The organism is Xanthomonas sp. WHRI 7065 (assembly GCF_040203115.2).
Taxonomy (GTDB): domain Bacteria; phylum Pseudomonadota; class Gammaproteobacteria; order Xanthomonadales; family Xanthomonadaceae; genus Xanthomonas; species Xanthomonas arboricola.
In genome coordinates, this window is sequence record NZ_CP168194.1 from 1993102 (window position 1) to 2108444 (window position 115343).

Here is a 115343-nt window from a genome sequence, read left to right on the forward strand (position 1 = left end):
TACGCGGTGGGCGACGATTGGGAAAGCATCGGCGGCCAGCCGTATCCGCGCTACCACATCCGCTATGCGGAGACCGACGATCTGCGCCATATCCCTGTCGACGATGTGGTGTGCCTGCGTCCGCAGGGCGACGAATACCGCATCGGCCGTCCGCGCGTGTATCGCCTGGGCGATCGCTATCTTATGTATTTCACCCGCGGCGATACGCACGGCGGTTATTTCCCGGGTTTCGCGTCCAGTCGCGACGGCGTGCAGTGGCAGCGCGACGACAGCCAGCTGGGGCTGCAGCTGTCCGAGCAGGGCTGGGATGCGCAGACACTCTGTTACCCGGCCTTGATCCAGCAGCATGATCGGGTGTTGATGTTCTACAACGGCAATGCAATGGGGCAGGCCGGCTTCGGCCTGGCCGATGCCGCGTTGCCGCCGGACCTGCAGGAGCACCATGCTTTCGGTTAGGCCGTATCTGCCCGGCGATGCGCCTGCCTGGGATGCCTTGGTGGCGTCCTCGCGCAATGGCAATGTGTTGCATCGGCGCGGCTACATGGACTATCACGCCGACCGCTTCGTGGACGCATCGTTGCTGATCGAACGCGGTGGCGAGGTGGTGGCGGTGTTGCCGGCGAACGTGGAGGGCGACTGCGTCAGCAGCCACGCCGGCCTGACCTATGCGGGCCTGCTGTCGTCCACGGCCTTGCGCGCGGGTGCGACCTTGCAGGTGTTCGAACAGATCGCCGCGCACTATCGCGCGCGCGGGGTGCGCGAGCTTGTGTACAAGCCGGTGCCGCATATCTTTCACGCATATCCGGCCGAAGAAGACCTGTATGCCCTGCATCGCGTAGGCGCGCAGCTGTACCGGCGCGATCTGTCCTCGGCGATCGCGTTGCGCGAGCCGTTTGCGTTCAGCGCCGAACGTCGACGCTCGCTGGGCAAGGCACGCAAGGCCGGTATGCAGATCCAGGTCGGCACCCGACTCGATGAATTTCATGCCCTGCTGACCGAGGTGTTGCAGCGCCACCACGTGGCGCCGACCCATCGGCTGGACGAGCTGCAATTGCTGCAACTCCGGTTTCCGCAGCAGATCGTGCTGCATGAGGCGCGGGCCGAAGGGGAGCTGTTGGCGGCAGCGCTGGTGCTGGATTTCGGTCGCAGCGTGCACACCCAGTATCTGGCGGTGTCCGCGCGCGGTCGCCAGCTGGATGCACTGAGCCTGCTGCTGGCCGAGCTGATCACCCAGGTGTATGCGCAGCGCCATTACTTCAGCTTCGGTATCTCGACCGAGCAGGCCGGCCAGGTGCTCAACGACGGTCTGGTCGAACAAAAGGAACGTTTCGGCGCACGCGCCGTGGTACAGGATTTTTATCGGTGGATGCTGTAATGGATGTGCCGTTCTTGGATTTGCGCGCGGTCAATGCGCGGTATGCGGAGGAGCTGAAGGTCGCTGCGGCGCGGGTGATCGATGCCGGCTGGTATGTGCTTGGGCAGGAGCTGGCCGCCTTCGAGGAAGAATTCGCGAGCTACTGCGGCGCTGCGCAGGCGGTGGGTGTGGGCAACGGGCTGGATGCGTTGTCGCTGATCCTGCGTGGCTATCGCGAGCTGGGCGTGTTGCGCGAGGGCGACGAAATCATCGTGCCTGCCAATACCTTCATCGCCACCTTTCTTGCGATCAGCCAGAACCACTTGGTGCTGGTGCCGGTGGAGCCGGACCCTGCGACCTTCAACATCGACCCGGCCAGTGTGGAGAAGGCGATCGGCCCACGCACGCGCGCCATCATGGCGGTGCATCTGTACGGGCAGTTGGTGGATGTGGCGGCGCTACAGACGCTGGCGCATCGCTACGGGCTGCTGCTGATCGAAGATGCCGCGCAGGCGCATGGCGCCAGTGCGCACGGGCGACGTGCCGGCGCCTTTGGCGATGCGGCAGCGTTCAGTTTTTTCCCGACCAAGAACCTGGGCGCACTCGGCGACGGCGGCGCAATAGTGACCTCGGATGCGCGCCTGGCCGAGCGCATCCGCGCGCTGCGCAACTACGGTTCGCAGGTGAAGTATCACCACCTCTGCCAGGGTGTGAATTCGCGGCTGGACGAGATGCAGGCGGCGTTCCTGCGGGTCAAGCTGGGCTATCTGGACGATGAGACCGCCCGCCGCCGCGCAGTGGCGCAGCGCTACCTGCACGGCATCGACAACCCCCTGATCACCTTGCCGACGGTGGTGGCCGAAGCGCAGCACGTCTGGCATCTGTTCGTGGTGCGCAGCGCCCAGCGCGATGCCTTGCAGGCGCATCTGCTGCGCTCGGGCATCCATACCCAGATCCATTACCCGGTGCCGCCGCATCGGCAGCCGGCCTACACCACCTTGGGCGATGCCTGCCTGCCGGTGAGCGAGCGGCTGCACCGTGAGGTGCTGAGCCTGCCGATGGGGCCGGCGCTGGACGATGCGTCGGTTGCGCGCGTGATTGCCGCATGCCAGTCGTTTGGCACCCCCCCATGAATGTCGTGCGCAGCAGCGCCTACACCGGCGTTGCGACGCTGGCCAAGCTGCTGGCCGCGCTGGTGGTGGTGAAAGTGGTGGCGGTCTACGCCGGCCCGCAGGGGGTCGGCCGGCTGGGCCAGTTCCTCAATCTGATGTCGGTGCTGGCGGTGCTGGCAGGCGGCGGCATCAGTGCCGGCATCGTCAAGTACGTGGCCGAGTACCGCGACGACGCGGCTGCGCTGGCACGTCTGCTCAGCGCGGCGCTGTGGTACGCGTTCTGCGCGGCCTGCGTGATGGCGGCACTGGCGTTGCTGTTCAGTGGCGCCATCGCCGAGCGCCTGCTCGGCGATGCGGCGTACCGGCCGCTGATCTGCGTGGCGGCGGTGGCGCAGCTGGGCATCGCACTGGTCAACTACATCCTGGCGGTGATCAACGGCTTCATGGACGTGCGCCGCCTGGCATTCGTGCAGGTCAGCGGTGCGGTGCTGAGCACGGCACTGGTGGCATGGCTGTCCAGCCGGGCACAGCTGCAGGGCGCCTTGCTGGCGCTGGTGCTGGGCCAGGTGCTGTGGCTGCTGGCCGGCGTGCCGGCGCTGCGGCGCAGCGGTTATTTTCGGCGCGAGATGTTGCGCATGCGCTTCGATGCGCAGATGACGCGCAGGCTGGCGGCGTTCTCGGTGATGACGCTGACCTCCACGCTGGTGCCGCAGCTGGTGGCCATGCTGGTGCGCGACCATCTGGCGCTGCAGTTCGGCTGGCAGCAGGTGGGGTACTGGCAGGCGGTGAGCCGGGTGTCGGATGCGTATCTGCTGTTCTTCACGACCGCGATCAACGTGTATTACCTGCCCAAGCTGGCATCACTGCAGGAGCGCGCAGCGCTCGGGCGCGAGCTGCGGGCCGCGTATCGCCATGTGCTGCCGGCGGTGATCGTGATGGCGCTGGGCGTCTACTTGTGTCGCGATTGGCTGACCTGGCTGCTGTTCGACGCCCGGTTTGCCCAGGCCACCCCGCTGTATGCCCCCCAGCTGCTGGGCGATGTGATCAAGATCGCCGCCTTCGTGCTGTCGTACGTGATGCTGGCCAAGGCGATGACGCGGCTGTTCGTGATCTCCGAATGCGTGTTTGCCGCCAGCTATCTGGCGCTGGTGTATCTGTTCACCGCGCAATGGGGGCTGATCGGTGCGATGTATGCCTTCGTCGCCAACTACGTGCTGTATCTGCTGTTCAACATCGTGGTGGTGCGGCGCTATCTGGTGCAGCCGGCATGAGCGATTCCACCCAACCCCTCCGGCGCGCACGCTGGCCGCTGGTCTCGGTGCTGATTCCGGCCTTCAACCACGAGCGTTTCGTGCAACGCTGCCTGGACAGCGTGCTGGAGGACCCGTACCCGTGCAAGGAGCTGGTCATCATCGACGATGGCTCCAGCGACGCGACCGGCGAGAAGATTGCGCAGTGGATCGCCAGTCATGGCCACCGGCTGCCGGTGCAGTTCGTGCAGCGCGCCAATCGCGGGGTGGCGGCCACACTCAACGAGCTGGCGCTACGTGCGCGCGGCGAATACCTGCGGCTGGGCGCAAGCGACGACTATCTGCTGGCCGGCGGGCTGGATGCGCAGGTGCGCTACCTGCGTGCGCATCCGCAGAAACTGGCGGTGATCGGCGATGCCTGTGTGGTCGACCAGCATGGGCAGCTGCTGCACGGCAGCGCCATGCGCGACCTGCATCGGGTGGATGTGAACCTGTACCGCTCCGCATCCGGCATCCGCCGCGCGGTGATCCAGCAGTGGGCGGTCGGCGGCGCGGTGGCGCTGCTGCGCCGCAGTGCCTTCGATGCGCGCGCCGGCTGGGACGAGTCGCTACGGATCGAAGACTGGGATTTTTTCCTGCGCCTGGCCGCGCGTGATGCGCTGGGTTTTGTCGACGTGCCGGTGTGCGCGTACCGGTTGCATGGCCACAACCTCAGCAAGACCGTGGACGTGCGCGCGCGCATCGCCAACCTGAGCGAGTCACGTCAGGTGGCACGGCGCTGTGCGGAATTGTTCGATGCGCCCGAGCGCGGCTTGCTGCACGCGCAGTCGCACTACATCGCGGCCAAGGTGGCGTTCCTGCAGCGCCGGCCGCACCGGGTGATTGGGCATCTGCTCGCCTATGCCTGGATGTCGCTGCCAGCCAGGTGGCGGCCCAGGCAGGCGCGCAGCACGGTGAAACCGGCATGAGCACGTTGTTACGCCGGCCGGCGACCTATCTGGCACTGCCGATGCTGCTCAGCTGTGCGCTGACGTTGCTGACCTATGCGCTGCCCGGCGACTATCTTGACGGCATCGCGCTGCTGGCCGCCGCCGCCGCCGCGACCTGCGTGCTGGATGCCGTGCTGCGCGTGCAGTTGCCTGCGGTGGAGCGCTTTCGCGCCTACCGTTACACCGGCACCCGCGATGCGTTCCTGGTGATGACGCTGGCGGCGGTGGTGACGCTGTTCTGCATCGTGGATGTGGCGCTGTTTCCGGTTCCGCTGTTCAGCGATCCGTCCTCGTATGCGACCTTGAGCCCGCTGCGCGCGCATGTGCGGCACATCTCCAACATGTGCTGGATCCTGCCGCCGATCGCGCTGCTGTGCGTGCGCCATCGCGGGCTGCGCGCGGCGATGCTGACACTGGGTTTCGTGTTTCCGATCGTGGTGATCGACCGCAACCGCATCTTTGCCGGGCTGTTTTCGTTCGTGCTGGTGATGCTGTTGCGCCGCGATCCGGCACGTCGCCTGCCGTGGAAGACCATCGGCCTGCTGGTGCTGGCCGGTGGCGGGGTGTTTTCCATCCTCGGCGCACTGCGTTCCGGCTCGCTGGCCACCGTGGCCCTGCCGTTCAGTGCCTTGTATCGCGCCATGCCGCAGGGCGTGCAGTGGTTACTGCTGTATATCAGCGCCGGGCCGTACAACTTCGGCGCGATCCTGGCCAAGGGCTATGTCAACGCCAGCTTCCTGGTCAATCAGCTGGTGCCCTTTAGTGGCTCGATCGCCACTGCCGGCACCAGCATTCCACTGGATGCGCCCAACATCAATGTAGGGACCGAATTCTTTCCGTTCCTGATGGCCTGGGGGGCGCCGGGTGCGTTGCTGGCGCTGCTGGCGTTGTATGCAGGGCTGGTGTGGAGCGTGCGCCTGCTCAACAGCTCGCTGTCGATCTTCCATGTGCTGATCTTCCTGCGCATCGCCTATGCCTGCCTGATGTCGCCGTTCGCGCCGCAGGCCTTCACCTGGACCAATTTCGGCTTCATCGCGCTGTGCTTGGTGTTGCATGCCTGCACGGTGCTGTTGCCTACCCGCAATGCCGTACCCACCGCTGCTGCGTAATGCGCGGCCGCTTCGCTTCACCCTGTTCCAGAGCCGGTGCACCATGACTCAACACGACGATATCTATCTGATCGACCTGTGGCGCATCCTGCGCCGCGAATGGCGCTGGGCGCTGGCCGCACTGCTGGTGGTGCTTGCATTGACCTTGGCCTTTACCCGCCTGGCCAGGCCGCAGTGGGAAGCCACCGCCTGGATCCAGGTCGGCGAGATCGGCCCCACGCCGGCCGGGCGCGACCCCAAGGTCGAACCGTTTCAGCGCGTGATCGACCGCATGAAGACGCGGCTGTTCCAGGATGCGGTGCTGCGCCAGGCCGGCGTGCCGCTGAAAAGCCGCGCTGCGCAGCTGTACCGCGGCAGCCTCAAGCCGGACCCGGACCCGTATGCCAATCTGATCGGGGTGACCATCCGGGCCGAGTCGTCGGCGCAGGCGCGCAAGCTGGCGATGACGACGGTGAGCGCCTTGCAGGGCCTGCACGGCGACACCAACGCAGTGGCGCTCGCACTGGCGCGTACACGCCTGCAAGGCCTCACCGACGATCTGCGCGCAGCAACCCGCAACCGCGATCAGTTGCAGCAACAGGTGCAGGCCGGGCAGGGCGCCGCTGCGGCCACACCGGCCCAGGTTCTGGCGGGCGTGCTGTTGACCGACAGCAACACCACCGTGCGCGCATTGAAGAGCGAACGCGACGATCTGATTGCCCGGCTGACCACGCGCTACACCTATCAGACCTCGCTGGCATGGCCGTTGTACGTGCCCGAGCAACAGGCGTTTCCCAATGCCGTCACCGCCTGGGCCGCCGGCCTGCTCGGCGGGGCGGGGCTGGCGGTGCTGGCGGCGGTGTTGCGCAATGCATGGCGTCGCCGCACGGTGGCCGCCCCGCGCGCCGCCGGCTGATCTGCGCAGCGCCGTGCGGCACGCTGCGCAAGGCTGCCCACGCTGCAACCAAACCGCCGGCGCGAGGCACTCACCGGTCAATCAAGCGATTGCCGCGTTGGCGGTATCGCGTCTGGAGAGTGTCGTGAGAACAGCTGGATCGGTATGGGAGGCTGCGCATGTCGGTGGTCAATGAGCATGCGGCGCGCGGTGGCACGGTGGCGCCGGAGCGCTTGCTGGAAACGCAACGCGCGTTTGACAGCGTTGCGCCCGACTACGACGGCCCACGCGGCAACAACGCGTTGATCCAGCGCATGCGCACCACCTTGTGGGACACGGTCGCGGCCGAGCTGCCGGTGGGCTCGCATCTGGTGGACCTGGGCTGCGGTACCGGCCTGGATGCCGGCGAATTCGCACGTCGCGGTTACCACGTGCTGGCCACCGACTGGTCGCCGGCGATGGTCGAGCGCACCCGCCATCGCGCGGCCACGCAAGGCCTGCAAGAGCGCCTGAGCGCGGCCCATGTCGGCATCCAGCAGCTTGACCAGCTGCAGGGCAGCTTCGACGGCATGTATTCCAACTTCGGCCCGCTCAACTGCGCGCCGGATCTGCCGGCGGTGGCGGCCGAATGCGCGCGTCTGCTGCGCGCCGATGGCTGCCTGGTGTTCTCGGTGATCGGGCGCATCTGCCCCTGGGAAATCGGCCATTACGGCGTGCGCGGGCGGTTCAAACGCGCCGCGGTGCGCGCCGCGCGCGGGGTCACCGCGGTGGGCATGAACGGCCACACCATCTGGACCTGGTACCACCTGCCGCGCGAGTTCTACCGTGCCTTCGCCAAGCACTTCGTCCTGGACCGCTATTGCGCGTTGAGCCTGTTCCTGCCGCCGCCGTACCTGGTGGATTTTTGCGAACGGCATCCGCGCCTGTCCGCGCGCCTGGGGCAGTGCGACGACCGGCTGGGCGGCCTGCCGTTGCTGCGCGACATGGGCGACCACTTCCTGATCGTGATGCGCAAGCGCTGAGTGGAGACGCCGATGTCCATGGCCGATGTCTGTCTGCAGGGCGCGCGCTCGATCACCCTGGCCGGCCCCTCGCGCGCGCCGCTGACCATCCGCGCGGGGCGCTTCGGCGGCACGCTCGGCACGCGCAGCCTGCGCCTGGACCTGCAGGGGCATGTGCTGGCGCCCGGCCTGATCAATGCGCACGATCATCTGCAGGTCAACTGCGTGCCGCCGCTGCCGCAGGGCGCGGCGTTTCCCAACAGCTATGCGTGGATCGAGGCATTCCAGGCGCATTTCCGGCATCCCGAGGTGGCCGCGGCCCTGCGTGTGCCCAAGGCGGTGCGTCTGCGTCACGGTGGATTGAAGAATCTGCTGGCCGGCGTCACCTGCGTGGCGCAGCACGACCCGTGGCATGCCACCCTGGACGAGCCCAGCTTTCCGGTTGGCCTGCTGCGCGAGTTTGGCTGGAGCTATGCGCTGGGATGGACCGGCTATGGCCCACCGGTGCAGGGCAGCTTTGCCGCCACCTCGCCCGAGCATCCCTGGATGATCCACCTGGCCGAAGGCACCGACGCGGTGGCGGCCGCCGAGCTGGAGGAACTGGATCGGCTCGGTTGCCTGGCCTCCAACAGCGTGCTGATCCACGGCGTGGGCATGGGCGAGTGCGACATCGAGCGGGTGATCGCATGCGGCGCGGCGGTGGTGTGGTGCCCGTCGAGCAATCTTGCGCTGCTGGGTCGCACGCTCGACCCCTGGCGCCTGTGCATGGCGGGCCGGCTCGCGTTGGGCAACGATTCGCGCGTCAGCGGTTCGCGCGATCTGCTGGAAGAACTGCGCATTGCCGCCAGCAGCGGCTTGGCTGCGGATCTATTGCTCGGCCTGGTCACCCATCAATCGGCGCGCATCCTGCGCATGGCCACGCGTGGACGCCTGGCGCCGGGGGCGGCGGCCGATCTGGTGATCGTGCGCGACCGCGGTGGCGACCCGGCCGACAGCGTGGTGGGCTGCACACGCAGCGACCTGCGTGCGGTGATACGCGATGGCGTCCCGCGCATCGCCGACCCGGATTTTGCCGACTGGTTCGACGCTGCAGGCGTCCCGACCGTGCCGGTGCTGCTGGATGGCCGGCCCAAGCTGCTCGATGCCACGCTGGCCGATCCGGCGGTGCTGGCACTGGAACCGGGCCTGCAGCGCGTGGCGCAGGCTGTGCACCGGCCCGGTGTGGTCATGGCCGCCAGCGGTGCGCTGTCGTGAGCGCAGTGCCGACGCTGGAGCCGGCAGCGGCGTATGCGCTGTGGGCGCAGGCGTATCCGCCGCATGCGCACAATCCGGTGATGCTGGCCGAGGAGCGCGCCATGCTCGCGCTGATGCCGAGCGTGTTGCAGGGCCAGCACGTGCTGGACGCCGGCTGCGGCAGTGGCCGCTACATGCTGCATGCCTTGCGGCGCGGCGCGCTGCAGGTCACCGGCGTGGATCTGTCGCCGCAGATGCTGCAGCGTGCGCACGCCGAGCTGTCGCAGCACTGGCCAGCGGCGCGTATGCGCCTGCAACAGGGCAGCCTGGAGCAGTTGCCGCTGGACGATGCGGTGGCCGATCTCAGCGTCTGCGGCCTGGTGGTCGGCCATCTGCAGCGGCTATGGCCGGCGCTGGAAGAACTGCATCGGGTCACCCGCGTCGGCGGCATCGTGCTGTGCAGCGATGTGCATCCGATCGGGCATGCGCTGGGCTGGCGGCGCGACTTCAAGGCCGATGGCCGGCAGTACGCGGTGCGGCATACGCAACATCTCTACAGCCATTGGCATGCGGCCTGTGCGGCGCTGGGGATGGAAATCGAAGCAGTGGCCGAGCCGATGCTGGACCCGGCCGACATCGCGCCCGGTGCACGGTTCGATCAGGCCGCGCTGCAGGTGCCGGTCGCGCTGGTATTGCGGCTGCGGCGCATCGCGTGAGCAACGTGGCGGCCATGCTGGCATGTGCCTGCAGCACCTCGGCCGCGGGCAAGCCTTGCCGTTTGCGCGCCGCGCGCTGCGCGGCACGTGGCCCGATCGCGCTTGCAGGCCGTGCAATCCGGGCGCGGTCGCTGTCATGAGCTTGCGGGTGGCGCAACTCAATCTGGTGCCGACGCCGGCCGGCCTGACGGCGGAGCAGGTGTTCGCGCAATGGCCATCGCTGGCCGATATCGCCGAGGCCGTCGCCAGCGCCGGGGTGCGCGTGGCGGTGATCCAGGCCTCTGCACTGAACCTGCGGCTCACCCGCCAGGGCGTGGATTACCGCTTCGTCGAGCTGGGTGCGCGCGGCAGTGCGCAGCGCGCAGCGCTGCTTGCGGCGACGCTGCGCGAGATCGGCGCCGATGTGGTCCATGTCCACGGTCTGGAATTTGCCGGCGATGCACGCCGTCTCGCCCGCCTGCTGCCGCATACGCCGATCCTGCTGCAGGATCACGCCAACCGCCCGCCGCGCTGGTGGGCCCGGAGTGTGTGGCGGCGTCGCTACGCTGCCGCCGCCGGGATCGCGTTCACCTCGCTGGACATGGCGCAGCCGTTCGCACAGGCGCGCCTGTTCAAGGCCAGGACGCAGCTGTTTGCGATTCCCGAATCGAGCAGCCGCTTCTTGCCGGGCGATCGCCTGCAGGCACGCGAGCACACCCGCCTGCAGGGCGACCCCTGCGTGTTGTGGGTCGGGCATCTGAGCGCGGCCAAGGATCCGCTGTGCGTGCTCGATGCCGTCGCCCTGGCCGCGCGCGTGTTGCCGGGCCTGCGGCTGTGGTGCGTGTTCGACCAGGCGCCGTTGCTGGAGCAGGTGCAGCAGCGCCTGCGCGCCGATCCGTCGCTGGCGCGCTGCGTGCAGTTGCTGGGCAAGGTGCCGCATGCGCGCGTGGAAACCCTGCTGCGTGCCTGCGACCTGTTCGTCTCCGCCAGTCATGCAGAGAGCTGCGGTTATGCCGCAGTGGAAGCGTATGCCTGCGGCACCTTGCCGCTCTTGACCGATATCCCGGCCTTTCGTGCGCTCAGCGATGGCGGCGCAGTCGGCGCGTTGTGGCCGGTGGGCGATGCCTCGGCCCTGGCGGAACTGCTGTTGCGGGTCTTTCGGCAACGCCCCGACCGCGCACAGGTGCGCGCGCATTTCGATACACGGCTGTCGTTTGCCGCGGTGGGGCAACGCTGGAAGCATGCGTACACCCGGTTGCTGGCCGCCGCGCCAGGGCGGGCCGCATGAAACTGGCCCTGGTGGTCCCGGGCGGCGTGGACCGCAGCGGCGAGGTCCGCGTGATCCCGGTGTTCCTGACCCTGATCGAATGGCTGGCGCGCCATCACCAGGTGCATGTGTTCGTGCTGCACCAGGAGCCGCTGCCCGGTACCTGGGCATTGCGCGGCGCCACCGTGCACAACATCGGCGCCAGGCGCACCCGCACGCGCGCGATCGCCGCCATCGCCAGCGAACACCGGCGTGCCCCCTTCGATGTGATCCAGGCCATTTTTTCCGGCTACTGCAGCCTGATCGCGGTCGCCGCGGCAAGGCTGTTGCGTCGTCCAAGCGTGGTGCATATCGCCGGTGGCGAACTCGTCGCATTGCATGGCATCGGCTACGGCGGCCGGCAGCGCTGGCGCGGGCGTTTACGCGAAGCGGTGATCCTGCGCCTGGCTGATCGCGTCACCGCGGCCAGTGCGCCCATCCTGGAGTCGCTGACGGCGCTCGGCATCCACGCGCAGCGGGTGCCGCTGGGCGTGGACCTGCGGGCCTGGCCGCCGGCGGCGCCGCGTGCACGCAGCGGCGGCATCGCCCGCTTGCTGCATGTGGCCAGCCTCAATCCGGTCAAGGACCAGACCACCTTGCTGCAGGCAATGGCGGCGCTCAAACGCGCCGGTGTCGCCTTTACCCTGGACATGGTCGGCGTCGATACGCTGGATGGCGCCATGCAGCGCCTGGTGCACCAGCTGGACCTGGGCGGGCAGGTGCGTTTTCTCGGTTTCAAGACCCAGCGCGAGTTGCGCCCGATCATGCAGACGGCCGACCTGCTGGTGCTGTCGTCCTTGCACGAAGCCGGCCCGCTGGTGCTGCTGGAAGCGGCGGTCGCCGGCGTGCCCACCGTCGGTACCGCAGTCGGGCATCTGGTCGAGTGGGCCCCGGTGTGCGCACTCGCGGTACCGCCGGGCGACTGGGCCGGACTGGCAGAAGCCGTCCGCCAGGTCTTGGCCGACGACGAGTTGCGCCTGCGTCTGGCCTGGGCGGCGCAATGCCGTGCGGTGCGCGAGGACGCGGCGTTGACCACGCGGTTGTTCGAGCAGCTGTATCGGCAACTGTGCGAGGCGCGGCCGCTGCGCTGACTGCGCCTATAAGGACGCAGCCTGCAGCGGCCGCCATGCAATACGCGCGGTGCAGCAACGAGGCTGCCAGGCCAAACCTGGTGACATCCTCGCAAGGGCGATCGGCTGAAAAGCGGCAGCCTGCGCACGCCTGCTGCAGTCCTGGAATCACCAACAAGACGTCGCGATCGGCCGATGGATGGATGCGGACGGCGCGCCCGGAATCGGACTGTGCGGCTGATACCTGCCGCCTCCGGGCATCGGCCGCGCCGGTGCGGCAGTGAGCGCAGCAGCGTTGTCAGCCGCGCTCAGACTGGCTGCAGATAGCCGTCCAGCGCTGCACGCACCACATACAGCATGTCGGTGCGCGGCACCGGCCGGGTCAGGCGCGTCATCACCCGGCGCAGCTGGGTCTGCCGCACCCATGGCTGGTCCTGAAGCCACAACTGGGTCTGCAGCATGTCGGCACGTTCCTTGCGGCTCTCGGCCGACGGCACCACCCGGTTGCGCAGGTACTGGCGCGCTTCGCCCAGCGAGCGTGACCATTCGATGCCGGGCAGGGCCGACAACCACAGGTTGGAACACGAGGCGGTGGTCAGGGTCTGGCGGGCCGCACGCATGCGCAGCAGGCGCGGGCAATCGGCCTGCAGCCGCGCCATCACCGCCGGCGGCACCACGCTGCGGTAATAGCGTTGCAACAGCAGCAGCGGCGGCAACGCCCACCACGGTGCCATGGCCGGGTCGTCCCACAACTGTTCCCAGTCGCGCGGGCCCATGCGCGTGGCCAGCAATGCCAGGTCATGCAGATGCATCAGGCGAATGCTGCGCTGGCAGATGCCGCCGGCTGCGTGCAGCAGCAGGTGGCACATCAGCGCGCCGACCGACGGGTAGGGATTCAATCCCGGCTGCGGACGCTCCGGCAGGATGCGCGCGGTGATGTCCACGCTGCTCAGCGGCAGGCGTTCCTGGATGCGGGTATGCAGCTCGAGATTGATCGGCGCATCGCGATGCTCCCCCAGCCCTGCGACCGCCTCGCCCTGCAGCGGCTTGAACACCTGGTGCTTCCATTGTTCGAAGGAGGCCACGTAACCCAGCTCGCACAACAGCGCCGCCGCCGCGGGCGCATCCTCCGGCGCCACCAGCAGATCGATATCGGCCATCGGGCGATCGCCGGGCAGATAGACGCCGAGCCGATGCAAGGCGGTGCCCTTGAGACCGACCAGGGCGATGCCCGCCGCACGCGCTGCCGCGTCGATGCGTGTCAGCAGCAGCGCGATGCGCCGATGGCGGTCTTCGACATGGCGGCGTTGCTCGTGCAGGAACGCGGTCCAGTCGACCTCCTGCCACAGCGAACGGCGTTGCAGCAGCGGCGACACCCCATGCGCGGCCGCCGCGGCCGCGGCCAGCTGCCATTGCAGCCGGTTCCACTGCGGCACCGCCTCGCCGGGCTGCGCCAATTCCCGGGCCAGCCGTTCGGTGGCCGTCTGCAGGCCGTGCTTGATGGTGCGAAGGGAAGGCTGCATGCGGCGGAGATTCCGAGAAAGGCGACGTGAGGTCGGGAAGCGAGGTCGGCGGGTTGTGCGTCAGCCGACCAGCACGCTGGCCAACTGGCGCGGTTGGCGTTCGGCAGCGCCGGCAAGCGGCTCGGTGCGATGTTGCCGTTCGCTGGCGATCAAGGCGGACCAGCGTGCTTCCAGCGTGTCCGAGGCCTGTGCAAACGCATCGGCGCCCAGCGTGGCGCGCGCCTGTTGCAGGTCCACCTGCGTATGCAGCAGATCGCGCACGCTGCGGTAGAACTCCGAGTCGTACGCGCCATGGAACATCATCGCCAGGTCGTCGCTGTCCTGCCAATGGGTCTTGCCGCCCAGCTGGTTTTTCACTTCTTCGTAGAACTTGGTGCCGGGCAGCGGATAGGACACGCTGACGCCGATGATGTCCGGGTTGGCCTGCGTCACCAGTGCGCGCGTGGCCAGGATGTCTTCGAGTTCTTCGCCCAGGTAGCCGAGTTGAATGAAGAAGCCCACGCGGATCCCGTGCGCGCCCAGGCGCCGGCGCGCGGCGATCACCTCGCCAACCTCGGTGCCCTTGGTCATTTTGTCCAGGATGCGCTGGCTGCCGCTTTCGGCACCCAGCCAGGCCTCTGCGCAGCCGGCGCGTGCCAGCGCGGCAGCCATGCGCTCGCTGGCCAGGTCGGCGCGGGTCTGGATGGTGAACGGGATCGCGCCATCGGCGTCGCTCAGGCGCTGCGCAAAGGTTTCCACCCAATCGATGTGGAAGCCGAAGATGTCGTCGGCCATCCAGAGGTGATCGGGCTGGAAGCTGCGCTTGAGATGGATCATTTCGGCAGCCACGTCTTCCGCATCGCGGCGCTTGTAGTGATTGCCCCAGATTGGTTTGGCGCACCAGTTGCAGCGGAACGGACAACCGCGCGATGCGGCCATGTTGAGGCTGAAATAGCCGTGCCGTTGCCGCCAGAACCGCTGATAGCGCGGCATGTCCACCAGGTCCCAGGCCGGCAGGCCGCTCAGGCGCGCGTCCGGCGGTTGCGCGCCACGATGCACGTGTGCTGCAGCAGATGAGCTGACGGCGATACGTGCAACGCCCGCGAGCCAGGCGTCTGTATCGATGATGGGATCTTCTTCGACGCGCGCCACCAGTTCGAGCAGTGGTGCGATGCCTTCGCCGATCAACACAGCGTGCGCGCCGGCAGCCAGAAACACATCCGGGTTGTCGGATGCATCGGAGCCGGCCACCAGCACGCGGCAGCCGGCCGCGCGCGCTTGCCCAATCATCTGGCAGGCCGCCTCGCGCATGCGGCTCAGGCACATCTTGGTAAGGAAGTTGAAGTTGTCTTCGTAGAACACCACCAGATCCGGTTTCGCCTGCTGCAAGGCACCGGTGTAGTCCTGCACGTCGTCGGCCAGCATCGCGTCGAACAGGCTCAGTGCATGGCCACGCTCGCGCAATAACGCGGCAACCTGCAGCGTCGCCAACGGTGGGTACGGTTTGCCGCGCTCCCATTGCTTGGGGTCGTAACGCAGGAAATACGAATGACTGACCTGGATCTTTAGCATCTGCACAAGGCTCTCGTTCTGTCGCCAGGTGCGCGCAGCGGCGGCGTGCGCAGGCACCGGCATTCGGCTCGGCAGTAGGTGCGGATGCAGGTGGCTTTGGTTGCGCCAATCGGCATGCCGTCGTTGGCGTGCATTGGGCACGCGTGCCGATGCGGATGCGGCAACCTTTCTGTTGCCGTTCGGCACATACCGGCTGATCGATGCAATGGATGGAAAGGCATGCCGCAGTCGGCTGCGTTGGCGCAATTGATGCCGGTGGGCGATGACGCAGGCACTGGCGCGCCGGATGCGGCGGCAGTGGCAGCAGATCCGTTCGGCGAACATCGGCCGCGTCGGCAGTGCGTGCGCCGGCAGATCCTCGGCGCACTGTTCCACTTCGAAAGCGACAGCGAGGCGCTGCTGGCATTGGTGGACCTGGCCTACGCCGGCCTGCCTGCGCATCGCCTGCCGGGTGCGCCGGAATTCCATATCACGCTGGATCTGGTGGCGCGTGGTCAGGCGGCTTCGAGCGCACAGCCGCCACCGGTGCGCACCCATGCCAGCGGCGGATTGCTGTGCGGCGTCATGGATGCCTGCAATTACCTGATGTTGTCGGTGCCCGCGCGCCGCGCCATGCTGGTGGTTTCCGACGACATGCTCGCCCACGCCTATCACGTGCGTTATGAGCTGATCGAATTTTCGGTGTTCCTGCTGGCGGCACGCGGCATGGGTCTGGTGCCGTTGCATGGCGCCTGCGTGGGCCGGCAGGGACGCTGTGTGCTGTTGCTCGGCGCCAGTGGCGCCGGCAAATCGACCCTGGCGCTGCACAGCCTGCTGCATGGCCTGGATTTCATCGCCGAAGACGGCGTGTTCGTGGCGCCGGAGAGTCTGCTCACCACCGGCGTTGCCAATTTCCTGCATCTGCGCGCCGACGCGCTGGGCCTGGTCGATGCGGACACCCGCGCGTGGATCAGCGCCTCGCCAACCATCCGCCGCCGCAGCGGTGTGGAAAAGTTCGAGATCGACATCCGCCACGGCCGTGCGCAGCTGGCGCGCGCGCCCTTGCAACTGTGTGCAGTGGTGATGCTGTCGGCAACGCCGGCGAGCGATCCCGCGCAGCCATTGCTGGCAATGCCCGCCGAACGCATCGCCGCTTGCCTCGCAAATGATCAACCGTATGCGGCCGGGCAACCGGGCTGGCAGCGCTTTATCCAACAGGTACAGCGCATCGGCATGTTCACCCTGCGCCGCGGGGCGCACCCGCAGGCCGCGCTGGACGCGCTGCTGCAGGTGTTGCGGTGAGCGCGCCGGCAGCGCGGCAGCGGTGCGTCCCCTGCCGGGCCGACGCCATGCCGTATTCCACAGTGAGCGTCAGGCGTGACTGAGATACGCGCTACTGCAGATCGCAAACCCATGCGTGCGCTGTGGCGCGATTTCGTCGGCACGCTGGTGCCGGCGGATGTCTCGACCATCGCACTCTATGTCGGCTTGTCGCTGCTGGCCGCACTGGCCGGCAGCCTGGTCGCGGTCAGCCTGGTGCCGCTGGTGCAGCCTGGTCATGCCGTCCGCCTGGCCGGCTACGCGCTGGCGTTACCGGCTGGTCTGGCAATGCAGGTGGCGCTGTTTGCCGGTGTCAGCCTGGTGTTTGCCGCACTGCGCTGGCATGGCGCACGGCTGGCCGCACGGCTGACCAGCCGCTACGCGATCGGGTTGCGGCAGCGCGTGCATGCGGCGTTGATCGATGCGCCGCTGCCGGCGCTGTCCGGTGCCAGCTCGGCGGAAATCGCCAATGTGCTGACCTACAACATCGAGATCGCCACCCAGGGCTTCAGTGCCGCCTTGCAGCTGCTGGTGGCCGGCATGACAGCACTGGTGAGCATCTGCATCGCGGTCATGATCGCCCCCGCGTTGCTGATGGCGACGCCGTTGCTGCTGGCACTGGCGTGGCTGGGCTTGCGCATCTCCAGCAGCGGCACCCAGGCGCGCATCAGCCGCGATTACGTGGCCGACATGACGCAGCTGTTCTGGTTGAGCGAAGATTTCCCGCGTCGCCTGCGGCATGTGCGTTCGTTCCAGCGCGAAGCACTGGAAGCCCGTCATTACGAGCGCATTTCCGCTCGGCTGGGGCAGGGCTATGCGCAGCAGCAGGCACTGGTGGCGGGCAGCCGGCTGATGCTCGAGGCCACCGCAGTGGCCGCCATCGCCGGCATCCTGGTGCTGGCCAACCTGTGGCAGGGCGCGGATCGCGCTGCGCTGATCACCGTCAGCCTGCTGCTCGGGCGCCTGCTGCCGTATCTGGTCAGCACTCGCCAGAGCGTTCAGCAACTGCGCTCGGCGTGGCCGGCGTTGCAGCTGTGGCGGCGCTATGTGGCGCTGGGCACGACGCGTCCACCGGCGTCGGCCGCACCGGCACAACCGTTGCCGGCCGCCCTGCATCTCGAACACATCGGCCTGGCACCGCCGTTGCCCAGGCTCGCTCTCGATCCGCTGCTGTTGCTGCCCGGCGAACTGACCTTGGTCGTCGGTCCCTCCGGCATCGGCAAGAGCAGTCTGATGGACGTGCTCTCGGGTCAGACCACGCCTGCGCAGTTCACCGCGCACATGGCCGGGCGCCGGCTGGATTTCGCCGCGTATCGCGCCCTGGTGCGGCATGGCGCCTACCTCGGTCAGGGGGTGCGGCCGTGGCAGCGCACGGTTCGCGCCTGTCTGGACTGGGCATTGCCCGGCACCAGCGATGCACGCATGTGGCAGGTACTGGCCGACGTCGGCCTGGGCGCGCGTCTGCAGCGCGACGGGCAAGGCCTGGACAGCCCGATCAACGGCCCGGATGGGCGCCTGTCCGGTGGCGAAGCGCAGCGCCTGCTGCTGGCGCAGGTGCTGTTGCGCAAGCCGACCCTGGCGGTGCTGGACGAGGCCACCAGCGCACTGGATGCCGAGGCCGAACAGCAGGTGTTGTGCATGCTGCGGCAACGCCTGCCGCAGACCGTGCTGGTGGTGGTCTCGCATCGCACCAGCCTGGCCGCAGTGGCCGATCGCACGGTTACCTTGGGCACCGCAGTTGCCGCGCAGACCGCCGCCCACACCGATGCGGTTGCAAGCTCAGATGCGTGATGCCAGGTGGCGTGGTCGCGTCGGCGCCGCGATCAGCCGGCAATCTCTTCCAGCGCCCGATTGCGCGTGCGCGGGCCCAATAGCGCAATCACGCCGGCCACGATCGACATACTGATCACGATAAAGGCCAGCACGCCATGGCTGCCGACCTGGGCGAGCAGCCAACCGATCAGCACGCTGCTCACCGCCGTGGAAAGACGGCTGAAGGAATAGCAAAAGCCCACCGCCCGCGCGCGCAAGCCGGTGGGGAACAGCTCGGCCTGATAGCCGTGATAGGCAAAGCTCATCCAGGCATTGCAGAACGCAATCATCGCCCCGCACAGCACCATGCCGATCGCCTGATGCTGCAGCGAAAACAGCACACCGAACAGCACCGCGCCCAGGGCCGATGCGGTGATCTGCCATTTGTTCTCCCAGCGCTGCGCAAAGCGCAGCAACAGCAGCGGCGCCAGCGGGTAGGCCAGCGAAATCGCAAAGGAATAGGCCAGGCTCTTGGTCACGCCGGTGCCTTGCGCCGAGATCAATGCCGGCAACCAGTTGCCGAAGCCGAAGAAGCCGATCGCCTGAAAGATATGGAATACCACCAGCATGCCGATGCGCCCGCGATACGGCGCACGCCACAGCGCCGCGGTCTGCATGTCGCCGGCCGGCGAAGGGGCGGTCACCTGGGGTGCGGCCAGGGGCGCACCCAGATCGCGCGCGCAGCGCGCTTCGAGCTGGGTCAAGACCGCATCGGCTTCGGTATGGCGTCCCTGCGCCGCCAGCCAGCGGGCCGATTCCGGCAAACGGCTACGCAGCCACCAGATCGCCAGCGCAAACACCCCGCTCAGCAGCACCACCCAGCGCCAGCCGCTCACCCCCAGCGGTGCATGCGGCACCAGCAGCCAGGCGGTCAGCGCCACCGCAGGCACCGCCAGAAACTGTACGAAGAATGCAAACGCGAATGCGGCACTGCGCATATGCCGCGGCACCAGCTCGGACAGATAGGTGTCGATGGTGACCAGCTCGATGCCCAGGCCGATCCCGACCACCAAGCGCAGCAGGATGACGCCGGTGGCGGTGTGCTGCAGGCCCATCGCCACGGTCGCGGCGGTGTACCAGATCAGGGCAAAGGTGAACACCGGACGGCGCCCGAAGCGGTCGGCGAACGGACTCAGCAGGGCGGCGCCGACGAACAGACCCAGAAACGTCGCCGCCGCGAACGCGGCCTGGTCGGACATGCCGAACGCGCCATCGGCAGCGCTGGCGAAGATGCCGTCGTGGATCAGCCCGGGGCTGATATAGGCGGTCTGGAACAGGTCGTACAACTCGAAAAATCCACCCAGCGCGAGCAGGCCGACCAGCCGCCACAGCGTGGCGCTGGCTGGCAGTCGATCGATCCGCGCGGCGATGTGCAGGGTGGCGGAAGCGGGGTCAAGCGGAGCGTTCGAAGCCATCGTCATGCAGGCGCTGCCAATGCGGTGTCCATCATAGCCAGCAGCCCTGTCACCCGGCGCCCGCGCTTCGCGGTCAGGCAACTGCATTCGCAGGCGATCCGACGAGCGCCAGACACCCACAGCCATCGCGCATGGCCTGATATCCCTCCCTCCGCGGCGAATGCATGGCTTGCGCGCCATTGCCGCGCCTGCGTTGCAGCGCCCGTCCAATGAGGCGCGGCCTGGGCACGGAGCGGGACAGTGGCCAGCTGCAGATCCTCCCGTTGTTTGACCACTGGAATGCTGTAATCCCCCCAGCGCCACCTGGGCAGGTGGCAAAGCCGCCTGGCCAGCCCCATCTCTTGCACATCATTCATTCCCGGAGTCATCCGATGACGCCCATTTCCGTGCTCGACCTGGCGCCGGTCTGCGAAGGCAGCGACACCACCCACGCCTTCGCCAACATGCTCGATCTGGCCCAGCACGCCGAGCGCTGGGGCTACCAGCGTTACTGGCTGGCCGAGCACCACAACATGCCGGGCATCGCCAGCGCCGCCACCGCGGTGCTGATCGGCCATGTCGCCGGTGGCACCAAGACCATCCGCGTCGGCGCCGGCGGCATCATGCTGCCCAACCATGCGCCGCTGCAGGTGGCCGAACAGTTCGGCACGCTGGCCTCGCTGTATCCGCAGCGCATCGACCTGGGCCTGGGCCGCGCGCCCGGCACCGACCAGCCGACCGCGCGCGCCCTGCGCCGCTATTTCGACAGCGCCGACCATTTCCCGCAGGACGTGGCCGAGCTGCTGCGCTACTTCGCGCCGGTGGTGCCGGGGCAACTGGTGCAGGCAGTGCCGGGGGGCGGTCTCGACGTGCCGGTGTGGCTGCTGGGTTCCAGCCTGTTCAGTGCGCGGCTGGCCGCGGCGATGGGCTTGTCGTTCGCGTTCGCCTCGCACTTCGCGCCCGATGCAATGGACGAGGCAGTGGCGATCTACCGCCGCGAGTTCCGTCCGTCCGCGCAGTTGGCCAAGCCGCACGTGATGCTGGCCTTGAATGTGGTGGCTGCGGAAACCGAAGCGCAGGCACGCCGCCTGTTCACCACCCAGCAGCAGAGCTTCGTCAACCTGCGTCGCGGCAAGCCGGGCAAGATTCCCGCGCCGATCGACGATATCGACAGTTTCTGGCAGCCGCACGAGCGTGCCGGCGTGGAGCGTGCGCTGGCGTGCACGGTGCTGGGCGATGCCGAGCAGATCGCCCAGGGCGTGGCCGAGTTCATCGAGCGCCACATGCCGGACGAACTGCTGTTCACCGCCAACATCTACGACCATGCTGCGCGTTTGCGTTCGTTCGAAATCGCCGCCATGGCCTGCCGCGAGCTGGACGTGACTCCTGCGTGATTCACGTCGCTTTGCGCGGCGATCCGCTCAGATGCATGCACCTCCATTGGGAACACCAGCATGCAATTTCAGGAACGCAGCGAGAGCATCAAGCAGTTGGCGGAATTGATCCGCGGCGTGGACATCGCGATGTTCACGACCGTGTCGGCCGACGGCAAGTTGGTGAGCCGGCCGTTGGGAACGCAGGAAGTCGAATTCGATGGCGACCTGTGGTTTGCCACCGCCGCCGACAGCCCCAAGGTGGCCGAAATTGCCGCCGATCCGCGCGTCAACGTGGCCTATGCCTCGGCCTCGAAGAACAGCTACGTATCGGTCGCCGGTACCGCACGCGTAGTCGATGACCGCGCCAAGATCGAGCAGCTGTGGTCGCCGGCGATGAAGGTGTTCTTCCCCGGCGGCAAGGACGACCCGAACCTGCGCCTGATCCATATGCGCGCCGAATCGGCCGAATACTGGGATGGCCCGAGCGGGCTGCTCGGCAAGGCGCTGTATTTCGTGATGACGGCCGTGACCGACGATACCGGCAGCCTGTCGGACAACCGCGTGGTCGATCTGAAGTAACTGCGCTCTAGGTGCGTCGGCCGTCGCGCGCTCAGCGCCAGGCGGCCGGCCACCAACCGCGGATCAGGTCCAGCAACTGGTCCGAGGTGACGCCGAACACCGCCACCGAGATCAGCGCAGCGGCCCAGCCCACCAGCAGCAATGCGCCGTCGCGCTCTAGCAGAGCCAGCGCAAACAGCAGCAGGATCAGCCCGAAGATGTAGTTGGTGAAGGGAATCGGCAGCGTCAACAGGACGCCGACCAGCACCAGCAGCACGCCGGTGAATATCTGCGCCGGCATCCGGTCCAGCATGCCGTGCAGGCGTGGCTTGAGCAGCCGGTCCAGGCGCTGCAGCGTCGGCGCAAGCCGCGCGACGAAACGCTGGCTGGTGCTGCGGCGCGGCCCGCGATTGCCGATGAAACGCGGCACCCATGGCTTGCGCAGGCAGCACATCATCTGCAGCCCGATCAATACCGTCAGCGGGCCACTGATGCCGCCGGCCACGCCGGGAATCGGAATGAACGACGGCAGGATCGCCAGGAACAGGAACACCCCGAACGCGCTCTGCTGCAGATCGGCCAGGATCTCGCGCACCCGCAGCACATGCTCCGGATCGCCCTCGCTGAAGGCCGCCAGCAGGCTGCGGATGCCTTCGTTGCGATAGCGCATCTGCGCACCGTCCGCTCCATCCGAGGGCGGGGCGCCGTTATCCGACGATGTCATCGCTGCCCTCGTCGCTGACGCGGCTCAGCAGCAGCTTGTCCACGCGTGCGCCATCCAGATCGACGATCTCGATGCGCCAGCCGGCCCAATCGAAGAATTCGCCCGCCTGCGGGATGCGCCCGAAGTAGTAGATGCACAGGCCGGCGAGCGTGTGGTAGTCGCCTTCATCAGCTTCCGGCAGTTCGGCGCCCAGCACTTCGCGCAGTTCCTCCACCGGCAGCGAGCCGTCGATCAGCAGCGAGCCGTCGGCGCGGGTCACCACCAGCGCATCCTCGTCGGTGTTTTCCACCGCCTGCAGGCGGCCGACCACCGCGCCCATCAGGTCGCTGATGGTCACCAGCCCGCGGATTTCGCCGTATTCGTCCACCACCAGCGCCATCGACTGCTGCTCTTCGCGGAAGATCTCCAGCAGCTTCATCGCATGCGTGGACTCGGACACGAACAAGGTGTCGCGCAGCGCCTGGAACAGCTGCGCGCCGTGTCCGTCCATGCGCGTGACCAGCGACTTGACCTCCAGCACCCCGGCGATGTCCTGGTCGCTGCCGCGGTAGACCGGGTAACGCGAGAATTCGTGTTCGCGCATCACCAGCAGATTGCGTTCCGGCTCGGCGTTGGCATCCAGCCAGGCGATGCGGTTGCGCGGCGTCATCAGGCTGTCGGCGGTGCGGTCGCCCAGCCGCATCACGCGGTTCATCATGTCGCGCTCGTGTGCATCGATCACGCCGGCCTCGTGGCTTTCGGCCACCAGCATGCGGATCTCCTCTTCGGTCACCGATGCCGATTCGTCCTTGCCCATGCCGAGCATGCGCAGCACCAGCCGGGTCGAGCGCGCCAACACCCACACGCCGGGCGCGGCGATCTTTGCCAGCCACGCCATCGGCACCGCCACCACCCCGGCGATGTCCTCGGAGTTGCGCAGCGCCAGCCGCTTGGGCACCAGCTCGCCGAAGATCAGCGTCAGGAAGGTGATCAGGGCCACCGCCAACGTGCTGCCGATCACCACCGAGTACGGGCGCGGCTTGCCGACCAACTCGAACGAGGCCGACAGCGCCGGGAACAGCCCCTGCAGCCAGCTGCTGATGGCCTCGCCGATCGCCTCGCCACCGAACACGCCGGTCAGGATGCCGATCAGGGTGATGCCGATCTGCACCGTGGACAGGAAGTTTTCCGGGCTTTCGGCCAGCGCCAGGGCGCGGGCGGCGCGCTTGCTGGAGCCGGCCATCTGCTTCAGCCGGCTCTTGCGCGAGGTCATCAGGGACATTTCCGACATCGCGAAGAAGCCGTTCAGCAGGATCAGCGCGATGACGATCAGAAACTCAACCACGGGCGTCTTCCCCGGTCAGTGAAGGGGAGGGCGGGCGAGCACTGGGTTGGCCGGCGCGCACGGGGGCGGGGCGGCAACGGGGGAATATAGGGTCGTCTTCCATAGGGTGCACCCGAGGGCGCGGGAGCATGTTAGCAAACCACAGGGTGGTTCGAGCCGGGAAATGCCGATGTGAAGGCCGCCTGCGCGGCCGAGATACCCAGACAGGTCATGGAACGGTCATAATTCGCGCTTGGCGTCCGTCTCTCCCTCGACGGCAGGAAGTTTTCCACCCATGTTCTCGTTGCAGACCATCTTCGGCTCCGGCAAGCAGTTCTATGCGCTTCTGAACGAAGCGGCGCAGGCCGCCTACGACAGCACCAAGGCCTTGCACGCCATGATGCGCACGTCCGACCGCCAACCCGCGCTGGACGCCTTCAAGCTGGCCCGCCTGCGCGAACGCGCCGCCTCGGACAAGATCGGCCAGGCGCTGGTGGACAGCTTCATGACCCCGATCGAGCGCGAGGACATCGAAGCGCTGGGCTCGGCGCTGTACAAGATTCCCAAGCAGGTCGAGAAGTTCGCCGACCGTTACTCGCTGGCCACCAAGCATCTGGAGCACATCGACTTCGCCCCGCGCGCGGCGATGCTGGAGCAGGCCGCCGCGGTGGTGGTGGAGATGGTGGCCGACCTGCCGCAGATGAACATCGATCGCATGACCGCGCTCAACGACAAGCTGCGCATGCTGGAAAACGAAGCCGACCGGCTGATGCTCGAGCTGTACCGCGACATCTATTCCGGCCGCCTGGACACGCTGCAGATGTTCCTGCTCAAGGAATTCTTCGAGATTCTGGAAAAGGCCATCGACCGTTGCCGCGAGGCAGGGGTGGTGGTGTACCAGATTGTATTGAAGAACAGCTGAGGTCGCCGCGTGCTTACCCTAGTTCTGGTGGTGATCCTGGCGGCGTTGGTGTTCGAGTTCATCAACGGCTTCCACGACACCGCCAACTCCATCGCCACCGTGGTCGCCACCAAGGTGCTGTCGCCAGGCTGGGCGGTGATGCTGGCCGCCGGCATGAACCTGATCGGCGCGCTCACCGGCACCGCAGTGGCGCTGACGATCGCCTCCGGCCTGCTCAACACCGACGTGGTCGAGGTCACCCCGCAGGTGATCCTGTGCGCGCTGCTGGGCGGCATCATCTGGAACCTGATCACCTGGTGGAAGGGCCTGCCGTCGTCGTCCTCGCACGCCCTGATCGGCGGGCTGTGCGGCGCCGGCCTGGCCGCCGCGCACAACAACTGGAACGCCTTGATCTGGTCGGAAAACATCGGCAACTGGGCCAAGAACAAGGGCCTGTTGTGGAAGGTGTTCGTGCCGATGATCACCTCGCCGATCGCCGGCTTCCTGCTCGGCATCGTGGTGATGCTGCTGCTGTGGGCGATCATTGCCGGCATGGCCCGGCTGGGCGGGCCGATCGGGCGGCTGGCGCGTCCGCGCTGGGTCAATGCGTTCTTCGGCAAGGCGCAGATCGCCTCGGCCGCCTACATGGGCTATGCCCACGGGCATAACGACGCGCAGAAGACCATGGGCATCATCGCGATGACCCTGATCGGCGCGCAGTCGGCCGGTGCGCTGGACGATCTGCCGAGCTGGCTGTCGTTCCTGCATCCGGGCACCGGCCTGGCTGCGGGCGCCGGCATTCCGATGTGGATCGTGCTGACCTGTGCGGTGGTGATGGCTGCTGGCACCGCCTCGGGCGGCTGGAAGATCATCAAGACGCTCGGCCACAAGATGGTCAAGCTGCATCCCATCCACGGCTTTGCCGCAGAAACCAGCTCGGCCACCGTGCTGACCGTGGCCGCGCACTTCGGCATGCCGGTGTCGACCACGCACAGCATTTCCACCGCGATCATGGGCGTGGGCTTCGCCAAGAACCCGCGCTCGCTGCGGCTAGGCGTGATCGAGCGCATCGTCTGGGCCTGGATCCTGACCATCCCGGCCGCCGGCGGAGTGGCGTATCTGATCCTGCGCTGCTTCGAATGGTTCGGCTGGACCTGAGCGATGTCGTGCTGTGGTCACCTCGGTGGGCGAGCATGCGCGCCACCCGCGGCGTGCCCTGCAGGCCCCCTGTTCGACCCTGATGTGCCAACGCGTCCTGCCTGAGGAAACGCGCCGATGATGCTTGCGCTGGTGTGCGTGCTGTTCTTGCTGTCCTGGCTGATCGGCCGCCGGCGCTGGCTGCGCACTGCGCGTGCGCTGGCAGCGGCCACATTGACGTTGCTGCTGCTGGTGGGCTGCGGCCCGTTGGCGAGCTGGATGCTGCACGGGCTGCAGCAGACCGGCGTCAACGATTTCAACGACTGGCGCGCGCGCAACATGATCGTGCTGCTGGGCGCGGGCACGGTGCGGCCGGATGGCCCCGACGCCACCGCCGAGGCCAACATGTTCGCCTACGGCCGCATCGTCGAGTCGGCGCGGCTGTACCGGCAGTGCCGTGCGCATGGCGGCGACTGCAAGATCGAGATCAGCGGCGGCGACGCGCGCGGGCTGGGGCTGTCCGAGGCGGTGGTGTATCGAAAGGTGCTGATCGGGCTGGGCATCGCCCAGGCCGATCTGATCATGGAGCCGTCCAGCATGAACACCTGGCAGAACGCGCAGTTCAGCCAGCCCTTGCTGCGCCAGTACCGCCCCGAGCGGGTGGTGCTGGTGTCCTCGGCCACGCATCTGCGGCGTGCCGAGCTGTACTTCCGCCACTTCGGCATCGACGCCACGCCGGTGCGCTCGGACTGGTTGACCGCGTCCTGGGCGTGGTTGCCGCAGAGCTACAACTTCACCGTGGCCGACGTCGCCTTGCACGAGTACCTGGGCATCGCGCGCTATCGGGTTTACGAGTGGCTGGGGTGGAATGTGGAGGCTGTTCGGGCTGGGGCGTTGTGAATGGGGAATCGGGAATGGTGATTCGGGATTCGGGATTCGTAGCAGCTGGTGCGCTGCCTGATATGTGCGGCTGATTTGATTCAGCGGCGCCTGGTTCCCCTTCGGATTGGCGGTGCAATGCGTGTGCGCGGCAGTCGGGAAGGTGATTGCGCTGCCTGGTGGCAGCGCGGCTCGTTGCGCACTTAGCTGCGGCTGGCGTGATGCACCGCCCGCCGCGTGTGCGGCCGGCGATGGTGGTGCTCAGCGGGTTTCGTACATCGTCTTGACGTCGTTGCGGAATGCGGCCTGGCTGTCGGCACGGTTGTAGAACATGTGGCCGCCGGGATATTCGCGTACCTGCACGCGCTTGGGGTCGCTGCCCATCGTCGGCATCTGGTCCACCGTCAGCACCGAGCCCATGAACGGGCAGGAGAGATCGTTCCAGCCATGCGCGATCAACACGCGCAGCTTGGGGTCGATCGCCACCGATTGGCGCAGCTGGGTCACCGCGCCCTTGCGCAGTTCGTCGTTCCAGTCCCACAGCTTATTGACGTCGTAATTGAGCGCCTGATAACGCGCATCGACCTTCCAGCCGACCACGCGGGTGACGAAGTCCACCATCGCGGTGGTGGTCGGGGCGATGATGCTGTCCAGCAGCGGGTCGTTGGCGCGCTGCTCGGGATCGTTGGGGAAGGGGTCGAACGCGGTCACGTTGGCGTCGTAGCGGCTGCCCAGCTCGCCCTTGTCGCGGAACACCTCGCGCAGATACGCCTGGGTTTCCAGGCGTCCGCCGGAGCGACGCACATAGGTCGCGTCCAGCCCGGTCATGCGGGTGACCTGCTGCAGCATCGCCTCGGTCGCCTGCGGGTCGGTGCGGCCTTTCATCAGCGCCACCGCGTAGTCGCCGCGGGTGTAATCGATCACCTGGCGCATCGCCGTGTCGCTGAGCTGGCCCTGGCGTTCCAGGTGCGCGGCGGCGATCGAGGGTAGCGTCATCATCCAGGCCAGCGGCGACACATCGCTGTTGTCGTCCAGGGTGGGATTGAGATACGGCGACACCAGCACCACGCCGTTCATCGCCACGCCCAGCCGGGTCTGCAGGTACTGGGTGATGCGCGGGCCGCGGAAGCCGCCGTAGCTTTCGCCGACCAGGTACTTGCGTGCCTGCAGGCGGCGGTTCTTCAGCAGCCAGTCGTAGACCACACGCGAGAGATATTCCACGTCGGCCTGCGGGTTGTAGAACTGCTTTTTGGCCTCGTCGTCGCCGATCAGGGCGCGGCTGAAGCCGGTGCCGACCGGGTCGATGAACACCAGGTCGGTGAAGTCCAGCCAGGTGCCGGGGTTATCGCGCAGCGCCGCCGGCGCGGAGGCGCTGTCGCCTTCGGCGCCGAAACCCACCACCTTGGGTCCGATCGCGCCCATGTTCAGATACACCGACGACGCACCGGGCCCGCCATTCAGCGCGAAGGTCACCGGGCGGTCCTTGCCATCGACGGTGTAGGCGGTGAACACCACTTCGCCGGTGGTCTTGCCCTGCGCATCGCGCACCGGCAGCGTGCCGACGGTTGCGGTGTAACTCAGCGTGCGCCCGCCCACGCGGGTGCTTTGCCGCACGCTGGCATCGGCCGGCAGTGGCGCGGGCTTGGCGACGGCGGCGTCGGACTTGGTGTCGGTTTTTGCAGCGTTCCTGTCGGGCGCATCGGCCAGCGCGGTTCCGCTGAGCAGGACGCAGGCCAGCAGGCTGGCACGGAGGAAGCAGGGCATGAGCATCGGAAGGTTCGGCAGGGAGCGACGATGCTAGGCCGCCGATGGCGTCGGATGGATGTGCACAAAGGCATGTGTGTCGCGTTGGCCGACGTGGCCCGCCTGGCTTGGAGCAGCATGTGCCGCTGCAGGCAGTTGTCTGAGCCGAAGGGTGGGGATCGGCTTCACCCTCACCCCAACTTCCGCTTCGCACCCCCGGCCCGGGCTGGCAGCGCGGGCGCTCGAAGAGACCTGCACAAGCAGTGCCTTCTCGCCCCGATGGGGGCGAAGCTTTCGCTGCTTGGTGTTTTCAGATTTTCAGCGAATTCAAACCTCCAGCGACGCCAGATCGCCCTTGGTCTCCAGCCACTGCTTGCGATCGCCGGCGCGCTTTTTCGCCAGCAGCATGTCCATCAGCGAGCGGGTCTGTTCGCCATCGTCGATGGTCAGCTGCACCAGGCGACGCGTATCCGGGTGGATGGTCGATTCGCGCAGCTGCTGCGGATTCATCTCGCCCAGGCCCTTGAAGCGGGTGACGCTGACCTGGCCCTTGAGCTTCTCGCGCGCGATCTTGTCCAGCAGCGTGGTCTTTTCCTCCTCGTCCAGCGCGTAGAACACCTGCTTGCCCACATCCACGCGGAACAGCGGCGGCATTGCCACGAACACGTGGCCGGCCGCGACCAGCGCAGGGAAATGCTGCAGGAACAGCGCGGTCAGCAAGGTGGCGATATGCAGGCCGTCGGAGTCCGCATCGGCCAGGATCACCACCTTGCCGTAACGCAGCCCGGTGATGTCGTCCTTGCCCGGGTCGCAGCCGATCGCGATCGCCAGGTTGTGCACTTCCTCGGAGGCCAGCACGCTGCCCGATGCCACTTCCCAGGTGTTGAGGATCTTGCCGCGCAGCGGCAGGATCGCCTGGAAGTCCTTGTCGCGGGCCTGCTTGGCCGAGCCGCCGGCCGAATCGCCCTCGACCAGGAACAGTTCGGTACGCGACAGATCCTGACTGATGCAGTCGGCCAGCTTGCCGGGCAGGGCCGGACCCTGGGTGACCTTCTTGCGGACAATCTGCTTTTCGGTCTTCAGGCGCGCACTGGCGCGGTCGATGGCGATCTGCGCGATCTTCTCGCCGATCTCCACGTTCTGATTCAGATACAGGCTGAAGGCATCGTGCGCGGCGCCTTCGATGAAGCCGGCGGCCTGGCGCGAGGACAGGCGTTCCTTGGTCTGGCCGGAGAACTGCGGGTCGGTCATCTTCAGGCTGAGCACGAAGGTGACCCGGTCCCACACGTCTTCCGGTGCCAGCTTGACCCCACGCGGCAGCAGGTTGCGGAAGTCGCAGAACTCGCGCAGCGCATCGGTCAGGCCCGAGCGCAGGCCGTTGACGTGGGTGCCGTGCTGCGCGGTCGGGATCAGGTTGACGTAGCTTTCCTGCACCAGTTCGCCTTCCGGCACCCAGGCCGCAGCCCAGTCGACGATCTCGGTGTCCTTCTTCAAGCTGCCCACGAACAGGTCGGCCGGCAGCATCTCGTGCTCGGCCATCTCGCCCTTGAGGTAGTCGCGCAGGCCGTTCTCAAAGTACCAGCTGTCCTGCTCGCCGGTGGCCTCGTCGTGGAGCTTCACGGTCAGGCCCGGGCACAGCACGGCCTTGGCGCGTAGCAGATGGCGCAGCGCACGCACGTTGAACTTGGGCGTGTCGAAATACTTCGGGTCGGCCCAGAATCGCAGCCGCGTACCGGTGTTCTTCTTGCCAACGGTGCCGACCACTTCCAGCTTGGAGGCGGCGTGGCCGTCGCGGAACTCCATGCGGTGCTCGCTGCCTTCGCGTTTGATGAACAGCTCGACCTTGGTCGACAGCGCATTGACCACGCTCACGCCCACGCCGTGCAGGCCGCCGGAGAAGGTGTAGTTGCGGTTGCTGAACTTGCCGCCGGCATGCAGCCGGGTCAGGATCAGCTCGACACCGGGAATCTTTTCTTCCGGGTGCATGTCCACCGGCATGCCGCGGCCGTCGTCGGACACCTCGCAGCTGCCGTCCTTGTACAGGGTGACTTCGACCTGCCTGGCGTGACCGGCCAGCGCCTCGTCGACCGAGTTGTCGATCACTTCCTGCGCCAGATGGTTCGGGCGCGCAGTGTCGGTATACATGCCAGGGCGGCGTTTGACCGGGTCCAGGCCCGACAGCACTTCAATATCGGCGGCGTTATAACGGGTGTTCATGCATCTCGTTGGCACGTGAAACGACGCGCAAGTGTGGGGGTTGGGCCGATTTTTTGCACGCGACAGGCGTTCAGTGCAGGGCGGGGTGCGGCTGGATACCCTGGCGTTGGATTCGGAACCAAACGTCCCCACCTGAGGATGTCACCGAACCCGGAGGACACCATGAAGTTCAAGCACATCCTGATGCTCACCCTCGGTGCTGCCGCAGTGGCCGCGCTTCCTGCCATGGCCCAGGCCGCTCCCCAGCAGACCGGGCAGGGTGCCGGCGCCAGCGCGCAGAAGGCCGACGACGCCAAGGCCAAGACCGAAGCCGAGCGCAAGGCCGAGCGCCGCGCCGCCGCCGCGGCACACAAGCCCAAGGCCGACGCCGCCACGCGCGAGGAAGAGGAAGAAGAAAAGCCGGCGCGCTGATTCCATCGCGCGACGGCACAACGCCACACGGACGCCCCGGCCTTGGTCGGGGCGTCTGCATTTGCGCGCCAGGCGCAGCGCGTTTTTCGCCGCTGTGACGACATGATCGTCACGCAACCCTTGGGCATTCGCCCGTCACCCGCTAAACTATGGCTTTCCGGGAGGCTTCAAGCCCCATGACCCCCCTGATTTTTGTTACCGGCGGCGTAGTGTCCTCGCTAGGCAAGGGCATTGCCGCCGCTTCGCTTGCCTCCATTCTGGAAGCGCGTGGCCTGAAGGTCACGATGATGAAGCTGGACCCGTACATCAATGTGGACCCGGGCACGATGAGCCCGTTCCAGCATGGCGAGGTCTACGTCACCGACGACGGCGCCGAGACCGACCTGGATCTGGGTCACTACGAGCGCTACGTGCGCACGCGGCTGTCGCGCAAGAACTCGGTCACCACCGGCCGGATCTACGAGAACGTGATCCGCAAGGAGCGTCGCGGCGATTACCTGGGCGCCACCGTGCAGGTGATCCCGCACATCACCGACGAGATCCGCCGTTGCATCGACGAGGCCACCGCCGGGTTCGACGTGGCGCTGATCGAGATCGGCGGCACCGTTGGCGACATCGAGTCGCTGCCGTTCCTGGAAGCGATCCGCCAGGTGCGCACCGAGCGTGGCGCCGAAAAGGCCATGTTCATGCATCTCACCCTGGTGCCGTACATCGCCGCCGCCGGTGAGTTGAAGACCAAGCCGACCCAGCATTCGGTCAAGGAGCTGCGCTCGATCGGCATCCAGCCGGACGTGCTGCTGTGCCGTTCCGAGCAGGCGGTGCCGGATTCGGAGCGCCGCAAGATCGCACTGTTCACCAACGTCTCCGAGCGCGCGGTGATCAGCTGCCCCGATATCGACGTGTTGTACGGCATGCCGCTGGAGCTGCGTCGCCAGGGCCTGGACGAACTGGTCATCGATCAGTTCAAGCTGCGCGACAAGGTGGCTGCGCCCGACCTGTCCGAATGGGCTGCGGTGGTGGATGCGGTCAAGCACCCGCTGGACGAGGTCACCATTGCGGTGGTCGGCAAGTACGTCGATCACCAGGACGCCTACAAGTCGGTGGCCGAAGCGCTGCGTCACGGCGGTCTGCGCCAGCGCACCAAGGTCAACCTGAAGTGGCTGGAAGCGCAGGATCTGGAGGGCAGCGACATGGCTGCGCTGCAGGATATCGACGGCATCCTGGTGCCGGGCGGCTTCGGCGACCGTGGTTTCGAAGGCAAAGTGCTCACCTCCAAGTATGCGCGCGAGCACAAGGTGCCGTACTTCGGCATCTGCTACGGCATGCAGGCGGCGGTGGTGGACTATGCCCGCCACGTGGCCGATCTGGATGCAGCCAACAGCACCGAGAACGATCGCCAGTCGCCACACCCGGTGATCGGCCTGATCACCGAATGGCGCACCGCCACCGGCGAAGTCGAAAAGCGCGACGAGAAGTCCGACCTGGGCGGCACCATGCGGCTGGGTCTGCAGGAGCAGCGGCTCAAGCCGGGCACGCTGGCGCGCGAGGTGTACGGTAAGGACGTGGTCGCCGAGCGTCATCGCCACCGCTACGAGTTCAACAACCGCTACCGCACCCAGCTGGAAGACGCCGGCCTGGTGATCTCCGGCAAGTCGATGGACGACACGCTGGTAGAGATGGTGGAGCTGCCGCGCGATGCGCACCCGTGGTTCCTGGCCTGCCAGGCGCATCCGGAATTCCTGTCCACCCCGCGCGACGGGCATCCGCTGTTCATCGGCTTCGTGCGCGCTGCGCGCGAGAAGAAGGCGGGCGGAAAACTGCTGAAGGAAGCGCGTGCCTGATCCACTCCTTCTCCCGTCGGGAGAAGCTGGCGCGCAGCGCCGGATGAGGGGCGTCGCAACGCACCGGAAGATGGCCGCCATGACGAACGCGTCGCCACGCGTCAGCCGGGGCAAACCATCGCACTTCAGCAGCGCTTCGCAACCGTACCTGCACACCAACCCCTCTCCCGACGGGAGAGGGGCTTTAATCAATAGGTGACCTGATGAAACTGTGTGACTTTGACGTTGGCCTGGATCAGCCGTTGTTCCTGATCGCCGGCCCCTGCGTGATCGAGTCGATGCAGCTGCAGCTCGACGTGGCCGGCAAGCTGAAGGAGATCACCGGCAAGCTGGGGATCAACTTCATCTTCAAGTCGAGCTTCGACAAGGCCAACCGCACCTCCGGCACCAGCTTTCGCGGCCCTGGCCTGGAAGAGGGCCTGAAGGTGCTGGCTGCGGTGAAGCAGCAGATCGGCGTGCCGGTGCTGACCGACGTGCACGAATACACCCCGATGAACGAGGTCGCTGCCGTCGTCGACGTGCTGCAGACCCCGGCCTTCCTGGTGCGCCAGACCGATTTCATCAAGAACGTCTGCGCCGCCGGCAAGCCGGTCAACATCAAGAAGGGCCAGTTCCTGGCGCCGTGGGACATGAAGCCGGTGGTCGACAAGGCCAAGTCGACCGGCAACGAGCAGATCATGGTCTGCGAGCGTGGCGCCTCGTTCGGCTACAACAATCTGGTCAGCGACATGCGCTCGCTGAGCGTGATGCGCGACACCGGCTGCCCGGTGGTGTTCGATGCCACCCATTCGGTGCAGTTGCCGGGCGGGCAGGGCAGCAGTTCCGGCGGCCAGCGCGAGTTCGTGCCGGTGCTGGCGCGCGCGGCGGTGGCGGCGGGCATTTCCGGCCTGTTTGCCGAAACCCATCCGGACCCGTCCAAAGCCTTGTCGGACGGCCCCAACGCCTGGCCGCTGGACCGCATGGAAGAGCTGCTCGAGACCCTGATGGAGCTGGATGCCGTCACCAAGAAGCACGGGTTCGCGCGCTTCGCATGAGTTCCGATCCCTGGGCGCTGGCCGCGTCGCAGCGCCAGCGTCGGCAGTGGCGCCACTGGCCCTGGGGCTGGATCGCGCTGGTCGCATCGATCGCCGCGTGGGCGTGTATGGCCGCAATGGTGTTTCTGGTCGCTGCCAGCATCGGCATGCCGGGTGACGGCGACCATGCCATGCAGGCCACGCGGGTGCCAATGCTGGTCACGCTGCTGCTGGCCGCAGTAGCGATCACAAGTTGCCTGATCGCCGGCCCGCTGGCGTTGCGGCTGGCTCGCCAATCCGGCGCAGCGATCTTTGCGTTGGTGTTGCTGTCGGTCTTGCTGCTGATGTCTGGTTTACCGCTGCTGGGCTTGATGGCCTAGCGGCATGCTTGCCGGCCTGTTGCGTGCGGCAGCTTCACGCGATTTGGCAATGTGCCGGTGTGCGGCGATAATCCCGCAGCTTGTTTCCGGTGTACTTCCCCCTTACTGGTAACCGATCGACCTATGACCACTATCGCCAAGATCCTCGCCCGCGAAATCCTCGACTCCCGCGGCAATCCCACGCTGGAGGCCGAAGTCACGCTGGACGACGGCTCGTTCGGCCGCGCTGCCGTGCCCTCGGGCGCCTCGACCGGCACCAAGGAAGCGGTGGAACTGCGCGATGGCGACAAGACCCGCTACCTGGGCAAGGGCGTGCTGCATGCGGTGCAGAACGTCAACGGCACCATCGCCGAGACGCTCAAGGGCTTCGACGCGGCCGACCAGCAGGGTCTGGACCGCCGCCTGATCGACCTGGACGGCACCGAGAACAAGGGCCGCCTGGGCGCGAACGCGTTGCTGGGTGTGTCGCTGGCCGCCGCGCATGCCGTGGCCGCCTCGCGCAAGCAGCCGCTGTGGCAGTACCTGTCCACCATCACTGAGTCCGACGTGGCACTGCCGGTGCCGATGATGAACATCATCAACGGCGGCGCGCATGCCGACAACAACGTCGACTTCCAGGAGTTCATGGTGCTGCCGGTCGGCTGCAGCTCGTTCTCCGAAGCGCTGCGTGCCGGCACCGAAATCTTCCACGCGCTCAAGTCGGTGCTCAAGGGCCACGGCCTGAGCACGGCAGTGGGCGACGAAGGCGGCTTTGCGCCGGACTTCCGCAGCAATGTCGAAGCGCTGGACACCATCCTCGAGGCGATCGGCAAGGCCGGCTACACCGCGGGCGAAGACGTGCTGCTGGGCCTGGACGTGGCTTCCAGCGAGTTCTACGACAACGGCAAGTACAACCTGGTTGGCGAGAACAAGCGCCTGACCAGCGAGCAGTTCGTCGACTTCCTGGCCGACTGGGTCGCGCAGTACCCGATCATCAGCATCGAAGACGGCCTGGCCGAGGACGACTGGGCCGGCTGGAAGCTGCTCACCGACCGCGTCGGCAAGAAGGTGCAGCTGGTGGGCGACGATCTGTTCGTCACCAACCCGAAGATCTTCAAGCAGGGCATCGACTCGGGCACCGCCAACGCGATCCTGATCAAGGTCAATCAGATCGGTACGCTGACCGAGACGCTGGAAGCCATTGCGATGGCGCATGCGGCCAATTACGCCTCGATCGTCTCGCACCGCTCGGGCGAAACCGAAGACACCACCATCGCCGACATCGCCGTGGCCACCACCGCCACGCAGATCAAGACCGGCTCGCTGTGCCGCAGCGACCGCGTCGCCAAGTACAACCAGTTGCTGCGCATCGAGCAGGCGCTGGGCTCCGGCGCGCGTTACGCCGGCCGCGACGCGTTCGTTTCGCTCAAGCGCTAAGCCGTGCGCAACTGGCGCTGGCTACTGCTGGTGCTGGCGGTGCTGCTGGCTTGGCTGCAGTACCGCTTCTGGTTCGGGCCTGGGAATTCCGGCGAAGTGATGATGCTGGAAGCCCAGGTCGCGCATCAGACACAGGACAACGAAGGTCTGCGCCAACGCAACCAGGCGTTGGCAGCAGAGGTGAAGGATTTGAAGGACGGCGAGGCGGCAATCGAGGAACGCGCGCGCAGCGAGCTGGGCATGATCAAACCGGGCGAGACGTTCTATCGCGTGGTCGAGGATGCACCGCCGCTGCCGCCCGCAGTGGCCGCGCCGTCCGCTGCGCCCGTCGAGCCTGACGCTCCGGCGGAACAACCATGACCGGTTCGATCTGGGCGATCGTGCCGGCCGCCGGGCGCGGCACGCGCTTTGGTGGGCAGACCCCCAAACAATATCTGTCCGCTGCCGGGCAACCGCTGATGGCCTACACGTTGGCGGCGCTTGCTGCGCATCCGGTGGTAGCCGGCATTGTGGTGGCCATCGCGCCCGACGATGCGGATTGGCCAGGCTGGAGCTCGGTGCAGGACAAGCCGGTGCTGACCTGTGTCGGCGGCGGGACACGTGCGGCATCGGTGCTGGCCGGATTGCTGGCCCTGCCGGAGAGCGTGCGGGCCGACGACTTTGTGCTGGTGCACGATGCCGCGCGGCCCAATCTCGCCTTGGCCGATCTGGAGCGTCTGCTGGAAATCGGCCGCGGCGATCCGGTCGGCGCGATCCTGGCTGCGCCGGTGCGCGACACGCTCAAGCGTGCCGGCGACGATGGCGGCATCGATGCCACCGAGCCACGCGAGCGGCTGTGGCGTGCGCTGACCCCGCAGCTGTTCCGTCGCCATCAACTGATCCGCGGCCTCACCGAGGCGTCGGCGGCCGGGGTGGACGTGACCGACGAGGCGATGGCGATGGAGCGGCTGGGATTGCGCCCGTTGCTGGTGGAAGGTGCCGAAGACAACTTCAAGGTGACCACGCCAACGGATCTGGCGCGCTTCGAGTTCGAACTGGCGCGCCGAGGTGTTGCAGTGGATGCCCAGTCGCCTGCAACCGACCCGCGCGCCGGGGCGGTCGTTGGCCACGCCGATGCGCTGTCCGCTGGTGCCCACCACGACGCCGACGCTCCCTAATCACCACGGATTACCATGTCTTTCAATTTTCGAATCGGTCAGGGCTACGACGTGCACGCGTTCGGTGCGGGCGACCACGTGATGCTGGGCGGCGTGCGCGTCGCGCACAGCCACGGCGTGCTCGCGCACAGCGATGGCGACGTGGTGTTGCATGCGCTATGCGATGCGATGCTGGGCGCGCTGGCGCTGGGCGATATCGGTCAGCACTTCCCGCCGTCCGACGCGCGCTGGAAGGACGCCGACAGCGCGCAGTTCCTGCAGCATTGCGATCACTTGCTGCGCGAGCGTGGCTGGCGGGTCGGCAATGCCGATGTCACCGTGATCTGCGAGCGTCCCAAGATCGGCCCGCATGCGCTGGCGATGCGCGAGCGTATTGCCGGCCTGCTGGCGATCGAACTCGATGCAGTCAGCGTCAAGGCCACCACCAGCGAAAAACTGGGCTTCACCGGCCGCAGCGAGGGCATCGCCGCCCAAGCTGCGGTGTTGCTCGGCAAGATCGCCGGCTGACCGCGACTGACAAACGCCTGCGCGCACCGTCGGTGGCATGGACGGTGCCGGGCATGGCGATCATCCCGCATACGCTGCAGTGCTGAGCCTGCCGTCCACGCATCCGGCCACTGCCGGCCAGCTGTTCCAGCCGCTCCAGATCGCGGTTACCTGCGCCGGGCTCGTCTTGGCGTCGCACCGCGACATCACCGCGCCGAGGCATTCGGCACATAGCGCACGACCTGTCGGCGCGAAGGTAAATCACAGCATGAGCGACACCTCTGTTCTGCCGCGCGCGCATGGCGCTGCGGTCCTCGGCGCGGCAATGCGCAGCACGCCCGAAGATTTTCAGGTCGATGAGCTGCCTGCCTTCGAGCCAACCGGCGAGGGCGAGCACCTGTTGCTCACCATCCGCAAGCGTGGGCAGAACACCGCCTATATCGCAAAGAAACTCGCGCAGTGGGCCGGAATCGCCGAGATGGGCGTCAGCTACGCCGGGCTGAAGGACCGCCATGCGGTGACCACGCAGCGCTTCAGCGTGCATCTGCCCAAGCGCATCGCGCCGGAGCTCGCCGCGCTTGACGACGATGAGATGCAGGTCATCGCCAGCACCTGGCACAACCGCAAGTTGCAACGCGGCGCACTGCTGGGCAATCGTTTCGTGTTGACATTGCGCCAGGTGCAGGGCGAGCACGCGGCGATCGAACAGCGCCTGCAGGCGATCGCCGCGCGTGGTATCCCGAACTGGTTTGGCGAACAGCGTTTCGGCCGCGATGGCGGCAATGTGGCCTCCGCACTGGCGATGTTCGGTTATGTATCCAATGCCGACGGCACCTTGTCAGCGGCGCCGGCATCCCGGCGGCGGCTGCGCAACGATCAACGCTCGATGCTGCTGTCGGCGGCGCGCTCGGCGTTGTTCAATCGGGTGCTCACCGCACGCGTGGAGCAGGGCAACTGGGACACCGCGCTGGATGGCGAGGCGTGGATGCTGGATGGCTCGCGCAGCGTGTTCGGCCCCGAGCCGTTCACCGATGTACTGGCAGAGCGCCTGGCGCGCTTCGATATCCATCCCAGCGGGCCGTTGTGGGGCGCCGGCGAGCTGCGTTCGACCGGGCAGGCCGCGGCGGTGGAGCAGGGCGCGTTGTCCGATCCGCAATCGGAGGTGCTGCGGCAAGGCCTGGAGGCCGCGGGCTTGAAGCAGGAGCGCCGCGCACTGCGCTTGCGTCCGCAACAGCTGGAGTATCGCTGGCTGGATGCGGACAGCCTGCAGATCGCATTCGCGCTGCCGCCGGGCTGCTACGCCACCGCGGTGCTGTGGGAACTCGGCGAGGTCAGCGACGTCGGCCGTCTCAACGCCGGCCTGCGTTCCGACGCCTAGGCCTGCTCGGTTGTCGTTGGCCGCCCGGCATGGCGCCAACGACAACCCGGCGTGCCGACCCACACACGTAGGACCGGCCGCAGCCAATCATCTGGCAAAACGCATCACTCCCGTAGGAGCGGCCCCGGCCGCGACAGGCCTGCCCATTAACGCGTCCTTTGCGCAAGCGCGTGCCTGCACCAGCGACCCGTCGCCCAGTCGGCGCTAACGCCGTGCCAGCAACACCAGCAGCGCTCCGGTGCCACCTTGCGTGGCCGGCGCGGAATGAAATGCCAGCACATCGTTGCGCTGACGCAGCAGGCGATCCATCAGGTTTTTCAACACTGGCGCGCCATTGTCCGACTGCAGCCCCTTGCCGTGGATGATGCGCACGCAGCCATGCTCGTGCGCATGCGCTTCCAGCAGGAACTGCCGCAGCAGGGATTCGGCCTGCGCGGCGGTAGCGCCATGCAGGTCCAGTTCGTCCTGGATCGAGAACTGACCGCGCTTGAGCCGCTGAAACAATCGGGTGGGAAGATTCTCGCGCCGGTAGCTGGCGGTATCGCCGGCTTCCAGCGGCGCACTGTCGCGCAGCAGACGCGCGAATTCGGTGTGCGCTTCCGCATCGTCGCGCTCGGCCATGCGTGCGCGCGGCTTGGGGCGCGGCTTGGCATTGGCCGGTGGGGCGACTTCACGAATCGGCTTGACCGCGCCGATCGCTGCGCGGAACAGCGCGCCGTCGTCTTCGTCTTCAGGATGCGACATGCTCACAGCCTAACCTGCCCAACCCCAGGTGCAAGCGAAGATCAAGCGCGAAGGGCGCGGACGCATCCGGTATCATGACCCGGTTTTCCGAGGAGTCCCATGCGCGTACTGGTTAGCAACGACGACGGTGTCGACGCCCCCGGCATCCAGATTTTGGCCGAGGCGCTGCGCCATGCCGGTCATGAAGTGATGGTGGTCGCGCCCGACCGCGACCGCTCCGGCGCCAGCAATTCGCTGACGCTGGATGTGCCGATCCGCACCCGCCGCATCGACGCGCAGACCTGCGCGGTTGCCGGCACGCCGACCGACTGCGTGCATCTGGCGCTGACCGGCATGCTCGATTACGACCCGGACATCGTGGTCTCCGGCATCAACAACTCGGCCAATCTCGGCGACGACGTGATCTATTCGGGCACCGTGTCCGCCGCGATGGAAGGCCGTTTCCTCGGCCTGCCGGCGGTGGCGGTCTCGCTGGTGACGCACAATCACGAAGCGCATCACTACGAAACCGCCGCGCGCGCCGCGGTGGAGATCGTGGCACGGCTGAAGTCCGATCCGTTGCCTGCCGATACCATCCTCAACGTCAACGTGCCGGACCTGGCCTGGTCGGAGGTGCTCGGTTTTGAGGTCACCCGGCTGGGCAATCGCCACCGGTCCGAGCCCTGCGTGCCGCAGCGCGACCCGCGCGGCCGCACCGTGTACTGGATCGGCCCGGCCGGGCCGGAGCAGGACGCCGGCGCCGGCACCGACTTCCATGCCGTGCGCACCGGGCATATCTCGATCACCCCGATCCATGTCGACCTGACCCGCTATCAGGCGCTGGAGACGGTGGCCGGCTGGGTGGGCGGCCTGACCGCCGCGCTGGATACGCCGGCATGACGCCGAGGCTGCGGCTGCAACCGGAATCGGTCGGGATCGGCATGACCTCGCAACGCGTGCGCGACCGGCTGGTCGAGCGCCTGCGCGAGGCCGGCATCCAGGACGAGGCCACACTCAACGCGGTGCGCACCGTGCCGCGCCATCTGTTCATCGACGAAGCGCTGGCCTCGCGTGCCTACGAAGACACCGCCTTGCCGATCGGCCACGGCCAGACCATCTCGCAGCCCTGGGTGGTCGCGCGCATGACCGAGGCGGTGCTGCAGGTCGGCCCGACCAGGGTGCTCGAAGTGGGCACCGGCTCCGGCTACCAGGGCGCGATCCTCGCCGCGCTGGGGCTGGAGGTGTACACGGTCGAGCGCATCGGCGACCTGCTGCGGCAGGCGCGCAAGCGCTTCCGCCATCTGGGCATGAACGTGCGCAGCAAGCACGACGACGGCCGCATCGGCTGGCCCGAACATGGCCCCTACGATGCCATCGTGGTCACCGCCGCCGCCCCGGCCCTGGTCGATGCGCTGGTCGATCAGCTGGCGGTCGGCGGGCGACTGGTCGCGCCGGTCGGTGGCGCCTCGTCGCAGTCACTGGTGCAACTCACGCGCGCTGCCGACGGCGCGATCGAGCAGCAGGTTCTGGCGCCGGTCACGTTCGTCCCGCTGTTGTCGGGCATGCTGGATTGAATCCATGAGAGTTTCTCGATGAAGATCTTCGGGCCGTTGTACGACGTGGCCATTCGTTGGTCGCGCAATCGCCGCGCTCCGGCGCTGCTGACCGGCCTCAGTTTCGTGGAGGGTTTTATCTTCCCGGTGCCGCCGGAGGTGATGCTGGCACCGATGTCGCTGGCCGAACCCAAGCGCGCCCTGTGGTTCGCCACCTTGAGCCTGATCGGTTCGGTCTGCGGTGCGCTGGTCGGTTACCTGCTGGGCCATTTCGCCTTCGCCGCATTGCAGCCGCTGATCGAATGGCTGGGCTGGAGCGCCAAGATCCAGGCGCAGATCGAGACGTTGCGCACGCTGGTCGCCGATTCGCCGTGGAAGGCCTTCTGGGCGCTGGTGCTGGTGGGCTTCACCCCGATCCCGTTGAAGATCTTTACCTGGGCCTCGGGCGTGGTCGGCGTGCCGATCCTGCCCTTCATTGCCAGCATGCTGGTGGGGCGCGGCAAACGCGTGTACCTGGTGGCCGGCGCGATCCGGCTGGGTGGGGCGCGTGCCGAGGCCGCGTTGCATCGCTGGATCGAGCCGCTGGGCTGGGTGGCCATGGCCGTCCTGGCGGTGGGAGCAGGCTGGCTGGTGTGGAAGACAACCAACGGATGAGCAAGTTGCAGATGAATTCGGTACGTAAGACAGCAGTCCTGCTCGCAGTCGCCGTCGGGCTGGGCGCCTGCAGCAGCGCCACGGTGGTGCGTTCGCCCGGAGCCGGCGGTGGTTCGGCGTCCGCGCGTCCGTCCGCGGCGCCGCGTCCGTCGGTGCCGCGCCCGGGTGCGACCGTCACCGTGCAGCGCGGCGACACGCTGTACGCCATCTCGCGCCGCACCAACATCACCGCGCCGGATCTGGCGGCCTGGAATGGCCTGTCCTCACCCAACACCATCTATCCCGGCCAGACCCTCAAGCTCTATCCGCCCGGAGCCAGCAGGCCGGGCGGCAGCGCCTCCAGCGCAGGCACGGTGGTTCCGCCGCGCCCGAGTGCCCCGATCGCAGCACCGGTCAGCAGCGGATTTCCGTGGCGCTGGCCGGCCGACGGCGTGGTGGTCGGCACCTTCGTCAGCGGCGAGACCACCAAGCAGGGCGTGGATATCGCCGGTGCCAGCGGGCAGGCGGTGCGTGCCGCGGCCGACGGTGTGGTGGTGTACTCCGGCGCCGGCCTGGTCGGCTACGGCGAGCTGATCATCATCAAGCACAACGACCAGTGGCTGTCCGCCTACGGACACAACCGCAAGCGCCTGCTCAACGAAGGTCAGAGCGTCAAGGCCGGCCAGCAGATCGCCGAGATGGGCCGTAGCGGCGCCGCCCGCGACATGCTGCACTTCGAGATCCGCTACAACGGCAAGCCGGTGGATCCGTTGCTGTACTTGCCTAGGAAGTGATTCGGGATTTGGGATTCGCAACGGCAACGGCGCTGGGCTGATGGTGCCGCGTGGAAGACGCGTTCTAGCGGCCTGAAGATTGCTTGGGGTGTCGCTCCTGCTGTTGGCATGAGAGCGACATCTGCTCCAGCCTCCAGTTGCAAATCCCCAATCCCGACTTCCTAATCCCGGCCTTCCAGAATCATCGCCAATGCCACCCGGCGGCCTTCGCTGGCCAGCACGTTGTAGGTGCGTGCCGCGGCCGCATTGGTCATCGCTTCCAGGCCGATGCCGCGGGTCAGGCAGGCTGCCAGCACGTCCGTCTTCGGGAACTGCTGCCGCTCGCCGGTGCCGAGCAGGATCACTGCCGGGGCGAGCGCCAGCACCGCATCCATATGTGCGACCTGGAGCTGTTCCAGGCCGGGGACCGGCCAGCCTTCCACCAGCTCGTCCGGCATCAGGATGAAACTGCGCTGCAGAATCTGGTCGTTCACCTTGGCGTGGCGGCCATCGGCCGCGCGCAGCGCATAGGTGTAATCGGGGTGTTCCTGGCTTAGAGGCATGTCAAACTCGTCGGGTCAGCCGCGCGGCAGCACGATCTGACGCTTTTCCTTGCTGGGGCGGTACAGGATGGCGACATGGCCGATCCGCTGCACCAGCGCGCTGCCGGTCTTCTCGGTCAGTTCGGCGATCATGGCGTCACGGGCCTCGCGATCCTCCGATGTCACCTTCACCTTGATCAGTTCGTGGCGCTCGAGCACTTCCTCGAGTTCGGCCAGAAATGCCGGCGTGACCCCTTTGCCGCCGGTTTGCAGCAGTGCCTTGAGATCGTGGGCCTGGCCGCGCAGGAAACGGTTCTGGGCGGAGGTGAGAACAATGGACATGCAGGATCAAAGGGAAGCAAAGGGTGTTCAGGGTATCATGGCGACCCGTTCAGACCCCTTTGCCGATGCCTTCCCGTAGTAAAAGCAGCCAGCGCTGGCTCAAGGAACACTTCGCCGATCCGTTCGTCAAGAAGGCGCAGGCCGAAGGTATGCGCTCGCGCGCGGCCTACAAGCTGGAAGAACTGCTCCAGCGCGACCGCCTGCTCAAGCCGGGCATGGTGGTGGTCGACCTGGGCGCGGCGCCAGGCGGCTGGTCGCAGCAGGTGCGCAAGTCCATGGGAGACAGTGGCCGGGTGGTGGCGCTGGATATCCTGGAGATGCCGCCGCTGGCCGGCGTGGAGTTCCTTCACGGCGACTTCAGGGAGCAAACCGTCCTATCGGAATTCGAGGCGATGCTGGGCGATGTGCCGGTGGACCTTGTGCTGTCCGATATGGCCCCCAATAAGAGTGGCATGGATGCGGTCGACCAACCGCGGATGATGCACCTGGCAGAACTGGCGATGGAATTTGCCGACACCCACCTCAAACCGGGCGGGGCGTTCCTGATCAAGCTGTTCCAGGGTGTCGGGTCCGACGACTACATTCGTGAGCTTCGCCGCCGCTATGACAAGGTGACGATTCGCAAGCCGGCGGCCTCGCGCAAGCGCTCCCCGGAAGTTTATGCGCTCGGTCAGGGCAAGCGTGCCCAGATCAAGTAAGCTGCCAATGACCACCGTGTTTCAAGAATTGAAGAGTAGAGGGCACCGGAGCCAATGAGGATGAACGACTTGACCAAGAATCTGCTGCTGTGGGTGGTCGTCGCGGTTGTGCTGATGGTCGTCTTCCAGAGCTTCTCGCCGCGGATGGCGGGCGGTGTCGGCCCCGACTCGATCACCTACACCCAGTTCCTGAAGGAAGTGGACTCAGGCCGCGTGAAATCGGTGGACTACACCGACGAAACCAACCTGGCGGTCAATGCGATCCGCTTCAAGCGTACCGACGGCAGCGAAGCCACCGTTTACGGTCCGCGCGACGACAAGCTGGTCGACGTGCTGTATAGCAAGAACATCGAAATGACACGCCAGAAGCCCTCCACCGGGCCTGGTTTCTGGTCGTTGGTGCTCAATTTCCTGCCGGTCATCCTGATCATCGGCTTCTGGCTGTTCATCATGCGCCAGATGCAGGGCGGTGGCGGCGGTGCCAAGGGGGCGATGAGCTTCGGCAAGTCGCGCGCCAAGCTGCAGGGCGAGGACCAGGTCAAGATCACCTTTGCCGACGTTGCCGGCTGCGACGAGGCCAAGGAAGAAGTCGGCGAGCTGGTCGATTTCCTGCGCGACCCGACCAAGTTCACCAAGCTGGGCGGCAAGATTCCGCGCGGCGTGCTGATGGTGGGCCCTCCGGGTACCGGCAAGACGCTGCTCGCCAAGGCGATCGCCGGCGAAGCCAAGGTGCCGTTCTTCAGCATTTCCGGCTCGGACTTCGTGGAAATGTTCGTCGGCGTGGGTGCCAGCCGCGTGCGCGACATGTTCGAGCAGGCCAAGAAGCATGCGCCGTGCATCATCTTCATCGACGAAATTGATGCGGTGGGCCGTCATCGCGGCGCCGGTCTCGGCGGCGGGCATGACGAGCGCGAGCAGACCCTGAACCAGTTGCTGGTCGAGATGGACGGTTTCGAAGGCGGCGAAGGCGTGATCGTGATCGCGGCGACCAACCGTCCCGACGTGCTGGATCCTGCGCTGCTGCGTCCGGGCCGTTTCGACCGCCAGGTCGTGGTCGGCCTGCCGGACGTCAAGGGCCGCGAGCAGATCCTGCGTGTGCACATGCGCAAGCTGCCGCTGGCCGACGACGTGGTGCCGATGGTCATCGCACGCGGTACGCCGGGCTTCTCCGGTGCCGATCTGGCCAACCTGTGTAACGAGGCGGCGTTGTTTGCCGCGCGTGGCAGCGAGAAGGAAGTCCGCATGGACCACTTCGACCGTGCGCGCGACAAGATCCTGATGGGTGCCGAGCGTCGCTCGATGGCCATGAGCGAGGACGAGAAGACGCTCACGGCCTATCACGAGGCAGGTCACGCCATCGTCGGTCGTCTGGTGCCCGAGCATGACCCGGTCTACAAGGTCACGATCATTCCGCGTGGTCGCGCTCTCGGCGTGACGATGTATCTGCCGGAAGGCGACCGTTACTCGATGAACCGCGTGGCGATCGAGTCGCAGCTGTGCTCGCTGTACGGTGGCCGCGTTGCCGAAGAGCTGATCTTCGGCGGCGACAAGGTCACCACCGGTGCGTCCAATGACATCGAGCGTGCGACCAAGATGGCGCGCAACATGGTCACCAAGTGGGGCCTGTCCGACGAGCTCGGCCCGGTGGCCTACGGCGAGGAGGAAGACGAGGTGTTTCTGGGGCGTTCGGTCACCCAGCACAAGAACGTCTCCGACGAGACCGCGCGCATGATCGACGAAGTGGTGCGCTCGATCCTGGACAAGGCCTACAGCAAGACCAAGGCGATCCTCACCGAGAACCTGGATAAGCTGCATGCGATGTCGCAGCTGCTGCTGCAGTACGAGACCATCGACGTGCCGCAGATCGACGCCATCATGGAAGGCCGCGAGCCGCCGCCGCCGGCAGGCTGGGGCAAGTCCGACAAGGACGGTGGCAACAACAACGACAAGGGTAGCCCGCGTCCGTTGCCGCCGATTGCCGGGCCGGCCGAGCAGCTGTAACCCAACGCATCGGTCAGCTGCAGCAGCATTCATCAAGGCCGGGAAGCGATTCCCGGCCTTGATGCGTTATAGCGCCGCATCACCATAGCGCCGCATCACCCGATCAGCGCTTGCCGCAATCATCCAAGGAGACACCATCGATGTTTGACACTGCCCTCAAGCTGGATTGCGCCGGTCGCGAGCTGCGACTGGATGCACCGCAGGTGATGGGGATCGTCAATGTCACGCCGGATTCGTTTTCCGACGGCGGCCAGCACGCCAGCTGCGAGGCCGCCATCGCGCATGGCCTGGGTCTGGTCGAGCAGGGCGCTGCGGTGCTGGATATCGGTGGCGAATCCACCCGTCCCGGTGCCACGCCGGTATCGCTGGAGGAGGAGCTGCAGCGCGTGATCCCGGTGATCCAGGCATTGGCGCAGCAGACCACTGTGCCGATCAGTGTGGATACCTACAAGCCGGAGGTGATGCGCGCGGCGGTCGCAGCCGGCGCCGGCATGATCAACGACGTGCATGCGCTGCGCTCGCCGGGCGCGCTGGATGCAGCAGCCGAATTGCGGGTGCCGGTGGTGTTGATGCATGCACGCAGCGCGCCGCATGCGATGCAGGACGCGCCGCACTATGACGACGTGGTGGCCGAGGTGCATCGCTTCCTGGCCGAGCGCATCTTCGCGGCCGAAATGGCCGGGATCGACAAGCGCCGCTTGATCCTCGACCCGGGGTTCGGCTTCGACAAGACCACCACGCACAATCTGACCGTGCTGGCGCAGTTGCAGCGCCTGCAGGAGTTTGGCCTGCCGGTGCTGGCGGGGCTGTCGCGCAAGCGCAGCATCGGCGAGTTGACCGGGCACCAGCTCGCCGCAGAGCGCGTATACGGCTCGGTCGCCGCGCATCTGATCGCCGCCCAACACGGCGCGATGTTGCTGCGCGTGCATGATGTGGCCGCCACCGTGGATGCCCTGAAGGTGTGGAGCGCGATGACGGCGATTCCGCTGCCGCGCGTGAGCGCGCCTGCGGCACCGAGCATTCGCTGGCCGGACGAGGACTGATGCCGGCCGACCGCCGCCCGCTGGCGATTGCGCTGATGGGGCCGACCGCCAGCGGCAAGACCGCGCTGGCACTGGACGCCGCGCAGCGCTGGAACGGCGAGATCGTCAGTGTCGATTCGGCGCTGGTGTATCGCGGCCTGGACATCGGCGCGGCCAAGCCGGATGCGGCGATGCGCGCGGCGGTGCCGCATCACCTGATCGATCTGCGCGAGCCCTGGCAGATCTATTCGGCGGCGGAATTCGCCAGCGATGCGCGGCAGGCGATCGCGCAGATCGTGGCGCGCGGCAAGCTGCCGATTCTGGCCGGCGGCACCGGGCTGTACTTTCGCGCCTTGCTGGAAGGGCTGTCGCAGTTGCCCGAGGCCGACCCGGCGGTGCGCGCGGCGATCGCAGCCGAAGCCGGCGAACTTGGCTGGGCCCGGATGCACGCACAACTGGCGGACGTCGACCCTGTTGCGGCGGCGCGCATCCATACCACCGATCCGCAGCGGATCCAGCGCGCCCTGGAGGTCTACCGCATCAGCAGCAGGCCGATCAGCTACTGGCAGGCGCTACCGCCGGGCCCGCGCTTGCCGGTGCGGGTGCTGAAGGTGGTGCTGGCGCCGCGCGAGCGCGCAGTGCTGCATGCACGTATCGAACAGCGCCTGGACACGATGCTGGCGCAGGATTTCCTGGCCGAGGTGGAACGTCTGCGGGCACTGCCGCAACTGCGTGCGGTCGCCGCGCCGCTGGATCTGCCCGCGGTGCGCGCGGTGGGGTACCGCCAGGCCTGGGAGTACCTGGATGGGGCCGGTCGCCTGGCCGACTTCCGTGACAAGGCGGTGCAGGCCACCCGTCAACTGGCCAAGCGGCAACTCACCTGGCTGCGTGGCGAGCTCGACGCGCGCTGGTTCGACCCGGAGCATGACCGCCATAGACTGGAGAGCGCACTTGTCGGCTTCCTCGGTCAACGTCCCGCTGTGCGGCAGGCTTCAGGCGTGTAACATCCCGTTTCCGGGGCCGGCTGGGGATGGCAGGTGTCGACCGGGACTATAAGAACAATAATGAAGAGGAGTTTTCGATGGCTAAGGGGCAATCTTTACAGGATCCATTCCTCAACGCGCTGCGGCGCGAGCGGGTGCCGGTCTCTGTGTATCTGGTCAACGGCATCAAGCTGCAGGGCACGATCGAATCGTTCGACCAGTTCGTGGTCCTGCTGCGCAATACCGTGAGTCAGATGGTCTACAAGCACGCCATCTCCACGGTCGTGCCGGCGCGCAATGTGCGCGTGGGACCAGGTGGTGGGTATGTGCAATCCAATGAAGGCAACCAGGCGGAAGATGACGACGTCGAGCAGTAATGGAGTAGTGCGTGTTTGATCGCTCACGCAAGGGTGAACACGCGTTGTTGATTCAGACCCACTCCGGTGGGCCTGCCGAAGAGGATGTGCTGGAGGAGTTCGCCGACCTTGCCAAGTCGGCGGGCGCCACGGTGGCGGCCACGCTCACCGCGCGCATCGACAAACCGAACCCGTCGACCTTGATCGGCAGCGGCAAGCTGGAAGAGATCAAGGCCGCCGCCGAGGCCACCGGCGCGGATCTGGTGTTGGTCAACCACACCTTGTCACCCGGCCAGGAGCGCAATCTGGAGCGCTATCTGGAGCGGCGCGTGATCGATCGCACTGGCTTGATCCTGGATATCTTCGCGCAGCGGGCACGCAGCCACGAGGGCAAGTTGCAGGTGGAGCTGGCGCAGCTGCGGCATATGGCCACCCGGCTGGTCCGCGGTTGGACCCATCTGGAGCGTCAGCGCGGTGGTTCGATCGGCCTGCGCGGCCCTGGCGAAACCCAGCTGGAAACCGACCGTCGCCTGTTGCAGAAGCGGGTGGAACAGTTGCAGCAGCGGCTGGAAAAGGTCGAGGTGCAGCGCACCCAGATGCGGCGTGCGCGCATGCGCAGCGAACTGCCGCGGATTGCATTGGTCGGTTACACCAATGCCGGCAAATCCACGCTGTTCAACGCCTTGACCGGTGCGGAGGCCTACGTGGCCGATCAGTTGTTCGCCACGCTCGATCCCACCGTGCGCCGTATCGCGCTGCCCGGTGGCAGTGCGATCCTAGCCGACACGGTCGGCTTCGTGCGCGACCTGCCGCACCAACTGGTCGCCGCATTCCGTTCGACCTTGTCCGAGGCGCGCGACGCCGATCTGCTGTTGCATATCGTCGATGCGGCCGACCCGCTGCGCGAGGAACGCATCCAGCAGGTCGATGAGGTGTTGCATGCGGTGGGTGCGGGCGATCTGCCGCAGCTGCTGGTGTTCAACAAGATCGACAAGATCGAAGGCGCGCAGGTGCGTCACGATGCGCAGGACGGCATTCCCGACCAGGCGCGTCGCGAACGCGTGTGGGTCTCCGCGCGCGACGGACGTGGGCTGCAGGAACTGCAGCATGCGCTCGGGCAGCGACTGGACCTGCGCCATGTGACCGGGCAACTGCGGTTGCCGCCATCGGCCGGCCGTCTGCGCTCGAAGTTGCACCAACTGGAAGTGGTGCGCGGCGAGCAGTCCGACGAGGACGGCTGGTTGCTGGACGTCGACCTGCCGATGGTCGAGGCCGAGCGCCTGGCTGCCGGCGACGACGGTGCGCCACTGCGCGCGATGCTGCCCGATCGTCGCGAAGACTGGGAGTCGTGATCGGCGCTGCACGGTCGGCTTGTGCCGGCCGTGCGGATCGCCGTTGTCGGGGCTGGCTGATGGGTGCCAGCGCTGCGGCGATCGCGCCGCTTCGGCCGTGGCGTTCTGTTTGCTGGCGACCGAACGCGTGTCTGCAGCAGTGGTGCAGGCGTGAGAACGTCCGCCGGCCGCCGATATCCTTGCGATTCTGCTGCCAGCACAGCCGATGGCTGCTGCCATCGGCTGCACACCGCCACTGAACCTCGGCCACGTCGTCGCTGGCGCGGATTGGGCGCCAGCGCAGACAGACGCGGCAAATTCGGCTAAAACGTCGGTTGCTCCTTCACTCGCCGTGCCCATGTCCATGTCCGCCGATTCCGAACTGCAGCAGCTGGCCGAACGCCTCGGTCAACAGCTGCTTGCCGCGCGCGAGCGCCTGGTCACTGCCGAGAGCTGTACCGGTGGCTGGATCGCCAAGGCGGTCACCGATGTGGCGGGATCCTCGCACTGGTTCGATTGCGGCATGGCCGCTTACAGCTACGAGGCCAAGCAGGCCTTGCTGGGGGTGCGGCCGCAGACGCTGGAAGTGCATGGTGCGGTCAGCCGCGAAACGGTGATCGAAATGGTGTCGGGCGCACTGGTCAATTCCGGTGCGAGCATCGCTGTGGCGGTGACCGGCATCGCCGGCCCGGGTGGCGGCAGTGAGGACAAGCCGGTCGGCACGGTATGGATCGGCTGGAAGCGGCGCGGCGGCTATGCCACTGCGCAGTTGTTCCAGTTCGCTGGCAATCGCGATGCAGTGCGGCGTCAGACCGTGGTTGCCGCGCTGCAGGGCTTGAGCGCACTGCTCTAGTCTCCGTCCGGAAGAAAGCCGCACGCGCACCTATGCTGCGCGCAGTGCGACGCTGGCCGCGGCGATTGTCTTCGACATCCAGCGATTGTGCAGTTCCTGCATGGCTGCAATGCAGCTTTCACCGCAGTGCGTTCGCTGCGCGCTGCGCAGCTTCTGCCAGCGGTGTTGTCCAACCCCGTTCACTCGCTAAGGTGTGGTTTCACGCGACCTGCGGCGCTCGCCGCAGTGCATTGCGGGCTCTTTGTCGGGGGACAGGCATGCGCATGCAACAGCAACGCAGCACCGGGCTTGCGCTGGCGCTTTTCGCGGCCGCACAGGCATCGCCGCTGCATGCGCAAACGGCCACGCAGCAACAGCGCAACGAGCCGGCAACGCTGGCGGCGCTGAAGGTGACTGCGCAAAAGCGCGAGGAATCGCTGCAGAACGTGCCGGTGGTGGTCTCGGTATTGCCCGAACAACTGCTGCAGGACAGCGGTGTGCATGACATCAAGGAACTGCAGGTGCTGGTGCCCGGTTTGATCGTGACCAGCAGTCAGAGCGCTGCGCAGACCACCGCGCGCATCCGCGGCATTGGCACCGTGGGCGACAACGCCGGGCTCGAATCCTCGGTCGGTGTGGTCATCGATGGGGTGGCGCGCGCACGCAACGGCGTGGGCTTTGCCGACCTCGGCGAGCTTGAGCGCATCGAGGTGTTGAAGGGGCCGCAAGGCACCGTGTTCGGCAAGAACACCTCGGCCGGCGTCATCAACGTGGTGACGCGTCGGCCCAGTTTTACCCGCAGTGCCGATGCCGAGATCACCGTGGGCAACTATGGTGCGCTCGGGATTGCCGGCGCCTTCAACGATGCGCTGGGCGACACCAGTGCCTTGCGCGTCTATGCGGCCAGGCGGCGTCGCGACGGCTTCGAACAGGTGGTCACCGGGGCCGGCCCACGCACCGCCAGCGACGATGGCGACCAGAACCTGCGCACTGCGCGCGTGCAATGGTTATGGGAACCCGGCGCCGACCTGGACATCAATCTGGCTGCCGACTACACCCGCCGCCAAGAAAACTGCTGCGTCACCGTCACCACCGAACGTGGGCCGACCGCAGCACTGATCGATGCGCTGGCACCAGGCGGGCAGGGCACCACTGCGCGTGCAGACCCGCAAGGCAGGCGTGCCTACAGCAATCGCAGCACCGCGCAGGATATCCAGGACAAGGGCGTGTCGGCGCAGCTGGATTGGGCCACTCCGTGGCTGGGCAAGGCGGTGCTGACCTCGATCACCGCATTGCGCGACTGGACATCCATCAACGGCCTGGACTTCGACTACAGTGCGGCCGACATCCTCTACCGCGCGCCGCGCGAGGACGAGATGCTGACCCGGTTCAAGACCTTCAGCCAGGAACTGCGCCTGGCCGGATCTGGCGAGCGTCTGGACTGGATGGTCGGTGCGTTCTACGCCGACGAAACCCTGCATCGCAACGAGTCGTATCGCTTCGGCAGTGCCTATGAGCCGTATCTGTCCAGCGTGTTGCTTGCACGGGTCAATCCGGCGCTGGCCACCCGTGCGGATGCAACGCGCTTTCTCGCGGATGCCACCGGCTTGCCGGCCCGCACGCTGTTTCGCGGCCAGGGTAGCCAGGATCGCTTTCGGCAGGATGGCACCAGTGCCGCGCTGTTCACCAACAACACCTGGCATGCCACCGATACATTGGATGTGGTGGTTGGGCTGCGCTACACCTACGAGCACAAGGCATTGCAGTCGAGCTTCGAAAATCCCGATGGAAGCCCGGCGTGCGCCAGTTACTTCGCGGCCAACGGTCAGCTCGATCCGGCCGCATTGCGGCGTATCGGGGCCGCGCTGGTCGCGCGCGGCGTGCCTGCGTCGGCGGTGCCGACAAGCGCACCACAAGTGGTCGGTTTCACCTGTCTGCCCTGGGCCAACGTCGCCCATGCCGGCCGTCGCACCGAGCAACGCCGCACCGAGCGAGAATGGTCGGGCACGGCGAAGCTGGCGTACCGCTGGAGCGATGCGGTGATGACCTATGTGTCCGCCGCACGCGGCTACAAGGCCGGCGGTTTCAACCTGGATCGCGTGCAGTCCTCCGATGGTTTGTCCAGCGGCGTGCAAGGGATCCTGGCGGTGGACGACACCGCGTTTCCCGGCGAATTCGTCGACAGTTACGAGCTCGGCGCCAAGACCAGCTGGCTCGGTGGCAACCTGCTGCTCAATGCCGCGCTGTTCTATCAGGACTTCAGCGACTTTCAGCTCAACAATTTCCTCGGGACCAGCTTCGTGGTGCGCGCCATTCCCAGCGTGGTGTCGCGCGGCATCGATACCGACCTGCTGTGGCAGGGCGCCACGCCCGGCCTGATGGTGCAGGGCGGGCTCAGCTACACGGATACCGCGTATGGCGACGATCCGCTGCCGGACGCCGATCTGGCACTGCTGCCGGGCAGTCGTCTGAGCTTTGCGCCACGCTGGTCGGCCAATCTTTCGGTCAGTTACGAGCACGCGCTCGGCAATCGCATGACCGGCCGGTTCAATGTCGGCGCGAAGTATGTTTCCGAGTACAACGCCGGCTCCGATCTGGATCCGCAGAAGGCGCAACCGGGCTATACGGTGCTCAATGCACGGGTGGGCATCGGCGCCGACGACAAGCGCTGGATGCTGGAAGCGTGGGCAGAAAATCTCGGCAACGAAACCTATCGCCAGATCGTCATCGATGCGCCGCTACAGGCGGGTTCGTGGAATGCATTTCTGAGTGCGCCGCGCACGTATGGGCTCACCTTGCGGTTGCGGTATTAGGTTTCGAAGGCCCAAGCACCGCATTGCCAAGGCAGCAAGATGCATGCGCAAGCGCAACCTCGGTTAAGCCCGCAGGTATTCATGACGCGACAGGCACGTGCAGATCGGCTACAAACAAGGTCCCGTTTCCAACCTGCGTGCCGATGCTTCCGCTTTTTGCTCATGCGTTGTCGTTGTCCTTGCTGCGCCGATCTGCTGGCGCTGTCCGGGCGTTGCTGGATGATCGGCGCGCAGCCGCGCGGCAGCCGATGCCTGCGGCGACCGGCCACCGCGCCGTCCTGCGCGCGAGCGATCATGTAGCCACAGGCGTTGCGCGTGGTCGTGCATGGTCAACAGGCGTTTGCAAGGAGCGCACACAAGCAGTGATGCACGTTAACGCCATGCGGCCCGTTGCCGCAGCGCAATCGCAGGCGGTGTGCTGATGTGGGAAGCGCTCGGCACCGTTCGGGATCTTGGGCGGCTGCAGGAAATCGCCGCGGTGCTGATTCGTTACGGATTCGGCGATGTGGTGCGGCGCATCGGGCTTGCCGACGTGCTCGAACGTGCCGGCAAGCTGCTGCACTGGCATAACGCCGAGGGCCGCCTGCGCATGTCCGCCGCGACGCGGGTGCGGCGCGCGCTCGAGGAACTTGGGCCGACCTTCGTCAAGCTGGGGCAGTTGCTGGCCACGCGCGTGGACCTGCTGCCGCCGGAGTGGATCGAAGAGCTGAGCGAGCTGCAGAACGCGGTGCCTGCACTGCCGTTCGAACAGATCCGCCCGCAACTGGTCGCAGCCCTGGGCGCGGAGCCGGAAAGCGTGTTCGCACGCCTGGACGAACAGCCTCTGGCTGCGGCATCGCTGGCGCAGACGCATCGCGCCTGGCTGGCCGATGGCACACCAGTAGTGCTGAAGATCCGCCGCCCCGGCATTGGCGATGTCATCGATGCGGATCTGCGTCTGTTGGCGCGCCTGGCGGAAATCGTGGAAACGCGTGCGCCCGATCTCAAGCGTTATCGCCCCGCCGAAGTGGTGCAGCAATTCACCGTCTCCTTGCGGCGCGAACTCGATTTCGCCGCCGAGTGCCGCAATGCCGAGCGCATCGCAGCCAATTTCGTCAACGACCCTCAGGTGGTGGTGCCGTCCGTCTATTGGCAGTGGACCTGCGAATCGCTCAATGTGCAGGAATTCATCGACGGCATCCCGGGGCGGGACCTGGTCGCCGTGGATGCGGCTGGCCTGGACCGCAAGGCGCTCGCACGCACCGGTGCCGGGATCGTGCTGAAGATGGTGCTGCAGGATGGCTGTTTCCACGCCGACCCGCATCCGGGCAACATTTTTTATCTGCGCGACGGGCGCATCGCCGTCATCGATTTCGGCATGGTCGGGCGCGTTTCCGAGCAGCGCCGCTTCCAGGTCGCGCAACTGCTGCATGGCATGGTCAGCTACGACGCCGAAGCGGTCATCGACGTACTGCTGGAATGGGCCGGTACCAGCCTGGAGATCGATGAGTCGCGGCTGCAGCAGGATATCGGTGCCTTCGTCGACGAGTACCGCGGGGTGCCGCTGAAGGAGCTGCGCATCGGCGCGATGCTGGGCGATGTGACCTCGATCCTGCGCGATCACGGGCTGACCCTGCCGTCGGATCTGGCGCTGATGATCAAGGCGTTTCTGACGCTCGAAGGCATGGGGCGCCAGCTCGATCCGGATTTCGATATGGCCACCGAGGCGCGTCCATATCTCGAACGCGTGGTGCTGCAGCGTTATGCACCCAGCGCAATGCTGCGGCGCAGCCGTCGCACCGTGACCGGCGCGATCGACCTGATCGGCGATCTGCCACGCGACCTCAAACGGCTGCTGCAGGCCGCACGGCGCGGCAAGCTGCAACTGCAGATCGAAACGCGTGCATTGCGCGAGTTCGGCGAGCAGGTCGATCGCGCGGCCAACCGGCTCACCATGGGGATCGTGACTGCCGCGCTGGTGATCGGCTCGTCGATCGTCATGAACAGTGTTGGTGGCAGTGCCAGCCGCTGGCTGCTCGCGTTGGGCGTCGGCGGTTTCATCGGCGCAGCCATCTGCGGCGTCTGGATCCTGTTCTCCATCTGGCGCAGCCGCCGCTAGACGCGGCACATGCTGACCCCCGATTGCCGGACTGTGCATGGCGCACGGCGCGGCTATTGCGCAGGCGTCAGTTAGTAGTAATACTACTAACCATGGACCTGACCGATACCCAGCAAGCAATCCTGGCCTTGATCGCCGAGCGCATCGATGCCGACGGCGTACCGCCCTCGCAGACCGAGATCGCCCGCGCCTTCGGCTTCAAGGGTGTGCGCGGCGCGCAATACCATCTGGAGGCATTGGAACTGGCCGGTGCGATCCGTCGCGTCCCCGGCCAGGCCCGCGGCATCCGTCTGGCCGGGCAGGGCGCCCAGCCGCGCACCCCGCCTGCCGCTGCAAACGAGCCGGTACGCGACGATGTGCTGCGCCTGCCGGTGCTGGGACGCGTGGCGGCAGGCCTGCCGATCGGCGCGGATATCGGCTCGGACGACTTCGTGGTGCTGGACCGGGTGTTCTTTTCGCCGTCGCCGGACTATCTGCTCAAAGTGCAGGGCGACTCGATGCGCGATGAAGGCATCTTCAACGGCGACCTGATCGGGGTGCACCGCACCCGCGACGCGCGTTCGGGGCAGATCGTGGTGGCGCGCATCGATGAGGAGATCACGGTCAAGCTGTTGAAGATCGGCAAGGACCGCATCCGCCTGCTGCCGCGCAACCCGGACTACGCGCCGATCGAAGTGTTGCCGGATCAGGATTTCGCGATCGAGGGCCTGTACTGCGGGCTGTTGAGGCCGAATCGTTGAGTACTGCGCCGATGGCCTCACTGGCGTTATCCCGAGCCGGTGCCGCAGGATTTCCCGCTGCCATCGCCATGGCCGCCTCCCTAATCTGAGTGTGTCGCAGCCAGTCTCAGCCTGTGCGATACACCGCCGCTACATTAGCCCTACACCGAAATCACTGACAAGGATCACCCAGATGGATGAGAACAAGAAGCGCGCCCTTTCCGCCGCACTGAGCCAGATCGAGAAGCAATTCGGCAAGGGCTCGGTGATGCGCATGGGCGACCGTGTGATCGAGGCCGTCGAAGTGATTCCGACCGGCTCGCTGATGTTGGACATCGCACTGGGGATCGGCGGCCTGCCCAAGGGCCGCGTGGTGGAGATCTACGGTCCGGAATCGTCGGGCAAGACCACCCTGACCCTGCAGGCGATTGCCGAGTGCCAGAAGAAGGGTGGCACCGCTGCCTTCATCGACGCCGAGCATGCGCTGGACCCGATCTACGCCGCCAAGCTGGGCGTCAATGTCGACGACCTGCTGCTGTCGCAGCCGGATACCGGCGAACAGGCGCTGGAAATCGCCGACATGCTGGTGCGTTCCGGTTCGGTGGACATCGTGGTGGTCGACTCGGTCGCCGCGCTGACCCCGAAGGCGGAAATCGAAGGTGAAATGGGTGACCAGCTGCCGGGTCTGCAGGCTCGCCTGATGAGCCAGGCGCTGCGCAAGCTGACCGGCAACATCAAGCGCTCCAACACGCTGGTGGTCTTCATCAACCAGTTGCGCCACAAGATCGGCGTGATGATGCCGGGCCAGAGCCCGGAAGTGACCACTGGCGGCAACGCGCTGAAGTTCTACGCATCGGTCCGTCTGGATATCCGTCGTATCGGCGCGATCAAGAAGGGCGACGAAATCATCGGCAACCAGACCAAGATCAAGGTGGTCAAGAACAAGCTGGCGCCTCCGTTCAAGCAGGTCGTGACCGAAATCCTCTACGGCGAAGGCATCAGCCGCGAGGGTGAGCTGATCGACATGGGCGTGGAAGCCAAGCTGGTCGAGAAGGCCGGCGCCTGGTACAGCTACGGCGAAGAACGCATCGGGCAGGGCAAGGACAACGCGCGTGGCTATCTGCGCGACAACCCGCAGGTTGCGGTGCGGCTGGAAGCCGAGCTGCGCGAGAAGTTCCAGCCGGCCGAAGCGCCGCGCGAAGCCGGCGACGATGTCGAGAAGGAATAACAGCAGCCAGGCAGTGCGAGCCCAGCCGTCATCAGGCCGGTGTCTCGGCGGCAGCGCGAACCGGGACGTCCGCGTGGGCCATCCCCGGTTCCCCCTGCCGGCCGCGTCCGCCTGATGGCAGAACGGCAGCACTGACGGCTGTGGCAGGTTTTCTATCGCGGGGACGGCGGAGTCAGTGCCGTCGCTTCCCGCGGTAGATCTATTGAAGGCCAGGAGGGCAGGCGCCATGGACGGCGCATTGATGCTGTGTGGTTTTGGTACTCGGGACACCCACGATGGACGAGCAACAGCCCGCGCCAAAGCGGGGACGCCGGTTCAAGGAACAGACGCCGGTCCAACGCGCACTGGGATTGCTGGTGCGGCGCGAGCATTCGCGCAAGGAATTGAACCGCAAGCTGCTGGCACGCGGTATCGAGCCGGACGCTGCACAAGCGGCCGTGGAGCGCCTGGCTGACGAGGGGTGGCAGGACGACACCCGTTTTGCGGCCTCGGTCGTGCGCAATCGTGCAGGCTCGGGCTACGGCCCACTGCATATCCGCGCAGAGCTGGGAACCCATGGTCTGGACAGCGATGCCATCAGCGCCGCAATGGCGACATTTGAGGGCGACTGGACCGAAAATGCGCGCGATCTGATCCGCCGTCGCTTTGGCGACCAGGGCCCCACCGATCTGCCGCAACGGCGCAAGGCCGCCGATCTGCTGGCCCGGCGTGGTTTCGATGGCAACAGCATTCGTAGCGCCACGCGCTTCGACCTTGAGGACTGAGGGCGTCAGGCCTGCTACCCTTCGTGGTTTCAGGTTGTTCCGCTCATCTGCGCCCACATCTCATTGGGTGACCGGGACTGCCGCCCGCCCAATGCCAGCACATGAACGCACCTGCCAAATTCAGCACTTCCCAGATCCGTAGTGACTTCCTCGCGTTCTTCGAGGGGAAGGGCCACACCATCGTGCCATCCGCGCCGCTGGTGCCGGGCAACGACCCGACCTTGCTGTTCACCAACTCCGGCATGGTCCAGTTCAAGGATGTCTTCCTCGGCGCGGAGAAGCGCAGCTACGTGCGCGCGGCCGACGTGCAGCGCTGCCTGCGTGCCGGCGGCAAGCACAACGATCTGGATTCGGTGGGCTACACCGCGCGTCATCACACTTTTTTCGAGATGCTGGGCAACTGGTCGTTCGGCGACTACTTCAAGAAGGACGCTATCAGCTGGGCCTGGGAGCTGCTGACCCAGGTCTGGAAGCTGCCGGCCGAGCGGCTGCTGGTCACCGTCTACCACACCGACGAAGAAGCTTTCGCGCTGTGGCGCGACATGATCGGCATTCCGGAAAGCCGCATCGTGCGCATCGGCGACAACAAGGGTGCGCCGTACGCGTCGGACAACTTCTGGCAGATGGCCGATACCGGCCCGTGCGGCCCGTGCACCGAGATCTTCTTCGACCACGGCGACCACATCGCTGGTGGCCCCCCGGGCTCCCCGGATGAAGATGGCGATCGCTTCATCGAGATCTGGAACCTGGTGTTCATGCAGTTCGACCGCCAGCCTGACGGCACCCTGGTGCCGCTGCCGGCGCCGTGCGTGGACACCGGCATGGGCCTGGAGCGCCTGGCTGCGATCCTGCAGCACGTGCATACCAACTACGAGATCGATCTGTTCCAGGCCTTGATCGGCAAGGCCAGCGCGCTGACCGGCGTCACCGATCTGGAGAACAAGTCGCTGCGGGTGATCGCCGATCACATCCGCGCCTGTTCGTTCCTGATCGTCGACGGTGTGCTGCCGTCCAATGAAGGCCGCGGTTATGTACTGCGCCGGATCATCCGGCGTGCGCTGCGCCACGGCTGGATGCTGGGGGTACGCCAGCCGTTCTTCAGCAAGATGGTGCCGACCCTGGTCGAGCTGATGGGCGAGGCCTATCCCGAACTGGTGGTCGCGCGGGAGACCGTCGCGCGCGCACTGCTGGCCGAGGAAGAGCGTTTTGCCGAGACGCTGGACGCCGGCATGAAGATCTTCGACGACGTCGCCGCGCGCGCGCAGGAAGTGATTCCCGGCGCCGATGCGTTCCGCCTTTTCGATACCTACGGGTTCCCGGTCGATCTGACCTCCGACATCGCACGCGAGCGTGGCTTGCGCGTGGACATGGAGGGCTTCGAGTTCGCCATGGAGCGTCAGCGCGAGACCGCGCGTGCTGCCGGCAAGTTCGGTGGCGGCGTCGCATTGCCAGCCGATCTGGTCGCCACCATGTCGCCGACGGTATTTCTGGGCTACGAGGCCTATGACGCCGATGCGCTCAAGGTCGTGGCGTTGCTCAAGCAGGGCCGCCCGGTCGAACGCGCGGAAGCCGGCGACGAGGTCATCGTGTTCACCGACCGTACGCCGTTCTATGCCGAGTCCGGTGGCCAGGTCGGCGATAGCGGCCAGCTGAGCGGTAGCGATGTCTCCATCGAGATCACCGACACCCAGAAGTTTGCCGGCCAATTCCATGGCCATGTCGGGCGCATCACCGAAGGTGCGCTGGCATTGGGCGATGTGCTGGCAGGCGGCATCGACGTGCAGCGTCGCGGCAAGACCATCCTCAACCACTCGGCCACGCATCTGCTGCATGCGGCCCTGCGCGAGGTGCTGGGCACGCATGTGCAGCAGAAGGGCTCGCTGGTTGCACCGGACCGCTTGCGGTTCGACTTTTCGCACTTCCAGCCGATCACGCCCGAAGAGCTCGCCGTGATCGAACGCAAGGTCAACGCCGAAGTGCGCACCAACCACAGCGTGGAAGTGCACAACATGACCATGCAGGAGGCACTGGATTTCGGCGCGATGGCCCTGTTCGGCGAAAAGTACGGCGAGAACGTGCGCGTGCTGAAGATGGGCGGCTATTCCACCGAGCTCTGCGGTGGCACCCATGTCACCCGTACCGGCGACATCGGCTTGTTCAAGATCACCTCCGAAGGCGGTGTGTCCTCGGGCGTGCGTCGTATCGAGGCGGTGACCGGGCAGGGCGCGCTGGATCATGTCGTCGATGAAGAGCGACGTCTGCTCGAGGCAGCCAGCCTGCTCGGCGGCAATGCCACCGAGGTGGTCGACAAGGTTCGCGCGCTCACCGAACGTCAGAAGCGGCTCGAGCGTGAGCTGGAGTCGCTCAAGGCCAAGCTGGCCTCCGGCGCAACTGCAGACCTGGGTTCCAGCGCGGTCGATGTGGCAGGCGTCAAGGTGGTCGCCGTGCGTCTGGAAGGCTTCGATGCCAAGGCGTTGCGTGATGCGATGGATCGCCTCAAGCAGCAGTTGGGCGATTCGGTCATCGTGTTGGCAGGCGCTGCTGGCGGCAAGGTTGCGCTTGTGGCCGGCGTGAACGGCAGCCCAACTGGCAAGGTGAAGGCGGGGGAACTCCTCGGCCATATCGCCAGTCAGATCGGAGGCAAGGGCGGCGGTCGTCCGGATCTCGCCCAGGGTGGTGGCGAGGATGGTCCCGCCCTTGCGACCGCGCTGGAAGGCGTGCCCTCCTGGGTCAAGCAACACTTGGGCTGAACACTTGTCCTGGTATGCCTTGCTGGTTGGCAGGGTGTCCCGCTACCATTTCCGGTCTATTCCCTTTACCTAGGGCGCGCCTCGTCAGTCGGCCGCCGATGCTGGTGGGAAACCCACCGGTTCCAGGAGATTTGCAAAATGTTGATCCTCACTCGCCGGGTAGGCGAAACCTTGATGATCGGCGACTCGGTCACTGTGACCGTACTCGGCGTCAAGGGTAATCAGGTGCGTATCGGCATCACCGCACCGAAAGATGTTGCTGTACACCGCGAAGAAATCTATCAGCGGATCCAGCGTGGGGATGAGCCGGTCGCTTCCGGTGCGCATCAGGGCGACGATTCTTCGAATTGATCGTCATAAAGGGTTTACGTTAGCCCCTCTTACCCGGTATTCTTCGCGGCCTGCAACGGACACCGCGGCAGGACGTAAAAACTGGAGCGATGCCCGAGCGGCTGAAGGGGCTCCCCTGCTAAGGGAGTATAGGGTCAAAAACTCTATCGAGGGTTCGAATCCCTCTCGCTCCGCCAGTGTTCTAGACGCCCGCAAATCCCTGATTTGCGGGCGTTTTCATTTGTGCCGGCAGGTCAGTGACGGTCTGCATTGGCATTGCTGGCGCAACGCCGGCGGCTGTGCCGGCCGCAGCATCTGAACTGCCACGAACGCGCCGCGGGCAGCGATTCAAGTAAGCCGGGCACGGGTCGCTAAGGCTGTGACACCTCTCTCGGATCTCACCCCGATGCGCCTGCCGCCGCTGCTTGGACGCCTGTTTTCTTCACTGAGCCGTAGGCTGCAGCACAAGGCCGATGCGGTGGACCGGGTGATGGCGGTGATCGAGTTCGATCTGGATGGCCGCATCCTGCACGCGAACCAGAACTTCCTGTCGCTGATGGGCTACCGGATGGACGAAGTCGTCGGTCAGCATCACCACATGTTCGTGACCCCCAGCGACCGCGACAGCGAAAGCTATCGACAGTTCTGGCAGGCGCTGCGTCGCGGCGACTTCAATGCCGGGCGGTTCTGCCGGTTGGACAAGAACGGGCGCGAAGTGTGGATCAACGCTTCCTACAACCCGTTGCTGGATCGCGCGGGCAAGGCCTACCGGGTGATCAAGTACGCCACCGACATCACCGCGCAGGTGCGCCAGACCGCCGACTTCGAAGGCCGCATCGATGCGATCGACAAGGTCATGGCGGTCATCGAGTTTTCGCTGGATGGCACGGTGCTCGATGCCAACGAGAATTTCCTTGCGGTGATGGGCTACCGGCTCGATGAGATCCGCGGCAAGCACCATGGCATGTTCGTGGACGCGCAAACGCGTCAGTCCGCGGCCTATCGCGCGTTCTGGGACAAGCTCGGGCGCGGCGCGTTCGACGCGGGGCGCTACAAGCGCCTCAACAAGGACGGCAGCGAAGTGTGGATCCAGGCGTCCTACAACCCGGTGCTCGACGAGCACGGGCGGCCGTACAAGGTGGTCAAGTACGCCACCGACGTGACCCGCCAGGTGATCGATTCGGCCGACGCCGATGGACGCATCCAGGCCATCGACAAGGTGATGGGCGTGATCGAATTCGATCTGCAAGGGCGCGTGCTGAGTGCCAACGACAACTTCCTGGCCATTTTGGGGTACTCCGCCGAGGAGGCGATCGGCCAGCATCACCGTATCTTCGTGGACGCAAGCTACGGCGCCTCCGAGGACTATCGGCATTTCTGGGCGAAGCTGGCGCGTGGGCAGTTCGATGCGGGCCGCTACCGTCGCCTGCGCAAGGACGGCAGTCCGGTGTGGATCCAGGCGTCCTATAACCCGATCCTGGATGTGTCCGGGCGCCCGTACAAGGTGGTCAAGTACGCCACCGATGTCACCGATCAGGTGCGCTCGGCCGAGCGCATGCATCAATTGATGCAGCAGACCATGAGCATTGCGCAGAACGTGCAGCGCGAGGCGCATCATATTTCGGTCAGCAACCAGGAACTGGTGAGCCGCTCGTCCACGCAGTCGGCGGCCGTGGCGCAGACCTCGACCACCATCGATCAGCTGGCAGAAACCGTGCGCAGCAATTCCGACAGCGCCGGTTCGGCGCAGCGCATGGCCGAGGCATCGGCCGATGTGGCGCGGCGCGGCGCCACCGTCATCGCCGACATGGTCAAGACCACGGCGGGCATTCGCGCGGCCACCGACCGTATCGGCCAGATCATCGAGGTGATCGACGGCATCGCGTTCCAGACCAATATCCTGGCCTTGAATGCAGCCGTGGAAGCGGCACGCGCTGGCGAGCAGGGGCGTGGATTTGCCGTGGTGGCGACCGAGGTGCGTAGCCTGGCGCAGCGCTGCAGTGTCTCGGCAAAGGAAATTCGTGGCTTGATCGACAATGCGACCGACCAGGTGGGCGACGGTTCGCGCCTGGCCGAGCAGGCCGGGGCGGTGATGCAGGACATGGTCGGTTCGGTGTTGCGGGTTACCGCCACCGTGGAGCAGATTGCCGCTGCCAGTCAGGAGCAGGCGCGGGATATTTCCACCGCCAACACCGCGCTGCAATCGATCGGGGTGCAGGCGCGTGACCAGGCGCAGATGGTCGACGATCTGGCGCGCTCTGCACGTGTGCTGGAAGCCGATGCCGACGCGCTGTTTGCTCTGGTCAATGGCGATGGTGATGGTGATAGCGATGGCGCCGCAGCGGCGGCTGTCGTGCGCAGCGAGACCCCGAGCAAGTCGCTTGCCAGGCCTGCCAGGCCGCAGGCCGCGTGATCTCGCGCAGTGATGCAGTGCTGCGCGGCGTTGGCGATGCGTCGCGTCAAGCGTGGCCGCGTCATCGCAGGTGTCCTGCAATCAGCGTTGCTTGAGCACAAAAAAGCCCGCCGGAAGCGGGCTTTTTGATGTCTGCAAATCTCCAGTGCGCAGCGTGCCGGCTTGTCGGCGGCACGCTGCGCGCTGCGCTGGTGCCGCTTACTTCGGCAGGTCGAACACCAGCACTTCCGCATCGCGTGCATCGGCCAGCACGATTTCCGGCTCGTCGGTGATCTGCAGCGCATCACCGGCCGACAGCGCCTGGCCATTGACGCTCAGGCTGCCGCGCGCCACCTGCACGTAGCCGATGCGGCCGTCGGCCAGCGGCTGCTGCAGGCGCACCTCACCATCGAGGATCGAGGCATACAGGCGCGCATCCTGATGCAGGCGCAGCGAGCCGTGCTCGCCGCCGGGCGAGGCGATCAGGCGCAGCTGGTTGCGCTTGCTGTCGGCATCGAAATGCTTCTCCTCGTAGCTGGGCTCGATGCCGCTGCGCTCGGGCATCACCCAGATCTGCAGGAAGTGCACCGGTTCGCTGGCGGAGTGGTTGAACTCGCTGTGGCTGACGCCGCTGCCGGCGCTCATGCGCTGCACGTCGCCGTAGTGCAGCACCGAGCCAGTGCCCATGCTGTCCTTGTGCTCCAGCGCGCCGCCCAGCACGTAGGAAATGATCTCCATGTCGCGGTGGGCGTGGGTGCCGAAGCCTTCGCCCGGGATCACCTTGTCTTCGTTGATCACCCGCAGCGGGCCGATGCCCATGTGGCGCGGGTCGTGGTAACTGGCGAAGGAGAAGGTATGGCGCGAGGACAGCCAGCTATGTTCGGCGCGGCCACGGGTTTCGCTCTTGCGGACATTCAACATGCTGCTTCTCCTTGAAAGGGTTGGTGTCGCCAGGGAATGAATCGGTGTCCCGGCGGCTTGATGGCTAGTTTCTACCTCCGCGCCGGCGCCAAAAAGCGAGTAGATTTGGCCGCTATCATCGAAAAAATCGAACAATGAAAATCAGCCTGGAAGCGTTGCAGATCCTGGATGCGATCGACCGCCGCGGCTCGTTCACGGCCGCGTCCAAGGTGTTGTTCAAGGTGCCGTCGACGATTTCCTACACGGTCTCCAAGCTGGAGGACGATCTGGGTGTGCAGCTGTTCGAGCGGGTCGGCCCCAAGGCGACACCGACCCAGGCCGGGCGCGAACTGCTGCGCGAGGGGCGGCAGCTGCTGCGGGCCGCGCAGGAGCTGGAGGTGCGGGTCCGGCGGGTGGCGTCGGGCTGGGAGTCGGACTTCGCGATCGGGCTGGATGCGATCCTGCCGGTGGCCTTGCTGCAGACGCAGATCCTGGACTTCTACACGGTGGCCGACAGCACCCGCCTGCGCGCGGTGAGCGAATCCTTGTCCGGCAGTTGGGAGGCACTGCTGGATCGGCGCGTGGACCTGATCGTGGCGGCGGGCGAGGGGCCGAGCGGTGGCGGCTATGTGGCCGAGGCGATCGGCACGCTGGGCTTCGTGTTCGCGGTGGCCTCCACGCATCCGCTGGCGGGCGCCGGCCTGCTGGGCGCGGCCGAGCTGGCCGAACACCGTGCGATCGCGGTGGCGGATTCGGCGCGGCGTCTGCTGCCACGCACGGTCGGCCTGCTCTCCGCGCGCGATGTGCTCACCGTGCCGGACATGCAGGCCAAGCTGCAGCTGCAGCTGGCCGGTGCCGGCTACGGCTTTCTGCCCGAGCCGTATGCGCGCGGCGCGCTGCAGGACGGCCGGCTGCGCGAGCTGCAGGTGGAAACCCATAAACCTGATGAAACCTTCTACCTGGCATGGCGGCCGGGCGAGGAGGGCGAGGCATTGGGCTGGTGGCGGCGCGCACTGCGCCGCGATGGACTGTTCGATGGCTGGTTGCAGTCGCTTGCCGAAACGTATCGTTCCGTCGCCGCCGGGCAGCCGCGTGCGTGAGGAAGGGCGGATAATGGGCCCTCGCCGTCGCGCAGGGTCGCCGCATGCAAGGCTTGATCGAACAGTACGGATTGGCGCTGGTCTTTGCCAACGTGCTGGCGTTGTCGCTGGGCCTGCCGGTGCCGGCGCTGCCGACCCTGGTGCTGGTCGGTGCCGGCTACGCGCTGCAGGGTGGGAGCGACGCCTGGCTGGCCGGATTGCTGGCGTTGGCAGTGTCGGTGCTGGCGAGTCTGCTCGGTGACCTGGCCTGGTATCTGGCCGGCCGCCGCTTCGGCAATCGCACCCTGCAGTCGCTGTGCTGGCTGTCGCTGTCGCGCGATACCTGCATGAAGAAGACCGAGCGGTTCTTCTCGCGCTGGGGTGTGCGGGTATTGGCGGTGGCCAAGTTCGTGCCCGGTCTGTCGATGGTCTCGGTGCCGATGGCTGGTGCGATGCGGGTGCGCCTGGCGGCGTTCCTGCGCTACGACGCCCTGGGTGCGTCGCTGTGGGCGTTCGTCGGGCTGAGCCTGGGTGCGCTGTTCGCGCATCAGGTGCAGGACGTGCTCGCGTTGCTGTCGGATCTGGGCTCCGGTGCCGTTGTCGTGTTGGCCGTATTGCTGGCCTGCTATGTCGGCTGGCGTTGGTGGCGGCGGCATGCCTTGCTGCGCTCGCTGGAGCACGCGCGTATTGCGGTGGACGAACTGGTGCCGTTGCTGGATGGCGACGAAGCGCTACGGCCGACGGTATTGGATATCCGTGCGCCGGGCCATCGCGATCTGCAGCCGTACACGATTCCCGGCGCGGTGTTTGCCGACGAGCGTCAGCTCGCGCAGATCCTGGCCAGCGTGCCGCGCGATCGCAGTGTGGTGATTTATTGCGCGTGTCCGGACGAGGTGTCGGCGGCGTGGTTGGCCGGTCGGATGCGCGAGCGCGGATATGGCGACGTGCGGCCGTTGCTGGGTGGGCTGGATGCATGGCGCGACGCCGGGCATCCGGTGACCTCGCTGCTGCCGGTGGCGGTGGTTGCCCGTACCGATGATGTGCTGGGCGCGATGGCCTGACCGCAGTGACGCGATGTCCTGCGGCGGGCGTGCTGGTCTTTGGCAGTTGCTGCGTCGCGTTCGCTGCGTGGTAACAGCGTGGCCACGCCATGCGCTCGAACGACAGGCAAAAAAAAAGACCAGCAAGCTGGTCGTTTTCTTCAAGATTGGTGCGCCCGGAGAGATTCGAACTCCCGACCGCCTGGTTCGTAGCCAGGTACTCTATCCAACTGAGCTACGGACGCATTATCTTGTTTTGACTTGCATTTCTAACTTGCAGATCCGTCGCAGTGTGATCGGACCCTTGTAACTAAAAAGACAGCGGTTGAAGGCTGTCTCTTATTGTTCTGAAGATGGTGCGCCCGGAGAGATTCGAACTCCCGACCGCCTGGTTCGTAGCCAGGTACTCTATCCAACTGAGCTACGGGCGCGTCGTCAGGAGCGGAATTATGCGGATGCCTGGAGTCCTCGTCAATCCCTTTGTGACATTCGATTGTCGCTACCCTCATCGCCAAGACGCCGGCGCAGTGCAGCGGCCACGGCGGCAGGCGTCTTCATCCATGCGAAGTGATCACTGCGCGCGCCCAGTTGCGCATCGTCCAAGGCAACACGTTCGGCACGTGCCTGCGGCATTTTCTGCAGCAAGGCCTGCAAGGCGCCGGGCGGGCCGAAGTGGTCGCGTGCGAAGGTCACTGCGCTGATCGGCAGATCGAGTTGGCCCAATGCCTGCTCGAGATCCCACGACGTGCCTGCCGCACGATAGCGATTGCTGCGACCGACCTGCGCCCAATCGGCGATCAGGCTGCGCGCCTCGGTGCCGCCGAAACCAAGCGTTCGCCCGTGCAACACGCCCTGCGTGCGTGCCAGCCATGGCAGCAGCCGGAAGATCAGCGGCAGGCCGTAGCGCATCGGCACCGGAAAATTGCGCCAGTACGGCGAGCCGCTGGCGACCAGCCACAGCTGCGCAATCCGTGCCGGCTGCAGCGCGGCATGGCAGCAAGCCAGTTGGCCGCCCAGGCTATGACCGCCCAGCACGCACGGCAGCTGCGGGTCATGCAGGTCGAGCAGCGCGCGGCTGGTGGGGATATCGTCGGCAAGCAGCGTGCGATAGCCCCAGTCGTGCTCGCGCGAGGGGCGCAGGGTGCTGCTGCCGTTGCCGCGCCACTCGTGCAGATACACCGCAATGCCGGCGCTCGCCAGGGCGTGCGCGAACGGCTGGTAGTGGCGGGCGGCAACGCCCAGTGCCGGCAGCCACAGCAGGCCGGCGATCGGCCGCGCCGGTGCGTGGCGGAGCACCTGCCAGGCATGTCCATCCGCTGCGGTCACGACAAGCGTGCTGGCCTGCACGCTCATGGGCTGGGCGCGGCACCGAAATGGTCCAGCACCAGCACCTCGCCGTGACCGGGGCTGTGGCCGAGGCGGATGGCACGCGCAACGTAGTCGATGGCCGCTTCGCAGGCGTTGAGTAGGGACAGGCCCTGGCACAGCTGCGCGGCAATGGCCGCCGACAGGCTGCAGCCGGTGCCATGCGCATCGACCTGCAGGCGCGGATGCATGAACACGTCCTGGGTGACGCCGTCATCGAAGCGGTCGATCACCCGCGTGCCTTCGTGCAGGTGACCGCCCTTGAGCAGTACCGCATTGGCGCCGAGTTCGAGCAGGGCGGCGGTGGCGTGCTCGGCGGCATCGGCATCGTCGATGCGGCGGCCGGTCAGCAGTTCGGCTTCGGGCGTATTGGGTGTGATCAGCGTGGCCAGCGGCAGCAGGCGCATGCGCAGGGCCTCTAGCGCGGCGTCTTCGAGCAGGCGGGCGCCACTGGTGGACACCATCACCGGGTCGAGCACCACGAACGGTGGGCGATGCGTTTCGAGCAGATCGGCCACGCAATGGATGACCTCGGCGTTGGCGAGCATGCCGAGTTTGACCGCCTGGATCTCGAAGTCCGCAAAGCAGGCATCGATCTGCGCTCGCAGAAACGCGACCGGCGGGATATGCACGGCAGTGACGGCGCGGGTGTTCTGCGCGGTCAACGCGGCGATCGCCGACAAGCCGTGCACGCGGTGCGCGGCGAAGGTCTTGAGGTCGGCCTGGATGCCGGCACCACCGCCGGAATCGGAGCCGGCGATGGTCAGGGCGGACAGCGTGCTGGACGTGGTCATGGGGGGATTCTGCACTGCTGTCTGGCGGATGTGCGGATCAGCGCGTGCGCCAGCGACGCCACTGCAGGTAGCCAACGTAGCCGGCACCGGTCACTCCGGTCAGGCCGGCCGGCAGGTAGAGCGCGTCGTAGTGCCAGCGCTGGAACAGCCAGGTGCCGAGCATGCTGCCGCCGAGAAAGCCGCCGATGATCAGCCCGCTCAGCGTGAGCCGGCGCACCTGCAGCGGGCGCCCGCGCAGTAGATGTCCCAGGCCGATGCCCAGGTCGGTGAACATGCCGCTCAGATGGGTAGTGCGGACCGCCGCCCCGCTGAGGGTGGTGGCCATGGCGTTCTGCAGGCCGCAGGCGCCTGCGGCGACCAGTGCGCCGCCGACATGGTGCAGCTTGAACAGCGGGATCGCAGCCAGCAACAGCAACGCTTCGAGCAGCAGCGCCGCGCCGTAGCGCTGTCCCAGCCGCAAGACATCGTCCTGGATGATCAGGCCGCTGAGCATGGCGCCTGCGCAGAACGCGATCAGGATGCCCCAGAGAAAGCCGATCTCCGGCGCGCTGTTCTGCACCAGGGCCACGCCGAGCAGGCTGGTGGTGCCGGTGAGGTGGCTCACCACCTGATGCTCGGAGCCCAGGTAGCCGACCACGTTGACCATGCCGGCCACGCCCGACAACGCCACCGCGCCGATCCAGACCCAGCGCGGCAGCAGGATTCCCATCGCCGGTCAGGGTGTGCCGTTGACGGCGATCTGCGAGAACGCGCCGGTTTGCGGGTCGTACAGCGCACCCCAGAAGGCACTGCCGCCATCGCACACCCGGATCGCTTCCTTGGCCGGCTTCACCGGCGGATCGTTCGGCAGTTTGAAGGCGTTGATGTAGATCAACTGCTGGCCCTGGATCACCACGCCCACGTACTGGCGGTCGAAATCGCGCGGCTCGGGGATGGTCGGCGTCAATGCGTCCTGCCTGGATTCGAGCTGTTCGATCTGCTGCTGGCTCGGTGTCCAGTAGCCGGTGACCTGGCCCGGATGCCGCGCCGGGCTGTCGCGCGAGCAGGTGTCCAGCACCTGCTCGGCGATGCCCTGGCGGGTGATGACCCAGGACTGCCCGTTCTTGAGGTTGGTCGGCACGCTCGCTGGCGGCGGCGTGGTCGCGCAGCCGGCCAGTGCCATCACGGCGAGCGCCGCCGCGCCGCGCAGCCTGTGCATCACAGCACCTCCGAAGCGAAGTCGGCCAGACGCGAACGCTCGCCGCGCCGCAGCGTGATATGCGCGCTGTGCGGCCAGGCCTTGAAGCGATCCACCGCATAGGTCAGGCCGGAGGTGGTTTCGGTGAGGTAGGGCGTATCGATCTGTTCGACGTTGCCCAGGCACACGATCTTGGTGCCGGGGCCGGCACGGGTGATCAGTGTCTTCATCTGCTTGGGAGTGAGGTTCTGCGCCTCGTCCAGGATCAGGTAGCGCGACAGGAAGGTGCGCCCGCGCATGAAGTTCATCGAGCGGATCTTGATGCGGCTGGCGAGCAGGTCGTTGGTGGCCGCACGCCCCCAGGCGCCGCCGTCCTGGTTGTGGGTGAGCACTTCCAGGTTGTCGGTCAGCGCGCCCATCCAAGGCGTCATCTTTTCTTCCTCGGTGCCGGGCAGGAAGCCGATGTCTTCGCCGACGCTGACGGTGGCGCGGGTCATGATGATTTCGCGGTAACGCTGCTGATCCATCGTCTGCGCCAGGCCGGCGGCCAGGGCGAGCAGGGTCTTGCCGGTACCGGCGGTGCCGAGCAGGGTGACGAAGTCGATTTCCGGGTCCATCAAGGCATTGAGCGCAAAGTTCTGCTCGCGGTTGCGCGCCACGATGCCCCAGACCGCATGTTGGCCGCTGCGGAAATCGTCGACCAGGCACAGAGTGGCCTTGCCGCCGCCGACCTTGGCCACGCGCAGCTCCACTTCATCCTCGCCCGGCAGGTACAGGTACTGGTTCGGATACCAGTCTTCGTCCTCGGCCAGCACGATCTCGTAATGGGTGCGGCCACGCTCGTTCCAGCTGCGCAGGTCCTGGTTGTGCTTTTCCCAGAAGTTTTCCGGCAGCTCGATGGCGCCGGTGAACAGCAGGCTGAAATCGTCCAGCGCGCGATCGTTCTGGTAGTCCTCCGCGTTCAGGCCGCTGATGTAGGCCTTGATGCGCAGGTTGATGTCCTTGGACACCAGAATGACCGGCACATCCGGATGCTCCTCGCACAGCGCCAGCACCGAGGCCAGGATCTTGTTGTCCGGGATCATCGCGCCGAAGGTGCGGCCCGGGTCGATCGGGTGGATCTGGAAATACAGCCGGCCGATCGCGGCCTGGCCCTTGAGCTGGATACCCTGCGGATGGCTGAGCAGAATGCCGGCCTGGATCTGCTCGGCATTCGTGTTCTCCAGCAGTTCGTCCAGGAAGCGGCTGACCTGGCGCGCATTGCGGCTGACTTCGGACGTGCCCTTCTTGGCGTTGTCGAGTTCCTCGATCACCTGCATCGGCAGGAATACATCGTGTTCCTCGAATTTGAACAGCGCGGTGGGATCGTGCATCAGCACGTTGGTGTCCAGCACGTAGATGCGCTTGCCTCGGGTCATTGGGTCTTCCAAGTGATGGAGCAGGGGCGAACCATCACGCCTGCAGGGCAGGGTGATGGAGGACACGGGAAACCAGGGAGCGTCACTGTCTGGCGTGCGCCTTCAACGCGGCCAGAACGGCGTCGGCGTGGCCGGGGACCTTGACCTTGCGCCAGGCCTGCACCACCACCCCTTCGGGCGACAGCAGGAAGGTGCTGCGCTCGATGCCGAGCACCTGCTTGCCGTACATGTTCTTTTCCTTGATCACATCGAAGGCGCGGCACAGGGCCTCGTCGCCATCGCTGACCAGCGGGAAGGTAAATCCCTGCTTGGCGCAGAAATTGTCGTGCGACTTCACCGAGTCGCGCGAGACGCCCAGCACGACCGCGCCGGCCTGGGTGAACTGCGGCAGCAGCGCGTTGAAATCCAGGCCTTCGGTGGTGCAGCCGGGCGTGCTGTCCTTCGGGTAGAAGTACAGCACCACCCATTTGCCGGCGTAGCCGCGCAGCGTGGTGTTGGTGCCGCCGGACAGCGACAGTGGCAGGTCGAAGCTTGCAGCGGGTAGTTCGAATACAGCGTCGGTCATCGTTGCTCAGCCCTAAGTGGAGGGGCGTACGGCGCGGTCAAGCCGGGCCGACGTCCATCCCATCATAAGCAGCCACATGGAAACGTTTGGCAAGCGCATCGAACTGCGCATTGCGCTGATTCAGCGACTCGATGGTGTGCTGTTCCAGCTTGTCCACGTGCAGGAAGTAGGACTCTTCGTCGTCGCCATCGTCCTCGTCGCGTTCGCCCAGGAAGATGTCGATGACCCGATAGCCGTCCTGGGTCAGTTGCTCGGCGAGGTGTTGCAGCGGTTGCTGCGCCGGGTCGGCGAAGAAATATTCCCAGCGCAACGGCCCGTCGAGATTCCAGTCGGTCTCGGAGCGGATGTGCTCGAACATCTGTTTCAGTGCGGAAAGGGCAATGGCCATCGGAACGTCTGCCTTAGAACTTCATCGGGTCCATGATCGCGTCGAGATTGAGGTGATCACAGAATTCCAGGAAATCATCGCGCAACGCGGCGATGTGCATATTGGCCGGCACGCCGATCGTCACCTGCGCCGAGAACATCTCCGCGCCGGTCTGCATGGCGCGGTAGCGCGTGCTCTGCAGGTTCTCGATGGTGATGCCCTGGCGGTCGAAGAAATCGGCCAGCTGGAACAGGATGCCCGGCTTGTCGGCGGCGATGACTTCGACGATGTAGGGCAGCAAGTTGGACTGGGTCTGCTTGGGGCCGGTGCGGTACCACACCAGCTTCAGGCCTTCCTCGCGCTCGAGCCGGGTCAGCATCGCTTCGAGCTTGGCGACCGAATCCCAGGAGCCGGTGGCCAGGGCGGTGACCGAGACATCGCGCCCGACCGTGGCCAGGCGGGCGTCCACGAGATTGCAGCCGCTGTCGGCGATGCGGCGGGTGACGGGCAACAGGGGGGACTCCGGATGCGTCGTGTAGGCGTTGATCAGGAGGTGGTTTTCGGTCGGCGAAGGCCGGGGAGTCGAGTCGGTCAAAGGGGCTTCCGGCATTGCATCAGGCTGAATGGCCGCCCGGGCAGGCGCCCTGGCGGTGACCAGCATACTTGCCCGTGGTTTCGCGCCGCAAGTAACATGCAGGCGGCCACAACCCGCGTGCGCGCGGGCCTTTCCTGTCACGTAAGAGCAGCAGAATCTTGTCCCTTTCCGGCATCATCACCGCGCTGGCGACCCCTTTCGGTCCGGACGGCGCACTCGACCTGGATGCCTGGCGGCGGTTGCTGGAACAGCAACTGCACGGCGGCGTGCAGGGAATCGTCGTCGCCGGTTCCACCGGCGAGGCTGCGGCATTGAGCGACGAGGAGTACGACACCTTGTTGCGCGCCGCGGTTGCGCAGGTGGCCGGCCGCGTGCCGGTGCTGGCCGGTACCGGTCTGTCAGGCACCGCCAAGACCATTGCGCAGACGCGCCGCGCCGCCGCGTTGGGTGCGCAGTACGCGCTGGTGGTGACGCCGCCGTACGTGCGTCCGACCCAGGCCGGCCTGCAGGCACATTTCCAGGCGGTTGCCGACAACGGCGGGCTGCCGGTGGTGCTGTACAACGTGCCCGGCCGCACCGGATGCGATCTGTTGCCGGAAACGGTTGCTGCGCTGGTCGGCCATCCGAATATCGTCGGCATCAAGGAAGCACGCAGCGAGCCGGAGCGCGTCGCCGCGCTGGTGGCGCTGCGCAGCGAGTCCTTCGTGGTGCTCAGCGGTGACGATGGCAGCGCCGCGCAGGCGATGCTGTCCGGTGCCGACGGGCTGATTTCGGTGGCGTCCAACGCGTTGCCGTCGGCGTACCGGCGGCTGTGCGATCTGGCCCGCGATGGCCAGCGCGAGGCGGCCACCACGTGGGACGCACGCCTGAGCGAGTACCACAGTTTCTGCGGGATCGAATCCAATCCCATCCCGGTCAAGGCGCTGCTGCAGCGCGCCGGGATCGGGCACGGCCTGCGTTTGCCGTTACTGCCTCTTTCAGCGGCGCACCAGCCTGCCGCCGACCGCCTTGCCGCCGACGCTGTTGCGTTGGAAGCGCTTTCCAGCCGCGAAATGCTCGCGGCCTGACCCAGGAGATCTATCGATGCGTCATTCCGTTTCCCCCGTCCGCGTGCTCTCGCTCGCGTTGCTGGCGACCGCCACCGTCGCCGCCACGAGCGGTTGCAGCTGGTTCCACAAGGGCGCACGCGGTGACTACGCGCTGGCCCCGGAAGCCCGTCCGCTGGAAGTGCCGCCGGATCTGAACCTGCCCGACACCTCCGGTGCGATGAAGGTGCCGACGCTGGCATCGAGCACGCAGCAGAACACCGCGACGCCGCCGTCCGCCAGCGCCAACAGCGGTTTCACCACGCCGGGTGAGCGCGACGAGGTGTTCGCCAAGGTCGGCGCGGCGCTGGCCGACATTCCCGGCCTGACCATCGCCAGCAAGGCGCAGATGCTCGGTTCCTACGACGTCAGCTATGAAGGCTCCAGCTTCCTGGTACGCGTGGTGAAGGTCGAAGCCGGCAGCTATGTGTCGGCGGTGGATCCGCGCGGCATGCCGGCCACCGCGGCAGCGCCGGTGGCGGTCATTACCGCGTTGAAGGGCAAGCTGGGCGGCTGAGGCCGCTGCAGCAATCGCAGACAGCAGAACGGGCGCTTCGGGCGCCCGTTTTGCGTTCTGGTGCGTGGTATCGCTCTGTCGCTGCGTTGTCGCCCGGCTGGATGCTGCCAGGCGCCGTTTCAGCGTTGCAGCAGCGGCAACTTGTTCGGCTTGCCGTCCCACTCGGCGGCATCGGGCAGCGGCTCCTGGCGTACGGTCAGCACCGGCCAGGCCTTGGCCAGCTCGGCGTTGAGCGCGACGAAGCCTTCCTGGCCTGCCGGGACGTCGTCTTCCGGGTAGATCGCATTGGCCGGGCATTCCGGCTCGCACAGCGTGCAGTCGATGCACTCATCCGGGTCGATGACCAGGAAATTCGGGCCGACATGGAAGCAATCCACCGGACAGACCTCGACACAGTCGGTGTATTTGCACTTGATGCAGTTTTCGGTGACAACAAAAGGCATGGCGGAATCCGGCGTTTAGCCTGTCAATTCTAAAGCAGTCCGGTGGCCGGTGTGGGGTTGGCCGGGATTTGTCGGCCGCCAGCCCTGGCCGCTCGGCGCGGTCCTGACCGTCTCCGGTCAGGCCAAGTCGCGCTGCCTGGCCAGCGCGAACAATCCCGTCGCAGCCAGATCTTCCCGATGCAGCTGCGTCCGCACGCCCAGATGGGCAAGCGCCAGCGCGTAGCGCTGCGCCAGTCCGGGGCTGCCGACCAGGTGCACGGTGGCGTGAGTACCGCGCTGCTCGCGCAGTTCGTGGCCGATCAGCAGGCCCGAGAGGTAGGACGGCAGCGCGGTGGCGGTGAGGCGGTCGAACAGGCCCAGCGTGCGGGCGCCGAACAGGTGGTGGCTGAGGCCGCCGGGCGCGGCGCTGCGGTCGACGCCTTGCGCGAAGGCATCGGTGTCCAGGTCCGCAGGATCGTCCTGCATCAGCTTGCCCAGGATGCTGTGCTGGCGCAGCACCGCATACAGCTCGCCGGTCATGACGGTGGCGAAACCGGTCAGCTGGCCGTGCGCGATCTGCGCCCATTTGCTGTGGGTGCCGGGCAGGCAGGCGACGTGCTCGCCGTCGCCGAGTGCGGCGATCAGGCCGACCAGCTGGGTTTCCTCGCCACGCATGACATCGGGCACACCGTGCTGCTCGCCGGTGCTTACGCCGGGTACGAACCACAGCGTGCGTCCGGGCAGCAGGTCGGTGTAGCTGCGCATCGCCTGCGCCAGTGCGGTGGTATCGGCCGGGCAGGGCAGATAGGCCTGCTCGACCCAGCCATTGCGGCTGCCGATCATGCCCGACAGCAGCAGCGGGCCATCCCAGCCGTCGATCAGCGTGCTCAGCACCTCGGCGAAGCAGCCCTGGCAGGCCAGGATGCCGTCGCTGCCGCGGCGTTGCTCCAGCACCGTGCCGTCGGCAGCGAGCAGGTAGCCGCGCAGGCTGCTGGTGCCCCAGTCGATGGCGATCATGCGCTGGCCACCCGGCTCTCGGGCAGGCCCTTGATCGGCACGTCGCAGACGTACAGACCGCCGGCTTCCGGCGTGCGCGCCAGTTCTTCGGCGCTGTGGTCCAGGCGCGAGCTGATCACGTGCAGGCGGTCCAGCGCGGCACCGCCGAGGGCGCTGCAGGTGGGGTGTTTGACCGGCAGCTGCACGATGCGCTCGATGCTGCCGTCGGGGCGGTAACGCACCACGCGCCAGGCGCGCCATTGCGCGTTCCACAGATGGCCTTCGCTGTCGATGATGGAGCCGTCCGGCTCGGCATCGTCGCGATCCAGCGTGGTGAACACGCGCACGTTGCTGGTCTGCGCAGTGTCGGCGTCGTAATGGCAGCACAGGATCTGCGGGCGCAGCGAGTCGCAGTAATACAGCGTGCGGCCGTCGGGGCTGAAGCAGATCGAGTTGGGGATCGACACGCCCGGCAGCGGCAATGCACGCAGGCCGTGGCGCAGCGAAAACTGATACATCGCGCCGCGTGCGGCCTTGTGGTCGTGCTCGTCCATGGTGCCGAACACGAGGTTGCCGTTGCGATCGGCGCGGCCGTCGTTGCTGCGCGTATGCGGGTTGCCGGCTTCGATATCGGCCAGGTGCTCGAGCGGCAGCGTGTCGGCGTCGGCGTTGTCCGGGTCGGCGATGCAGATCGACTTGGCCAGCGCGATCAGCAGGCGGCCGTCGTCCATCAGACCGAGGCAACCGGGGCGGTCCGGCAGCGTCCAGTACTGCGTGTGTGCGCTGTGCGGATGATGCCGCCACAGCCGCTTCTCGCTGATGTCCACCCAGTACAGCGCTTCACGTTGCTCGCACCACAGCACGCCTTCGCCATGCGTGCAGCGGCTATCGACCGCCAGCACGGCGGTGTGTTCGGGCGTGCTCACCATTCGGCGATGCTGCCATCGCTGTGACGCCAGACCGGGTTGCGCCAGTCCGGCGGATTTTCGTTTGCGCGCTTGAGCATGTCTTCGTCGATCTCCACACCGAGCCCGGGCTTGGGCAGGGCGGCGATACTGCCATCGATACACTGAAAATCGTCTTTATTGATGACGTAATCGAGCAGGTCGGCGCCTTCGTTGTAGTGGATGCCGATGCTCTGTTCCTGCAGCACCGCGTTGTGCGAAACGAAGTCCACATGCAGGCAGGCGGCCAGCGCGATCGGCCCAAGCGGGCAGTGCGGGGCGAAGCCGACATCGTAGGCTTCGGCCATCGCGGCGATCTTGACGCACTCGGTGATGCCGCCGGCATGCGACAGGTCCGGCTGCACCATGCCGATACCGCCGGCGCACAGCACGTTCTTGAATTCGAAGCGCGAGAACATGCGCTCGCCGGCGGCCAGCGGAATCGAGGTGCTCGCGGCCAGGCGCGGGTAGTACTCGGCCTGCTCGGCCAGCACCGGTTCCTCGACGAACAGCGGCTTGAACGGCTCCAGCTCGCGCAGCAGCGCCTTGGCCATCGGCGCGCCGACGCGGCCGTGGAAGTCGATGCCGAAGTCGATGCTGTTGCCGAAGGCTTCGCGGATTTCGGCGACCTTGACCACGGCGGCATCGACGGCGCGCGCGCTGTCGATCAGCTTCATTTCCTCGGTGCCGTTGAACTTGAAGGTGTCAAAGCCCAGCGCACGGTAGTCGGTGATCTGCTGGATGATCGCGCCCGGGCGGTCGCCGCCGACCCAGCGATAGGTCTTCATGCGGTCGCGCACCAGCCCGCCCAGCAGTTCGTACACCGGCACGCCCAGGGCCTTGCCCTTGATGTCCCACAAGGCCTGGTCGATACCGGCGATGGCGCTCATCAGGATGGCGCCGCCACGGTAGAAACCGGCGCGGTACATGGTCTGCCACAGGTCGTTGATGCGCGCCGGATCCTTGCCGACGACGTAGCCGGCCAGTTCGTGCACGGCGGCTTCCACCGAGCGCGCGCGGCCTTCGATGACCGGCTCTCCCCAGCCGGTGATGCCCTCGTCGGTTTCGACCTTGAGGAACAGCCAGCGCGGTGCGGCGTGGTAGGTGGTGAGGCGGGTGATCTTCATCCTTGCAGTTCCTGGTAGGCCTGCACGAAGGCGCGTGCATGCGTCTGGGTCGTTTCGAGCGATTGCGCGGGTTTGTACAGTTCGCCACCGATGCCGGCGCCGGCGGCGCCCTGGGCAAGGAAGCCGGCCAGGGTCTGCGGGCTGACGCCGCCGACCACGTAGACCGGAATGTGCTTGGGCAGCACCGAGCGCAGCGCGCGCACATGCGCGGCGCCATAGGTGGCTGCCGGGAACAGCTTCAGGATCGTTGCGCCGGCATCGATGGCGTCGAACGCCTCGCTGGCGGTGGCGAAACCGGCGACCACGGTGAGCCCGCGCGACACCGCATGGCGGATCAGCGACGGGCGCGTATTCGGGGTGACGATGAAGCGCGCACCGATCTCGGCCAGGGTGTCGACATCGTCGTTGCGCAGCACGGTGCCGGCGCCGATCCAGGCGCGCTCGCCGTAGGTCTGCTGGGCCAGGGCGATGCTCTCGGCCCAGCGCGGCGAATTGAGCGGGATCTCGATCGCGTCGAAGCCGGCGTCGATCAGTGCACCGACATGGTCGAGCGTTTCTCCCGGCGTGATGCCACGCAGGATGGCGATCAGCGGCAGGGCGAACAGGTTGGCGGTGGTGTCTGAGGTCATCGTGTTACTCGCGATAGAGCGGAAAGCGGCCGCCAGCGTCCGGATGGGCGCCAGCGTCGGGGGAAGTTGCAGCGCTGCACAGCAGCGCGCGGAGGGCGGCAGGCAGCCGCGACGAGGTGGCTGCCGCACTTGCGTGCGCACTCCAACGGCCTGCAATTGGCCGGCAAGTTGCCGTCATCGTCGTCCACCTCCGCAATCATGGCGTGCGTGTTGCCATCTTGTGGAAGATGGGTCACGTCTGTTCTGGCCGCGCCCGGGAGGTAGGGGCTCCTGCTGCGGCGTTCGATAGCCTCGCGCGGGGAGATATGTGCTGCAAATGAAATTTTCGGCATATTCTATTCCTCCTACGAATACAGCTGCGTGGCGATACCCCATGGCAAATTCCGGCACTCCCTGGTTCAACGCTGCCCGCCTCAAGACGCGCCAGCTGCTGCTGCTGCTGCATCTGCACGAACAACGCTCGGTGCTGCGCGCGGCCGAGGCCGCCAGCATGACCCAACCGGCCGCCTCCAAGCTGCTGGCGGAAATGGAAGACATGCTGGGGGTGAAACTGTTCGAGCGGCATGCCCGCGGGGTGGAGCCCACCTGGTACGGCCATGTGCTGATCCGGCGTGCGCGTGCGGCGATGTCGGAGATCGGTCGGGCGCAAGAGGAAATCGCCGCGTTGCGCGCCGGGCGCATGGGCCAGGCCTCGATTGGCACCGTTGTGAATCCGGGCACCAACCTGGTGCCGCAGGCGATCGCCGAGGTCAAGCGCGAGTTCCCCGACATCCTGGTGCGGGTGGAAATGGACTACAGCCGCCCGCTGGTGGCCAAGTTGCTGGACGGCCAGCTGGACATCGTGATCGGCCGCATCCTGGGGCCCGAAGGCGTGGGCGAGCTGGAGTTCGAGCCGCTGGCCGACGAGCCGCATTCGGTGATCGCGCGTGCCGGCCACCCGCTGGCCAGCCGGGCCGGCCTGCAGCATGCGGATCTGGTGCGGCATGGCTGGATCCTGCCGCCGGCCGACAGCGTGCTGCGCGCGCGGCTGGACTCGATGTTCATGGAGCACGGCGTGCAGACGCCGACCAATGCGATCGAGACCTCGTCGCTGCCGGTGACCTCCACGCTGCTGCGCGGCACCGACATGCTGACCGCCTTGCCGGTGGAATCGGTGGCGCCGCTGATCCAGGCCAAGCTGCTGACCGTGCTGCCGATCGAACTGGGCGTCCGCATGGAGTCGTTCGGCATCATCCGGCGGCGCGATTACATTCTGCCGCCGGGGGCCGAGCGCATTCTGCAGGCGCTGCGCACCACCGCGCGGCGTTTGTACCCCGGTCTGCGCGGGCCGGAATCCACTGGTTAAGCGGGCTCTTCCATTTGTATTCCGGCATGGCATACCAGGCTGTGAATTTTTCATTGGCTGGCGCTAGACCACGCGCCTATATCTGTGAGCCAGATCGCACGCTGAAGCGCACGTGAAGTCGGGCAGGTGATCGGCGGCCAAAGCCGCCATGCAGTGAGAAGTGGAGCCGGGCGGCGACGTCCGCGTCCTGCACGATCATGTGGCCCGTTGACGGTGCCGCGACAACCAGTCTTCAGTCGTCTTGCGTCCTGGGAGGGATTCAGATGTACAAGTTTTCAAGCCATGCCTCGGCAGGGACGGGCGTGCACGCACGTCGTACCCCGCGTTTGCGTCATTCCGCCATGGCCGTCAGCATCGGGCTGTTGCTCGCCGCACCGGTGTACGCACAACAGAGGCCGTCGTCTCCGACGGCCCCGGCCGGCAAGACCGCCGGCAGCGCGGTGGATCTGGATACGGTGGAAGTGCGCGGCGTGCGCGCCAGCCTGATCAAGTCGCAGGTGATCAAGCGCGATGCCAGCCAGATCGTGGATTCGGTCAGTGCCGAAGACATCGGCGCCTTGCCCGACCGCAGCGTCACCGAAACCCTGCAGCGCGTCAGCGGCGTGACCATCGATCACTTCGCCGCACGCAGCGATCCGGACCATTTCTCCGCCGAAGGCAGCGGCGTGATGATTCGCGGCCTGACCCAGGTGCGTGGCGAACTCAATGGGCGCGACATCTTCAGCGCCGCCAGCGGCCGCGGCCTGAGCTTCGAAGACGTGCCGGCCGAGTTGATGGCCGGTGTGGACGTCTACAAGAACCCCTCGGCGGAAATCATCGAAGGCGGGCTGGGCGGCACGGTCAATCTGCGCACGCGCATGCCGTTCGACAATCCGGGCCGGATCGTTGGCGGCAACGTCGATTACAACTACGGCGACATGAGCAAGAAGTACAAGCCGTCGGCCTCGTTCCTGTTCAGCGACCGCTGGAACACCGGCATCGGCGAAATGGGCTTCATGATCGATGTCGCGCATTCGGAGCTGGCTACGCGCTCGGACGGCATCCAGGTGGAGCCGTACGTGCGGCGGACCGATGAGGCCGTGCTGGCCGGCAGCGGGCGCAGCGAAGTGTTCGTGCCGGGCGGGGTGAACTGGCGCCAGCTGGATTTCGAGCGCAAGCGCGACGGGATCGCGGCGGCGTTCCAGTGGAAGCCCAGCGATGCCACCGAGATCTATGCGCAGTTCCTGCGCTCGCGCTACGAGATGAACTGGCAGGAGCGCGCCGCGTTCTTCAACGACAGCAACAACAGCATCACGCCGGCACCGGGCACCACCTTCGACTACGACGATCGCGGCGCCTTCCTGCGCGGCTCGCCGGTATCCAGCTCGTGGCGCGGGGTGCTCACCGGCGATGGTGTGCGCTTCAATACCGACAACCGCTATTCCGAACAGCGCACCACCACCACCGACATGTCGGTGGGCTTCAGCCATTTCTTCAACGACAACCTGCAGATCAAGGGCGATATGCAGCTAGTGGAGTCGGAGAACGAGCAGCTGGATTTCACCGTGTTCAGTGCGACCTATCTGCCGGGCCTGTCGTACGACGTGTCGGGCAAGTATCCCAGCGTGCAGATCGCCAATCCGGCCTTTACCCAGGACCCGTCCAACTACTTCTGGGCGGCGGCGATGGACCACCTGGGCAAGAACCGCGGGCGGCAGCTGTCCACGCGTGTGGATCTGGAATACACCTTCGATGACAGCAGCTGGTTGCGCTTTGCGCGCTTCGGCATGCGCGCCACCGACCGTAACCAGATCAACAAGAATTCCGGTTACAACTGGGGCGTAATCTCCGACAACTGGGCCGCCATTCCGGGCACCAGCAACGGCCTGGCGAATATGTCCGAGTTCATGACCGACCAGTCGTCGTTGTTCACCTTCTCCGACTTCTTCCGCGGTGGCGTGAACGTGCCGACCACGCTGGTGGTGCCCAACAGCAGCCTGGTCAACAACTACCGCTCCGCCTCGCAGATGATCCAGCAGATCGTGGCGCTGCGCGGCTACGGCTGGGCGCCGGACACCTATCAGCCGCAGGACACCAACCGCCAGCACGAACGCACCCAGGCCGCCTACGCGGCGCTGTATTTCGGCAACGACGAGGCCTGGGGCGTGCCGGTGGATGGCAACATCGGCATCCGCGTGGTGCAGACCAAGACCCAGGCCGAAGGCTTCGGCCAGTTCCAGAACCTGGCCGGGCTCAATGTCTCGCCGGAACTGCAGGCGCGCTATACCGGGCAGTACTTCGAGAACAACTCCCAGGGCAGCTATACCAACGTGCTGCCCAGCCTGAACCTGCGGCTGCGCTTCACCGACAGCCTGCAGTGGCGCTTTGCCGCCTCCAAGGCGATGGCGCGCCCGGACTACACCCAGCTGCAGCCGTATGTGTTGCTCAACGTGGAAACCAACGACGCCGGCCAGGCGACCGATTTTGTCGGCACCGCCGGCAACCCGAACCTCAAGCCGATGGTGGCCAACCAGTTCGACACCGCGCTGGAGTGGTATTTCGACACCAGCGACATGCTCTACGCCACGCTGTTCTACAAGAAGGTCAAGGATTACTTCTCCACCCAGACCCGCAGCGAGATCTACGACAACCGCCCGTGGCTGGTGACACGCCCGTACAACATGGACGAGGGCACCATCCGCGGCGCGGAGCTGGGCTATACCCAGTTCTTCGATCAGCTGCCGGGCTGGCTGAGCGGGTTCGGCGTCAATGCCAACTTCACCTTCGTCGACAGCCAGGGCGGCGCCAACACCGCCACCGACCCGTACACCAATACCACCGTCACCGGTGTCGAGCTGCCGCTGGAAGGCCTGTCGCGGCGCAGCTACAACCTGGCCGGTATCTACGAGAAGGGCCCGTTGTCGTTGCGTCTGGCCTACAACTGGCGCTCGCGTTACCTGCTGACCACCAGCGATGCGTCCACCCGTCTGCCGACCTGGGCCGACGACTATGGCCAGCTCGACGGCTCGTTCTTCTACCGCTTCAACGAGCACCTGCAACTGGGCGTGCAGGCGAATAACCTGACCAATACGGTGACCAAGGTGCTGATGGGGCCGACCTCGTACGAAGGCGGTGAGGTGGACCCGCGTCTGTATACGCGCTCCTCGTTCGTCAACGACCGGCGCTATTCGCTGGTGCTGCGCATGAACTGGTAAGCGAAGGCCATCACGGAACCGCCGTGTGCGGGCTCGCAGACTTGAGCCCGCTTTGGCCGATCCGGCCATCCGGATCCGTAATGCCAGACCCAGCGGGTTTGTCGGCGTTGCTATAGGTTTTACGAATACCTTTCCAGGAATATTTCATTGGTGTGGCACGACGGCGCCGCCCTATGCTCCGGCCGCAGCCGCTAGGTAAGCCTCGTCAGGATTACCACGCATCGCACCCGCCCGGCCTACCGGTCGTGGGCGGATGCGGGCCAGCACCAACGACGGGCAGGGCGTTCGCGCACCGGCCCGCTAAAAACTAGAAGTACATGCGTCCTGGGAGGGAGCACCATGTCAGTGCAACATCGCCACATTCCGGCAGGCCGGACTGTGGGTCAGCGTTCGATCCGTGATTTCCGCCGCTCCGTGATGGCCCTCAGTGTGGCCACGCTGTTGAGCGCGCAGGCCTACGCGCAGGACGCGACCACCACTGCCGCCCCGGCCCAGGACTCCACCACCCAGCAGCTCGACACCGTGCAGGTCACCGGCACGCGCAGCAGCGTCACCAAGGCGCAGCTGGTCAAGCAGAACGCCGAGCAGATCGTCGATTCCATCGTTGCCGAAGACATCGGCAAGCTGCCCGACAACAACGTCGCCGAGGCGCTGCAGCGCATCTCCGGCATCCAGATCTCGCGCAACTACGGCGAAGGCAGCTCGATCGCCATCCGCGGCCTGACCCAGGTGCGCACCGAACTCAATGGCCGTGACATCTTCACCGCCAACGACGGCCGTGGCCTGAGCTTCGAGGACGTGTCGGCCGAACTGCTCGGCGGCGTCAACGTCTACAAGAATCCCTCGGCCGACATGATCGAAGGTGGCCTGGGCGGCACCGTCGACCTGCGCACGCGCCTGCCGTTCGACTACGACGGCCGCAAGATCGCCGGCAGCGTCCAGTACAACTATTACGACCTGGCCGACGACGGCAAGCCGGCGTTCTCGGGCCTGTTCAGCGATCGCTGGCAGACCGGCATCGGCGAGATCGGCCTGCTGGTGAACTATTCGCAGCAGAAGAGCCCGTTCCGTCAGGACACCATTTCGATTGAGCCTTGGTATACGCAGACCGATCTGCCGGGCTATGAAGGCCAGGGCGTGTCGGTGCCGCACGGCGCCGGCATCAACACCACCATCGGCGAGCGCGAGCGCAAGACCGGTGCGTTTGCGATGCAATGGCGTCCGAACGATTCGGTCGAGGTCTATACGCAGGTGCTGCGTTCGGATTACGACTTCAGCTGGCACGATTATTCGTTCTTCGCCCTGACCGGCGCCAACCCGATGCAGGGCTTGCCGGGCATCCAGGTCAACGACCGCAACGAGTTCGTCAATGGCTCGTTCCAGAACGTGCCGACCGAATCCAACACCAGCCTGACCGAGCGGCATTCGGTGACCACCGATTACTCGCTGGGCGCCAAGTGGACGGTCAACGAGAAGCTGACCCTGAGCACCGACTTCCAGTATGTCGATGCCACCACCAAGGGCACGCGCTACATCATTGCCACCGGGCAGGACACCAGCCCGCAGTTCAACGTCGACTTCCGTGGCGATCTGCCACGCCTGTCGGTGACCGATGCCAGCGGCGCGGAAGGCTATCTGGCCGATGCCAACAACTACGACGGCTGGCGCTGGCACCTGGACAACAAGGACGACAACAAGGGCACCGAGTTCGCCTGGCGCGCCGATATGGACCTGGCCTTCGACAGCGACTTCGTGCGCAGCTTCAAGGCCGGTGTGCGTTACACCGACCGCGATGCCGAGACCAAGGGCAATATCTACCGCTTCATGTGCATCAACGATTGCTCGGGTACGCCGTTCTCGCAGTACCCGACCATCGGCCTGGTGACCAACCCGATCACCGACTTCTTCCGCGGTGAGAGCAGCACCTTCGGCCGCACGCTGACGGCTGCCGACTCGGCAGTCGCCAACTACGAGCAGACCCTGGCCACCTTCGGTGCCAGCCCGCTGGAATTTGCGCCCAACAACATCAATACGCAGAACGAGAAGACCTACGCGGCCTATGGCGTGCTGCGCTTCGGCGTGGACAGCGACTCGATTCCGTTCGACGGCAACATCGGCGTGCGCGTGGTGCGCACCGAGGTGGGCTCGCAGGGCGTGCGCACCGGAACCGACAGCGAAGGCGGTGGCCTGATCCCGGTGGATGCGCAGCAGACCTATACCGACGTGCTGCCCAGCTTGAACCTGCGCTGGATGCTGAGCGATCAGCTGCAGTGGCGTTTTGCGGCCTCGCGCGGCATCTCCCGTCCCACCTTCGACCGGCTCAACCCGAACCTGAGCCTGAGCACCGGCACCTCCAATGGTGCCTCGACCTTCACCGGTACTGCGGGTAACCCGAGTCTGGAAGCGGTCAAGGCCGACCAGTTCGACACCGCGCTGGAATGGTACTTCGGCCAGGGCTCGATGATGTACGGCACCTTGTTCTACAAGAAGGTCGAAGGCTTCATCGCCAATGCCGTCTTCAACGAGGTCTACGACGGCCAGGTCTGGCAGATCACCCGTCCGGTCAACGGCGATGCCGGCAAGATCCGCGGTGCGGAACTGGGCTATACGCAGTTCTTCGATTTCCTGCCGGGCTGGTTGAGCGGCTTCGGCCTGCAGACCAACTACACCTATGTCGACAGCGAGGCACCGAGCCCTACTGCCACCGACACCAACGGCCAGGCGCTGACCGTGCCGCTGGAAGGCCTGTCCAAGAACAGCTACAACGCGATCCTCAGCTACGAAACCTCGCGCTTCCAGGGCCGTGTGGCCTACAACTGGCGCAGCGACTGGCTGGTGACCACCGCGGGCAACGGCACCGGCAACCTGCCGGTCTACAACAAGGGTTTCGGCCAGCTGGATGCCTCGCTGCGTTTCAACATCAATGATGTGTGGTCGATTTCGCTCGATGGCGTGAATCTGCTCGATACCCGTCGCGAAAGCTATCTGGGCACCGAGTCGCGCTACCGTGACTTCGTGATCAACGATCGTCGGTATGGCCTGACATTGCGGGCCAGCCTGTAGAACGCGCCGTAGGAAGTGCGTCTCCGGTCCGGCGAGCTGTGCAGGCAGCCCGTCGGGCCGGTGTTTTTCCTATCGACGGCGGGCCGTCGATCGCAAGAGGAGCCGGAGGAATGATCGCTGTGATCGATCCGCCTACTGTGCGCCGCGTTACCGCAGCGATGTGGCCGGTCCGTGTATGGCTGGCACTGCTGGTGCTGTTGTCGCTTTCGATTTTGCCGCTGCAGGCTGCCGATCCGGCGGTGCAGGGGCCTTACCAATGGCGCAGCGTCGCCATCGGCGGTGGCGGATTCGTCACCGGTGTGCTGTTTCATCCCGCCGAGCACGATCTTGCGTATGCACGCACCGATGTCGGTGGTGCGTACCGCTGGGATGCGCGTGCGCAGCAGTGGGTGGCGCTTACCGACTGGCTGGGCGCCGACGACTGGAACCTGATGGGGATCGACGCATTCGCGGTCGATCCTGCCGACCCGCAGGCGCTGTATCTGGCCGCAGGTACTTACATGCACGAGCGCGCCGGCAATGCCGCGGTGCTGCGCTCGTTCGATCGCGGCCGCAGTTTCGAGCGTGCCGAGTTGCCGTTCAAACTCGGCGGCAATCAATTGGGCCGTTCCAATGGCGAACGGCTGGCGGTGGACCCGCACGATGGCCGTGTGCTTTTGCTGGGCTCACGCGATGCAGGCCTGTGGCGCAGCGACGATCGCGGCGCGCACTGGGCGCGGGTGGACGCATTTCCCGCCGAGGCAATGGCGGGCGCGACGGCGCGCAATCATGTCGGACGCGAGCAGGCGGTGGGCATCGCCTTTGTCGTCTTCGATGCCGCCAGCGGCCGCCCCGGCCGTCCGACCCCGCGCATCTATGTTGGCGTGTCCACCGCGCAGACCAGTCTGTATGTCTCAGACGACGCCGGTCGCAGCTGGTCGGCGGTGGCCGGGCAGCCCAAGGGCCTGCGTCCCAGTCATATGGCCAGCGGCAGCGATGGGCAGTGGTATCTGAGCTACGGCGACCAGCCCGGGCCGGACCTGATGGCCGGCGGCGCGCTGTGGAAATACACCCCGGCGCAGGCGCGCTGGAGCGAGATCAGCCCGCTCGCGCAGCCGGCCAGCGGCGATGGCTTCGGTTGGGGCGCGGTGGCGGTGGATCCGCAACAGCCGCAGGTGCTGCTGGCCAGCACCTTCCGCCGTCGTAGCCCGCACGATGAGCTGTTCCGCAGCGTCGACGGCGGGCGCAGCTGGACGCCGTTGCTGGCGGGCGCGCAGTTCGATCACAGCGCAGCACCGTGGACCGCGCAGGCTACGCCGCACTGGATGGGCGCGCTGGCGATCGATCCGTTCGACAGCAACCACGCGCTGTTCGTCACCGGCTACGGCATCTGGGCCTCGCGCAACCTGCAGGATTTCGCCAGGCAGCAGCGGCCGTTGCAGTGGTGGTTCCAGGATCGCGGGCTGGAAGAAACCGTGCCGCTGGATCTGCTCAGCCCGATGCAGGGCGCGCACCTGCTCAGTGCGCTGGGCGATATCGACGGCTTCCGGCATGACGATCTGGAGCGTGCGCAGCTGCAATACGCCGGCCCGCGCCTGACCAATGGCGAGAGCATCGATGCCGCCGGGCAGGCCGCGCAGTGGGTGGTGCGCAGCGGTACCGTGCGCGATCGCCGCAACAACGAGATCCGCGCGCTGTGTTCGCGCGATGGCGGCGCGCAGTGGACGGCGTTCGCCAGCGAGCCGCCAGCCGGGCAGGGCGCCGGCAACATCGCCATTGCCGCCGATGCATCCCATGTGGTGTGGGCGCCCGAGAAAGGCGGTAACTGGCGCACCGCCGATTTCGGCAAGCACTGGCAGCGTGTGCAGGGGCTGCCCGAGACCGCAGTGGCGGTGGCCGATCGCGTTGATGCGCGGCGCTGGTACGCGGTGGATACCGCCAGCGGGCGCTTGTACGAGAGCGGCGATGGTGCGGCGAACTTTCGCGATACTGGTGTACAGGCCGGCAACCCGGCGCGTGACGAACGGGCGCGCCCGCAGCTGCGCCCGGATCCGTGGCGGGCGGGGGTGGTGTATCTGGCCAGCCCCGCGCTGGGCGTGATGCGCTGGCAGGACGGGCGTTTGCAGACCTTGTCCAGGCCGGACGAGGCGCGTTCGCTGGGCATTGGCAAGGCACTGCGCGATGGCGCACCGCCGGCGCTGTATCTGGCCGGCCGCGTGGATGGAGTGGACGGCGTGTTCCGCTCCGACGATGAAGGCGCGCACTGGTTGCGCATCAACGACGACGTGCACCGGTTCGGCAAGCCCTACAACGTCACCGGCGATCCGCGCATCCCCGGGCGCGTGTACTTCGCCACCGGTGGGCGTGGCATCTTCTACGGCGATCCACGATGAGTGCTGCGTCCCTGTGCGCGTCATCGCGCTGTCTTACCGTGTACGGCGGCATGCGCCGTCGCATCGCTGCGCGCCGAGTGGCCGCGCCGACCCTGGAGATCACTGCATGACCGTTTCCCTCATCCGTCGTGGCTGCCTGTTGGGCCTGGTCCTGGCCAGCCCTGCCGCATTGGCGCAACCGAGCCTGCCGTTGTTGTTTGCCGATGGCGCGGTGCTGCAGCGCGACCAGGCGATGCCGGTGTGGGGCTGGGCCACGCCCCATGCCGCCATCACGGTCAGCTTCGACGGCAAGCGGGCCACCGCTAAAGCCGATGCCAAGGGCCAGTGGAAGGTCAGCCTGCCCGCGCACAAGGCAGGTGGCCCCTATGTGCTGAGCGTGCAGGGCGACGGCGACGAGTTGCAGGTGCGCGATGTGCTGGTCGGCGATGTGTGGCTGGCCAGCGGTCAATCGAACATGGAGTGGCCGTTGGCGCAGGCCAGTGATGGACCGCAGGCGGTGGCAGCGGCCAACGACCCGCAGTTGCGGCACTTCAAGGTGCCCAAGTCGTGGTCGCTGCAGCCGGAAGCGCGCCTGACCGGCGGCGACTGGAAGGCTGCCACGCCGGACAACGCCGGCGAGTTCACCGCAGTCGGTTATTTCTTCGCCAAGGAGCTGCGCGCCAGCACCGGCGTGCCGATCGGCATCGTCAACAGCACCTGGGGCGGCAGCGCGATCGAGGCGTGGATGGATGCGGCCTCGCTGGGCCTGGATGCCGGGCAGAACCAGGGTGCGATCGAGGCGATCAAGCAGCGCGATGCCGCTGCGCAGGCCGCCACCGGCAAGCGCATCGCGCGCTGGCCCAAGGTGGATGGCGAGATGCCGCAGTGGCGCGAAGCGACATTCGACGACAGCGACTGGGACAGCATCCCGACCACCCAGCAGTGGGAATCCAGCGGCTATGACGGCATGGACGGGATCGCCTGGTATCGCACCACGGTCACCCTGAGCGCTGCCGAAGCCAAGGCCGGCATCACGTTGGGCGTGGGACAGATCGACGACTCGGACATCACCTACGTCAATGGCCAGCAGGTCGGCACGACCGAAAAGCAGTGGAACCTGCCGCGCGTCTACAGCGTGCCGGCTTCGGCCTTGCATGCAGGGGTCAACCACATCGCGGTGCGGGTGGAAGATCTCAGTGGCGGTGGCGGCATGCATGGTCCGGACGAGCAGCGCTTCGTGCAGACCAGCGCCGGTGCCAAACGCGCGTTGGGCGGCTGGAAACTCCGCCCCGCCGCCGTGCGTGTATCGCTGGTAGACAACAAGAATCAGCTGCCCACGCTGCTGTACAACCAGATGATCCATCCGCTGCAGCCGTTCCCGGTCAAGGGCGTGATCTGGTACCAGGGCGAAACCAACGCCAGCGACACCGGCGCGCTGAAGTACCGTGAACAGTTCGCCGCGATGATCCAGCAATGGCGCGCCGAACGTGGCGCGAAAACCCTGCCGTTCATGTGGGTGCAGCTGGCCAACTTCAAGGCCGGCGGCGACAAGGGCGAGCTGAGCCCGTGGGCACTGTTGCGCGAGTCGCAGTCCAAGACGCTGGCGCTGCCGGCGACCGGGCAGGCGGTGATCATCGATATCGGCAACCCCACCGATATCCATCCCACCAACAAGCGCGATGTCGGCCATCGCCTTGCGCTTGCTGCACGTCATGTGGCGTACGGCCAAACGCTGGTGTACAGCGCGCCGGTGTTCAAGCAGGCGCGCTTTGTCGATGGTCAGGCAATGCTGAGTTTCGATCTGCAAGGCAGTGCGTTGCAGGTGCGTAATGGTGGCGAAGTGCAGGGCTTCCGCGTCGCCGGTGCCGACAAACACTTCCATCCGGCTACCGCGCGCATTGAGGGCGATCGCGTGATCGTGCGCAGCGACGCGGTGGCTGCACCGGTCGCGGTGCGCTACGGCTGGAGCGAAAACCCGGACGACGCCAACCTGGTCAATCGCGAACAGCTTCCCGTTTCCCCCTTCCGCACCGATACCTGGTGACACGGAGTCCTATGTCCATGCATTCCCCCGTTGCACGTCTAATCGCTTCTTCCCCTGCACGCCGTTGCCTGCGTCCGCTGCTGCTGTCCGCGCTGACGCTGGCCCTGGCAGCGTGCCAATCCGGCGAGCAGGACGACAAAGCCAAACCGGCCGCAGTGGCACCGACTGCCGGTAGCGCAGGGACCGCGCCTGCCACGGCAGCGGCGCCGGCTGCGCAGACGCCGATGCCGCAGTTCGTCAGCAAGGACGGCAAGCACGCATTGATGGTCGATGGCGCACCGTTCCTGATCCTGGGCGCGCAGGTCAACAACTCCAGCAACTATCCCGGCGTGATGGACAAGGTGTGGCCGGCGATGCAGGTGCTGGGCCCCAATACCGTGCAGGTGCCGATCGCCTGGGAGCAGGTCGAGCCGGAAGAAGGCAAGTTCGATTTCTCCTTTGTCGATACGCTGCTCACGCAGGCGCGCGAGCACAAGGTGCGGCTGGTGCTGCTGTGGTTTGCGACCTGGAAGAACAACGGCCCGGCGTATGCGCCGCGCTGGGTCAAGACCGACAACCAGCGCTTCCCGCGCGTGGTGACGCGTGAGGGCAAGGCGATCGGCTCGCTGTCGCCGCATGCGCAGGCCACCCTGGATGCCGACCGCAAGGCCTTCGTCGCCTTCATGCAGCACCTGAAGCAGGTCGATCCGCAACACACCGTGATCATGATCCAGCCCGAGAACGAGCCGGGCACCTACGGCAGCGTGCGCGACTTCTCGCCGATGGCGCAGAAGCTGTTCGACGGCCCGGTGCCGGAAGAGCTGCTCAAGCGCTTGAACAAGCAGCCGGGCAGCTGGGCGCAGGTGTTCGGTGCCGATGCGGACGAGATCTTCCATGCCTGGTCGATCGGTCGCTACATCGACCAGGTGGCCGAAGCCGGCAAGGCCGAATACCCGCTGCCGATGTACGTCAACGCCGCATTGCGTGGCCCGTTCAATCCCGGCCAGCCTGGCCAGTACGCCAGCGGCGGCCCCACCGACAACGTGCTGGATGTGTGGAAGGCCGCCGGCCCGCATATCGACCTGCTGGCGCCGGACATCTACATGCCCGAGTACCGCACCTACACCACGGTGCTGGAGCGCTACGCCCGCCCGGACAATGCGCTGTTCGTCGCCGAAACCGGCAACCGCCCGGAATACGCGCGCTATCTGTTCCCCGCGCTGGGCCATGACGGCATCGGCTGGTCGGCGTTCGGCATGGACTACACGCGTTATTCCAACTATCCGCTGGGCGCCAAGCACGTCAACGCAGAAACCCTGGCCCCGTTCGCGCTGGGGTTCGAGCTGGTCAAGCGCGGCATGCGTCCGTTCGCCAAGGCCGCGTCCGAAGGCAAGCTGCACGGCACTGCCGAAGAACCCGGCCAGGCGGTGCAGGAGCTGCAGCTCAACGAACGTTGGGGCGCCACCATTACCTACGGCGTGCCGCAGTTCTGGTTCAAGGGCGAGCCGCCGGGCAACCCCGAGCCGATCGGCGCGGCCTTGATCGCCGAGCTCGGCCCTGACGAGTTCCTGGTCACCGGCTACCACGTGCGCGTGACCCTGCATCCGGCCAGCGAGGCGACCGCCAACATGCTCTACGACCGCGTTGAGGAAGGCGTGTACGACGGCAGCGACTGGAAGTTCGAGCGCAACTGGAACGGCGACCAGACCGATTACGGCGTCAATTTTTCCAGTGCACCGCAGCTGCTGAAGATCAAGCTGGCCACCTACAAGTAAACCTGCACGGCCACTTGCTGCGCAGCCAGATCGCTGCGCAGCAGGCCGTCTTCCAGGTCGAACGCAATGAACCCATGCGTTGCCGCCCCCGCGGCAGCGTTTCGTAATTCCAAGGGAGTGAACATGCAAACCATCAACCGTTCCGCCGGCCATGCGCCTGCCACCCGACGTACCCCGCTTGCGCAGTGCCTGGCGTTGTCGCTGGCCTTGCTGGCCAATGCCGCGCACGCGCAGGAAGTGCGCAAGGCCGCCGATGGCGTCACCGTGGTGCCGAGCGCCAAGGGCGCCGCACCGGTGCGTCTGCAGGTGGTCGATGCCGGCATCATCCGCGTCAGTGCCGACCCGGACGGCGACTTCGCGCGCAGCCCCAGCCTGATGCGCGTACCGGTGCAGGGCGATGGCAACTTCCAGCTGGCCGAGCAGGGCGACAGCGTGCAGCTGAAGACCGGCAAGGTCACCGCCACCGTGTCCACCGTCGATGGCCATGTCAGCTTCGCCGATGCCAATGGCAAGCCGGTGTTGTCGGAAGTTGCCGGCGGGCGCAGTTTTGCGCCGCTGAAAGTGGAGGGCAAGCAGTACCTGAGCGTGCGTCAGCGCTTCCAGTCGCCCGACGACGAAGCGCTGTACGGCTTCGGCCAGCACCAGCAGGGCTGGATGAACCAGAAGGGCCGCAACATCGAGTTGCAGCAGAACAATATCGACATGGCGGTGCCGTACCTGGTGTCCAGCCGCAACTACGGCCTGCTGTGGGACAACAACTCGATCAGCCGCCTGGGCGACCCGCGCGGCCTGCAGCCGCTGCCCAAGACGCTGAAGTTGTATGACGCCAAGGGCAAGGCCGGTGCGCTGACCGCACGTTATGCGATCAACGGCAAGCAGATCGTCGAACGCCGCGAGAGCGAGGTGAACTACCAGTACCTCAGCGACCTGACCAAGTATCCGAAGAAGGCGATCACCAAGGACAAGGACAGCCGCATGCAGGTCACCTGGGAGGGCGAGATCGAAGCGCTCACCGGTGGCGAGCACACCTTCTCGCTGTATTCGAGCGAGTACGCCAAGCTGTACGTGGACGGCAAGCTGGTCGTCGATCGCTGGCGCCAGAACTGGAACCCGTGGAATCACGAGTTCAAGCTGGATCTGGAGCCGGGCACGCGCCACACCGTCAAGGTCGAGTGGGACCTGATCGACCCCAGCTACATCGCGCTGCTGCACCGCGACCCGCTGCCGGCCGCCGAAGCGAAGGACCTGTCGCTGTGGTCCGAAGCCGGCCAGATGATCGACTACTACTTCGTCTCGGCCGATTCCTACGATCAGGCCGTGGCCGGCTACCGCGAGCTGACCGGCAAGTCGGTGATGCTGCCCAAGTGGGCCTACGGCTTCTGGCAGAGCCGCGAGCGTTACAAGAGCCAGGACGAGTTGGTCGGCGCGGTGGCCGAATACCGCAAGCGCAAGTTGTCGCTGGACAACATCGTGCTGGATTGGTCGTACTGGCCCGAGAACGCCTGGGGCTCGCACGATTTCGACCCGCAGCACTTCCCCGATCCGGACGGCATGGTCAAGGCGGTGCACGACATGCATGCGCAGATCATGATTTCGATCTGGCCCAAGTTCTATCCCACCACCGCCAACTACAAGGAACTGGACGCGGCCGGTTTCATGTTCAAGCGCAACGTGGAAGTGGGTGAGCTGGACTGGATCGGCAAGGGCTACAAGAACTCGTTCTACGATCCGTATTCGGAAAAGGCGCAGGCGATCTACTGGCGCCAGGTCAACGAAAAGCTCAACAGCAAGGGCTTCGATGCGTGGTGGATGGACGCCGACGAACCGGACGTGCATTCCAACCTGGACATCGGCGAGCGCAAGGCGCGCACCACGCCCAACGCGCTGGGCTCGTCCACCGAATACTTCAACTCCTACCCGCTGCCGCACACCCATGGCGTGTACGTGGGCGACCGTGCGGCCGACGACAAGCGCGTGTTCATCCTCTCGCGCAAGGGCTATGCCGGCACCCAGCGCAATGCGGTGGCAGTGTGGAGCGGCGACATCGTCTCGCGCTGGGACGACATGCGTGACCAGATCTCCGGTGGCGTCAACATGGCGCTGTCGGGCCTGCCCAACTGGACCTTCGACATCGGCGGCTTTGCGGTGGAGAAACGCTACGAGAACCAGGACCCGGCGCACCTGCCGGAATGGCGCGAACTCAACACGCGCTGGTTCCAGTTCGGCGCATTCGTGCCGATCTTCCGCTCGCACGGCCAGTTCCCGTACCGCGAGATCTGGAACATTGCCCCGGAAGGCACGCCGTTCTACGACAGCATGGCGTACTACAACCGCCTGCGTTACGCGCTGCTGCCGTACATCTACAGCCTGGCCGGCGACACCTATCAGCGCGATGGCGTGATCATGCGCGGCATGATGATGGACTTCCCGAACGACCCCAAGGTCCGCGACATCAACGACCAGTACCTGTTCGGCCCGGCCTTCCTGGTCGCACCGGTGACCCGCTTCGGCGCCACCTCGCGTCAGGTCTATCTGCCGGCCGGCAGCAGCTGGCTGGATTTCGCCACCGGCAAGCGCTACGAAGGCGGCCAGAGCATCGAGGCGGCCGCGCCGATCGAGCGCATGCCGTTGTTCGTCCGCGCCGGTTCCATCGTGCCGACCGGCCCGGTGCAGGAATACGTGGATCAGAAGCCGGACGCGCCGCTCACCGTGGTGGTCTACACCGGTGCCGACGGCCAGTTCTCGCTGTATGAGGACGACGGCAAGGGCTACGGCTACGAGAAGGGCGAGTTCAGCCGCATTCCGTTGAGCTGGAACCAGGCCAAGGGCGAGCTGAGCATCGGCAAGCGCGAAGGCAGCTGGACCGGCATGCGGGCCAAGCGCACCGTCAATGTGCGCTTTGTCGACGGCCCGCGCGAGGACGCCGGTGCGCTGGAGCCCAGCACCGATGCCAGCATCCAGTACGACGGTAATCCGGTCAGTGTGTTGCAGCGCAAGATTGCGTCCGGCAAAGCGCGTCGTCGATGATCGCAACTCGTTGTCAGTCAGTGAGTGCGCAGATGCCGGATCGCCGCAAGGCTCGGGCGTGCAGGTCCGGTCATGCAGCACGGTGGTGCACGTGCTGACCCGCAGGGAAGTCTGCAAGGCAACCGGTGCCGCACTCGCGGCGCTGGGCGCTGTGCCGACTGCGTCCGCCATTGCTGCGCCGGCCAAGGCTGCCGGCGAGCAATCGCTGCCTGCCGTTGCTGCGGGCGATGCCTTGCAGCTGTGGTACCGCGAACCGGCCAACGAGTGGGTGCAGGCGCTACCGGTCGGCAACGGCCGGCTGGGCGCGATGGTGTGGGGCGGCATTGCCCATGAGCGCCTGCAACTCAACGAGGACACGCTGTACGCAGGTGGCCCGTACGATGCCACCAGCCCCGACGCGCTGGCGGCCTTGCCACAGGTGCGCACGCTCGTATTTGCCGGGCGCTATGCCGAAGCTGAAACCCTGGCCGACGCCAAGATGCTCTCGCGTCCGCTCAAGCAGATGCCGTATCAACCGCTGGGCGATCTGTTGCTGGATTTCGATCGTGCCGACGGCATCAGCGAGTATCGCCGCCAGCTCGATCTGGATACCGGCGTGGCTACCACCACGTTCCGCTCCGGCGGTGCTGTGCACAAGCGCGAAGTGTTCGTGTCGGCACAGTCGCAATGCATCGTGGTGCGCCTGTCCTGCGATCGGCCACGCGCGATTTCCCTGCGCGTGGGCATCGACAGCCCGCAGACCGGCGCGGTCACGGTGGAGCAGGGCGGGCTGCTGTTCAGTGGCCGCAACGGCAGCTTTGCCGGCATCGACGGCAAGCTGCGTTTTGCCTTGCGCGTGCTGCCGCAGGTCAAGGGCGGCACGCTCAGCGGGCTGCGCGACCGCCTGCGCATTGACGCCGCCGATGAAGTGGTGCTGCTGCTCACCGCCGCCACCAGCTACCAACGCTTTGATGCAGTCGATGGCGATCCGCTGGCATTGACCGCAGCAAGCATGCAGAAGGCCGGCAAGCTGGACTACGCCGCATTGCTGCGTGCGCATCTGGCCGATCACCAGCGGCTGTTCCGGCGCGTGGCGATCGATCTGGGAACCAGCGAGGCGGCGGCACTGCCCACCGACGAGCGCGTGCAGCGTTTTGCGCAGGGCAACGACCCGGCGCTGGCCGCGCTGTATCACCAGTTCGGCCGTTACCTGCTGATCTGCAGCTCGCGGCCCGGCACCCAGCCGGCCAATCTGCAGGGCATCTGGAACGACCTGATGCAGCCGCCGTGGGAAAGCAAGTACACCATCAACATCAACACCGAGATGAACTACTGGCCCAGCGAGGCCAACGCGCTGCACGAGTGCGTCGAACCGCTGGAATCCATGTTGTTCGATCTAGCCAAGACCGGCGCGCACACCGCACGTGCGATGTACGACGCACCCGGCTGGGTGGTGCACAACAACACCGATTTGTGGCGCCAGGCCGGGCCGATCGATGGCGCCAAGTGGAGCCTGTGGCCGATGGGCGGCGTCTGGCTGCTGCAGCAGTTGTGGGACCGCTGGGATTACGGCCGCGACCGCGCGTATCTGGGCAAGATCTATCCCTTGTTCAAGGGCGCAGCGGAGTTCTTCGTCGCCACGCTGGTCAAGGATCCGCAGACCGGCGCGATGGTGACCAACCCGTCGATCTCGCCGGAAAACCAGCATCCGTTCAACGCCGCGCTGTGTGCCGGCCCCACCATGGATGCGCAGCTGCTGCGCGATCTGTTCGCCCAATGCATCGCGATGAGCAAGCTGCTCAAGGTCGACGACGCCTTCGCACAACAACTGAGCACGCTGCGCGAGCAATTGCCGCCCAACCGCATCGGCAAGTCGGGGCAATTGCAGGAGTGGCAACAGGACTGGGACATGCAGGCGCCGGAGATCCATCACCGCCATGTCTCGCATCTGTACGCCTTGCATCCTTCGAGCCAGATCAATTTGCGCGATACGCCCGAGCTTGCCGCCGCGGCCAAGCGCACGCTGGAAACGCGCGGCGACAACACCACTGGCTGGGGCATCGGCTGGCGGCTGAATCTATGGGCACGTCTGGCCGATGGCGAGCATGCCTACCGCATCCTGCAACTGCTGATCTCGCCCGAGCGCACCTACCCGAATCTGTTCGACGCGCATCCGCCGTTCCAGATCGACGGCAACTTCGGCGGCACCGCCGGCATCACCGAAATGCTGCTGCAAAGCTGGGGCGGCAGCGTGTTCCTGCTGCCTGCCTTGCCCAAGGCATGGCCACGCGGCAGTGTGCGTGGCTTGCGCGTGCGCGGCGGTGCCAGCGTGGACCTGCACTGGGAGGGCGGCCGCCTGCAGCAGGCACGCGTGCACAGCGAGCGGGGCGGGCGCTATCAACTGTCTTACGCAGGGCAGACCCTGGACCTGGAACTGGGTGCCGGCCGCACCCGGCTGGTGGGCCTCAACAACAACCGATTGGTGATGCAATGAGCTTGTACGTAGGACTGGATGTGGGCACGCAGAGCGTCAAGCTGGTGGCCTACGATCCGCAGGAGCGCGCCGTGGTCGCCACGATCGCCGCGCCGATGGAACTGATCAGCCGCGACGACGGCACCCGCGAGCAACAGGCGCAGTGGTGGATCGACGGCATCGTGCATTGCTTCGCGCAGCTCGATGGCGAGCAGCGTGCGCAGGTGCGTGGCATCTCGGTCTCCGGCCAGCAGCATGGCTTTGTGCCGGTGGCCGCCGATGGCAGCGTCACCGCACCGGTGAAGCTGTGGTGCGATACCAGCACCGCACTGGAATGCGAGGAAATCATGGATGCGGTGGGCGGCGCCGCGGGCAGCGTGGCGACCGCCGGCAACCCGATCATGGCCGGCTACACCGCCTCCAAGCTGCCGTGGACGCGCAAGCATCGCCCCGAGGCGTATGCGGCGATGACCACGGTGATGCTGCCGCACGACTACGTGAACTTCTGGCTCACCGGTGAGCGCTTTGCCGAAGTCGGCGATGCCTCCGGCACCGGCTGGCTGGACGTGCGCACGCGGCAGTGGTCCGAGCGCATGCTCGGCGCGGTAGACGCACAACGCGACCTGCGCGAGGCACTGCCGCCGCTGGTGGAGACCGGCGCGGTCTATGCCTTGTCCGACGCAGCCGCCGATGCCTTGAATCTGCCGGCCGGTGTGCGTGTCACCACCGGCGGCGGCGACAACATGATGGCCGCCATCGGCACCGGCAACGTGGTGCCGGGGCGTCTGACCATGAGCCTGGGCACCTCGGGCACCTTGTTCGCCTACGCCGATCACCCGGTGGTGGACGACGAGGCACGCTGGGCCGCGTTCTGTTCGTCCAGCGGCGGCTGGCTGCCGCTGATCTGCACCATGAACTGCACCGTCGCCACCGAGGCGGTGATGCGCATGTTCTCGATCACCCGCGAACAGACCGACGCCTTGATCGCCAGCACCACGCCCGGCGCCGATGGCCTGGTACTGCTGCCGTTCTTCAACGGCGAGCGCACCCCGGACTTGCCGGCCGCCCGCGGCTGCCTGTTCGGCATGGACCTGCACAACACCACCCCGGCGCATTTCTATCGCGCCGCGATGGAAGGGGCGACCTATAGCCTGCGCAACGGCTTCGATGCGTTCGTTGCGGCGGGTCTGCAGTTCGACACCATCCTGCTCACCGGCGGCGGCAGCAAGAGCGCGCAATGGCGGCAGATGGTGGCCGATATCTTCAACCTGCAGGTCGTGGTGCCGACCCAACCCGAAGGCGCTGCCTTCGGTGCCGCGCTGCAGGCCTTGTGGGCCTGCGATCGCGATGACGGCGGTACGTACGCGTTGTCGGATGTGGTGCTGGAGCATCTGCAGGTCGACGACAGCCTGTCGGCGCGCCCGGATCCGCAGCGCGTGGCCCAGTATCAGCAGCACTACCAGCACTTCCTCAAGCACCTGCATGTGGTCAGCCCGCTCTACGCCGGCTGATTGACACGCTTTCTACAACTCCCCCAGCAGCAAGGACATTCCACCCCATGAGCAACACCGTCTACATCGGCGCCAAGGAATATTTCCCCGGTATCGGCAAGATCGGCTTCGAAGGCCGCGACTCGGACAACCCGCTGGCGTTCAAGGTCTACGACGCCAACAAGCAGGTCGGCGACAAGACCATGGCCGAGCATCTGCGCTTTGCCGTGGCCTACTGGCACAGCTTCTGCGGCAACGGCGCCGATCCGTTCGGCCCGGGCACGCGCACGTACCCGTGGGATATCGGCAACACCGCGTTGAATCGCGCCGAAGCCAAGGCCGATGCCGCGTTCGAGTTCTTCACCAAGCTCGGCGTGCCGTACTACTGCTTCCACGACATCGACCTGTCGCCCGATGCCGACGACATCGGCGAGTACCAGAGCAACCTCAAGCACATGGTCGGCATCGCCAAGCAGCGCCAGGCCGATACCGGCGTCAAGCTGCTGTGGGGCACCGCCAACCTGTTCTCGCACCCGCGTTACATGAATGGTGCGTCGACCAACCCGGACTTCAACGTAGTGGCGCGTGCGGCGGTGCAGGTCAAGGCCGCGATCGATGCCACCGTCGAGCTGGGCGGCGAGAACTACGTGTTCTGGGGCGGCCGCGAAGGCTATGCCTGCCTGCACAACACCCAGATGAAGCGCGAGCAGGACAACATGGCGCGCTTCTTGACCCTGGCACGCGACTACGGCCGCGCGATCGGCTTCACCGGCAACTTCCTGATCGAGCCCAAGCCGATGGAGCCGATGAAGCACCAGTACGACTTCGACAGCGCCACGGTGATCGGCTTCCTGCGCCAGCACGGCCTGGACCAGGACTTCAAGCTCAACATCGAAGCCAACCACGCCACACTGTCGGGTCACAGCTTCGAGCACGACCTGCAGGTGGCATCCGATGCCGGCCTGCTCGGCAGCATCGATGCCAACCGCGGCAACCCGCAGAACGGCTGGGATACCGACCAGTTCCCGACCGACCTGTACGACACCGTCGGCGCGATGCTGGTGGTGCTGCGTCAGGGCGGGCTGGCACCGGGCGGGCTGAACTTCGATGCCAAGGTGCGCCGCGAGTCGTCCGACCCGCAGGATCTGTTCCTGGCGCATATCGGCGGCATGGACGCATTTGCACGCGGGCTGGAAGTGGCCAATGCGCTGCTGACCTCCTCGCCGCTGGAACAGTGGCGCGCCGAGCGCTACGCCAGCTTCGACAGCGGCGCGGGTGCGGATTTCGCCAACGGCAGCAGCACGCTGGTGGATCTGGCCAAGTACGCCGCCGGCAACGAACCCAAGCAGCTCAGCGGCCGCCAGGAAGCCTACGAGAACCTGATCAATCAGTATCTGACGCGTTGATGTCCCGTGGCCGGCGGCGCACTGCGCGTCGCCGGCCGATGTCGGCCGCCCCCGTGGCCGCTCCCTTGCATGCTTCCAGGTGAATCCATGTCCAGTGTCTCCGTAAACGGCGCCCCCGATGCCGGTGAGAACACCCGTTTTATCGTCCTGATCAGTTGCGTAGCCACGATCGGCGGTTTTTTGTTCGGTTTCGATAGCGGTGTGATCAACGGCACTGTCGACGGCCTGAAGCAGACCTTCAATTCCAGCGCCGCCGAGACCGGGTTCGAAGTCGCCTCGATGCTACTGGGTTGCGCCATCGGCGCCTTCTTTGCCGGCCGTCTGGCCGACCGCTGGGGCCGCCGCGCGGTCCTGATCATTTCGGCGGCACTGTTCCTGCTCTCGGCCATTGGCGCCGGTGCCTCGCACAGTTCCGGCTTCTTCATCTTCGCTCGCGTGATGGGCGGCTTTGCGGTGGGCGCCGCCAGCGTCATCTCGCCGGCCTACATCGCCGAGGTCGCCTCCGCGCGCTATCGCGGCCGCCTCGCCACGATGCAGCAGATTGCCATCATCAGCGGGCTGTTCTGCGCATTCCTGAGCAACTACCTGCTGGCCAATGCGGCCGGTGCCTCCACCGAGCCGCTATGGGCCGGGCAGGCCGCCTGGCGCTGGATGTTCTGGATGCAGGCGGTTCCCTCGCTGCTGTTCCTGTTGCTGTTGCTGGTCATCCCGGAAAGTCCGCGCTACCTGGTGGTCAAGGGCCGCCGCGAGCAGGCGCTGGTGGTGCTGAAGCGGCTGTACGGCAACGCCGCCGCGCAGACCAAGCTGGCCGAAATCTCGGCCTCGATGTCGGCCGACCAGCACAAGCCCAAGTTCTCCGACCTCATCAACAAGGCCACCGGCAAGATCCGTCCGATCGTCTGGATCGGCGTGGGTCTGGCGGTGTTCCAGCAACTGGTCGGCATCAACGTGGTGTTCTATTACGGCGCCGTGCTGTGGCAGGCGGTGGGCTTCTCCGAGCAGGACGCGCTGCTGATCAATGTGCTCTCCGGCGGCCTGAGCATCGGCGCCTGCCTGGTCACGGTGATGCTGGTGGACAAGATCGGCCGCAAACCGTTGCTGTGGATCGGCTCGGCCGGCATGGCGGTCTCGCTGGCCCTGGTGACCTATGCCTTTGCCACCGCCTCGCTGGACCCCAACGGCAAGCTCGCCATGTCCGATGCCATGGGCATGCTCGCGCTGGTGGCCGCCAACGTCTACGTGGTGTTCTTCAATGCCTCGTGGGGCCCGGTGATGTGGGTGATGCTGGGCGAGATGTTCCCGAACCAGATCCGCGGCTCGGGCCTGGCCATTGCCGGCGCCGCGCAGTGGACCTCCAACTTCGCCATCACCGTCAGCTTCCCGATCCTGCTCGGCAGCATCGGCCTGGCCGGCGCCTACGGCATCTACACCGTCGCCGCCTTCATCTCGGTGTTCTTCGTGCTCAAGTACGTCTACGAGACCAAGGGCAAGGAGCTGGAGCAGATGGAGGGCTGATATCCCCCGTTATGCTGATATCGGCATGGATGACGAACAAGGCCGCGCACTGCGCGGCCTTGTTCGTTGACGGTCTCGCCGGGATCTTGCCGACGTCTCGCATACCTGCAGGCGCCTCAATCGCGCTGGCTGTCATCCTTGGGCTGGATTGGGTGCGTGCGTCGTCTCGTGACTGCCGGCAGCTCTGACCTGTGCTGTGTCAGGCGGCCTGATTTCCGCGTGGCCCAACGCACCAGCAAAGTGCAATGCGCGTCTTCAATGGCGATAACCGCCTGGAAGGGCACCGGCTCTTTTTGCAAATTGTGCGCCACCGCTATACTCCACCAGGCAGTTTCCCTCCAGACTAGGGCGAATCGTGGAACCAAGGAGTGGTGGTATGGCAGTAGCTAAAGAGCTTGTCAGGGGCATGCTGATCAGCGTGTGCTACTGCCTGGTGTTTCTGATGCTTTGGCGCTTGTCGATCGAACAATGGTATCTGCCGGTTGGTTTGCGCGTAGTCGCCTTGCTCTTTCGGCCTTATCGCGAGTGGCCTTTTCTGTTGGCAGGTGACGCTGCGGCGATGTTGTTCTTGCGTATTCCGCTAGGCGAGTTACAGGGCTTCAATCCGTTATGGTCATATCTGAGTCCCTTCATTCATGCGCCTTTGATTGCTGGGGCGATTGGCCTGCTTCGATATCAAGTTCCTCATATTGTTAAAAGCCAGCAGTGGTTTATTCCTGCTGCTCTTGCTATAGCTCTCTGGAACGCTATATGCAGCCTGTTAATAAACGTGACCCTCGGTGGACCGCAGGCTGACCCTGCACTAGACCTGATAGTGCTCTATTGGTCAGGTAGCTATCTGGGCATGCTGGTCTTGCTTCTTCCTGCGATGTTATGGGCGAACTGGAATGACGGTCCTGTACGCCCGAGTCTCCAGCGAGATCTCGGAATCGCGGTGGCTGTTATCCTCGGTTTGTTCTTCTTATTAGGGGTCTCGCAGGAACCATTGACTCGAAGCATCTTGATGGTTGCGATGCTCGTGCCAATGGTCGTGTTGACTTTCAGGCAGGGGTGGAGAGGCAGTGCTCTAGGGTCACTATTGGCAAGCTTCGCAATTGAGTTCTCGCTTCCTCGGGTGTATCAGATCGGGTTTTTTGATCAACAAGTCTTTAGTATCCAGTTGCTCTATGCGGTCACGACGACAGCTCTTTTTGTTTTCAATGCTCGTCTGCGCAAGCCTGCCCGCGATAAGGTTTCGAACCAGCCAAGAGATGATGCCTTCATACTAGCCCGAGCAAGCTATTCCAGTGCTGAGCGCATGCTGCGCAATCGGGTGCTCGAATACTCTGACATCAATGTTCAGATCAACAAGATGCGCAAAGATGTGGTGGCTGATTTGAGGGGCAGAGGGCAGCATTCTGCAGCAATGGAGATGACGCGGGTTGGTGTCCTTGAGTCGCAATTGCTTCAGCAGTATGTCGCCGCGCTGTATCCGTTGGAAATCGAGACGCATGGGCTGTATCAGGCTCTGCGTTCGTCAGCACTCGAACGCTTCTGCCAATCTCAGTTTCAATGCGTGTTTCGCGGTGACTGCAGGAAGCTGTCATTGGAGCTCCAATTGAGTGCTTATCGCAGTACGCTCAATTGTGTGGAGATCTTGCCGCCGGCTAGTCGGCACTTCATCCAGGCTCGTGCTTGGACAGGGAGAGGGGCTAAGGGCGTGTTGGTGCGCGTGATTGCGGATTCGTCGTCAGCTGAGGCGGCCAAGAGCGACTCGGTCGATGTGGAAGCTGAACTGAAGGCGCGCTTGAAAGCGCATGGCGGCATGTTTCGCCGCCGCCATGCGTTGGTTCTTACCTTTCTGGTTGCCGAGCCAGTCTCCGTTGCAGTCAGGGGGAGACTATCCAGTGTTCCCCAGTTGCTTCCCGCCAGTTGAATACCGTGAAGTTCTTTGTTTTGTAGACAAGTCGTGCTTGATCACGCTGAGTTGAATCAAACGTTGGCGGATTGTTTGAACTCGTGCTTGCCGAAATCCTGTTTGCCGCCGGCAGCACGACGCGTTCTACATCCTTGCCCATTGGCAAGGTCCAGAGTGCGTTGTCCACTCGTGCTACCACTGCGTGGACCACTCCAGTTACATCGTTGATCTGGAGATATGTCACTCCATCGCGATGGAGTTCATAAATGGCAAGCGACGGATCCATCGTTAGGTTGGCTGCCTTGGGATTGCTGTCGCCAAGTCCTGTCATTGCATGTACGCCGACGCCACCATTGGCACAGCATTGAGCCATTGCCATGCCTGACGACAGCATTCCAGCAACGACGCAAAAAGCCATAAGCCAATCTTTTGCGTTCTTCATGATTTTGCCTTCCCCCTGCATGGGGCAACTCCGCCTGCGATTCAGGCGCTTATACGTTACGTGTTGAATGGCAGATTTTGTTGATTGTTTGTCGCAGAAAATCGCTGCGGCATACCGTTCGCCGATCAGCGAGGAACAGTCAACCGCATCCGCTGTTACCTTGGACCTATCCGGTCAGGCGTGATGTGCAGTGCTGGAGCGCGCGCGCTATTTAGCGGCTCGGCTCGAGTTCGCCACCGGCACGTTCAAACCATCCAATCACTCGCCGGTGATGAGATTCGCCCCAACGACGCGAGAACTGCTGGGTGTGGTGGTCGCCGAGGTCGCGCAGGCTGGCGAGTCGTTGGGCGATGAAAGGGACGGTCAGTGGCTGGGCGCAGTCGACTTCGATGCAGTGGCGCCAGGCGGTATAGCTGTCGGGGATGACGGGCGACATCGAGGCGCTCTTCGGTAAAAGTGAACGTGAGGGCAGTGGCGAGGCACGGCGGGCTTGATTTTGCGCAACGAGTGTTACTTTATAACACTTCATCCATCGTTCGTCCGGTCACGCCGTGTCGCGTTCCTTGCCGCAGAGTGTCGTTTGCCTGGTCACCATGCCGAACCGTCCGCGCTCCAAGTGGCGCGGTGGCCGCGTCGATCCAGCGGGGTTGGCCCGATGAGGCGGCGGCAGGTGTTGCACACCGTCGGCGCAGCCTTGCTGCTGTCGCCGCGCCTGGTCCAGGCGCAGCCGCTGCCGCTGCTGCGTAGTTGCAATCTGCAGCGTCAGGATGCGGGGCTGCGACTTCGGCTCGCATTGAGTACGCAGGTCGCCTACCGCAGCTTCAGCCTGTCCAATCCAGCGCGCTTGGTCATCGACCTGCCGGGCGTTTCGACACAGCCACCGCAGATCGATCCATTGCCTGACGGTCTCGCGGTCGTTGCCATCCGCAGCGGCCCGCACGGCGATGGGCTGCGCGTGGTGCTCGATCTGGCGCAGCCGCTGACAGCCACGGCGCGCTGGGAGGATGGTGCACTGGTGGTCGATCTTGCTGCTGTGCCCGGCACTGCGTCGTTGTCCGCAGCCGATCCGACCGAGCCGGCCGTTGCGGCGGCTGTGCCCACGCGCTCCCGCCTGCATCCCTACGTGGTCGCCATCGACGCCGGTCACGGCGGCAAGGATCCCGGCGCGGTCAGTGCCGATGCGCGCTACGAGAAGTATGTGGCCATGGCGGTCGCGGGGCGGCTGCACCAGCGCCTGGCGGCCGATCCGCGTTACCTGCCGACCATGATCCGCAGCGACGATCGCTTCGTGGCGTTGCACGAGCGGGTGTTGATCGCCCATCGCCACAATGCCGATCTGTTCGTATCCATCCATGCCGATGCTGCGCCCAGCAGCCAGGCGCGCGGCGCGTCGGTATTTGCCTTGTCGCAGAACGGCGCCAGCTCTGCATTGGCGCGCTGGATCGCCGACAGCGAAAACGCCGCCGACGACATGGGCGACAGTGCGCGCCGCTTGCGGGTGCCCAGCAACCCGGTGCTGTCGCAGGTGCTGGCCGACCTGTCGCTGAGCGGCACCATCGCCAGCAGCGTGGCGTTCGGCAAGTTGATGCTCGGGCGGCTGCAGCAGGTGACGCGGCTGCATCAGGACCAGGTCGGGCAGGCCGGCTTTGCCGTGTTGAAGTCGCCGGACATTCCGTCGCTGCTGGTGGAAACCGGCTTCATGAGCAATCGCGACGACTGCCGGCGGCTGTGCGGCGATACGCATCAGGACGAACTGGCGCACACGCTGCATGCCGGTATCGACGATTACTTCCAGATGTTTCCCGGTCGCGCCTGAGGCGGGATTGCCCTCATCTCCTTCTACGAGCTTTCGATGTCCGCCACGCTTCCCGATGTTGCCGTTACCGAACCTTCCCCACTGAGCGCGCCGCTGCGCTGGGTCGGCATGCAGGACATCGCCGTGCCGCTGTGCCTGGCCGATGCCGGGCCCAGCGGCAGCGTGGCCGCGCGTGCCAGCGTGCAGGTGGATCTGCCGCGTCGGGAGCTCAAGGGCATCCACATGTCGCGCTTGTACCGCCTGCTGGATCGGCATCTGGAGCAGCCGGTGTCGCCAGCGATGGTGTCGCAGCTGCTGCAAGCGCTGATCGACAGTCATGCCGATTGCGGCAGCCGTGCGGCGCGGCTGGCGCTGAACTTCGAGTTGATGCTGCGGATGCCGGCGCTGCGCAGCGAAGGGCTGAGCGGTTGGCGCGCCTATCCGGTGCGCATCGACGCGCAATCCAGGGCAGGCCGCACCGAGATCCAGTTGCAGGTCGATGTGCTGTACGCCTCCACCTGTCCCTGTTCGGCGGCCTTGTCGCGCCAGTTGCTGAGCGATGCGTTTTTGCAGCAGCACCAAGGGCGCGATGCGTTACCGGTCGCAGAGGTTGCGCAATGGCTGCAACACAACGGTTCGCACGCCACGCCGCATAGTCAGCGCAGCGTGGCGCAGGTGCGCGTGGAACTGAGCGCATGCGTGCAGCGCTTTGACATCCGCGAACTGGTCGGCCTGTGCGAACAGGCACTGGCGACGCCGGTACAGGCGGCGGTACGGCGCATCGACGAGCAGGCGTTTGCCCGCTTGAATGGCGCCAACCTGATGTATGTCGAAGATGCCGCGCGGCGGTTGCGCAAGGTGCTGGCCGAGCGCCACGCCGTCTTCCATGTGGCAGTGCGCCACCTGGAAAGTCTGCATGCCCATGACGCCATTGCCGAAACCGACAGCGATGCCGGCGCGTTTCATCCATTGGCTGAGTGAGGAGTTGCCATGCAATGCAAACATCCACGTCGATCTGCCGTTGCTGCGCGCAAATGCGAGATTGATCGCACGCTGCGGCGATGCGGACGCGCTGTCGCGCAGGCCTATGTGTTGATCGGGCCGTACATGATTTTTGTAGTGGGGTGATCGGCAAGAGCCACGCCCATGTGCCGCCGCCAGGGTGAACGATGTGCAGCCGCAGGACTGAATTGCGCGATCGGCGGTAAGGCGCAATCCGCAGCGCTCGGCGCCGTAACCGGCCTCAGCCAATCGGCGCATCTCAGCAAATTGGCTCGATGGCGTTGCCATGGGAGCTGCGCTTGACCGGTGCGGGATCAATGCGCGTCCACCCGACCAGCGGCAACCACCCATGCCCAATAACGCAAAAACCCCGCAATGCGGGGTCTCGGCGTGTTCTGCAGTCAGACGACGGTGGTGCTCCCTAGGGGACTCGAACCCCTGTTTTAGCCTTGAGAGGGCCACGTCCTAACCATTAGACGAAGGGAGCGTTTGGTGCGTCTTGTGCAGCGCGCTAGTATAGTGCGCTAAAACCCGTTGGGCAATCCTGCAACACAAGACGGAAGCGCCATCATCGAACCCTCAGTTACATCTCCGTTCACGCTGCGCGTCATCCCACGCGATCAGCACACCATCTCGCGCAAGGACATCAGCCCCAACGCGCTGCGCGTGCTGTACCGCCTGCGCGAATCGGGCTTTGGTGCCTACCTGGTCGGCGGCGCCGTCCGCGACCTGCTGGTCGGCGGCCATCCCAAGGATTTCGACGTGGCTACCAGCGCCACGCCGGAAGAAGTCAAAGCGCTGTTCCGCAACTGTCGCCTGATCGGCCGCCGCTTTCGCCTGGCGCATGTGGTGTTCGGCCGCGAGATCATCGAAGTGGCCACGTTCCGCGCCAACATCGACGATGGCAGCGGCGACCGCGAACTGGATAACGGCCGGCTGGTGCGCGACAACGTCTACGGCACCATCGAAGACGATGCGATCCGTCGCGACTTCACCTGCAACGCGCTGTACTACGCGATCGAGGATTTCTCGGTACGCGACTACTGCGGCGGCTTCGAGGATGTGCAGGCGCGCCTGATGAAGCTGATCGGCGACCCTGAGCTGCGCTACCAGGAAGATCCGGTGCGCATGCTGCGCGCGGTGCGTCTGGCGGCCAAGCTGAACTTCGATATCGAAGCCGGCACCGCAGAACCCATCCCGCGCCTGGCCGGTCTGTTGTCCGAGGCCGCGCCGGCGCGCTTGTTCGAAGAGATTCTCAAGCTGTTCCTGTCTGGACACGGTGTGGCCAGTTTTGAGGGGCTGGAGCGTTACGGCCTGCTCGGTGCGCTGTTCCCGGAGAGTGCGGCCGCATTGCGCTCCAACCGCAGTGGCGCATTGCGCGCCATGGTGCTGGAAGGTCTGCGCAATACCGATGCGCGCGTGGCCAACGACGAGCCGGTGTCGCCGGCGTTCCTGTTCGCCCTGCTGCTCTGGCCGGCGTTCTGCCGCACCCTGATGGGCCTGCAGGCGCAGGGCGTGCAGCCGGAAGACGCGCAGCGTCGCGCCGCCGACCGGGTCACCCTGCATCAGCTCGAGCGCGTGGCGCTGCCGCGCCGTTTCTCGCTGCCGATGCAGGAAATCTGGCTGCTGCAGACGCGCTTCTCCTCGCGGCAGCGCAAGCGCGTGTTCCGCACCTTGTCGCATCCGCGTTTCCGCGCCGCGTTCGATTTCCTGGTGTTGCGCCAGTTCGCCTCGGCCGATCACGCCGCCGATGTGGAGTTCTGGCGCGAGGCGCAGAAGTCCTCCGGCCAGGAACTGGTCGATGCGATCGAAACCGCGCAGGCTGATCACGAAGGCGAGGAGGGTGCACCGCGCAAGCGGCGCCGTCGCCGCCGTCGCACCGGCGCACCAGCAGGCGAGTAGGGCGTGCACACCGCCTTTGTCGGCCTGGGCGCCAACCTGGGCCCGGCCGAGGCCAGCGTGCGCGCGGCCATCGCCGCACTGGGCGAGCTGCCGCAATCCACCCTGATTGCCGCCTCGCGCCTGTACCGCACGCCGGCCTGGGGCCGCGAAGACCAGCCCGATTTCATCAATGCGGTGGCGCAGCTGCGCACTGCGCTGGCGCCATTGCAACTGCTGGAGGCCTTGCTCGGCATCGAGCAGGCCTTCGGCCGGCAGCGCATTGACGGCGAGCGCTGGGGCCCGCGCACGCTGGACCTGGATCTGCTGTTGTACGCCGATCAGGTGATCGACCTGCCGCGCCTGCAGGTCCCGCACCCGCATCTGCAGGCGCGCGCCTTTGCGCTGCTGCCGCTGTCCGAGCTCGCTCCGGAGGCGATCATTCCGGGCCATGGAACAGTGCGACACGCCCTGCAGGCCATCGATGTCTGCGGGCTGGAGCCGATTGGGTAGATAATGGCCGGCTTATCACCCCACGTAATGACTTCATGAGCAGCCATACCGACAGCAAGCCCTGGACCGTGCCCGCCTTGGCGCAGGCCAAGCGCGAGGGTCGAAAACTGGTCATGTTGACCGCCTACGACGCCGGCTTTGCGCGGACCTTCGATGCCAACGGCGTGGACCTGATCCTGGTTGGCGATTCGCTGGGCATGGTGGTGCAGGGGCACGATTCGACCTTGCCGGTGACCACCACCGACATGGTCTACCACACCGCCGCAGTGGCGAGGGTGCTGGAGCGGGCGTTGCTGGTGGCCGATCTGTCGTTCCAGGCCGATGCCACGCCGGAGCGCGCACTGGACGCTGCTACCCAACTGCTGCAGGCCGGCGCGGAGATGGTCAAGATCGAGGGCGCCGGGCACAAGCTCGAGGTGATCCGTTATCTGGTCGAGCGCGAGATCCCGGTCTGCTCGCATCTGGGGCTGACCCCGCAATCGGTGCTGCGTTTTGGCGGTTACACGGTGCAGGGGCGCGGCGAAGCCGGCGAGCAGTTGCGCCGCGACGCGCAGGCCGTGGTCGACGCCGGTGCCAGTCTGGTCGTGCTGGAATGCGTGCCCACGCCGATCGCCACCCAGATCAGCGCTGCGCTCAGTGTGCCCACCATTGGCATTGGCGCCGGCCCCGGCTGCGATGGCCAGGTGCTGGTGATGCACGACATGCTGGGCCTGGACAGCGGCCACCGCCGGCCCAAGTTCGTCAAGGATTTCCTCGCCGAAGGCGGCTCGGTGGCGGGCGCAGTGCGCGCTTACGCGCAGGCCGTGCGCGACGGCAGCTTCCCCGACGCAGCGCACGCGTACGCCGCATGATCCAGACCCTGACCGATCTTTCCACCCTGCGCGCACTGGTCACCGGCTGGAAGCGCGAGGGCCTGCGCGTGGCGCTGGTGCCGACCATGGGCAACCTGCACGCCGGCCACTATTCGCTGGTGATGCTGGCGCGCCAGTACGCCGACCGCGTGGTGTCGAGCGTGTTCGTCAACCCGACCCAGTTCGGCCCCAACGAAGACTTCGCACGTTACCCGCGCACGCCCGAGGCCGACCTGCGCGGCCTGGAAGACGCCGGTTGCGATGCACTGTGGCTGCCCGACGTGGACACCATGTATCCGCTCGGCACCGCACTGGCCACACCGATCCACGCGCCGGGCGTCAGCGACGTGCTGGAAGGGGTGTGCCGGCCGGGGCATTTCGACGGCGTGTGCACGGTGGTGGCGCGGCTGTTCAATCAGGTGCAGCCGGACGTGGCCGCCTTCGGCAAGAAGGACTATCAGCAGCTGGCGGTGATCCGCCAGATGGTGGCCGACCTGGCGTTTCCGATCGAGATCCTGGGCGGCAGCATCGTGCGCGAGGCCGACGGCCTGGCGATGAGCTCGCGCAACCAGTATCTGACCGCCGACGAGCGCCCGCGCTCGACCCAGATCCGCAAGGTGCTGCTGCAGATGCGCGACAGCTACGCCGCCGGTACGCCGCGTGCGCAGGTCGAGGACGCCGCCACCCAGGCGCTGGAACAGGCCGGTTTCCGCGTCGATTACGCGGTGGTGCGGCTGCCCGACCTGAGCGAGCCGAGCGACAGCCATGCCGGCGCGCGCGTGGCCCTGATCGCCGCCCGTCTGGGCAGCACGCGGCTGATCGACAACCTGGAATTCTGAGCGGTCTGATGCCGCTGCAGGCGCTGCGTCAGGCCGTGACCGGCGACGCCTGCGATCCTGCGCACAGGCGTGTTTGTCCAGTGCCGGCCTGAAGCCCTCACCACCGGTTGCGTGGCAGGCCGGTGGACACCGGCGCTTTCCGCTAAAATGCCGGCTTTCCTTTGCCGTTGCCCGTCATGCACCTGTCCCTGCTGAAAGCCAAGATCCACCGCGCCACCGTCACCCATTCCGAGCTCAATTACGAAGGCTCGATCGCCATCGACGGCCTGCTGCTGGAAGCCACCGGCATCCGTGAGTTCGAACAGGTGCATATCTGGGACGTCACCAACGGTGCGCGTTTCAGCACCTATGCCATCCGTGCCGACGAAGGCAGCGGCATCATTTCGCTCAATGGCGGCGCCGCGCGTCACGTGCAGGTCGGCGACCTGATCATCGTGGCCGCCTTTGCCAGCATTAGCGAAGCCGAAGCCGAGACCTTCAAGCCCAATCTGGTATACGTGGACGGCAGCAACACGATCACCCACACCAACCACAGCATCCCCACGCAGGCCGCATGACACACACCAACGGATTCGACGCGCTTCACGCCCACGCCCAGCGCCTGCGCGGCGCTGCCATCCCCGCATTGCTTGCCGCCGAGCCGCAACGGCCGACGCAATACGCCAGGCAGGTCGGTCCGTTGTATTTCAATTTCGCGCGGCAGAAGTACGACCGCGCCGCGCTGGATGCCTTGTTCGCCATCGCGCGCGAGCGTGACCTGGCCGGCGCGTTCCAGCGCCTGTTCCGCGGCGAGCAGGTCAATGTCACCGAACAGCGCGCTGCATTGCACACCGCATTGCGCGGCGACCTGACCGATGCGCCGGTGGCCTCCGAAGCGTATGCCACCGCCGCTGAAGTCCGCCAACGCATGGGCGCGCTGATCCAGCAGCTGGAAGCCACCGACGTCACCGATATCGTCAGCGTCGGCATTGGCGGCTCGGACCTGGGGCCGCGGCTGGTGGCCGATGCCTTGCGGGCGCCGTCGGGTGCGCGTTTCCGCGTGCATTTCGTCTCCAACGTCGATGGCGCGGCGATGCAGCGCACGCTGGCCACGCTGGACCCGGCACATACCGCCGGCATCCTGATTTCCAAGACCTTCGGCACCCAGGAAACGCTGCTCAACGGCAGCATCCTGCACGCCTGGCTGGGCGGCAGCGAGCGCCTGTACGCGGTGAGTGCCAATCCCGAGCGCGCTGCCAAGGCCTTCGACATCGCACCGAGCCGCGTGCTGCCGATGTGGGACTGGGTCGGTGGGCGTTATTCGCTGTGGTCGGCGGTGGGGTTCCCGATCGCGCTGGCGATCGGCTTCGAGCGTTTCGAACAATTGCTGGAAGGTGCTGCGCAGTTCGACGCGCATGTGCTCGACACGCCACTGGAAGAAAACGTCGCCGTGCTGCACGGCCTAACTGCGGTGTGGAACCGCAACCTGCTCGGCAGCGCCACGCATGCGGTGATGACCTACGACCAGCGTCTGGCCCTGCTGCCGGCCTACCTGCAGCAACTGGTGATGGAAAGCCTGGGCAAGCGGGTCAAGCTCGACGGTTCTGCAGTGGACAGCGACACCGTGTCGGTGTGGTGGGGCGGTGCGGGCACCGATGTGCAGCACAGTTTCTTCCAGGCGCTGCACCAGGGCACCAGCGTGGTGCCGGCCGATTTCATCGGCACCGTGCACAACGACGATCCGTATGCGGAGAACCACGTCGCGCTGATGGCCAACGTGCTGGCGCAGACCGAAGCGCTGGCCAACGGCCAGGACAGCAGCGATCCGCACCGCAGCTATCCGGGCGGTCGCCCGAGCACGGTGATTCTGCTCGATGCGCTGACCCCGCAGGCGCTGGGTGCGCTGATCTCGATGTACGAGCACAGTGTCTACGTGCAGTCGGTGATGTGGGGCATCAACGCGTTCGATCAGTTCGGCGTGGAGCTGGGCAAGCAGCTGGCCAGCCAGTTGCTGCCGGCGCTGAAGGGCGAGTCGGCCGACGTGGCCGACCCGGTGACGCGCGAGCTACTGGCCAAGCTGCGCGGCTGAGCCTGTTGCGCATCGATGGGTGTCAGACGACGGGGCCTGCGGGCCCCGTTTCGTTTCTGGAGCACCTGCCTGGCGATAAATTTGGACTAAATGGCCAAATTTCCCCAAATGGGACGTTGGGAGTAGGCTGAAGCCACCACAGCGCGCAGGACCGTCCCATGTCTCGCCTCCAGGATCTGCCCGAGCTCGAAAAATCCCCCGCCGCCGACATCAAGGTGAAGGGCTGGCCCAGCCTGATGCGCAAGGTGCGCTCGCATGGCGCGGTGGTCATCACCAACCACAATCACCCCGAGGCGGTGGTGGTGGACGCGGAGGAATACCGCCGGCTGGTCAGCCAGGCGAGTGCAGCGACGGCCTCCTCGACGCGCGCGCAGTCGCTGCAGGCATTGCAGGCCAGGTTCGATGCGCATCTTGCTGCGGTGACCGATGGCGCAGGCCTGGCCCAGGTGATCGGCAAGCCGGCACGCCGGGGCAGCAAGATCGCGCTGGGGCCGTCGCTCTAAATCGTGGGGAACATTCTGGTGCTGGCCGGCGTCAACGGCGCCGGCAAGAGTTCGCTGCTGGGCAGCCTGCTGCGGGAAGACGGTGCCACCTGGTTCAACCCGGATGCGTTCACCCGTGACCTGGTGGAGCAGGGCTGGTCACCCGAAGATGCTAATGCGCAAGCCTGGCAGGAAGGTGTGCGGCGGCTGCGTCAGGCCATGGACGCCGGCCACGACTATGCATTCGAAACCACCCTGGGCGCGACCACCATCCCGCGCCTGCTGCGGCAGGCCTGCGCGACGCACACGGTGGCGGTCTGGTTCTGCGGCCTGTCCAGCGTCGAGCTGCATATCGCACGTGTGGCAGCGCGCGTGGCCGCGGGCGGGCATGCCATCCCCGAGCACAAGATCCGCGAACGTTACGATGCCTCGCGCGCCAACCTGATCGCGCTGTTGCCGCACCTGTCGGTGCTGCATGTCTACGACAACAGCGCGCCTGCCGACGCGACCGGGCAGGTCGCGCCGCTGCTGGTGCTGGAACTGGACCGCAACGGCCTGCAGCACCCGCAAACGCCCGAAGAATTGGCGCAGGTGCCCGAATGGGCCAAGCCCATCGTGATGGCGGCGCTGGAGGTGCGGCAGTCCTGAACCGCGCGCTCAGGCACTTGCGGTCTGATCTGCTTCTCACTGACGCTGCCAGACATCCATCGACTCACCCGTAGGAGCGCACCCGGGCGCGACAGGCCTACCGGCAAAGCTCCTCGCGCCCAGGTGCGCTCCTACTGGCCTTGCGACAGCAGCGAGAACGCCACGCTGCACGTGTCAGCCTCACCCGTAGGAGCGCACCCGGGCGCGACAGGCATACCGGGAAAGCTCTTCGCGCCCAGGTGCGCTCCTACTGGCCTTGCGACAGCAGCGAGACGCCATGCTGCACGTGTCGGCTGTAGCGTCACGCAGCGCTGCAACTGCAACGGCGGCGCTTACGCCTTGCCCAGCTTCACCGCTACCGGGTCGCCGGTGAGGTAGCCCACCGCTGCGCCGAAACGGTTCTTGTAGTTGGCGCGGATCAGCGGATCCAACGTGGCCTTGACGGTGTCGTGCAGCGGGCTTTCCCAGTCGCCGGGATGCTGGAAATTGCTCATCACGTAGGTCCAGCCGTGGATCTGGTCGACCGCATGCAGGCCGGTGGATTCGGCGCCGGCCGGCACCGACAGCACCCGCGTCAGCGTGCCGCTGTCCACGTTGTAGGCCCACAGGAAATTGTTCACGTGCAGGCTGCTGTCTTCGCCGATGAACAAGGTGCGCAGCGCTTCGGAGAACTTGAGGTTGTCCGGGTTGGCCAGCCGTTCCGGGTCGGCCAGGTTGCCCAGCGCGTCGGCCTTGGCCAGATCGTGGCCGGTAAGCGCGGCCGGTGCGGCCATGTCGATCGGCACCCAGTCGCTGTGGATCGGCGCACCGTGGTTGTCGCGCTGGCCGCCACGCAGATTCAGGGCGTATACCGCACCCGCATCCGGGCCTTCCACCTTCACGTCGCCCGAGC

At 66.0% G+C, this 115343-nt stretch carries 100 protein-coding genes and 4 tRNA genes (2 of these 104 only partly in view); 74 read left to right on the forward strand and 30 right to left on the reverse strand.

The window, feature by feature from the left end:
• The 12 genes from ABQY64_RS08665 to ABQY64_RS08720 all read left to right on the forward strand — a co-directional run.
• Positions 1-456: the 3' portion of a hypothetical protein gene (locus tag ABQY64_RS08665; protein ID WP_349779991.1), read on the forward strand. 498 nt of this gene lie to the left of the window's left edge; only the last 456 of its 954 coding nucleotides appear in the window; the start codon falls outside the window, past its left edge; the stop codon is at positions 454-456.
• 7 nt (positions 457-463) lie between these two features.
• Positions 464-1375 (forward strand): GNAT family N-acetyltransferase, encoded by a 912-nt coding sequence (locus ABQY64_RS08670; protein ID WP_349780034.1) that lies wholly within the window; start codon positions 464-466, stop codon positions 1373-1375.
• Positions 1375-2487 (forward strand): DegT/DnrJ/EryC1/StrS family aminotransferase, encoded by a 1113-nt coding sequence (locus ABQY64_RS08675; RefSeq protein WP_349779992.1) that lies wholly within the window; start codon positions 1375-1377, stop codon positions 2485-2487. The genes ABQY64_RS08670 and ABQY64_RS08675 overlap by 1 nt, the downstream gene beginning before the upstream one ends.
• Positions 2484-3737: an O-antigen translocase gene (locus ABQY64_RS08680; protein ID WP_349779993.1), complete on the forward strand. Its 1254-nt coding sequence runs from the start codon at positions 2484-2486 to the stop codon at positions 3735-3737. The genes ABQY64_RS08675 and ABQY64_RS08680 overlap by 4 nt, the downstream gene beginning before the upstream one ends.
• Complete coding sequence (locus ABQY64_RS08685) at positions 3734-4684, forward strand: glycosyltransferase (RefSeq protein WP_349779994.1); 951 nt, start codon at positions 3734-3736, stop codon at positions 4682-4684. The genes ABQY64_RS08680 and ABQY64_RS08685 overlap by 4 nt, the downstream gene beginning before the upstream one ends.
• Positions 4681-5814, forward strand: a complete 1134-nt coding sequence (locus ABQY64_RS08690) for a hypothetical protein (protein ID WP_349779995.1) — start codon at positions 4681-4683, stop codon at positions 5812-5814. Before ABQY64_RS08685 ends, ABQY64_RS08690 begins: the two co-directional genes overlap by 4 nt.
• A 43-nt stretch (positions 5815-5857) precedes the next feature.
• Positions 5858-6709 (forward strand): Wzz/FepE/Etk N-terminal domain-containing protein, encoded by an 852-nt coding sequence (locus tag ABQY64_RS08695; RefSeq protein ID WP_104574202.1) that lies wholly within the window; start codon positions 5858-5860, stop codon positions 6707-6709.
• Positions 6710-6867: 158 nt separating this feature from the next.
• Positions 6868-7710 carry a class I SAM-dependent methyltransferase gene (locus ABQY64_RS08700; protein WP_104559218.1) on the forward strand — a complete coding sequence of 281 codons (843 nt, stop codon included), beginning with the start codon at positions 6868-6870 and terminating at the stop codon, positions 7708-7710.
• A gap of 12 nt (positions 7711-7722) precedes the next feature.
• Positions 7723-8943 carry an amidohydrolase family protein gene (locus tag ABQY64_RS08705; protein ID WP_349779996.1) on the forward strand — a complete coding sequence of 407 codons (1221 nt, stop codon included), beginning with the start codon at positions 7723-7725 and terminating at the stop codon, positions 8941-8943.
• Positions 8940-9638 (forward strand): class I SAM-dependent methyltransferase, encoded by a 699-nt coding sequence (locus ABQY64_RS08710; protein WP_039520767.1) that lies wholly within the window; start codon positions 8940-8942, stop codon positions 9636-9638. The genes ABQY64_RS08705 and ABQY64_RS08710 overlap by 4 nt, the downstream gene beginning before the upstream one ends.
• Positions 9639-9774: 136 nt before the next feature.
• A complete protein-coding gene (locus ABQY64_RS08715) occupies positions 9775-10905 on the forward strand; it encodes a glycosyltransferase family 4 protein (RefSeq protein WP_349779997.1) in 1131 nt (376 codons plus the stop codon).
• Complete coding sequence (locus tag ABQY64_RS08720) at positions 10902-12014, forward strand: glycosyltransferase family 4 protein (RefSeq protein WP_024940361.1); 1113 nt, start codon at positions 10902-10904, stop codon at positions 12012-12014. The genes ABQY64_RS08715 and ABQY64_RS08720 overlap by 4 nt, the downstream gene beginning before the upstream one ends.
• A 287-nt stretch (positions 12015-12301) precedes the next feature.
• Here ABQY64_RS08720 and ABQY64_RS08725 read toward each other — a convergent pair whose 3' ends face one another.
• A complete protein-coding gene (locus ABQY64_RS08725) occupies positions 12302-13516 on the reverse strand; it encodes a nucleotidyltransferase family protein (RefSeq protein ID WP_349779998.1) in 1215 nt (404 codons plus the stop codon).
• A 60-nt stretch (positions 13517-13576) separates the two neighbouring features.
• Positions 13577-15130 carry a radical SAM protein gene (locus ABQY64_RS08730; protein WP_054592798.1) on the reverse strand — a complete coding sequence of 518 codons (1554 nt, stop codon included), beginning with the start codon at positions 15128-15130 and terminating at the stop codon, positions 13577-13579.
• A 156-nt stretch (positions 15131-15286) separates the two neighbouring features.
• Between ABQY64_RS08730 and ABQY64_RS08735 the strand changes: the two genes are divergently transcribed.
• Together ABQY64_RS08735 and ABQY64_RS08740 are read left to right on the forward strand one after the other, a co-directional pair.
• Complete coding sequence (locus ABQY64_RS08735) at positions 15287-16348, forward strand: serine kinase (protein ID WP_065049021.1); 1062 nt, start codon at positions 15287-15289, stop codon at positions 16346-16348.
• Between the two features lie 111 nt (positions 16349-16459).
• Complete coding sequence (locus ABQY64_RS08740; protein ID WP_349779999.1) at positions 16460-18157, forward strand: ABC transporter ATP-binding protein; 1698 nt, start codon at positions 16460-16462, stop codon at positions 18155-18157.
• Between the two features lie 32 nt (positions 18158-18189).
• On the opposite strand, the gene ABQY64_RS08745 is transcribed toward ABQY64_RS08740, so the two are convergent.
• Positions 18190-19593 (reverse strand): MFS transporter, encoded by a 1404-nt coding sequence (locus tag ABQY64_RS08745; protein WP_374151361.1) that lies wholly within the window; start codon positions 19591-19593, stop codon positions 18190-18192.
• 371 nt (positions 19594-19964) lie between these two features.
• Between ABQY64_RS08745 and ABQY64_RS08750 the strand changes: the two genes are divergently transcribed.
• Together ABQY64_RS08750 and ABQY64_RS08755 are read left to right on the forward strand one after the other, a co-directional pair.
• Positions 19965-20966, forward strand: a complete 1002-nt coding sequence (locus tag ABQY64_RS08750) for an LLM class flavin-dependent oxidoreductase (protein ID WP_228608871.1) — start codon at positions 19965-19967, stop codon at positions 20964-20966.
• A 60-nt stretch (positions 20967-21026) separates the two neighbouring features.
• Positions 21027-21527 carry a pyridoxamine 5'-phosphate oxidase family protein gene (locus ABQY64_RS08755; protein WP_349780001.1) on the forward strand — a complete coding sequence of 167 codons (501 nt, stop codon included), beginning with the start codon at positions 21027-21029 and terminating at the stop codon, positions 21525-21527.
• Between the two features lie 31 nt (positions 21528-21558).
• Here the strand turns inward: ABQY64_RS08755 and ABQY64_RS08760 are convergent, their stop codons facing one another.
• Together ABQY64_RS08760 and ABQY64_RS08765 are read right to left on the reverse strand one after the other, a co-directional pair.
• The gene (locus ABQY64_RS08760; RefSeq protein WP_166764288.1) at positions 21559-22230 is read right to left on the reverse strand and encodes an exopolysaccharide biosynthesis protein; all 672 of its coding nucleotides are present in this window, start codon (positions 22228-22230) and stop codon (positions 21559-21561) included.
• Complete coding sequence (locus ABQY64_RS08765; RefSeq protein ID WP_016902067.1) at positions 22214-23554, reverse strand: hemolysin family protein; 1341 nt, start codon at positions 23552-23554, stop codon at positions 22214-22216. The genes ABQY64_RS08760 and ABQY64_RS08765 overlap by 17 nt, the downstream gene beginning before the upstream one ends.
• Positions 23555-23828: 274 nt before the next feature.
• Here ABQY64_RS08765 and ABQY64_RS08770 point away from each other — a divergent pair, with 274 nt between their 5' ends.
• The 3 genes from ABQY64_RS08770 to ABQY64_RS08780 all read left to right on the forward strand — a co-directional run bounded on the left by ABQY64_RS08770 (position 23829) and on the right by ABQY64_RS08780 (position 26471).
• Positions 23829-24455, forward strand: coding sequence for a DUF47 domain-containing protein (locus ABQY64_RS08770; RefSeq protein ID WP_016902066.1), 627 nt, complete (start codon positions 23829-23831; stop codon positions 24453-24455).
• Between the two features lie 9 nt (positions 24456-24464).
• The gene (locus ABQY64_RS08775; RefSeq protein WP_047128560.1) at positions 24465-25592 is read left to right on the forward strand and encodes an inorganic phosphate transporter; all 1128 of its coding nucleotides are present in this window, start codon (positions 24465-24467) and stop codon (positions 25590-25592) included.
• 117 nt (positions 25593-25709) lie between these two features.
• Positions 25710-26471: a YdcF family protein gene (locus tag ABQY64_RS08780; RefSeq protein WP_102254016.1), complete on the forward strand. Its 762-nt coding sequence runs from the start codon at positions 25710-25712 to the stop codon at positions 26469-26471.
• A 240-nt stretch (positions 26472-26711) separates the two neighbouring features.
• Here ABQY64_RS08780 and ABQY64_RS08785 read toward each other — a convergent pair whose 3' ends face one another.
• Both ABQY64_RS08785 and parE read right to left on the reverse strand, forming a co-directional pair.
• Positions 26712-28214, reverse strand: coding sequence for a S10 family peptidase (locus tag ABQY64_RS08785; RefSeq protein WP_349780002.1), 1503 nt, complete (start codon positions 28212-28214; stop codon positions 26712-26714).
• Positions 28215-28520: 306 nt separating this feature from the next.
• Positions 28521-30410, reverse strand: coding sequence for a DNA topoisomerase IV subunit B (gene parE, locus ABQY64_RS08790; protein WP_024939562.1), 1890 nt, complete (start codon positions 30408-30410; stop codon positions 28521-28523).
• A gap of 162 nt (positions 30411-30572) precedes the next feature.
• Between parE and ABQY64_RS08795 the strand changes: the two genes are divergently transcribed.
• The 9 genes from ABQY64_RS08795 to truD all read left to right on the forward strand — a co-directional run bounded on the left by ABQY64_RS08795 (position 30573) and on the right by truD (position 38492).
• Positions 30573-30821, forward strand: coding sequence for a hypothetical protein (locus ABQY64_RS08795; protein WP_024939563.1), 249 nt, complete (start codon positions 30573-30575; stop codon positions 30819-30821).
• Between the two features lie 176 nt (positions 30822-30997).
• Positions 30998-32662, forward strand: a complete 1665-nt coding sequence (locus ABQY64_RS08800; protein ID WP_024939564.1) for a CTP synthase — start codon at positions 30998-31000, stop codon at positions 32660-32662.
• Between the two features lie 203 nt (positions 32663-32865).
• A complete protein-coding gene (gene kdsA / locus ABQY64_RS08805; RefSeq protein WP_349780003.1) occupies positions 32866-33696 on the forward strand; it encodes a 3-deoxy-8-phosphooctulonate synthase in 831 nt (276 codons plus the stop codon).
• On the forward strand, positions 33693-34055 hold the full coding sequence (locus tag ABQY64_RS08810) for a hypothetical protein (protein WP_349780004.1): 363 nt from the start codon (positions 33693-33695) through the stop codon (positions 34053-34055). The genes kdsA and ABQY64_RS08810 overlap by 4 nt, the downstream gene beginning before the upstream one ends.
• A 123-nt stretch (positions 34056-34178) precedes the next feature.
• Positions 34179-35471 carry a phosphopyruvate hydratase gene (gene eno, locus ABQY64_RS08815; protein ID WP_016904017.1) on the forward strand — a complete coding sequence of 431 codons (1293 nt, stop codon included), beginning with the start codon at positions 34179-34181 and terminating at the stop codon, positions 35469-35471.
• A gap of 3 nt (positions 35472-35474) precedes the next feature.
• The gene (gene ftsB, locus ABQY64_RS08820) at positions 35475-35831 is read left to right on the forward strand and encodes a cell division protein FtsB (protein WP_016904016.1); all 357 of its coding nucleotides are present in this window, start codon (positions 35475-35477) and stop codon (positions 35829-35831) included.
• Positions 35828-36628, forward strand: coding sequence for a 2-C-methyl-D-erythritol 4-phosphate cytidylyltransferase (gene ispD, locus ABQY64_RS08825; RefSeq protein WP_104594698.1), 801 nt, complete (start codon positions 35828-35830; stop codon positions 36626-36628). Before ftsB ends, ispD begins: the two co-directional genes overlap by 4 nt.
• Positions 36629-36643: 15 nt before the next feature.
• Positions 36644-37135, forward strand: coding sequence for a 2-C-methyl-D-erythritol 2,4-cyclodiphosphate synthase (ispF, locus tag ABQY64_RS08830; RefSeq protein WP_039515953.1), 492 nt, complete (start codon positions 36644-36646; stop codon positions 37133-37135).
• A gap of 247 nt (positions 37136-37382) precedes the next feature.
• Positions 37383-38492: a tRNA pseudouridine(13) synthase TruD gene (gene truD / locus ABQY64_RS08835; RefSeq protein WP_349780005.1), complete on the forward strand. Its 1110-nt coding sequence runs from the start codon at positions 37383-37385 to the stop codon at positions 38490-38492.
• Positions 38493-38696: 204 nt separating this feature from the next.
• Here truD and ABQY64_RS08840 read toward each other — a convergent pair whose 3' ends face one another.
• Positions 38697-39236 carry a Smr/MutS family protein gene (locus ABQY64_RS08840; protein ID WP_039520788.1) on the reverse strand — a complete coding sequence of 180 codons (540 nt, stop codon included), beginning with the start codon at positions 39234-39236 and terminating at the stop codon, positions 38697-38699.
• Positions 39237-39335: 99 nt separating this feature from the next.
• Here ABQY64_RS08840 and surE point away from each other — a divergent pair, with 99 nt between their 5' ends.
• The 4 genes from surE to ABQY64_RS08860 are packed head-to-tail and all read left to right on the forward strand — an operon-like array spanning position 39336 to position 42195.
• Complete coding sequence (gene surE / locus ABQY64_RS08845; RefSeq protein WP_024939572.1) at positions 39336-40115, forward strand: 5'/3'-nucleotidase SurE; 780 nt, start codon at positions 39336-39338, stop codon at positions 40113-40115.
• Positions 40112-40789 carry a protein-L-isoaspartate(D-aspartate) O-methyltransferase gene (locus ABQY64_RS08850; protein ID WP_047125524.1) on the forward strand — a complete coding sequence of 226 codons (678 nt, stop codon included), beginning with the start codon at positions 40112-40114 and terminating at the stop codon, positions 40787-40789. Before surE ends, ABQY64_RS08850 begins: the two co-directional genes overlap by 4 nt.
• 18 nt (positions 40790-40807) lie before the next feature.
• A complete protein-coding gene (locus ABQY64_RS08855; RefSeq protein WP_039515957.1) occupies positions 40808-41422 on the forward strand; it encodes a YqaA family protein in 615 nt (204 codons plus the stop codon).
• Positions 41419-42195 carry a peptidoglycan DD-metalloendopeptidase family protein gene (locus ABQY64_RS08860; protein ID WP_180969228.1) on the forward strand — a complete coding sequence of 259 codons (777 nt, stop codon included), beginning with the start codon at positions 41419-41421 and terminating at the stop codon, positions 42193-42195. The genes ABQY64_RS08855 and ABQY64_RS08860 overlap by 4 nt, the downstream gene beginning before the upstream one ends.
• A 161-nt stretch (positions 42196-42356) precedes the next feature.
• Here the strand turns inward: ABQY64_RS08860 and ABQY64_RS08865 are convergent, their stop codons facing one another.
• Positions 42357-42737 carry an Mth938-like domain-containing protein gene (locus ABQY64_RS08865; RefSeq protein ID WP_039515961.1) on the reverse strand — a complete coding sequence of 127 codons (381 nt, stop codon included), beginning with the start codon at positions 42735-42737 and terminating at the stop codon, positions 42357-42359.
• Positions 42738-42752: 15 nt separating this feature from the next.
• Positions 42753-43058, reverse strand: coding sequence for a ribosome assembly RNA-binding protein YhbY (yhbY, locus tag ABQY64_RS08870; RefSeq protein WP_039515963.1), 306 nt, complete (start codon positions 43056-43058; stop codon positions 42753-42755).
• 65 nt (positions 43059-43123) lie between these two features.
• Here yhbY and rlmE point away from each other — a divergent pair, with 65 nt between their 5' ends.
• The 16 genes from rlmE to ABQY64_RS08950 all read left to right on the forward strand — a co-directional run bounded on the left by rlmE (position 43124) and on the right by ABQY64_RS08950 (position 63396).
• Positions 43124-43756 carry a 23S rRNA (uridine(2552)-2'-O)-methyltransferase RlmE gene (gene rlmE, locus ABQY64_RS08875; RefSeq protein ID WP_016904005.1) on the forward strand — a complete coding sequence of 211 codons (633 nt, stop codon included), beginning with the start codon at positions 43124-43126 and terminating at the stop codon, positions 43754-43756.
• 60 nt (positions 43757-43816) lie between these two features.
• Positions 43817-45757: an ATP-dependent zinc metalloprotease FtsH gene (gene ftsH, locus ABQY64_RS08880; protein ID WP_016904004.1), complete on the forward strand. Its 1941-nt coding sequence runs from the start codon at positions 43817-43819 to the stop codon at positions 45755-45757.
• A 140-nt stretch (positions 45758-45897) separates the two neighbouring features.
• Positions 45898-46800 (forward strand): dihydropteroate synthase, encoded by a 903-nt coding sequence (folP, locus tag ABQY64_RS08885; protein WP_349780006.1) that lies wholly within the window; start codon positions 45898-45900, stop codon positions 46798-46800.
• A complete protein-coding gene (gene miaA, locus ABQY64_RS08890; RefSeq protein WP_349780035.1) occupies positions 46800-47783 on the forward strand; it encodes a tRNA (adenosine(37)-N6)-dimethylallyltransferase MiaA in 984 nt (327 codons plus the stop codon). Before folP ends, miaA begins: the two co-directional genes overlap by 1 nt.
• Before the next feature lie 77 nt (positions 47784-47860).
• Positions 47861-48139, forward strand: coding sequence for an RNA chaperone Hfq (gene hfq, locus ABQY64_RS08895; RefSeq protein ID WP_005915027.1), 279 nt, complete (start codon positions 47861-47863; stop codon positions 48137-48139).
• Positions 48140-48150: 11 nt separating this feature from the next.
• A complete protein-coding gene (gene hflX, locus ABQY64_RS08900; RefSeq protein ID WP_039527808.1) occupies positions 48151-49470 on the forward strand; it encodes a ribosome rescue GTPase HflX in 1320 nt (439 codons plus the stop codon).
• Between the two features lie 337 nt (positions 49471-49807).
• Positions 49808-50302 (forward strand): CinA family protein, encoded by a 495-nt coding sequence (locus tag ABQY64_RS08905; protein ID WP_349780007.1) that lies wholly within the window; start codon positions 49808-49810, stop codon positions 50300-50302.
• A 263-nt stretch (positions 50303-50565) separates the two neighbouring features.
• On the forward strand, positions 50566-53094 hold the full coding sequence (locus tag ABQY64_RS08910) for a TonB-dependent receptor (RefSeq protein ID WP_374151346.1): 2529 nt from the start codon (positions 50566-50568) through the stop codon (positions 53092-53094).
• A gap of 421 nt (positions 53095-53515) precedes the next feature.
• Positions 53516-55192, forward strand: a complete 1677-nt coding sequence (gene ubiB / locus ABQY64_RS08915) for a 2-polyprenylphenol 6-hydroxylase (RefSeq protein WP_104644578.1) — start codon at positions 53516-53518, stop codon at positions 55190-55192.
• Between the two features lie 92 nt (positions 55193-55284).
• The gene (lexA, locus tag ABQY64_RS08920; protein WP_212579423.1) at positions 55285-55932 is read left to right on the forward strand and encodes a transcriptional repressor LexA; all 648 of its coding nucleotides are present in this window, start codon (positions 55285-55287) and stop codon (positions 55930-55932) included.
• 172 nt (positions 55933-56104) lie between these two features.
• Positions 56105-57139: a recombinase RecA gene (recA, locus tag ABQY64_RS08925; RefSeq protein ID WP_016904265.1), complete on the forward strand. Its 1035-nt coding sequence runs from the start codon at positions 56105-56107 to the stop codon at positions 57137-57139.
• 275 nt (positions 57140-57414) lie between these two features.
• The gene (recX, locus tag ABQY64_RS08930; protein ID WP_016904266.1) at positions 57415-57903 is read left to right on the forward strand and encodes a recombination regulator RecX; all 489 of its coding nucleotides are present in this window, start codon (positions 57415-57417) and stop codon (positions 57901-57903) included.
• Between the two features lie 101 nt (positions 57904-58004).
• Positions 58005-60653, forward strand: a complete 2649-nt coding sequence (alaS, locus tag ABQY64_RS08935) for an alanine--tRNA ligase (RefSeq protein WP_349780009.1) — start codon at positions 58005-58007, stop codon at positions 60651-60653.
• Between the two features lie 138 nt (positions 60654-60791).
• Complete coding sequence (csrA, locus tag ABQY64_RS08940) at positions 60792-61004, forward strand: carbon storage regulator CsrA (RefSeq protein WP_024939585.1); 213 nt, start codon at positions 60792-60794, stop codon at positions 61002-61004.
• Between the two features lie 83 nt (positions 61005-61087).
• Positions 61088-61180: transfer RNA gene (locus ABQY64_RS08945), tRNA-Ser, on the forward strand.
• Positions 61181-61389: 209 nt separating this feature from the next.
• A complete protein-coding gene (locus ABQY64_RS08950) occupies positions 61390-63396 on the forward strand; it encodes a PAS domain-containing protein (protein WP_374151362.1) in 2007 nt (668 codons plus the stop codon).
• Positions 63397-63594: 198 nt separating this feature from the next.
• Here the strand turns inward: ABQY64_RS08950 and ABQY64_RS08955 are convergent, their stop codons facing one another.
• Positions 63595-64296 (reverse strand): pirin family protein, encoded by a 702-nt coding sequence (locus ABQY64_RS08955; RefSeq protein WP_349780010.1) that lies wholly within the window; start codon positions 64294-64296, stop codon positions 63595-63597.
• Between the two features lie 134 nt (positions 64297-64430).
• Here ABQY64_RS08955 and ABQY64_RS08960 point away from each other — a divergent pair, with 134 nt between their 5' ends.
• Positions 64431-65375 (forward strand): LysR substrate-binding domain-containing protein, encoded by a 945-nt coding sequence (locus ABQY64_RS08960; RefSeq protein ID WP_349780011.1) that lies wholly within the window; start codon positions 64431-64433, stop codon positions 65373-65375.
• Between the two features lie 44 nt (positions 65376-65419).
• Entirely contained in the window at positions 65420-66415 is a 996-nt protein-coding gene (locus ABQY64_RS08965) for a DedA family protein/thiosulfate sulfurtransferase GlpE (RefSeq protein ID WP_349780012.1), read from the forward strand.
• Between the two features lie 147 nt (positions 66416-66562).
• Here ABQY64_RS08965 and ABQY64_RS08970 read toward each other — a convergent pair.
• The 10 genes from ABQY64_RS08970 to ABQY64_RS09015 all read right to left on the reverse strand — a co-directional run bounded on the left by ABQY64_RS08970 (position 66563) and on the right by ABQY64_RS09015 (position 72741).
• Positions 66563-66639: transfer RNA gene (locus tag ABQY64_RS08970), tRNA-Arg, on the reverse strand.
• Between the two features lie 109 nt (positions 66640-66748).
• A tRNA-Arg gene (locus tag ABQY64_RS08975) sits at positions 66749-66825 on the reverse strand.
• A gap of 40 nt (positions 66826-66865) precedes the next feature.
• The gene (locus tag ABQY64_RS08980; protein ID WP_349780013.1) at positions 66866-67747 is read right to left on the reverse strand and encodes an alpha/beta fold hydrolase; all 882 of its coding nucleotides are present in this window, start codon (positions 67745-67747) and stop codon (positions 66866-66868) included.
• A complete protein-coding gene (thiD, locus tag ABQY64_RS08985) occupies positions 67744-68553 on the reverse strand; it encodes a bifunctional hydroxymethylpyrimidine kinase/phosphomethylpyrimidine kinase (RefSeq protein ID WP_047125512.1) in 810 nt (269 codons plus the stop codon). Before thiD ends, ABQY64_RS08980 begins: the two co-directional genes overlap by 4 nt.
• Positions 68554-68590: 37 nt before the next feature.
• Complete coding sequence (locus ABQY64_RS08990; RefSeq protein WP_029219603.1) at positions 68591-69262, reverse strand: YoaK family protein; 672 nt, start codon at positions 69260-69262, stop codon at positions 68591-68593.
• A 6-nt stretch (positions 69263-69268) separates the two neighbouring features.
• Complete coding sequence (locus ABQY64_RS08995) at positions 69269-69751, reverse strand: hypothetical protein (RefSeq protein ID WP_126968813.1); 483 nt, start codon at positions 69749-69751, stop codon at positions 69269-69271.
• Positions 69751-71148, reverse strand: coding sequence for a PhoH family protein (locus ABQY64_RS09000; RefSeq protein WP_024939790.1), 1398 nt, complete (start codon positions 71146-71148; stop codon positions 69751-69753). Before ABQY64_RS09000 ends, ABQY64_RS08995 begins: the two co-directional genes overlap by 1 nt.
• Before the next feature lie 82 nt (positions 71149-71230).
• Positions 71231-71713: a peroxiredoxin gene (locus ABQY64_RS09005; RefSeq protein WP_102581140.1), complete on the reverse strand. Its 483-nt coding sequence runs from the start codon at positions 71711-71713 to the stop codon at positions 71231-71233.
• Positions 71714-71750: 37 nt separating this feature from the next.
• Entirely contained in the window at positions 71751-72101 is a 351-nt protein-coding gene (locus tag ABQY64_RS09010) for a ribonuclease E inhibitor RraB (RefSeq protein WP_026064883.1), read from the reverse strand.
• A 13-nt stretch (positions 72102-72114) separates the two neighbouring features.
• Entirely contained in the window at positions 72115-72741 is a 627-nt protein-coding gene (locus tag ABQY64_RS09015; protein ID WP_002813792.1) for a glycine cleavage system protein R, read from the reverse strand.
• Between the two features lie 92 nt (positions 72742-72833).
• On the opposite strand from ABQY64_RS09015, the gene dapA reads away from it, so the two are divergent.
• Both dapA and ABQY64_RS09025 read left to right on the forward strand, forming a co-directional pair.
• Positions 72834-73742 carry a 4-hydroxy-tetrahydrodipicolinate synthase gene (gene dapA, locus ABQY64_RS09020; protein WP_016905099.1) on the forward strand — a complete coding sequence of 303 codons (909 nt, stop codon included), beginning with the start codon at positions 72834-72836 and terminating at the stop codon, positions 73740-73742.
• A 16-nt stretch (positions 73743-73758) separates the two neighbouring features.
• Positions 73759-74277, forward strand: a complete 519-nt coding sequence (locus tag ABQY64_RS09025; protein WP_349780014.1) for a hypothetical protein — start codon at positions 73759-73761, stop codon at positions 74275-74277.
• A 119-nt stretch (positions 74278-74396) separates the two neighbouring features.
• Here the strand turns inward: ABQY64_RS09025 and fdxA are convergent, their stop codons facing one another.
• From fdxA to ABQY64_RS09050, 5 genes are all read right to left on the reverse strand, one after another.
• Positions 74397-74720: a ferredoxin FdxA gene (gene fdxA, locus ABQY64_RS09030; RefSeq protein ID WP_006453280.1), complete on the reverse strand. Its 324-nt coding sequence runs from the start codon at positions 74718-74720 to the stop codon at positions 74397-74399.
• A 117-nt stretch (positions 74721-74837) separates the two neighbouring features.
• Positions 74838-75716 carry a 2-dehydro-3-deoxygalactonokinase gene (locus tag ABQY64_RS09035; RefSeq protein WP_166772228.1) on the reverse strand — a complete coding sequence of 293 codons (879 nt, stop codon included), beginning with the start codon at positions 75714-75716 and terminating at the stop codon, positions 74838-74840.
• On the reverse strand, positions 75713-76624 hold the full coding sequence (locus tag ABQY64_RS09040) for an SMP-30/gluconolactonase/LRE family protein (protein WP_349780015.1): 912 nt from the start codon (positions 76622-76624) through the stop codon (positions 75713-75715). Before ABQY64_RS09040 ends, ABQY64_RS09035 begins: the two co-directional genes overlap by 4 nt.
• Positions 76618-77766 (reverse strand): galactonate dehydratase, encoded by a 1149-nt coding sequence (gene dgoD, locus ABQY64_RS09045; RefSeq protein ID WP_039520821.1) that lies wholly within the window; start codon positions 77764-77766, stop codon positions 76618-76620. Before dgoD ends, ABQY64_RS09040 begins: the two co-directional genes overlap by 7 nt.
• Positions 77763-78395 carry a 2-dehydro-3-deoxy-6-phosphogalactonate aldolase gene (locus ABQY64_RS09050; RefSeq protein WP_349780016.1) on the reverse strand — a complete coding sequence of 211 codons (633 nt, stop codon included), beginning with the start codon at positions 78393-78395 and terminating at the stop codon, positions 77763-77765. The genes dgoD and ABQY64_RS09050 overlap by 4 nt, the downstream gene beginning before the upstream one ends.
• 373 nt (positions 78396-78768) lie before the next feature.
• On the opposite strand from ABQY64_RS09050, the gene ABQY64_RS09055 reads away from it, so the two are divergent.
• The 12 genes from ABQY64_RS09055 to ABQY64_RS09110 all read left to right on the forward strand — a co-directional run bounded on the left by ABQY64_RS09055 (position 78769) and on the right by ABQY64_RS09110 (position 103951).
• Entirely contained in the window at positions 78769-79740 is a 972-nt protein-coding gene (locus ABQY64_RS09055; RefSeq protein WP_016903232.1) for a LysR family transcriptional regulator, read from the forward strand.
• Between the two features lie 263 nt (positions 79741-80003).
• On the forward strand, positions 80004-82934 hold the full coding sequence (locus ABQY64_RS09060; protein WP_349780017.1) for a TonB-dependent receptor: 2931 nt from the start codon (positions 80004-80006) through the stop codon (positions 82932-82934).
• A 339-nt stretch (positions 82935-83273) separates the two neighbouring features.
• Complete coding sequence (locus ABQY64_RS09065) at positions 83274-85997, forward strand: TonB-dependent receptor (RefSeq protein WP_104589189.1); 2724 nt, start codon at positions 83274-83276, stop codon at positions 85995-85997.
• A 110-nt stretch (positions 85998-86107) separates the two neighbouring features.
• Entirely contained in the window at positions 86108-88369 is a 2262-nt protein-coding gene (locus ABQY64_RS09070; protein ID WP_349780018.1) for a cellulase, read from the forward strand.
• Positions 88370-88475: 106 nt separating this feature from the next.
• Positions 88476-90392: a sialate O-acetylesterase gene (locus ABQY64_RS09075; RefSeq protein ID WP_349780019.1), complete on the forward strand. Its 1917-nt coding sequence runs from the start codon at positions 88476-88478 to the stop codon at positions 90390-90392.
• A gap of 83 nt (positions 90393-90475) precedes the next feature.
• On the forward strand, positions 90476-92146 hold the full coding sequence (gene galD / locus ABQY64_RS09080) for a GH35 family beta-galactosidase GalD (protein WP_349780037.1): 1671 nt from the start codon (positions 90476-90478) through the stop codon (positions 92144-92146).
• A 123-nt stretch (positions 92147-92269) separates the two neighbouring features.
• Positions 92270-95173, forward strand: a complete 2904-nt coding sequence (locus ABQY64_RS09085; RefSeq protein ID WP_166772222.1) for a TIM-barrel domain-containing protein — start codon at positions 92270-92272, stop codon at positions 95171-95173.
• A gap of 91 nt (positions 95174-95264) precedes the next feature.
• Positions 95265-97646 carry a glycoside hydrolase family 95 protein gene (locus tag ABQY64_RS09090; protein ID WP_349780020.1) on the forward strand — a complete coding sequence of 794 codons (2382 nt, stop codon included), beginning with the start codon at positions 95265-95267 and terminating at the stop codon, positions 97644-97646.
• Entirely contained in the window at positions 97643-99136 is a 1494-nt protein-coding gene (gene xylB, locus ABQY64_RS09095; protein WP_349780021.1) for a xylulokinase, read from the forward strand. The genes ABQY64_RS09090 and xylB overlap by 4 nt, the downstream gene beginning before the upstream one ends.
• A 47-nt stretch (positions 99137-99183) precedes the next feature.
• Positions 99184-100521 carry a xylose isomerase gene (gene xylA / locus ABQY64_RS09100; protein ID WP_349780022.1) on the forward strand — a complete coding sequence of 446 codons (1338 nt, stop codon included), beginning with the start codon at positions 99184-99186 and terminating at the stop codon, positions 100519-100521.
• 87 nt (positions 100522-100608) lie between these two features.
• The gene (locus ABQY64_RS09105; RefSeq protein WP_016904374.1) at positions 100609-102036 is read left to right on the forward strand and encodes a sugar porter family MFS transporter; all 1428 of its coding nucleotides are present in this window, start codon (positions 100609-100611) and stop codon (positions 102034-102036) included.
• Between the two features lie 376 nt (positions 102037-102412).
• Positions 102413-103951, forward strand: coding sequence for an MASE1 domain-containing protein (locus ABQY64_RS09110; RefSeq protein WP_349780023.1), 1539 nt, complete (start codon positions 102413-102415; stop codon positions 103949-103951).
• Here ABQY64_RS09110 and ABQY64_RS09115 read toward each other — a convergent pair.
• Both ABQY64_RS09115 and ABQY64_RS09120 read right to left on the reverse strand, forming a co-directional pair.
• The gene (locus ABQY64_RS09115; RefSeq protein WP_349780024.1) at positions 103905-104396 is read right to left on the reverse strand and encodes a hypothetical protein; all 492 of its coding nucleotides are present in this window, start codon (positions 104394-104396) and stop codon (positions 103905-103907) included. The genes ABQY64_RS09110 and ABQY64_RS09115 overlap by 47 nt on opposite strands.
• 190 nt (positions 104397-104586) lie before the next feature.
• On the reverse strand, positions 104587-104811 hold the full coding sequence (locus ABQY64_RS09120; RefSeq protein WP_349780025.1) for a hypothetical protein: 225 nt from the start codon (positions 104809-104811) through the stop codon (positions 104587-104589).
• Between the two features lie 219 nt (positions 104812-105030).
• Between ABQY64_RS09120 and ABQY64_RS09125 the strand changes: the two genes are divergently transcribed.
• Positions 105031-106191: an N-acetylmuramoyl-L-alanine amidase gene (locus ABQY64_RS09125; protein ID WP_349780026.1), complete on the forward strand. Its 1161-nt coding sequence runs from the start codon at positions 105031-105033 to the stop codon at positions 106189-106191.
• Positions 106192-106227: 36 nt separating this feature from the next.
• On the forward strand, positions 106228-107151 hold the full coding sequence (folE2, locus tag ABQY64_RS09130; protein ID WP_349780027.1) for a GTP cyclohydrolase FolE2: 924 nt from the start codon (positions 106228-106230) through the stop codon (positions 107149-107151).
• 433 nt (positions 107152-107584) lie between these two features.
• On the opposite strand, the gene ABQY64_RS09135 is transcribed toward folE2, so the two are convergent.
• Positions 107585-107659, reverse strand: a tRNA-Glu gene (locus tag ABQY64_RS09135).
• Positions 107660-107706: 47 nt separating this feature from the next.
• On the opposite strand from ABQY64_RS09135, the gene pcnB reads away from it, so the two are divergent.
• From pcnB to ABQY64_RS09175, 8 genes are all read left to right on the forward strand, one after another.
• Entirely contained in the window at positions 107707-109074 is a 1368-nt protein-coding gene (gene pcnB, locus ABQY64_RS09140) for a polynucleotide adenylyltransferase PcnB (protein WP_024939771.1), read from the forward strand.
• Positions 109075-109077: 3 nt separating this feature from the next.
• Positions 109078-109563 carry a 2-amino-4-hydroxy-6-hydroxymethyldihydropteridine diphosphokinase gene (gene folK, locus ABQY64_RS09145; protein WP_047125494.1) on the forward strand — a complete coding sequence of 162 codons (486 nt, stop codon included), beginning with the start codon at positions 109078-109080 and terminating at the stop codon, positions 109561-109563.
• A gap of 35 nt (positions 109564-109598) precedes the next feature.
• Positions 109599-110414: a 3-methyl-2-oxobutanoate hydroxymethyltransferase gene (gene panB / locus ABQY64_RS09150; protein ID WP_115510917.1), complete on the forward strand. Its 816-nt coding sequence runs from the start codon at positions 109599-109601 to the stop codon at positions 110412-110414.
• The gene (gene panC / locus ABQY64_RS09155) at positions 110411-111253 is read left to right on the forward strand and encodes a pantoate--beta-alanine ligase (RefSeq protein ID WP_104623172.1); all 843 of its coding nucleotides are present in this window, start codon (positions 110411-110413) and stop codon (positions 111251-111253) included. The genes panB and panC overlap by 4 nt, the downstream gene beginning before the upstream one ends.
• 176 nt (positions 111254-111429) lie before the next feature.
• Positions 111430-111810, forward strand: a complete 381-nt coding sequence (gene panD, locus ABQY64_RS09160) for an aspartate 1-decarboxylase (protein ID WP_349780028.1) — start codon at positions 111430-111432, stop codon at positions 111808-111810.
• Positions 111807-113321 (forward strand): glucose-6-phosphate isomerase, encoded by a 1515-nt coding sequence (gene pgi / locus ABQY64_RS09165; RefSeq protein WP_065048970.1) that lies wholly within the window; start codon positions 111807-111809, stop codon positions 113319-113321. Before panD ends, pgi begins: the two co-directional genes overlap by 4 nt.
• 158 nt (positions 113322-113479) lie before the next feature.
• Positions 113480-113824, forward strand: coding sequence for a type II toxin-antitoxin system prevent-host-death family antitoxin (locus tag ABQY64_RS09170; protein WP_104627810.1), 345 nt, complete (start codon positions 113480-113482; stop codon positions 113822-113824).
• A gap of 3 nt (positions 113825-113827) precedes the next feature.
• Positions 113828-114451 (forward strand): AAA family ATPase, encoded by a 624-nt coding sequence (locus tag ABQY64_RS09175; protein ID WP_126968828.1) that lies wholly within the window; start codon positions 113828-113830, stop codon positions 114449-114451.
• Positions 114452-114783: 332 nt separating this feature from the next.
• On the opposite strand, the gene ABQY64_RS09180 is transcribed toward ABQY64_RS09175, so the two are convergent.
• On the reverse strand, positions 114784-115343 hold the 3' portion of the coding sequence (locus ABQY64_RS09180) for a PhoX family phosphatase (RefSeq protein WP_104554972.1). The gene runs 1396 nt beyond the window's last position; the window shows 560 of its 1956 coding nt (coding positions 1397-1956); its start codon lies beyond the right edge, outside the window — the gene reads right to left on this strand; it ends in the stop codon at positions 114784-114786.

Excerpts from the sequence above, each read along its gene's own strand:
- ABQY64_RS08675 (WP_349779992.1), top strand. The coding sequence starts at position 1,375 with ATGGATGTGCCGTTCTTGGATTTGCGCGCGGTCAATGCGCGGTATGCG.
- ABQY64_RS08680 (WP_349779993.1), top strand. The coding sequence starts at position 2,484 with ATGAATGTCGTGCGCAGCAGCGCCTACACCGGCGTTGCGACGCTGGCC.
- ABQY64_RS08685 (WP_349779994.1), top strand. The coding sequence starts at position 3,734 with ATGAGCGATTCCACCCAACCCCTCCGGCGCGCACGCTGGCCGCTGGTC.
- ABQY64_RS08690 (WP_349779995.1), top strand. The coding sequence starts at position 4,681 with ATGAGCACGTTGTTACGCCGGCCGGCGACCTATCTGGCACTGCCGATG.
- ABQY64_RS08695 (WP_104574202.1), top strand. The coding sequence starts at position 5,858 with ATGACTCAACACGACGATATCTATCTGATCGACCTGTGGCGCATCCTG.
- ABQY64_RS08700 (WP_104559218.1), top strand. The coding sequence starts at position 6,868 with ATGTCGGTGGTCAATGAGCATGCGGCGCGCGGTGGCACGGTGGCGCCG.
- ABQY64_RS08705 (WP_349779996.1), top strand. The coding sequence starts at position 7,723 with ATGTCCATGGCCGATGTCTGTCTGCAGGGCGCGCGCTCGATCACCCTG.
- ABQY64_RS08715 (WP_349779997.1), top strand. The coding sequence starts at position 9,775 with ATGAGCTTGCGGGTGGCGCAACTCAATCTGGTGCCGACGCCGGCCGGC.
- ABQY64_RS08720 (WP_024940361.1), top strand. The coding sequence starts at position 10,902 with ATGAAACTGGCCCTGGTGGTCCCGGGCGGCGTGGACCGCAGCGGCGAG.
- ABQY64_RS08725 (WP_349779998.1), bottom strand. The coding sequence starts at position 13,516 with ATGCAGCCTTCCCTTCGCACCATCAAGCACGGCCTGCAGACGGCCACC.
- ABQY64_RS08730 (WP_054592798.1), bottom strand. The coding sequence starts at position 15,130 with ATGCCGGTGCCTGCGCACGCCGCCGCTGCGCGCACCTGGCGACAGAAC.
- ABQY64_RS08735 (WP_065049021.1), top strand. The coding sequence starts at position 15,287 with ATGCCGCAGTCGGCTGCGTTGGCGCAATTGATGCCGGTGGGCGATGAC.
- ABQY64_RS08740 (WP_349779999.1), top strand. The coding sequence starts at position 16,460 with ATGCGTGCGCTGTGGCGCGATTTCGTCGGCACGCTGGTGCCGGCGGAT.
- ABQY64_RS08745 (WP_374151361.1), bottom strand. The coding sequence starts at position 19,593 with ATGGCTTCGAACGCTCCGCTTGACCCCGCTTCCGCCACCCTGCACATC.
- ABQY64_RS08750 (WP_228608871.1), top strand. The coding sequence starts at position 19,965 with ATGACGCCCATTTCCGTGCTCGACCTGGCGCCGGTCTGCGAAGGCAGC.
- ABQY64_RS08755 (WP_349780001.1), top strand. The coding sequence starts at position 21,027 with ATGCAATTTCAGGAACGCAGCGAGAGCATCAAGCAGTTGGCGGAATTG.
- ABQY64_RS08760 (WP_166764288.1), bottom strand. The coding sequence starts at position 22,230 with ATGACATCGTCGGATAACGGCGCCCCGCCCTCGGATGGAGCGGACGGT.
- ABQY64_RS08770 (WP_016902066.1), top strand. The coding sequence starts at position 23,829 with ATGTTCTCGTTGCAGACCATCTTCGGCTCCGGCAAGCAGTTCTATGCG.
- ABQY64_RS08780 (WP_102254016.1), top strand. The coding sequence starts at position 25,710 with ATGATGCTTGCGCTGGTGTGCGTGCTGTTCTTGCTGTCCTGGCTGATC.
- ABQY64_RS08785 (WP_349780002.1), bottom strand. The coding sequence starts at position 28,214 with ATGCCCTGCTTCCTCCGTGCCAGCCTGCTGGCCTGCGTCCTGCTCAGC.
- parE (WP_024939562.1), bottom strand. The coding sequence starts at position 30,410 with ATGAACACCCGTTATAACGCCGCCGATATTGAAGTGCTGTCGGGCCTG.
- ABQY64_RS08795 (WP_024939563.1), top strand. The coding sequence starts at position 30,573 with ATGAAGTTCAAGCACATCCTGATGCTCACCCTCGGTGCTGCCGCAGTG.
- ABQY64_RS08800 (WP_024939564.1), top strand. The coding sequence starts at position 30,998 with ATGACCCCCCTGATTTTTGTTACCGGCGGCGTAGTGTCCTCGCTAGGC.
- kdsA (WP_349780003.1), top strand. The coding sequence starts at position 32,866 with ATGAAACTGTGTGACTTTGACGTTGGCCTGGATCAGCCGTTGTTCCTG.
- ABQY64_RS08810 (WP_349780004.1), top strand. The coding sequence starts at position 33,693 with ATGAGTTCCGATCCCTGGGCGCTGGCCGCGTCGCAGCGCCAGCGTCGG.
- eno (WP_016904017.1), top strand. The coding sequence starts at position 34,179 with ATGACCACTATCGCCAAGATCCTCGCCCGCGAAATCCTCGACTCCCGC.
- ispD (WP_104594698.1), top strand. The coding sequence starts at position 35,828 with ATGACCGGTTCGATCTGGGCGATCGTGCCGGCCGCCGGGCGCGGCACG.
- ispF (WP_039515953.1), top strand. The coding sequence starts at position 36,644 with ATGTCTTTCAATTTTCGAATCGGTCAGGGCTACGACGTGCACGCGTTC.
- truD (WP_349780005.1), top strand. The coding sequence starts at position 37,383 with ATGAGCGACACCTCTGTTCTGCCGCGCGCGCATGGCGCTGCGGTCCTC.
- ABQY64_RS08840 (WP_039520788.1), bottom strand. The coding sequence starts at position 39,236 with ATGTCGCATCCTGAAGACGAAGACGACGGCGCGCTGTTCCGCGCAGCG.
- surE (WP_024939572.1), top strand. The coding sequence starts at position 39,336 with ATGCGCGTACTGGTTAGCAACGACGACGGTGTCGACGCCCCCGGCATC.
- ABQY64_RS08850 (WP_047125524.1), top strand. The coding sequence starts at position 40,112 with ATGACGCCGAGGCTGCGGCTGCAACCGGAATCGGTCGGGATCGGCATG.
- ABQY64_RS08855 (WP_039515957.1), top strand. The coding sequence starts at position 40,808 with ATGAAGATCTTCGGGCCGTTGTACGACGTGGCCATTCGTTGGTCGCGC.
- ABQY64_RS08860 (WP_180969228.1), top strand. The coding sequence starts at position 41,419 with ATGAGCAAGTTGCAGATGAATTCGGTACGTAAGACAGCAGTCCTGCTC.
- ABQY64_RS08865 (WP_039515961.1), bottom strand. The coding sequence starts at position 42,737 with ATGCCTCTAAGCCAGGAACACCCCGATTACACCTATGCGCTGCGCGCG.
- yhbY (WP_039515963.1), bottom strand. The coding sequence starts at position 43,058 with ATGTCCATTGTTCTCACCTCCGCCCAGAACCGTTTCCTGCGCGGCCAG.
- rlmE (WP_016904005.1), top strand. The coding sequence starts at position 43,124 with ATGCCTTCCCGTAGTAAAAGCAGCCAGCGCTGGCTCAAGGAACACTTC.
- ftsH (WP_016904004.1), top strand. The coding sequence starts at position 43,817 with ATGAACGACTTGACCAAGAATCTGCTGCTGTGGGTGGTCGTCGCGGTT.
- folP (WP_349780006.1), top strand. The coding sequence starts at position 45,898 with ATGTTTGACACTGCCCTCAAGCTGGATTGCGCCGGTCGCGAGCTGCGA.
- miaA (WP_349780035.1), top strand. The coding sequence starts at position 46,800 with ATGCCGGCCGACCGCCGCCCGCTGGCGATTGCGCTGATGGGGCCGACC.
- hfq (WP_005915027.1), top strand. The coding sequence starts at position 47,861 with ATGGCTAAGGGGCAATCTTTACAGGATCCATTCCTCAACGCGCTGCGG.
- ABQY64_RS08905 (WP_349780007.1), top strand. The coding sequence starts at position 49,808 with ATGTCCATGTCCGCCGATTCCGAACTGCAGCAGCTGGCCGAACGCCTC.
- ABQY64_RS08910 (WP_374151346.1), top strand. The coding sequence starts at position 50,566 with ATGCAACAGCAACGCAGCACCGGGCTTGCGCTGGCGCTTTTCGCGGCC.
- ubiB (WP_104644578.1), top strand. The coding sequence starts at position 53,516 with ATGTGGGAAGCGCTCGGCACCGTTCGGGATCTTGGGCGGCTGCAGGAA.
- lexA (WP_212579423.1), top strand. The coding sequence starts at position 55,285 with ATGGACCTGACCGATACCCAGCAAGCAATCCTGGCCTTGATCGCCGAG.
- recA (WP_016904265.1), top strand. The coding sequence starts at position 56,105 with ATGGATGAGAACAAGAAGCGCGCCCTTTCCGCCGCACTGAGCCAGATC.
- recX (WP_016904266.1), top strand. The coding sequence starts at position 57,415 with ATGGACGAGCAACAGCCCGCGCCAAAGCGGGGACGCCGGTTCAAGGAA.
- alaS (WP_349780009.1), top strand. The coding sequence starts at position 58,005 with ATGAACGCACCTGCCAAATTCAGCACTTCCCAGATCCGTAGTGACTTC.
- csrA (WP_024939585.1), top strand. The coding sequence starts at position 60,792 with ATGTTGATCCTCACTCGCCGGGTAGGCGAAACCTTGATGATCGGCGAC.
- ABQY64_RS08950 (WP_374151362.1), top strand. The coding sequence starts at position 61,390 with ATGCGCCTGCCGCCGCTGCTTGGACGCCTGTTTTCTTCACTGAGCCGT.
- ABQY64_RS08955 (WP_349780010.1), bottom strand. The coding sequence starts at position 64,296 with ATGTTGAATGTCCGCAAGAGCGAAACCCGTGGCCGCGCCGAACATAGC.
- ABQY64_RS08960 (WP_349780011.1), top strand. The coding sequence starts at position 64,431 with ATGAAAATCAGCCTGGAAGCGTTGCAGATCCTGGATGCGATCGACCGC.
- ABQY64_RS08965 (WP_349780012.1), top strand. The coding sequence starts at position 65,420 with ATGCAAGGCTTGATCGAACAGTACGGATTGGCGCTGGTCTTTGCCAAC.
- ABQY64_RS08980 (WP_349780013.1), bottom strand. The coding sequence starts at position 67,747 with ATGAGCGTGCAGGCCAGCACGCTTGTCGTGACCGCAGCGGATGGACAT.
- thiD (WP_047125512.1), bottom strand. The coding sequence starts at position 68,553 with ATGACCACGTCCAGCACGCTGTCCGCCCTGACCATCGCCGGCTCCGAT.
- ABQY64_RS08990 (WP_029219603.1), bottom strand. The coding sequence starts at position 69,262 with ATGGGAATCCTGCTGCCGCGCTGGGTCTGGATCGGCGCGGTGGCGTTG.
- ABQY64_RS08995 (WP_126968813.1), bottom strand. The coding sequence starts at position 69,751 with ATGCACAGGCTGCGCGGCGCGGCGGCGCTCGCCGTGATGGCACTGGCC.
- ABQY64_RS09000 (WP_024939790.1), bottom strand. The coding sequence starts at position 71,148 with ATGACCCGAGGCAAGCGCATCTACGTGCTGGACACCAACGTGCTGATG.
- ABQY64_RS09005 (WP_102581140.1), bottom strand. The coding sequence starts at position 71,713 with ATGACCGACGCTGTATTCGAACTACCCGCTGCAAGCTTCGACCTGCCA.
- ABQY64_RS09010 (WP_026064883.1), bottom strand. The coding sequence starts at position 72,101 with ATGGCCATTGCCCTTTCCGCACTGAAACAGATGTTCGAGCACATCCGC.
- ABQY64_RS09015 (WP_002813792.1), bottom strand. The coding sequence starts at position 72,741 with ATGCTGGTCACCGCCAGGGCGCCTGCCCGGGCGGCCATTCAGCCTGAT.
- ABQY64_RS09025 (WP_349780014.1), top strand. The coding sequence starts at position 73,759 with ATGCGTCATTCCGTTTCCCCCGTCCGCGTGCTCTCGCTCGCGTTGCTG.
- fdxA (WP_006453280.1), bottom strand. The coding sequence starts at position 74,720 with ATGCCTTTTGTTGTCACCGAAAACTGCATCAAGTGCAAATACACCGAC.
- ABQY64_RS09035 (WP_166772228.1), bottom strand. The coding sequence starts at position 75,716 with ATGATCGCCATCGACTGGGGCACCAGCAGCCTGCGCGGCTACCTGCTC.
- ABQY64_RS09040 (WP_349780015.1), bottom strand. The coding sequence starts at position 76,624 with ATGGTGAGCACGCCCGAACACACCGCCGTGCTGGCGGTCGATAGCCGC.
- dgoD (WP_039520821.1), bottom strand. The coding sequence starts at position 77,766 with ATGAAGATCACCCGCCTCACCACCTACCACGCCGCACCGCGCTGGCTG.
- ABQY64_RS09050 (WP_349780016.1), bottom strand. The coding sequence starts at position 78,395 with ATGACCTCAGACACCACCGCCAACCTGTTCGCCCTGCCGCTGATCGCC.
- ABQY64_RS09055 (WP_016903232.1), top strand. The coding sequence starts at position 78,769 with ATGGCAAATTCCGGCACTCCCTGGTTCAACGCTGCCCGCCTCAAGACG.
- ABQY64_RS09060 (WP_349780017.1), top strand. The coding sequence starts at position 80,004 with ATGTACAAGTTTTCAAGCCATGCCTCGGCAGGGACGGGCGTGCACGCA.
- ABQY64_RS09065 (WP_104589189.1), top strand. The coding sequence starts at position 83,274 with ATGTCAGTGCAACATCGCCACATTCCGGCAGGCCGGACTGTGGGTCAG.
- ABQY64_RS09070 (WP_349780018.1), top strand. The coding sequence starts at position 86,108 with ATGATCGCTGTGATCGATCCGCCTACTGTGCGCCGCGTTACCGCAGCG.
- ABQY64_RS09075 (WP_349780019.1), top strand. The coding sequence starts at position 88,476 with ATGACCGTTTCCCTCATCCGTCGTGGCTGCCTGTTGGGCCTGGTCCTG.
- ABQY64_RS09085 (WP_166772222.1), top strand. The coding sequence starts at position 92,270 with ATGCAAACCATCAACCGTTCCGCCGGCCATGCGCCTGCCACCCGACGT.
- xylB (WP_349780021.1), top strand. The coding sequence starts at position 97,643 with ATGAGCTTGTACGTAGGACTGGATGTGGGCACGCAGAGCGTCAAGCTG.
- xylA (WP_349780022.1), top strand. The coding sequence starts at position 99,184 with ATGAGCAACACCGTCTACATCGGCGCCAAGGAATATTTCCCCGGTATC.
- ABQY64_RS09105 (WP_016904374.1), top strand. The coding sequence starts at position 100,609 with ATGTCCAGTGTCTCCGTAAACGGCGCCCCCGATGCCGGTGAGAACACC.
- ABQY64_RS09110 (WP_349780023.1), top strand. The coding sequence starts at position 102,413 with ATGGCAGTAGCTAAAGAGCTTGTCAGGGGCATGCTGATCAGCGTGTGC.
- ABQY64_RS09115 (WP_349780024.1), bottom strand. The coding sequence starts at position 104,396 with ATGCAGGGGGAAGGCAAAATCATGAAGAACGCAAAAGATTGGCTTATG.
- ABQY64_RS09120 (WP_349780025.1), bottom strand. The coding sequence starts at position 104,811 with ATGTCGCCCGTCATCCCCGACAGCTATACCGCCTGGCGCCACTGCATC.
- ABQY64_RS09125 (WP_349780026.1), top strand. The coding sequence starts at position 105,031 with ATGAGGCGGCGGCAGGTGTTGCACACCGTCGGCGCAGCCTTGCTGCTG.
- folE2 (WP_349780027.1), top strand. The coding sequence starts at position 106,228 with ATGTCCGCCACGCTTCCCGATGTTGCCGTTACCGAACCTTCCCCACTG.
- panB (WP_115510917.1), top strand. The coding sequence starts at position 109,599 with ATGAGCAGCCATACCGACAGCAAGCCCTGGACCGTGCCCGCCTTGGCG.
- panC (WP_104623172.1), top strand. The coding sequence starts at position 110,411 with ATGATCCAGACCCTGACCGATCTTTCCACCCTGCGCGCACTGGTCACC.
- panD (WP_349780028.1), top strand. The coding sequence starts at position 111,430 with ATGCACCTGTCCCTGCTGAAAGCCAAGATCCACCGCGCCACCGTCACC.
- pgi (WP_065048970.1), top strand. The coding sequence starts at position 111,807 with ATGACACACACCAACGGATTCGACGCGCTTCACGCCCACGCCCAGCGC.
- ABQY64_RS09170 (WP_104627810.1), top strand. The coding sequence starts at position 113,480 with ATGTCTCGCCTCCAGGATCTGCCCGAGCTCGAAAAATCCCCCGCCGCC.